The sequence below is a fragment of the Amycolatopsis sp. NPDC051371 genome (assembly GCF_040682155.1).
Taxonomy (GTDB): domain Bacteria; phylum Actinomycetota; class Actinomycetes; order Mycobacteriales; family Pseudonocardiaceae; genus Amycolatopsis.
Genome location: NZ_JBFBAG010000002.1, coordinates 12936 through 124108, shown reverse-complemented (window position 1 = coordinate 124108; position 111173 = coordinate 12936). Strand labels below are relative to the sequence as shown.

The following is a 111173-nucleotide window of genomic DNA, read 5'->3' as shown; positions in this document are numbered from 1 at the left end:
GCTCCTGGTCCGGGTCGTGGTGCTTGCCTTCGCGGTGCCGGCGCAGGTTGTGGCCCATGATCGCGGCCATCTTCATCCGTCCCAGGGCCCGGAACCACGCCATCTCCGGCAACGGCTCGCCGTAGACGTCCAGGAGTTCCGCTTCAGTCGGCAGGCCGGGAATCGGCGTGCCCAGCGCCGGGAAGTTGCGGTGGTCGGCGAACAGCAGGAACCAGCCGAGGTCGGTGCGGGGATCGCCGGTGCTCCAGATCTCCCAGTCCACGACGGCGGTGGCCCGGGCCCCGGCGAACAGGACGTTGCCGAGCCGGAAGTCGCCATGCACCAGCACCGGGGGCAGGTCGTCCGGGACGGCGTCGGCGAGCAGCCGCAGCAGGTCCTCGGCGCCCGGCCGGAGTTCGGCCGGGACCGCGTGCATCGTCCGGGTCCAGCGCTCCAGCTCGCTCGCTGCCGTGGCGGGCGGTTCGCCGGGAACCGGTCCGGTGTCGTGGAGGAGCCGCAGGAGACGAGCTGCTTCCAGCATCCGTGTGCGAGCCAGTCCGGGGCGCAAAGCGTGGTCGTCGAGCACGGGCTCGATGGCCTCACCGTCGGCGAACTCCATGGCGAACCACGTCTCGTCCGTCACGATCACGCCGGGCACGGGCACCGCCGACCCGGCCAGCGCGCGCAGGACCCGCGCCTGGCGCAGGACGTCGTTGCGGCCCACCGGCTTTTGGCCCGGTGGGACGGCCTTCACGACGTAGGTGTCCTTGACCGTGTAGGTGAGCCCGGAATGGCCGCCGGGGAGGACTTCCAGCTCGCCGCCGAGGCGCTCGCGGACCTGGTCGGCGAGGTTCATCGCGACGGCTCCTTCGGCAGGCCGAGCACGCGCTCGGCGAGGATGGTCCGCTGGATCTCGTCCGACCCGCCGGCGATGCTGTAGCCGGGCGCGCCGAGCAGGTGCTCGGTCCAGGCGAACGTGCCCCACTCGCCGGTGTCCGCGACCAGCCGCGGCCCGAGCAGCTGGACGACGAGGTCGCTGGTCCGCCGCATCGTCTCGGTCGCGTAGAGCTTGCCGACCGAGGCTTCCGCGCCGGGTTCGCGTCCGGCGGCCAGCGCCGCGGTGACGCGCAGGCCGATGAGCCGCTGGACGAGCGTACGCACGAACAGGTCCGCGGTCTGCTGCCGTTCGACGTCGGACAAGGCACTGTGCCGGGCCAGCTCGATCGCGCGATCGGCGTTGTCCAGCCCGAGCGACCCCGAATCGAGGCGTTCGGCGGCGAGCACGCTGAGCGTGACCTTCCAGCCCTGCCCGACCGGGCCGAGCCGGTCGGTGTCGGGCACGACGACGCCGTCGAGGTAGACCTCGTTGAAGCTGGCGCCGCCGGTCATCTGCCGGATCGGCCGCACGGTGACGCCGGGTGCGTCCATCCGCACCAGGAACACCGTGATCCCGGCGTGCTTGGGCGCCTCGGGATCGGTGCGGCACACCGCGACACCCCAGGTCGCGACCTGGGCACCGGACGTCCACACCTTGTGCCCGTCGAGCACCCACTGGTCACCGCGACGCACCGCCTTCGTCCGGACAGCCGCGAGGTCGGACCCGGCTTCGGTTTCCGAGAACAGCTGGCAGGCCAGCTCGTCGGTGCGCAGCATCGGCCGCAGCCAGCGCTGCTTCTGCTCGTCGGTGCCCCAGATCTCGATCGCCGGAGCGACCAGGTGCTGGGTGACGGGAAAGATCTCGCTGCGGCGCGGAACGTCGAACGCGGCTTCCTCGGTTCGGTAGAGCTGCTCGTAGAACGCGGGCAGCCCGCGACCGCCCGACTCGGGTGCGCGGCTGAGCGCGCCCCAGCCCCCGTCGAACCGGGTCCGTTCCCACGCCTGCCCGCGGTCGGTGTGCGAGCGTTCCTCTTCTTCGGTCCAGTTCTCGAAGACGGCCACCGAGTCGTCACCCGTTCCCCAGGCAGCCGAGGCTCGGAGATCGGCCACAGTGGACAGCCACTCGCGAGCGCGCGCGCGGAACTCCGCCGGGCCGGTCATCGGGTCAGCACCGTGCACGCGCTGACCCCGGGTGCGCCGTAGACGTGGGTGAACCCGATCCTCGGCTCGCCGGGCACCTGCCGCGCGCCCGCCCGGCCGCGCAGCTGCTGGACGACCTCGTAGACCTGCCGGAGCCCGGACGCGCCGATCGGCTCGCCGTTGGCGATGCAGCCGCCGTCGGTGTTGACCGGCAGCGTCCCGTCGATCTCCGTGGCCCGGGACGCGATCAGCTTCTCCTGCTCGCCGTCCTCGCAGAAGCCACACTCGGCGAGGTGCATGACCTCGGCACCGCTTTCGGTGTCCTGCAGCTGGAGAACGTCCACCTCGGACGGTCCGAGCCCGGCCTGCTCGAACGCCGCCGCGGCCGCGTCCCGGCTGACGCTGGTGGGCTCCCCCGCCTCGATCGACGGGCTGAACACCTCGAACGAGCCACGCCGACGGGTCCGCACGACCGCCGACCGCAGCGTGACCGCGTCGCGGGTGGGAACCGAGGAAGAGCACAGGACGAGTGCCGCCGCGCCCTCCCCCGGAGAACAGAACATGAAGCGGGTCAGCGGGTCGTTGACCATGCCCGACGCGAGGATCTCGTCGGCGCTGACCTCCTTGCGGCGCCAGGCTTCCGGGGTCAGGCTGCCGTTGCGGTAGGCCTTCTCCGCGACCAGGGCCAACGTCCGCGGCGTGATGCCGAAGTCGTGGGCGTACCGCTGGATTTTCATGCCGAAGAACTGGGTGGTCACCATCAGGCCGTCACGGCCGTACGCGTCGTCCAGACCCCAGTCCTCGGGTCGCGGGTCGAACGCGCCGCGCGGGTGCTTGTCGAAGCCGACGGCCAGGACGACGTCGGCCATCCCGCCGCGGATCGCGTTGACCGCGGAGACGAGCGCGCTGCCGCCGGTGGCGCAGCCGTTCTTGACGTTGACGAACGGGATCCCGGTGAGCCCGAGGTCGGCGACCAGGGTGTCGGCGAGCCCGGCGGCGTCGCTGCCGCCGAACGCCGCGCCGACCCGCGACCACGGGATCCCGGCGTCGGCCAGCGCGGCCGTCGCGGCGGCGATCGCGTGCTCCCGGCCGGACCGCTCGGAGCGGCCGAACGGGGTGCGGGCGGCGCCGCAGATCAGGACATCGGTCACGTTTCCTCCTCGACCGGCTTGGCGTGCGGGACCCCGTGCGTCGCTTCGACGCGCAGGCGCATTCCGATGTGGACGGTCCCGGGCACGTCGAGCACGGCGGCCACGCGCGGGCCGCCGTCCAGCTCGACGTACCCGAGCGCGAACGGCCGGAAGCCGCCGGCCGGGGGGACGTACGGGGGCGACTTCGGTGCGAATCGCTGAACCGTCCACGTCCACAACGTGCCCTCGGCGGGCAGAGTCACCCCCAGGCCGGCCCCAGTTGTCATCGCTCAGCGCCCCGTCCACTTGGGTTCGCGCTTCTCCAGGAACGCCGCGACACCCTCGGCCGCGTCGTCCGAGTTCAGCGTCACGCCCACCGCGAGGTGCTCCATGACCATCAGCGACTGCGTGTCGGCGTCGAGGCTGCGGTCGATGGTCATCTTGGTGATGCGCATCTGGAACGGGCTCTTGTCGGTGAGCTGGCCGATGAACTCCTCGACCGTCTCGTCCAGCCGCTCCGCGGGCGCCGACTTGTTGATGAGGTTGAAGTCGGCGGCCTCGACACCGGAGAGCAGCTTGCCGGTGAGCATCAGCTCCTTGGTCTTGCGGATGCCGATCATGCGCGGCACCCGGTAGATCGGGCCGGCGCCGCCGAAGAGCCCGCGCCGCATGTGGAAGTCGCCGATCTTGGCGTCGTCCGAAGCGATCGCGAAGTCGCAGGAGATCATCAGCTCGAACCCGCCGGCGGTGACGTAGCCCTCGAGGACCGCCACGGACGGCGTGTTCATCGAGTACAGGCGGTCGCAGATCTTCGCGGAGATCACGGCCACCTCCATCGCCGTCGAACTCCCGATGTACTCGGCCTGCAGGCTGTCGAGGTCGAAGCCGGAGCAGAACGTGCCGCCGCGGCCCCGCAGCACCAGCACGCGCAGGTCCGGGTCCTTGTCGACCTCGGTGATGATCTCGTCGAGCCGCTCCAGGATCGGCACCGTCACGCAGTTCTTCTTCCACGGCCGGTTCAGCCACACCCGGGCCACGTTCCCGTCGCGCTCGAACTGGATCTCGTCTTCCACGGCCATCTGTTTCTCCTAACTGAACTGACTTCAGTTTGATTGAATAGGTCGTGCGGGTCCGCTGTCAACCCGCCACCGGGTGGTTAAAGTCCCAACGCGGCGGCGAGGCGCGCGCTGTGGTCCTGTGGGGTCCCGAACAGCACCTCGTCCGCCCGGGCGCGCCGGACGTAGCGGTGCGCCGGGTGTTCCCAGGTGAATCCGGTCCCGCCGTGCAGCTGGACGTACTCGGTGACCGCCAGCCGGTACGCGCCGGTGCACACGGTGGCAGCCGCCGCGGCCGCCACGGGCAGTTCCGCCGATCCCGTCACGACGCAGGCGATCGCATAAGCCGCGGCCGAACGGGCGGCCTCGTACTCCACCAGGAGGGCCGCGAGCCGGTGCTTGACCGCTTGGAACGACCCGATCGGCCGGCCGAACTGCCGTCTTTGCTCCACATAGGACACCGTCGCGTCCAGTGCGTGCCCGATCCCGCCGAGCTGTTCGGCGGCCAGCGCCGCGCGGCCGATGTCGAGCACCCGGGGCACCACGTCCGCGCTTCCGATCGGCGTGGCCGGTGCATCACGGAACTCGAGCCGCGACTGAGGCCGGGTCTCGTCGAGCACGCGCAGGGGTGTCCTGGAACCCGCTTCACAGGCGAACAACCGGTCCCCCGCCCGCACCAGGACCAGGTCGGCGTCGCTCAGGACGAAGTCCGCCGTGCCCCACACGGTTCCGTCGCGCACTTGGACGTCGCCATCGAAGGCGACCGTCGCGGTCAGCGTGCCGTCGGCGATGCGGGGCAGGTACCGATCGTCGTCACAGAGCAGCAGGGTGTACCCGGCGAGGACGACCGTCGGCAGCAGCCGCGCGGCGCACAACGCGCGTCCGGCCTCCTCCAGGACCACGGCCAGCTCGGCGAACGAGTACCCGGCGCCGCCGTGCTTCTCGGGGATCGCGAGACCCTGGACGCCCAGTTCCCCGGCCATCCGTTTCCAGAGCGCCTCGTCTTCCCCGTGTGCGGCGAAGAAGTCCCTGGTCACGGCGCGGAGTTCACGCTGCTCCGGTGTCTCGGTCAACAAGGCCGGGTCGATCGTCAGCATCACGCCTCCAGCGTCGTCACGTCACGCACACCCAGGGCGACGGCGTGCTCGCCGCCGAAGTAGGCGGACTCGGCCCGCCTCGCGAACGCGGGATCGGCCGCCGAGCCGTGCGCGGCCACGACCCCTTCGTGCAGCACGACCACGTCGTGGCAGGTCGCCATCGCACGGCTCAGCAGCTGTTCCAGCAGGACGACGGTCAGTCCGCCCTCGGCGAGTTCGCCCAGCCGCGCGTACACCTCGTCGACCAGCGCCGGAGCGAGGCCGAGGGCCGGTTCGTCGACGACCAGGACGTCCGGACCGGCCATCAGGGCACGGGCGATGGCGAGCATCTGCTGCTCGCCGCCGCTGAGGCCGGCGGCCTGGACCGACAGCCGGTCGCGCAGCCGCGGCGGCAGCCACTCGGCCGTCTCGTCGAGCTTCGCCCGCAGAGCCGCCCCCTTGAGTCCCACGGAGTACGCGGCGACTTCAAGATTTTCGCGCAGGGACAGGGTTTTGAACAGCGCGCGGCCTTCCGGGACGAGGCTGGTGCGCACCGCGCGGACGCCGGTGTCGCTCGCCTCGCGCGTCCCGCCCGACGGTCGAAGCGAGCCGTGCAGGATGCGGCCGAGGGTGCTCTTGCCGGCGCCGTTCGCGCCGACGATTCCGAGGACGGCGCCCTCGTGGACGTCCAGGTCGATCCCGCGCAGTGCCGCGACGCCGCCGTAGTGGTGTTCGACGCCGGCCAGCCGGACCACGACCGGGCTGTCGGCGGCGCGGGCGGGCAGCGCGGCGCGCGGGGTCGTCGTGCCGAGGTAGGACGCCTGCACGGCGCTGTCGCGCAGCACCTCCTCCGGCGGTCCTTCGCCGATCGGCCGGCCGAAGTCGAAGGCGACGACCCGGTCGGCGACGGCGAACAGGTCGTCCAGCACGTGGTCGATGACCAGCACCGCGGCACCGCCGTCGCGCAGGCGCTCGATCTGCCGTGCCGCGGTCGCGCGCTCGTCGGCGTCCAGGCCGCCGAACGGTTCGTCCAGCACGAGCAACGCGGGCTCCTCGGCCATCGCGCGGGCGAGATCCAGCCGCTTCTGCAGTCCGAACGGCAGCTCGGCCGGGTAGCGGCCGGCGACGTCGGCCAGGCCGACGCGGGCGAGCAGCTCGCCGGCGACGCGGCGGTGCCGGGGCGTGATCCGGCGGTGCGTGCACAGGACGTTCTCCAGGACGGTGAGCTCGCCGAACGTCTCCGCGTGCTGGAAGGTGCGCCCGATCCCGAGCCGCCGCCGGGCGGTGGCGCGGGTGGTCAGCAGCTGCTTGCCGGCGTACTCCGCGCCGCCGCTCACCCGGCCGCCGCCGATCAGTCCGGAAAGGACGTTCATCAGCGTGGTCTTGCCGGCGCCGTTCGGGCCGATCACCGCCAGCACCTCGCCCCGGCGGACCGAGAGCGACGCGTTTTCCAGGGCCTTCAGGCCGCCGAAGCGCACCGACACGTCCGTCAAGCTGAGCAGCGGCGGTCCCTCGGGAGCGCGGTGGACAACTTCGGGTTCCGGCACGGTCACCGCGAGGGGACGCGGCGGGCGGACGAACTTGCGGGCGAGCTTGCCGAGGAACGGCACCACCCCACCGGGCAGGAAGATCAGCGCGGCGATCAGGACCAGCCCCTGCACCACCGGCTGCGGCAGCCCGACGGACGAGGCCAGCGTGGGCGACCAGGCGAGGTAGCCCCCGCTGACGACGGCGCCGAGCACGCTGCCGACCCCGCCGAGCACGCACGACGAGATGAGCGAGATCCCCAGGTTGAGCGAGAACGGGTCGGGACTGACGAACCCGCTCAGCAGGCCGAGCAAGACGCCGGCGAATCCGGTGAAGGCGGCGCTCACGGCGAACGCGAGCGCCGACTGCGCTTCGGGGGCGATCCCGATCGACTGGGCGACCAGGGGGTGCGACTTCGCCGCCACCAGGCGCATCCGCAGCGCGGAGCCCTTGGCCAGGACGGCGATCGCGAGGCACACCCCGGCCGCGGCGACGGCGAGCGTCTGCGCTTCGCCGCCCCCACTCGGCAGCGCCCCGGCGACAGTGTCCACTTGCGACACCGGGACGCCCTGATCGCCGCCGGTGACGTCGGTCCAGCGGTTGATGACTTCCAGGGAGACCAGGCTGAACGCGAGGGTGAGCAAGGCGATGTAGAGCGTCGAGAACCGGGCACCGGCGTAGCCGAGGAAGCCACCGAGCACGGCGCTGGACACGACCGTGCCGACGACGATCGTCTCCAGGGGCCAGCCGTGGCCGCTGCCGTAGGCGGCGAAGTACGCGCCGACCGCGAAGAACGCGGGATGCCCGACCGACCAGACGCCGGACCAGCCCGCGAGGAGGCCGACCGAGAGCACGACGATCGTGTAAACGGCGGCCAAGGCGACAGAATACGCCTGGTAGGGCGGGATCACCCCGGAGTTCAGCACCACGATCAGCGCGATCGCGGCGAGGGGCCCGAGCAGGGCCCGCGTCACCCGGGAGCCGAGGAAGGTCATGGCGTACCTCAAACCCGTTGGAAGGTGCGCGTGCCGAACAGGCCTTGGGGCCGGATCAGCAGCACGAGGACGGTGAACGTGAAGACGAAGGTGTCGCGGAAGCTCGCCGAGACGTAGCTCGCGCCGAGGTTCTCCAGCACGCCGACGACCAGGCCGCCGACGACCGCGCCGTACATGCTGTTGAGCCCGCCCAGGAAGATCCCGGCGAAGGCGCGGAACAACGGCGCGGACAGCACCGCGGGCGCCAGGCCGACCTTCGGCGCGTAGAGGCACGCGGCGAGCGCGCCGAGCCCGAGGCCCAGCGCCCACGCCAGGCGCGCGATCCGCTGCGCGTTGATCCCGACGACCTGTGCGGTGTCGGCGGACTCGGCGACCGCGCGCATCGCCGAGCCGGTGGTGGTCCGGCCGAACAGGAACGCGACCAGGCCCATCGCCACGCCGGCCACCGCGATGGTCAGGAGGCTCTGCGCCGGGATCGCGAGGCCACCCGCGCGGACGGTGCCGTCGACGATGCTGGGGAACGACTTGGGCTGCGTGCCCCAGATCGAGCTGATCACGCTTTCGCCGATGAGCGCGACGCCCATCGTCACCACGAGGGCGGCGAACAGCCGGCCCTGGCCGAGCGGCCGGATCACCACCTCGCGCACGAGGAGCCCGGCGACGACGGTCACCACGACCGCGCCGAGGACGCCGACGATGACCGCGGCGCCGTTGTCGTGGAACGTGATCGCCGCGTACAGGCCGAGCGTCGCGAGACTGGCCAACGCGAAGTTCACGACGTCCGTGGCCCGGTAGACGATCACCAGGCCGAGGCCCATCAGGCCGTAGATCGCGCCACTGGCGATCCCGCTGACGAGCACGAGCAGGAATTGATCCACGTCTTCCCTCTCCCTTGAGGACGAAGTGAACTCAGTTCAGGTGACGGTAGCCGCTGCCGCCGTCGCAGGCAACCCCGTCAGGCGGTGAAGCGGCCGCCGTTGGCCAGCACCACCGAGCCGGCCAGGTTGGCCGCTCCTTCACCGGCCAGGAACAAGGCGACGTCCGCGATCTCGTCCGGGGTCGCGTACGCCCCGCCGCCGGACTCGGTGAAGGCCCGGCGAAGAGCATCGGGCGTCCGCGCGGCCATCCCGGTCTCCGTCGGCCCGGGCGCCACCACGTTGACCCGCACGCCGAACGGGACGACCTCCTTCGCCACCGCTTGGGCCAGCGCGTGCACCCCGGCTTTCGATGCGGAGTAGTGCGGATAGCCGGCCGGGGCGTCGAACGCCGACGAAGACCCGACGACGACCACGGCACCGGTGCGGCGCGGCACCATCACGCGGACCGCGGCGCGCAGAACGTGGAACGTGCCGTCGAGGTTCACGCCCAGCACCCGCCGCCAGGACCGGACATCCAGCGCCGCCGTCACCTCCGCCGGCCGGCCGGCCTCCCAGGCGTCCGCGATCCACTGCTTGGCCTGGGGATCGTCGATGCCGGCCGCGTGCACGACGACGTCGAGGCCGCCGTGGTCGCGGTCGATCCCGGCGACCAGCCAGTCGACGCGGTCCGGGTCCGAGACGTCCACCTCCGCCGCCCGCGCGCCGGCCAGCGGCGCGGCGACACGCTCCGCGGCCGCGAGGTCCCGGTCGGCGAGCACGAGCCGCCGGGCGCCGGCCAGCTTCCGCGCCACCGCGGCCCCGATCCCCGACCCGGCGCCCGTCACGAGCACAACCTTGTCCGCGAACTGCCCTACCTGAACTGAGTTCATTTCTGTATGGTCGGCGTTGTGAGCCCGGTGCGCAAGACCCCGGCCCTGCGCCTCACCGCGTGGGGCGATCCCCCGTCACTCGCCGACGCCGACGTGCCCGAACCGACCGGCACCGAGGTGCTGGTCCGCGTCGAGGCGGCCGGGCTCTGCCACTCCGACCTGCACGTGCTCGACGCCGCCCCGGGTGCGCTCCCCTACCGGCCGCCGTTCACGCTCGGCCACGAGATCGCCGGGCAGGTCGCCTCGGCTTCGGACAGCTTCGCCGTCGGCGACCGGGTCGCCGTGCACGGTCCGTGGGGCTGCGGCACCTGCCGGCGCTGCGCGGTGGGCGAGGACAACTACTGCGACCGGCGGGCCGAGCTGTCCTGGTCCGGCGCGGGCCTCGGCCGCGACGGCGGGATGGCGGAGTACGTGCTCGTTCCGCACGCCCGCCACCTGGCGCCGATCGGCGACCTCGACGTCACCCAGGCGGCTCCGCTGACCGACGCGGGGCTCACGCCGTACCACGCGGTGGCCGGGCTGACGCTCGGCGAGGACGCGGCCGTCGTCGTCATCGGCGTCGGTGGGCTCGGGCACGTGGCGATCCAGATCCTGCGCGCCACCACGCGAGCCCGGGTGTTCGCCGTCGACGTCCGCGAAGACGCGCTGGCCCTCGCCGACCGGTCCGGCGCCCACCGGACCCTGCTCACGAGAACCGACACCGCGGCCGTCCTGCGACGCGAGTCCGGCGGCGCCGACGCGGTGCTCGATTTCGTCGGCAGCGACCCGACTCTGTCGCTCGGCGCGCGCATCCTGCGTCCCGGCGGTGCCCTGGTGATCGTCGGCAGCGGCGGCGGGCAGCTCACCGTCACCAAGCCCGGCCCCCTCCCCCAGGGCGCGTCGGTGTCGCTCCCGTTCTGGGGCAGCAGCCGGGAGCTGCGCGAGGTGATCGCCCTGGCCCGGGCGGGTCATATCCGCGTGGAGACGGAACAGTTTCCCCTGTCGGCGGCCGAAGAAGCGTTCGCGCGGCTACGGGAGGGGCGCATCCGGGGCCGCGCGGTTCTCCTGCCCGGCTGACCCCGGCCGGCTCACCTCCGCCCGGCCTCGTCGACCGCCACCGCACCGAGCAGACCGGTGCCCGGGTGGCAGCCGACGTACTCGAAGTACTGCTCGTCGGCCGCCGCCACGGTCACCTCGTGGTACAGGCGCAGCCGGGCCGCGGGACCGAGCGTGGACAGGTACTTCATGGCCTGGCCGAAGATCGCCTTGTGCGTCGGGTGGTCCTTCGCCCACCGGTCGAGGTCGGCGAGGCTGCGCCACCAGCTCATCCCGAAGGTCTTGTCGGCGAAGGTCCCGTCGGCGCCGACCACGCGCAGGTACCGGTTGGCGTAGCAGCCGATCGCGCGGCCGTGGTCGCGCAGGAAGTCCATGCCCGCCCGCAGGACCGGCTCGACCTCGTCGAGGTACATGCGTCGTTCGTCGCCGTCGGTGTCGGTCCAGTCCTGGCCCGAGCGGATGAGGCACAGGTTGTGCTGACCCCGCACCACTCGCCGCTGCCCGTCGTCGACGACGGCCGGCGGTGCACCGGGATCGAGCCGGTCCCGTTGACCGAGCGGGACGCGGTCCCGGGCACCGCCCCAGTACGCGTGCTCGCGCACCTCGCCGCTGAGGGTGCCCGCGAGGTGCGCGACGCCCTCGATCCGGTCGTTGGAGAAGAGCGTCTCGAACCGTGCCGTCGACGGGCGTAGTACCTCGACGAAGAACCCGTCGGCGCGCAGCCACCGCGGCCGGACGGCGGCGAACCAGCGTTCGTGGCGGGCGGGGTCGTCCCAGTAGGCGATGGTGACGACCGTCCGGAAGCCGGCCTCGTCGACGTACGCGGCCCGGTCGACCCGGCCGGGCCCGTCCGCGTCCGCGCAGGCCGCATCGAGGTCGGCCAAAGCGGTTCGGACGATCGCCGGTTCGTTGTCCGAGCGGTACTGGACGCCGAAGTAGGCCATGGCCACTCGCGTCACCGAGGGCGCGAAGCGGGCCACGAACGACGGGTAGGGCGGCTGCCAGCCCGGCCGCGGTCCGGGCGCCGCGGTCCGGTCCGTCGCCAGGTGCGGGGGAATCGCCGATTCCATGGTCGCTCTCCTCAGGCGATCGGCGCGAACTCGAGGGCGGCGGGGTGTTCCTCCGCGGGTGTCTCGACGACCGTCGGCGCGGGGTTGCGGTTGACGAGCAGCCGCAGCACGTCCGGGCGGGAGTAGTGACCGACCGGGTCCGCGGCCGACTTGGCGATCGCGATCAGGTCGGGGTCGAGATCGCCGTAGAGGATGCCTTCCTCCGTCTCGGGCAACGCTTCGGCCAGCGGCGAACCCTCGGGACCGTAGATGCGCGCGAACCCGCCGCCCGGCAGGAGCAACTGCCGCTTCAGGTCGGTGTCGCAGAACAGCTCGAGCGCGGCCGGGCCGATCACGCCGCAGGGAGCGACGACGAACGTCCCGCCCTCGACCGCGTAGATGAGGCTGGCGGCCGTGTTGACCTCCGGTCCCAGCGCCCGCGCGGCGCCGCGGTAGACCGAGAAAGCGGGCCAGGCCGCGACGTGGATTTCCTCGCCCTGGCTGTACATCGCGTACTTGGTCAGCGGTTGCAGGTGTTCCCAGCAGTTCAGCGCGCCGAGCCGGCCGAGCGGGGTGTCGTGGACCTGCAGGTCGCTCCCGTCGCCTTCGCCGAACACCGCGCGCTCGACGTGGGTGGGCTTGAGCTTGCGGCGCACCGAAATCAGCTCGCCGGTGCCGGCGACGAACGCCTGCGCCATGTACAGGCTGCCGCCGGCCCGTTCGCTGAAGCCGAAGACGACGTGGATCCGGTGCGCGGCGGCGGCGCGGCGGATGCGGTCCATCTCGGCGCCGTCGCGGGTCATCGAGTTCGCGGCGTACCGCGGGACGAACGCCATCCCGGCCGCGGGCGAGTCGAGCCAGATCCACCACGGGTAGCCGGGGAGGAAGGTCTCGGGGAACGTCACCAGACGGGCGCCGCCCGCGGCCGCCTCACCGATCAGGCCGACGACCTTGTCGACGCCGGCGGCCAGGTCCAGCCAGGCCGACTCGGCCTGGACGGCCGCCACGCGCACGGTTTCCTGCATTGCCGGGCTCCTTCGCGGAGGTGCTGGGGGCCTCCCACGATGCGCCGGCGCGGAAGCGTCCGGCTGACCGATCGTGCCGCGGTCGCTTACCTCGCGTGCCACGCGCGGCGAACTCCCCGGCGACCGGCCCCGCCATCTACCCCCAGGCGCCAATCGCAGCGACCATCACCTACCCGCGTGCCGCACACGGCGGTACTCCCGGCGACCGGCCACGCCACCGCCACTCACCCCGCACCCACGACGGCAGTCCCCGGCCGACCGGCCACGCCACCGCCATCTACCTCGCGTGCCACCCACGGCGGCACTCCCCGGCGACCAGCCCCACCGCCTACCCCGCGGGCCGCCCACGGCGGTACTCCCCCGGCGACTTACCGGTGACAGCCCGGAACGCGCGGTGGAACCCGGACTCGCTGTCGAACCCACACGCCGTGGCGACCGACCCGATCGTCCGCCCGGGGTCGGCGACGAGGATCTCCTGCGCCCGCTCGATGCGCAGCCGGCGCAGCCGCGCGGCGATTCCTTCGTCGCCGGCGATCCGGTACAGCGTGCGGCGCGACACCCGGCACGCCCGGGCGACCGTTTCCGCGTCCAGCCGGGGATCGGCGAGGTTGCGGCGCAGGAACGCCAGCACGCGCTCCCGCGCCACCGCTTCCGCGGCCTGCGGGCCGGGCCGGGCGTTCCCGGCGAACGACGCCGTGGCCGAGAGCAGGCCGAGCGCGTGGGGAAGCAGCACCGCGGACTGGTCCGGGGCCGTCCTCGCCGTGTCGGCCAGCGACGTGAAGAAGGTCGAGACGACAGCGCCCGGCGTGCCGCGGCCACAGGCCCGCGCGGTCAGCCGGCGGGTGTCGCGCACCAGCAGCTCGCGCTTCGGCACCTGGACGACGAGCTGGTGGAACGGGTCGTCGAAGTGCAGGGTGTAGGGCCGCGTGCTGTCGTAGAACGCCAGGTCACCGGGCGAAAGCAGGGCGGTCCGGCCGTCCTGTTCGATCCGGCCCCGCCCCCGCACCTGGATGCTCGCGAGCAGGTACTCCTCGTCCCCGCGCGCGACCAGCGACCGGGTGCGCCGCACGTGCTGGCCGCCGGCCACGACGGTGGACAGTTCGAGGTCGCCGACGGGAACGTGCTCGATCCGGCCGCTGAACCCGGCGCCGGCGACCGGTTCGGCGACGAGCCGGACGAACGTCGCGCAGATCATCTCCCGCCAGTAGGCGAACGCCTCCTGCGCCGACACCATCGAGGTCGTCAGCTCCGCGTAGGCACCTCTGTCCAAAGTGGCGGACACGCACTGAGTATCACCAGCTCACGGGGGCGATGTCCAGCGAGCGTAGCGTCGGGGCCATGGCACGGATCTTCGTCACCGGCTGCACCCAGGGCCTCGGCCGCCTCGCCGCCGAAGCCCTCCTCGACGACGGCCACCGCGTGGTCGCCCACGGACGTGACGCCGGCCGGCTGGACGACCTGGCCGCGCGCGGTGCCGACGTCGTGGCCGGCGACCTCGCGGACCTCGAGCAGACCCGGGCCGTGGCCGAGCGGGTGAACCGGCTCGGGCGGATGGACGCCGTGATCCACAACGCCGGGGTCATGACCGGTCCGGCGGTGCTGCCGGTCAACGTGGTCGCGCCCTACCTGCTGACCGCGCTCGGCACGCGGCCCGCGCGCCTGGTCTACCTCAGCAGCGGCATGCACCGCGGCGGCCGGGCCGAGCTGCCCGGCCTCGACTGGTCAGGCACCCGATCGACCGCTTCCTACTCCGACAGCAAGTTGTTCCTCACGACCCTCGCGGCCGCCGTGGCCCGGCGGTGGCCGGACGTGCGCACCCACGCCGTCGACCCCGGTTGGGTTCCCACCCGCATGGGCGGCGCGGGCGCCCCCGGCGACCTGCGCCTGGGAGTGCTGACCCAGACCTGGCTCGCGACGAGCGACGACCCGGAAGCGCTCACGACCGGCGGCTACTGGCACCACCGCCGACGCCTCGACCCGCACCCCGCGGCCGGCGACCACGACTTCCAGGAGCGGCTGCTCGACGCCCTCGCCGAGCACACCGGTACTCCGCTCGCCTGAATCAGGGACGCGAATGGGTCTCCATGAGAACTCCTCCGTTTCTCGCAGCATTGCGGTGCCGCGACAACGGTCTCAGCAAGGACGCCGGCGCTCCATCGCTCGCGGAGTGACGGATTCGCCGCAGGGCCTCATCATGGGTCGATGCCCGCCGACGATTCGGACAAGCCGGCCCGGCTGAGGGTCGATGCCGAGACGACGCTGATCCTGCGCGAGGCCTTCCACAAGATCGACGCCAACTACCGCAGCGACCACTACGGCCTCTACGACTACGCCCGGGCCGTGATGAGCAAGATCGTTCCCCTGGACCACTTCTACATCGGGTTCTTCCACGGCGCGAACCGCGTCCGCTACCCCTACGGCTACGACAGCGGCATGTACACCGATCCCGCGTCGCACATCTACGGCCCGCACGGCCAGGCCGCCTGGCTCCTGAAACACCGCCAGACCTACCGGATGCGGTACGACAACGGTGCCGCGCTCAACGCCGGCGTCGCTTCCGGGGACACCAGCCGCGCTTCCGCCGACGCCGTCACCACTCCGCTGTTCCGCCGCGGCCGTGACGGCGAACCGGCGGTGTTCGGCATGATGTCCATGCAGAGCTACGAACCCGACGTCTTCGACGACAATGCGGTGCGCGCCTTCGAATGGCTGGCCGACCTCGTGGCCCGCGTGCTGACCAAGGAGGCAGAGGACCTCGACGCGCTACGCCGCCTCCCGGCCGACGTCGACGACGCACCGCAGCTGGTCACCGCGGACCACATCGTCGAGCTGCTCTCCTCTCGCGTGGCCGACGTCCGGCAGCGGGCCCAGGACGCTCTCGCCGCTCCCGACGCGGGCTCGCTGCGCGAGGCCCTGCAGCGCATCGTCACCGACTGCCAGCAGCTCCAGTCGGATCTCGTCGAGTTGACGCTCAACATCGACAACGGCCCCGAGGAACGCTTTCGCTCGCTCACCGCCGCCGAACAGGGCGTCGCGGTGCTGCTCGGCAACGACATGCACAACGACCAGATCGCCCGCGAACTGGGGATCAGCCTCCACACGGTCAAGAGCCACGTCCGCAACATCCTGGCGAAGTACCGGATGAGCGGACGCGCCGGCGTGGCCGACGACGTCCGGAAACACCTGGCGCGCTGACCGGTCGGGCCGGCGAGCCGGGGCCCCCGGACTCCCGGACCGGATCGATGGTGGGCGCGGCATCGCCGGGGCGGTGACGGCCGGGCCGAGCGCCGCGGTCAGCCGGTGATGCCGATTCGCCAGGGTTGTTCAGCCCTGGCGAGCCGGCCGGATCGTCAGGTCCCCGATTTCGACGTCGTCGGGCTGGTCGATCGCGAAGGCGATCGCCCGGGCCACCGCCTCGGGGTCGATGCCGAGCTCGGCCATGGTCCGCTGGGCCTGCTCCCGCACGGCCGGGTCGTCGACGGCGTGGTCGATGAACTCGGTGCGGACGTAACCCGGGGAGATCGACGTCGTCCGCGGCACCCCGTCGGTGCTCTCCTGCCGCAGGCCCTCCAGGAGCGTGCGGACCGCGTTCTTCGTCCCGGCGTACACCGCCTGGGTGGGGACGATCTTCAGCCCGGAGGTCGAGACGACCGTGACGAGGTGGCCGCTGCCCTGACGGCGGAACACCGGCAGGGCCGCGGCGATCCCGTGCAGGATGCCCTTGACGTTCACGTCGACCATCGCCGACCAGCCTTCGACGTCCAGGTCGGCGACGGGGCCGATCCGGCTGACCCCGGCGTTGCCCACCAGGACGTCCAGCCGGCCGAAGCGCTCGACGGCCGCGGTGACGAGCGCCCGGAGGTCGCCGGGATCGGTGACGTCCACGCGTAGGGCGGCCGCCTTGCCCCCGGCGGCTTCGATCTCGGCGACGAGCCGGTCCAGCCGGTCGGTGCGCCGGGCCCCGAGGACGACGGCCGCGCCGAGCGAGGCGAGGTGACGCGCGGTCGCCTCGCCGATGCCGCTGCTGGCGCCGGTGATGGCGACGACCTTGCCGTGAATGGTCATGAGGTACCCCTGATTGAAGTGGACATGTGTCCGTTTACCTTAGTGGACACGTGTCCGCTTCTGTCAAGCCCGCTGCGTGCCGCCGCGGGTTCAGGGCTGGTAGGTGCAGAACGCGCCGACGCTGTTGTGCTGCTCGACGACGGTCTTGCCGTCGACGGTGATCTTGCAGGTGTTGTCCTTGTCGCCCAATTTGAAGTCGACCGGGGTGACGGTGACCGAGGTGAACGACAGGTCGTCCATCGACAAGGTCTGACGCCAGGTCTTGCCCTTCTCCAGGACCTCCTGGGAGTTCGCGGTGAACCCGCTGCTCCACTGCACGTTGGACTTCGCCGCCGTCGTGACCTCGAGGACGACGGCGTGCTTGGCCGATGCCGCCGCACTCGGGGCCGCCGCGGCCGGATCGGACCCGGCGTCCGCGACGGCGGCCGGTGCCGCCGGAGCCGGCAGGCCGTTGGCGGTGTCGCTGACGGCCTTGCCGAACGCGGCCGTCCAGATCACGCAGATGAGCAGGCCGATCGCCGAGAGCACGACGGCGGTGATGGCCAGCCCCTTGTTCGACGCCTGGCCGCGGTTCGCCCGCAGCACCCCGACGATGCTGAAGATCAGCCCGAGGATCACCAGTGGCCACGCGACGACGCCGATGATCGGGATGAACGCGAAGATCAGGCCGACGAGGCCGAGGACGAACCCGGCGGTGCCGAGGCCGTTCTTGTACTGGACCGGAGCGGGCATGGGCGGGATCGGGGCGTAGGACACGGTTCCTCTTTCAGTGCAGCGGCGGCACGACCGAATGCGGTCACGCTCTGGGCCATCCGTCGCCGCACGGGTCGCGCGCGTAACAGGGCCGGAAAGCCACTCCTGGTAACGAACCGGACTCAACAAACGTGAATGCCGACCATTTCCGCTGGTGAAAGTAGTGAGAGACCTCCTCACCGTCGTTACCCAGGGTTAGAGATTGAAACTTCAAGTTCACTCGTACGGAGTACGTGTTCGATCGATGCTCCGAAGCGGGGGCGCTGCAACCGGGGGACGCGGGAGACACCACGCGCCAAGTCGTAACGGATCACCCATCCGGCCGATATCCCGATCGTGTCCGGGACATCCGGGCCTTCACGAACGGAACCCTCTCACCATGCCTCGTTTCCACCTGGGAGCGCTCATCGCCACCGGGGCCGTCGCCGCCCTGATCTGCACCGGCTGCTCGACCACCGCGGGCGCGCCGGAGCCGGCCGCCGCGTCGACCGGTGCTTCGACGTCCGCGAGTGCCGCCGCCCCCTCGCTCGACGGGGCGAAGGCCGGCTCCGCCGTCGCCGCGGCCGCGAAGCAGGCCAAGGCCGTCCACGTCCGGGGCACGGTCTCCGAGGGCGGGAACCTCAACCTCGACCTGCAGCTCAACCCGGAGAGCGCGAGCGGCACCGTGGTGCAGGACGGTCTCGAGATCCCGGTCCTGCGCGACGGCGACAAGTACTTCTTCCGGTTCAGCCAGTCGCTGATCGAGAAGGCCGGGATCCCGGCGTCGGTGGGCAAGCTGCTCAAGGACAAGTGGGTGCCCTCGACGTCCAAGATCGGCGCGGGCATCGGCGACGCGTTCAAGCAGTTCCTGGACTACAAGACGTTCACCGACAACACGATCGGCCAACTGGAGTCGGCGCCGTTCACCGGCGGGGAGCAGACCACCAGCGGCGGCGTCCCGGCGTTGACGTTCACCAGCCCCGACGGCACGGCGACGGTGGCCGCCACCGAGCCGCACTACCTGCTGCGCATGCAGGAGGCCAAGAGCGGCACGCTGGAGTTCTCCGACTGGGACAAGCCGACGACGGTCACCGCTCCCAAGGGGTCGGAGATCTACTCGGGTCCGGGCGCCTGACCGACGGTTTCCCGGAGTGCCGGGCTCGCGTGGGGCGAGCCCGGCACCGAGCCGGCCCGGGCGAAGGCCGGCGTGATGTCCATGTGGACGCGGTAGTCGGTCACCCGGTCCCCCGCCAGCCGGATGACCGTCACGCACGGCAGGGCCAGCGGGGTGCCGTCGGGCGCCGCCGTCTCGATCGTGAACCGGCAGAACAGCTGGTCCTCCCCCACTTCCGCGACCTGCTCGACGACGTGGCGGACCCACGGCAGCGCGCCCGCCGCGCCGGCGGTCGCCTCGGTGATCGCGGCGCGGCCGGTCAGCGGCTCGTCGTTGGCGAACGCGTACGTCGCGTCGTCCGCGAACCACGAGGCGAACGCCGGGGCGTCGCCCGCGTCGACCGCCGCGCACATCGCGTGGACCATCCGTTCACGGTTCACTTCCGCAGCTCCAGCCCGTACCGCGTCATCACTTCCGCGACCAGCTTCATGTCGCGCCCGGGCGGGAGCTGGGACAGTTCCCGGTAGTAGTTCTCCAAGCCCGGCGGCGAAACCACCGCGATGACGCGGGTCTCCTCGTCGAACGGGTTGCGGAACACGTGCGGCACCCCGCGCGGCATCAGCAGCGAATCGCCCTGGCCGAGGACGTGCCGCTCGCCGTCGAGCTCCACCTCGACGCGGCCCTGGACGCAGGTGAACAGCTCGTCCTCGCGGGTGTGGACGTGGGTCGGCGGCCCGCCGAGGCCCGGCGGCACGACGTACTCGAACAGCGAGTACGCGCCGTTCGTGTCGGCGCCGGTCAGGCGGGCGTGGATGCCCAGCCCGATCGCGCCGAGGTTGGTGCCGTCGCCGGGGCGGCTGACGTGGTGGCCGGTCGCGGTGCTCATCGGGAACTCCTTCGCTACAGCGCGGTCTTCGCGGGTTCGGGGCTGTCCTTCAACCGGCTCAGGACGGCGGGCGTGAGCGACCGGTACGCCGCGGGGACGACCGGGTTCAGCCAGTGCGTGAAGCGGGTGAAGCGGCCGATCTGGACGCCGAGGTCGCCGAGCACCTCGTCGGCGTTGTGGATGGAGAACGGGATGATCTTGGTGCCGCGGCAGTGGTGCGCGCCGGTCGCGACGTCGAGGAAGGCCAGCTGGGCGACGACGTCCGCGCGCCGGGCCGCCTCGTCGGGCAGCGTGAGCGCGCCCGCGAGGTCGGCCGCGATCCACACCGCCGCCAGCTCGGCGTTGAGCGGGCTGAAGAACGACGAGTTGTACCCGTTGAAGTAGAGGCCCGGCGCGGCCAGCGGCTGGATCTGCCGGTACAGCAGGAAGTTCCCGCGTTCGTCGAACAGCCGCTCCTGGACGGCGCCGGGCAGGAACGGGACGCCTTGGGTGAACCCGGTAGCGCAGACGATCAGGTCGGCCGGCAGCACCGTGCCGTCGGCCAGCTCGGCTTTCGGTCCGCCGTCGGCGAACAGCCGCTTGATCACCTGGTCGCGGTGGACGCGGATCGAGCCGTCGGCCACGCCCTCGAAGAACCCTTCGGTGGCCAGGCCGATCGCGTTCTTGACGATGTCCTCCATCCGCCCGCGCGGCACCAGGGCGTGCTTCGCGAGCCCGAACTGCCGCACTGACACGCTGCCGATGGAGTTCAGCATCGAGCGGCGCAGCCGGTTTCCGGGGCCGTGCAGGAACTTCTCGAACCCGCGCAGCCGGCGGTAGCGGAACAGCGCCTCGCCCAGCCGGGTCAGCAGCAGCATCTTGAAGTTGAGCACGCCGGCGATCTTGCGCGGCACCTTCCACAGCAGCTGGCGGGCGATGACGTCAGTGGTCGCGGCGACCTCGCTGAGGGCCACGGTCACGTCGCACGCGGACTTGCCGTACCCGACGACGAGCACGTGCTTTCCCCGCGCGTCGGAGACGTCGTGGAAGTCCGACCCGGCCAGCAGCCGTCCGCCGGCCGCCTCGAACTCCGCGCGGCCCGGGTAGTCCGGCAGCGCGGGCTCGCAGAACACGCCGTTGGCGACGACGACGCGGTCGACCACCGAGGCCCCCTGCGCCCCGGTGGTCACCACCCACCGCGCGCCGTCCGGGACCACCGACTCGACGGTCGTCCCGAGCCGCAGGTGAGGCGTGACGCCGAACTCGTCGGCGTAGTCGGCGAGGTACTCCTGGATCTGCGCGCCGGTCGGCCACTCCGGGAAGTGCCGCGGCATCGGGAAGTCCGAGAACGAATACTGGGCCTTGGGGCTCTGCGTGGTCAGCCCCGGGTAGCGCCGGGTCCGGCTCCACACCCCGCCGACGTCCGGGGCCCGGTCGAAGACCTCGACGTCGTGGCCGGCCTGCAGCAGCACCTTGGCCGTGGTCAGCCCGGCCACTCCGGCCCCGATGATCGCGACGCGCATGCCTGGTCCTCCTCGTCCGCACGTCCGGGCCGGGTGGCCCGGCTCGGCGTGCGCCACAGCGTGGATCAGCCGCCGGCCGCGAACCAACCGCGAGTCCTGGTCACTGGGACGGCAGCTCGGGCCGGGGCACCGCCCACCGCCGGGCGGAGTAGGCGCGGCTGGCCGCCGCGGCCGCCATCCGCACGGCGGGCCCGATCCGGTCGGGCTGCACCGCGGCGCTGGGCCCGGTGACCGAGAGCGCGGCGGTCACGCCGCCGGTGAAGTCGAAGATCGGGGCCGCGACGCAGCTGATGCCGACGTTGCCCTCCTCGCGGTCGTAGGCCCAGCCCTGCTCGTGGACGACGGCGAGCTCGCGCTCCAGCGCGTCGGCGGTGGTGATGGTGCGCGGGGTGCGCCGGGTGAGCCCGCCGGCGACCACCGCGCCGACCGTTTCGGCGTCCGACCAGGCGAGGATCGCCCGGCCCAGCCCCGAGCAGTGCGCCGGGATGAACCCGCCGACCTGGTCGAGCATGGGCAGCGGCCGGTGCCCGCTGATTTTCTCGACGACGAGCACGCGGGTGCCTTCGAGGACCCCGAGCTGCACGGTCGTCTTGGCCGCGGCGTAGAGGTCCTGCAGGTAGGGCAGCACGGCCTCACGCAGCTCGTGGCGCACCGGCACCAGGCCGGACAGCTCGAACAGGCGGTTCCCGATCCGGTACTTCTCGCCGGGCTTGTCCAGCCAGCCGAGCTCGATCATCCGCGCCGCGGTGCGGTGCACGGTCGAGCGCGGCAGGCCCGAACGCTCGACGAGCCGGGACAGCGTGAGCTCGCGGTGGGTCGCGTCGAAGGCGTCCAGAAGGGCGGCGGCGCGTTCGAGCGCCCCGGACGCCGCCCTGTCATCGCTGGAGTCCCGGGCAGTGGGACCCGTCCTTGGCCGGCCGGCGCTCATGGCCCGAATGTAGGTCACATCATGGAGAGCAACCAGTCTCATCCGAAACGCCGCCGCGTCGCCCTCGTCGGCGGCGGTGCCGGCGGCATCGGCTCGGCCTGCGCGGCCGCGCTGCTGGCGACCGGGCACCACGTGGTCCTCGCCGGCCGCACGGAGACGACGCTGGCCGAGACCGCGGCGGCGCTCGGCGGCGCCGGGTACGTCGTGTGCGACCTCGCCGATCCGGCCGCGGTGGCGGACGCCGCGGCTCGGGTGCACGAGCGGCACGGCTCGCTCGACGTCGTCGTGGCCAACGCCGGCGGACCGGCGCCGGGCCGCGTGTTCGACGTCCCCGCCGAGCAGTGGCACCACGACCTCGACCTGCTGGTCCTCGGCCCGCTGGCGCTGATGCGCGCCGCGCTGCCCGCGATGGCCGAACGCGGGTACGGCCGGGTCGTCGTGATCAGCTCGACGGCGGTGCGGCAGCCGCAACCGGACCTCGCCGCCTCGACCGTGCTGCGCTCGGCGACGACGTCGGCCGCGAAACTGGCCGCCCTCGAGTACGCCGACCACGGCGTCACGGTCAACTGCGTCGCGGTCGGCGCGACGCTCACCCCGCGGCGCCTGGAGATCGTGCGCAGCCGGGCGGGCGCGGCGGGCGTCGACGTCGCGACCGCGATGGCCGAGGACGTCGCCGCCATCCCCGCCGGACGGGCCGCCGCGCCCCGGGAGGTCGCGGCCGCGGTGGCGTTCCTGGCCTCGCCCGAAGCAGGCTATGTCAACGGATCCGTGCTGACCGTCGACGGCGGCCGCACGGAATGTCCCGCCTGAGCGGAAGGTGCGCCATGACCACGTCCGGACCCGGCTTCGCGATGCCCGACTTCCTCGCGAGCATCAGCCACACCGTCCGCCCCGACGGCCGCCGTCCCCTCGTGGTGCACGACGGCGACCTCGAAGAGATCCCGCCGGGCACCGTCCCGAACCCGACGTCGCTGCGGATCGCCGGCACGCTGCCGACCGCGACGTTCGAGCTCTTCCGGCAGGTCATCCCGGCCGGGATGAGCTCGGACCTGCAGCGCCACCACCACGAGACCGTCCACTTCGTCCTGAGCGGCGACGGCCACAGCGAGATCGAGGACGAGACCGTGAACTGGACGACGGGCTCGTTCGTCTACACCCCGCCGTGGACCTGGCACCGCCACCACAACGACTCGGCCGGGCACCCGGTCGAGTTCCTGACCATCGAGAACTCGCGGCTGCTCGGCCCGCTCGGGCTGAACCGCCGCCAAAGCGCGGGGATGGCGACCCTCGCCGAAGCCCGCGCCCGCTTCGACCACCGGGAGGACCAGTGACCGAGCCGATCCCCGACCACATCGGCATCTGGGGCGAGCTGGGCGAGCTCGACCACACCCTGCGCCACGTCGACGTCCCGCTGGACGGACGTCCCGTGCGGACGCGGGTCCTGCAGGCGGGCATCGGGCCCGACCTGGTCCTGCTGCACGGGACCGGCGGGCACCTCGAGGCCTACGCCCGCGACCTGGCCGGCCTCGCCCGCGACTTCCGCGTCACGGCCTACGACATGGTCGGGCACGGCTGGTCGGACCTGCCCGACCGGCCGTACACGATCGACGTCCTGTCCGCGCACCTCGTGTCCCTTTTGGACGTTCTCGGCATCGCGCGGGCCCACCTGTCCGGCGAGTCGCTCGGCGGCTGGGTGGTCGCCTGGACCGCCGCCCACCACCCGGACCGCGTCGAGAAGCTCGTGCTCAACACGCCGGGGAACATCGCCAACAAGCCGGAAGTGATGGCCCGGATGCGCGACAGCACGATGGCGGCGGTGCTCGACCCGAGTGACGAAACCGTGCGCCGCCGGGTCGAGTTCCTCTTCCACCACAAGGAGATGGTGACCGACGAGCTGGTGAACCTGCGCCGCCGGGTCTACTCGCGGCCCGGGTTCGTCCGGGCGATCGGCAACACGCTCGTGCTGCAGGATCCCGCGGTGCGCAAGGCCTTCGCGTGGGACCCGTCGTGGGTGTCCCGCGTGAAGGCGCCGACGCTGCTGCTGTGGACCAGCCACGACCCGACCGGCGGGCTCGACGAGGCCGAACTGCTGCTCGGCTGGCTGCCCGACGCGCGGCTGCACGTCATCGACGACGCCGGGCACTGGCCGCAGTGGGAGAAGGTTCCGGAGTTCCTCGACGTCCACCGCACCTGGTTGCTGGCCGGGAAGGACCCGTCCTGATGGCCGAGATCGCCGGGTTCGCCGGCATGTCCCACAGCCCGTTCGCGACCCTGCTGCCACCGCCGGCCGAGGGCGGCCCGGGCGCGCAGTTCCTCGCCGACGCCGACCGGGCCCGCCGCGCGGTCGAGGCCCTCGCCCCGGACGCGGTCGTCGTGATCGGGCCCGACCACTTCCACGGCAACTTCTACGACGTGATGCCGCCGTTCGTCCTGGGGGTCGAACACGCGGCGGGGTTCGGCGACTTCGGCAGCACCGAAGGTCCGCTGCCGGTCGCCGGGGAGCTGGCCTGGTCCGTCCACAACGGACTGACCGACGCCGGCTTCGACGTGTCGCTGTCGTATTCGCTCACCGTCGACCACGGCATCGTGCAGACCTACGAGATGCTGACCGGCGGCACCACGCTGCCGATGGTGCCGGTCGTCGTCAACACGGCCGCGCCGCCCCTGCCCACCCTCCAGCGGTGCGTCGCGTTGGGACAAGCGCTGGGCGCGGCCCTGCGTTCGGCGGACTTCCCCGGCCGGGTCCTCATCGCGGCAAGCGGCGGGCTGTCGCACTGGCTGCCGTCGAACGACCCCCGCTTGGTGGCGGGTGAACGCCGCGAGTCGCTGATCCACGGACGTGCGGACGTCCGCGCCTTCGCGGCGGCCCGCGAACCCCGCGTCCGCGCCATGGGCGGCGACCCGGGCGCCCGCGTGAACACCGAGTGGGACCGGTGGTTCCTCGACCGCCTGACCGCCGGCGACGCCACGGCGATCGCCGACCTGGGCCACGAGACTCTCGAAGCCCTGGCCGGCAGCGGCGGCCACGAGGTGCGCTGCTGGCTGATCGGCCAGGTCGCCGCCGGGGCACCGCTCGGGTGGACGAGCTACGAGCCGGTGCCGGAGTGGATCACCGGCATGGGCATCGGCACCACGTTCGCCGTCGCCTGAGCAAGACCGCGGTCTTGCCGCGTGGCCGGTGATCGCGCGCGGTGACGTCGGCGGCGTCGATCCGGTGGGCGTTCGGCGCGGCCGGGCGGGAGCCCGCAGCCACGGCCCCGCCGGCGAGGTGGTCGGCCACTCCGTGCCTCAGGGGCGAGGCCCGCCGTACGGCGGGTAGGGATAGCCGTAGTAGGGGTAGCCCGGGTAGTAGGGATGGCCGGGATATCCGGCCGGCGTGGTCGTGGCCGGGGCCTCGCTCGCCGACGTCGCCGGGGGCGCCGGGTGACGGGGCGACTCCGGTGTGGCCACCCGTTTCGGGGACGGCTGAGCGGACATGATCACCGCCATCGCCTGGATGCTCGTCGGCACCGCTGTCCCCTCGGCGATCGAGGCCGCGGTCGCCGGCGGCAGCGGCGCGGCCGGCAGCGAGGCCGGCGCGCACGGCACGTCTTCGGGGACGAGCGCCAGCGCGAGCAGGCCGCCCAGCACCACCGCCGTTCCGGAGGTGACCGCGAGCCGCCGGGCCCGGGCACCCGCCCGCCCCGGCTTCGACCAGCCGTCGGCCGCCGCGCGGACGCGCTCCTCCACGCGCGCACGCGCCGCGCTCCGCTCGTTCGGCTCTCCCGTGAAAGCCCCGGGCGCGAGCCCGGTGACCGGATCACGGGGTACCGCCGGCCCGATTTTCCTCGGTGTCGCACCGGCCCGCCGGAGCAGTTCCTCCACCGTCACCATTTCCGTGCGCTTCCGCGTCGAGCGCGTCATCGCAGCCTCCCCTTCCCGAAGTGATCATCCCGCCACTTCGCGTGAGACTAGGAATCAGCGGTGGAATTGTAAATGACGCGATCGCGGCGAATCCGTTATCGTCTCGACACAACCGGATCGGCTGTCATTCCGTAGCCGCGGACCGCTCTTGACAGCGCGACTGTTATCGCTAACAATGCCACTCCGCCCGGGCGGCCGTCCGGTCGAGTGAGATCGGCCGATGCGCCGAACCGTTCACCCCTCCCGGCCGTATCCCCTGGTGAAGATCACGGGAGTGGGGGCAGCGTGGCTTGCGAAGGCGAACTGGTCGGGGCGCGTTACCGGCTTCTGCGCACGATCGGCCAGGGCGCGATGGGCGTCGTCTGGCGCGCCTGGGACGAACGGCTCGAGCGGGTGGTCGCGGTCAAGCAGCTGGTCCACCAGGCTCCGGCCGACCACACCACCGCGTTCCGGACCATCGAGCGCGCCCTGCGCGAAGCCCGGGTGACCGCACGGCTGAAGCACCCGCACGCGATCACCGTCCACGACATCGTGGAAGGCACCGGAAGCCCTTGCCTGGTCATGGAGTACTTCGAGTCGCGGCCCCTGACCGAACTGCTGGAAGAACACGGGCCGATCCCCGCCGTCCGGGTGGCGGAGATCGGGCGCCAGGTGGCCTCCGCGCTGGCCGCGGCGCACGCCGGCCGGATCCTGCACCGGGACGTTACGCCCAACAACGTCCTGATCGCGGCGGACGGCACGGCCAAGATCGCCGACTTCGGGCTTTCCCACGCGATGGGCGAAGGCACCATGACCGGCGGCGGGCTCGTCGTCGGTACCCCGGCGTACCTCTCCCCCGAAGTCGCCGACGGCCAGGAAGCCGGCTTCCCCTCGGACGTGTTCTCCCTCGGCGCCACGCTCTACACCGCGGTGGAAGGCGCGCCGCCGTTCGGCGTCGGCGAGAACCCGCTCGCGCTGCTCAAGCGCGTGGCCAACGACGAGGTCGCCACGCCCCGCAAGGCCGGCCCCCTCGGAGACGTCCTGCGGCAGCTCCTCCGGCGCGACCCCCTGGACCGGCCCACCATGGCCGACGCCGAACGCCTGCTCGCCGCCGTCACCGAAAACCGGTCACCACCGGACGAGCCCGGCCCGCCCGCCGAGGCACCGCGCCGGCGATCCCCTCGCCGGCGCCTGGCGGCGCGAGGTGCCGCCGCGGCCTGCCTGGTCGCCTCCGGCGTGCTCGTCGGGGTGTCCGTTTCGGCCGGCCCCGCCGTGAACCGGAGTTCCGCCGCTCAGGAACCCACTGCCCCGGAACCTGCTGCCCGCCCGGCGACCACGACGCCCGCCGCCAGCACCGGGCGGCCTGAATGCGCCGCCCGGTACCAGCTGACCAAGACCTGGCCGGGCGGGTACCAGGTGCTGGTCACCGTGCGCAACGACGGTGCCGCACCCGCGCACGGATGGACGGTCGCCTGGCGGCTGCCGGCCGGCGACCACGTCGACGACCTGTGGAACGGCACGCTCGTCCAGCACGGACCCGCCGTGACGGTCACCAGCCTCGGCTGGAACGCCACGCTGGCTCCCGGCGAATCGACGACTTTCGGCCTCATCACCCTCGCCGGGAGAGAACCCGCCGGTGTCCCGGTCACCGCCTGCGAAACCACCGGCTGAGGCCGTGGAACACCGGAATTCGGGGATTTCCCCGGTATTGCGTCACCCGGCTCGAAGAATTGACCCGAACAGCGAACCGTCCGCCCGTCCTGGCCGTATTCCCGGTCAAGATCGACACGACCGGAGGAATGACGAGTGGGATCGAAGAAAACCACGCTCGGCGGACGGTACCGCCTGCTCGGCTCCGCCGCTCACGGTCCGTCGGACACCGTGTGGCGGGCGAAGGACGAGCTGCTCGACCGCTTCGTGACCGTCCGGCAGCTCTCCGGGTGCCCGTTCGACGCAGCCCATTCCGACCGCGTCCGCGCGAAGGTGATCCGGGACGCCCGGGCGGCGATCCGCCTGCGCCACCCGAACGCGATCGTCCTGCACGACGTCTTCGAGCTGGACGGGACGCCGTACGTGGTGACGGAACACCTGGCCGCCAGGACCCTGTCCGAAGTGCTCGGGCAGCACGGAAGTCTCCCGCCCGGGCGCGTCGCCGCGCTCGGCGCCCGGCTGGCCTCGGCCTTGGCCGCCGCGCACGCCGCCGGCATCCTGCACCGCGACATCAGCCCGGACAACGTGCTGATCACCGAGGACGGGTCGGTCAAGCTCACCGGCTTCGGGCTGAGCACCGGTGACTCCCCCGCGTACCTCGCCCCCGAAACGGCGCGGGGTGCCACCCCGGGCTTCCCCGCGGACGTCTTCTCCCTCGGCGCCACCCTCTACGCCGCCCTGGAAGGGCAGCCGCCCTCCGGCGCCGTGCCACCCCGGGCGCACGAGCCCGTCCTCGACGCCGTCCTCGGCTTTCTGCACCCCGCGCCGGCGGCCCGGCCCACGATGGCCCGAGCCGAACAGGTCCTGACCGGCCTGGCGGCGTCCCGGCCCGTCGACCGTGTCGTGGCCCCGCGATCCCACGTCCGGGTGGTGGTCGCCGGCACCGTGCTGGTGCTCGTCATCGGTGCGGTGGCGCTGAGCAGGTCCGCGAGGTCTGCCTGACGACGTCAGCCGGGGAGTTCGATGATCGGGCACGAACGGTTCCTCTTCACACCCTTGGCGTCGTCGCGATCTTGCCGGGGGCCGGGCACCTGCGCTACCCCGGACTCGGACCAGCGCGACTTCCTCCCCAGGAGCGGCTCGTGAAGAAAATGCTCGCCGTCGTGGCCGTCGTTCTCCTCGCTCTCGGCGGTCACGCGGCGCCCGCCGCCGCGGCGAGCGGCAAGAAAGGCGTCAGCGCCAACCCGTACTCCGGCGCCGCCACCGCGCTGAAGGACGTCGGGGCGAAGTGGTTCTACACCTGGGCCGCCGACCCCCAGGGCATCGCGGCTCCGGCCGGCACCGAGTTCGTGCCGATGATCTGGGGACGGGACTCCGTCACGCAGGACCAGCTCGACCGGGCCAAGGCGGCCGGTCGCACCCTGCTGGGCTTCAACGAACCGGACCTGGCGGGCCAGGCGAGCATGCCCGTCGAAACCGCGCTCGACCTCTGGCCGCGGCTGCAGTCCACCGGGCTGCGGCTCGGCGCGCCCGCCGTGGCCTACGGCGGCGACGTCGCGGGCGGGTGGCTGGACCGGTTCATGAGCGGCGCCGCCGCGCGCGGGTACCGCGTCGACTTCATCCCGCTGCACTGGTACGGCGGCGACTTCTCGAGCGCGGCCACCGGGCAGCTGCAGTCCTACCTGCAGAAGGTCCACGATCGCTACCACCTGCCGATCTGGCTGACCGAGTACGCCCTCATCGACTTCTCCGGCTCGGCACCGCGCTACCCGTCTTCGGCCCAGCAGACCGACTTCGTGAAGCGCTCCACCGCGATGCTCGACGGGCTGTCGTTCGTCGAGCGGTACGCGTGGTTCTCCTTGTCCACGTCGACGTCGCCGACCGGCCTCTACTCCGGCACGACCCCGAACGCGAGCGGCGTGGCCTACCGCGCCGTGTGACCGCGCTCCTGGACGACCCACTTGTTGCCGTCAGGGTCGGCGAAGTCGAAGAAACTCGCGTAGTCACGCCGATCCGGGTCGAGGCCCGGCGCGAAATCCCCTTGCCAGTCCGCGGACTTCTTGTGCCGCAGTGCGCTGACCGGGACGCCACGCCCGGCCAGTTCACCGTGGGCGGCCTCGATGTCGGCCACTACGAGGTAGTGGTCCTGGGCCGAGCCCGGGACCGCGGAGGTCAGGCCGACGCCGAGCTGGACCGAGGCCGCCGACCCGGGCGGGGTCAGCTGGACGACCCGGAACCCGTCGTGCGGTCGGTAGTCCACGTCCAGGCCGAAGCCGAGCGAGGTGTAGAACCGGACCGCTCGGTCGGCATCGGCGACGGGCAGCGTGAGGACCTCGATGCGGAGCTCCATCACGCACGCCCCTTGCGGACCGGACGGCGGACGACCCGCCGCGGCACGTAGATCGCCGGGACGAGCCCGACCTCCGGCGTGACCGCGCCGACCGGGCGCGAAACCTTGCGAGTGATCATGACTGCTCCTCAGACGAGCGGTTCGCCGCCGTCGACGCCGAGCGAGACACCGGTCAGGAAGGTGCTGCCCAGCGCGAAGACGACGGCTTCGGCGATTTCTTCGGGACGTCCGACGCGGCGCGCCGGGCTGGTGGCCGCGCGGGCGGCGAACAGGTCCGCCTTCTTCCGCGGGCCGAGGGCGTCGTAGGCGCCGGTGTCGATCGTGCCGGGCGAGACCGCGTTCACCCGGATCGGCGCCAGTTCCACCGCGAGGCCCCGGGTCAGCGCGTCCACCGCGGCGTTCGTCGCGCCGACGGCGAGCATGCCGGCGGCGGGCTTGCGCGCCGACGATCCCGAGAAGAAGACGAACGAGCCGTCCTCGGGCATCCGCGGCGCGAAGTGCTTGGCCAGCAGCAGCGGGCCGAGGACCTTGACCTCGAACGACTTGAGCACGACGTCGTGGGCGAGCTCGCCCACCGCGCCGCGGGCCCGGGCCGACGCCGTCGACACGACGTGGTCGACCCGGCCGAGCCGTTCGGCCAGCGCGGCGACGGAGGCTTCGTCGGTCAGGTCGACGGCGGCCGCGGTGACGTCCGGGTCGTCGTACGCCCGGGCCAGCGCCTCTTCGTCGCGCCCGGCGACCACGACCGTGGCCCCGGCCGCCCGGGCGGCGAGCGTCACCGCGCGGGCGATGCCGCGGCCGCGGCCGACGACGAGAACCGTGCGGTCCTTCAGCGAAGTCATCTCAGTTTCCTTTCGAAACGAGCAGTTCGTCGGGGTCCAAGCCCCGGTCGATGCCGTGCGGGGTGACGGACTGACCCGGTTCGAGGGCCAGCTTGCGGCCGTCGAGGGTGACGTCGACGACGTCCGGCTCGAACGACACGAACCCGGACACCCGCTCGACCTCGGGCCACGCCTCCGGGTACGACCAGGCGGCGCGCTTGCCCGCGCCGATGTCGAAGTAGCCGGCCAGCCCCTTGTACGGGCAGAAGGTCTCGCCCTCGACCGGCGTCAGCGCGCCGAGGTCGATGTCGTCGCGCGGCACGTACCAGCGCGGCGCGAAACCCGACTCGTAGAGCACGACCGGGCGCCGGGTCTCGGCGACGACGCGGTCGCCGTCGCGCACGACGAGGTGGCGCGAGGTCTGCCGGATGTCGATGCGGTGGTAGGGGTCGGCGGCGTGCCCGACGATCCGCTCGTCCTCCTCGTAGAAGGCGTCCATCGCCCGCCACGCGAAGGCAACGCGGTCGCGCAGGACGTCCGCGTGGCCCGGGAGGCCGGTGTAGCGCCAGGCCGCGCGCGGCGCCTTCTTGTCCGCGGCTTGCACCGTGTACCACTCGGTGGGGCCGAGCTCGCGGTGCGTCGTCGTCCGGTTCTCGGCGACGAGCACGTCTTCGCGGACGTCGGCGAGCGGGAAGTACGCCACCGGGTAGCGGCCGGGCTCGTGCAGCAGCACGACGTCCTCGCTGTCGGCCACCCACTCCCCGCCGAACCGCACGCGCATCCGCCGCCGCAGCGGCTCGGCGAACAGCATCCGCTCGGGCAGCGGCTGCTCGACCAGGAAGTGCCCCACCGCTCGCGTCGCCAGTGGTCCCTGCTGCCAGGCCAGTCCCATGATGTCCTCCTCGATTCTAACCCTCCTGAGTTATTTTGATAGTTAGACATGGAAGCAGGCATCGTGTAACCTGTCAAGGGTGAGTTTGGAGGTTAGGTAGATGATGACCGACGAGATGCTGCTCCTGGATCTGCTGAACACCACCCCGGTGCGCGACGGCGTCCCCGGGGACGACCTGGCCGACGAGCGGGCGGCCCGGCAGTGGCTGACCGGCCACGGGCAGCCGGCCACCGGCTACGAGCACCGCGCGCTGCTCGAGGCGCGGTCCGTGCTGCAGGCGATCGTCCGCGGCCGGGACGAGCCCTCCGCCGCCGCGCGGTTCGTCGCCGACGTGACCTACCGGGCCTCCTTCGGCGACGACGGCGTCGAGTGGGTCCTCGACGTCCCGGCCGGCCGGTCCGCCGCCGCGCGGGCCGTGCTCGCCTGGGACGCGCTCGCCAAGTCGAGCCCCGGCCGGCTGCGCCCGTGCGCCAACCCGGAGTGCCGGCTGTTCCTGATCGACCACAGCAAGCCCAACAGCGCCCGCTGGTGTTCGATGGCGGTGTGCGGCAACCGCATGAAGGCCCGGCGGCACTACCAGCGCTCCCGCACCGCGGCGGACTGAAGGAGACGACCACCATGGCCCGCTTGGTGTCACTGAACGTCGGGATGCCGAAGGACGTGCCCTGGCAGGGACGGACCGTCCACACGGGAATCTTCAAGTACCCCGTCGAGGGCAGGCTGATGGTCCGCCGGCTCAACGTCGACGGCGACGGCCAGGGCGACCTGGGCGGCCACGGCGGCGAGAACCGCGCGGTGCTCGTCTACCAGCGCCAGTCCTACGAGCACTGGCGGCGGTTCCTCGGCCGCGACGACCTCGAAGACGGCCAGTTCGGCGAGAACTTCACCGTCGACGGCCTCCCCGACGACGAGGTGCACATCGGCGACCGGTACCGGATCGGGGAGGCCGAGTTCGAGGTCACCCAGCCGCGCGTCACGTGCTTCCGCGTCGGGATGCGCCTGGGCGAGCCGCGGATGCCGTCGCTGCTGGTCGCGCACCACCGGCCCGGCTTCTACCTGCGCGTCATCACCGAAGGCCACGTCGAGGCGGGCGACGAGATCGTGCGCACCCGGACCGGCCGCCACGAGCTGAGCGTCGCGGACGTCGACGCCCTCCTCTACCTGCCGGGCCGCGATGAGGACACTCTCCGCAAGGCCGTCGACATCCCCGCGCTCAGCCCCGGCTGGCAGTCGTCGTTCCGGGACCTGCTGGCTTCGCCGCCTGCTCCCGCACCGACGGGGTGGAGCGGCTTCCGGCCGCTGCGCGTCGCCCGGGTGGTGCCCGAGAGCACGACCGTGTCCTCGATCCACCTGGCCGCCGACGACGGCGCGCCGCTCCCCCGGCCCGAGCCCGGTCAGTACCTCACCCTGCGCGTCCCCGGCGCCGGCGACCCCGCACCGGTCCGCAGCTACTCGCTCTCGGCGGCGCCGTCCGACCACGAGTACCGCATCAGCGTCAAGCGCGACGGCGTGGTCAGCAGCTACCTCAACACGCGGCTGACGGCGGGCGCGGTGGTCGACGTCGCGGCACCCCGGGGCGACTTCGTCCTGGCCGGCGACGACCGGCCGGTGGTGCTGGTGTCCGCGGGCATCGGCGTGACGCCGGTGCTGGCGATGCTGCACGCGCTCGCCGCGAGCCGGACTTCGCGCGAGGTCTGGTGGCTGCACACCACCCGGACGGCCGCCGAGCAGGCGTTCACGGCCGAGGCGCACCGGCTCGTCGCGAGCCTGCCCCACGGCCGCGAACACGTCTACCACAGCGCGGAGACCGGCCGGCTGACGCTCGCCACCTTGTCCGCTTTGGACCTCCCGCCGGACGCCACCGCGTACCTCTGCGGCCCGGACGCTTTCATGACGGCGATGCGAGAAGCCTTGGTGTCACTGGGCTTCGATCCGGCGCGCGTCCACAGTGAACTGTTCGGCGGCGTGTCCGCGCTCAACCCCGGGCTGACCGGCGTCGTCCGGAAGACCCCGCACGCCCCCGCGGGTGCGGCGGGAACCGGCCCGGCCGTGACGTTCGCGCGCAGCGGGCTCACCGTGCCGTGGAGCGAGGAGTACCCCAGCCTCCTGGAGTTCGCGGAGGCGTGCGACGTGCCGACGCGCTGGTCGTGCCGGACCGGGGTCTGCCACACGTGCGTGACGCCGGTGCTCTCGGGCCGGGTGCGGTACGACCCCGACCCGCTCGAGCCGCCGGCGGCGGGCGAGGTGCTCGTCTGCTGCGCCCGGCCCCGGGAGGACGTCGTCCTGGACCTCTGAAGTCAGCCGTCAGAGGAGCAGGCTGGTGAGAAAGCCCAGTAGCAGGCACACCCCGCAGATCTTGACGATCGAAATCGGCGTGAAGAGGATTTTCATGATTTACCTCGGATCCGATGAGAAGGGGCCGACAATGACGACGTGGGTGACGTGATCGGCGTATTCGTTGGCGCCGATCGCGTTGCTGCAGCCGACGATGGCTTCGCCGACGCACTGGCAAGGAATCTCGAAGCGGCGGTTGATCTCCCCGGTGAAGTTCAGGACCACCAGGTACTGCCCGGCGCCCGTCGACCGCACCGAAACGGTGACCGGTTCCCGCGCACCCGGGGAGCCGTCCGACGCCGCCGTCAGCTCGCCCGGACCGGACAGCCGCGCGTTCAGCGTGAGATTCCCTGGAAGCCGGCCGCAGAACCCGGCGACGCCGTCGGGCTGGTTCGAGACGACGGTGAGCCGGTACGTCCCGTGCCCCTGCAACGACGCGAACAACCGGTCGAGATCGGCACCAGTGCCCATGGCGGTTTCTCCTTCCGTACTCGTGTAGCGGTGGTCGTTCATTCCAGCGTGGCCGCAGTTCCGCCGGCCCCGCACGGGTCTCGAAGAACCGAACGATCCGCGACGCGGGGATAACCTGGACGGACGCCGGTGCGCGTTCGCCGGCGCCCTGGATCGGGGTGGAGGCGGAAATGGTTCAGGCTGATCCCGACGATCGCGTCCGGCGCCGGCTGCGCACCCTGCAGCGCGCGGTGGGCGGTCCGAGCGACGCCGTCCTGGCGCGGCGCGGCGGGTTGTCCGCGGCCACGTTCTCCGAGGTGATGTCGGGGAAGCGGAGCCCGCGCGAGGAGTTCGTCGCCAAGGTGGTCGCCGGGTGCGTCGTGTCCGCCCGGGTGAACGGCCAGGCCCCGATGGACGTGCGGCGGGTCCTGCACGCGTTGCGGCTGCCGGGGCACACCGCGGCCGACAGCGGGCTCCTGGAGCGCGACGACGAATTGGACCGCTGCTCGGCGGTCTTGGAGGCGGTGCGGGACCGGGTCGGCGCGACGGTGCTGATCGAGGGGCCGGCCGGGATCGGCAAGTCGCACCTCGTGGCCCAGGTGTGCACGGAGGCCGCGGTACGCGGGATCGTGCCGCTGGCCGTGCGCGGCAACCAGCGGGACCAGACGATGGCGTTCGGCGCGGCCCGCACCTTGCTGGCCCGCTGGGTCGCCGGGCGCGGCGAGCGGGAACGGCGGGCGCTGTTCGCCGGGGCGGCCGATTTCGCGCGTGTGCCGCTCGGGGTGCCCCAGGCCCGTCACCACGGCGCGGATTCGATGATCGGCCTGACCGAGGCGTTGTACTGGCTGGTGGTGAACGCGACGTCGCTCCTCGGCGCCGGCGGTGAGGAGGAAGGCCTCCTGCTCGCGGTCGACGACGCGCACTGGCTCGACGAGGAGTCGTTGCGGTGGCTGGAGTTCCTCGGCGACCGGCTCACCGGGCTGCCCGTCGTGCTGCTGCTGGCGCACCGGCCGCACGAGCGGGCCGCGCTCGCGCGCATCGCGGTGCGGGCCACGGAAGTCGTGCGGCCGCGGCCGCTCGGCCTGGCGGCGGTGCGAACGCTGGTCCACCGCGGCCCGCTCTCGGTCCGGGCGCGGAGCGACGCGCCCGACGACCGGTTCTGCGCGGCGCTGCTCGACCGCAGCGGCGGCAACCCGTTCTACCTGCGGTGGATGCTCGACATGGCGAGGGAACGCGACCTGAAGCCGACGGCCTCCGACGCGGAGCTGGTCGGCACGCTCACTCCGCGACACGTCGTGGGGTACCTGTCGGAACGGCTCGCCCACCTCGGCCCGGACGCGCAGCAGCTGGCCCACGCCATCGCGGTGCTGGGCCCGGGACACCCGCTCGGGGACAGCGCCCGGCTGGCCGGGCTGGCGACGGCCGAGGCGAAACACCAGTACGACCGGCTCTGCGAGGGGGCGATCCTCGTCCCCGGGGCGACGGTGGAGTTCCGCCACCCGATCATCCAGAGCGCCGTCTACGACGACATCGACCCGTCCCGCCGCAGCGATCTCCACCTCGCCGCCGCGCGCCTGCTGCAGGATCAGGACGCCGCGCCCGACGCCGTCGCGGCGCACCTGCTCGCCGTCCACGCCGCCGGTGACCCGTGGGTGGCCGACCGGATGACCGCCGCCGCCGAGGACGCGCTCGGGTCGGGGCTCGCCGCCACGGCGGCGCGCTACTTCAAGCGGGCGATCGACGAACCGCCGCCGGCGCCCCGGCAGGGCCGGGTGCGGCTCCGGCACGGCCAAGCCCTCGCCTTGGAGCAGGTGGCGGCGGCGCTGCCCGAACTGCGCGCGGCCTACCGGCTGGCATCCGACGACCTGCTGCGCACCGACGCGGCCGTGGCGCTGGCCAAGACCCACGGCTACGCCGACCAGCTCGGCGACGGCGTGCGCCTGCTCGACGCCGCGCTCGACCGCTGCTCCGACGAGCGGCAGCGGCAACGGCTGCTCGCCGAACAGCTGCTCTGGGCCACCTGGTGGGCCGACGATCCGCTCCGCGCCGACCGGATGGCCCTGCTGGACCGGATAGCGCCCCCGCTGCCCGGCGGCACCGACGTCGAACGGCTCCTGATCGCGCTGCACGCGTGGAGCCTCGTCCTGCGCGGCCGGCCGCGCGCCGAGGCGTTCGCGGCGGTCGAGCGGGTCGTCCGGGCCGGGGTGGTCTTCGCGGACGTGGACCAGGGCATGGAGGTCGCCACCGTGTCCGGCTTCGTGCACCTCTACTCCGGCGCCGCGGACACCTCCCACGCGATGTTCGACCAGGCGGTCGACGAGTTCGAGCGCAACGGCCGGCGGGGCACGCACCTCGCGTTCGCCTACGCCAACCGCGGGCACTCGGCGTTGCGGCTCGGCCGGCTCCACGACGCCGTCGCCGACACCGACATCGCCCTGCGCCTGGCCATCCGCAGCGGTACCGGGACGCCCGCCGAGTGGTTCGCCACCGGCACGCTCGTGGAAACCCTGCTGGCGCGCGGGGAAACCGCCTCGGCGGCGGCGATCTGCGCGGACCGGGGTTATCACGACCGCCGGCCGGACGCGGTCGTCATGCCCGTGCCCGAGGCGGTGGCGGGAGAGCTGCTCCTCGCGCAGGGCGAGCACGGCCGGGCCGCCGTCGCCCTGCGCGAGGCGGGCCGCCGGCTCGACGCCGCCCCCATGGTCAACCCCGCGGTGTGCGGGTGGCGCTTCGCCCTGGCCGAGGCGGTGCGGCACTCGGCTCCGGAGAAGGCGCGCGAGGTGGCCGCCGAAGCGGTGCGGCTGGCCGACGAGTTCGCCGACCCCGCCACTCGCGGCCACGCGCTCCGGACGCTCGCGGCGGTCGACGGGGACAGCTCGGCGCTGCTGGAGGAATCCGCCCGCGTGCTGCGGGACGCGCCGAACCGCTGGGAGTACGTACGCACTCTCGCGCGGCTCGGCGCGGCCTTCGTCCGGTCCGGGCACACCGAAGACGCCCGGCGCACGTTCACGGAGGCCGTCGCGCTGGCCGACGCGTGCGGCGCGCTCGCCCTGCGGAAGGATCTCGAGGGGAAGCTCGGCGACCTGGGCGTCACCGCCGGCCGGCCGCCGCGGGTCAACGCCCTGTCACCGCGCTCGCGGCGGGTCGCGGAGCTCGCCGCCGACGGGCACTCCGAAGCCGAGATCGCGCACAAGACCGTGCTGGACCTCGACACCGTCCGCAAGCTCGAGTTCGGCGTCCACGAGCTTCTCGGCACCGATTCGCGAGCCGGGCTCCGCCGCGTCTTGAACCGCTGAACCGGTCAGCGCAGATCCAGCCGCATCAGCCAGCGGACCCGGCGGTCGGCCCGCGCGTCGGTCGGCCGGACCCGCTCGAAGCCCGCGGCCTCGAACAACGTCGTCGTGCCGACGTGGGCCGCGCTCGAGCTGATGCGCGCGCCGTCGGTCTCGACCGGGTAGCCCTCCACCGCCGGGGCGCCGGACGAACGCGCGTAGTCGACCGCGCCGGCCAGCAGCGCCGCGGACACCCCTTGACGCCGGTGCGACGCGCGCACCACGAAGCAGACGACGCTCCACACCGGCAGGTCGTCGAGCGGCGGCATGGTCCGCGACCGCTTCAGCCGTTCCATGCTCGAGCGCGGCGAGACACCGCACCACCCGACCGGCGTGTCCCCGTCGTAGGCGAGCACGCCCGGCGCGGGCTCGTCCGCGCAGAGGCCCCGGACCCGCTCGGCTCGCGCGTCGCCGCGCAGCGCGCTGTATTCGGCCGACGTGATGCGGTAAGCGAGGCACCAGCAGGCGCGCTCGTTCCCGCTGGGGTTGAGGATCGCGGCGACGTCTTCGAAGCGCGCAGCAGGACGGACGATGACCATGGGATCACCGTAGAATCGGATTCCCGACAAAGCCATGTCGGCTAGGGGGATGCACATGGAACGGCTCGTCGGCTCGGGTCGCTACCCGGGGATGACCCAGCTGCACCAGGCCGTGCCGCTGGTCGAACGGCAGCACGCCCTGATCGAGGAGATGCGCGCGCGGGCGCCCCGGTTCGTCACGGGCCGGGTCCTGGCCGAGCGCACCGGGACGACCGTGCGGACCGTCGAACGCGACGTCACGCGCCTGCGCGCGGCGGGCGTCCCGGTCGAGGTCAAACGCGGCGCCGGCGGCGGCTACCGGCTCACGATGCCGGCGGTGGTGCCGCCGGTGACCTTCAGCCCGGGCGAGGTCGCCGCTCTCGTCGCGTCGCTGGTCGCCCTCGGCCCGTACACCTCCGCCACCGCCGGCAGCGCGCTCGGCAAACTGCTCACCGCCTTCGGGTAGCCGACTTGTCGACTCCGGTCACAACCGCGGGCGGCGGCCCGTCAGAGGGGCATGAGAACCCTCGCGACGGCCACCACCGCGGCGTTCGCCGGTGGTGCGCTGCTGAGCCAGACCGTGATCGTGCCGTCCTGGCGGGCCGCACCGCCGGAGACGTTCCTCGCCCGGTTCGCGACCGAAGGACCCGTCACCGGCCTGACGGTGTTCCCGTTCGAACTCGCTTCCGTGGTCCTGCTGGGCATCGCCACGGCCACCGCCGCGAAGCACCACCGCCCGGTCCGCCTCTGGGCGTCCGCGACCTTGTGCCTGGCCGGGACCTTCGCCCTCCTGATCTACTTCGTCCCGGCCAATTCGGCGATGCTCGATCCCGCGTTTCCGCCCCGGGACGTAGCTTCCGCACTGGCGACGTGGAACCTGGTGAACTGGCTCCGCACCGGCCTCGCCCTCGCCGGCGCCGTACTGGCCGTCACGGCCCGGCTCAGGCGACCCGGCGCGCGGCCGCCTTTCCCTTCGTGACGGCGTCTTCGAACGCCCGGGCCCGGGACGCCTCGGCCTTCGGGATCAGTCCGGCCATGGCCGGCTGCAAGTGGGCCCGGGTGAGCTCGGGGACGATGAAGTCGACCGTCATCCCCATGGTGCCGCCGAGGACGGCCGTCAAGTAGTTCCGCACGTAGTCGGAGCCCTCGCGGGGCGTGCCGGGTTCGTAGGAGCCGCCGCGGCTCGCGACGACGTAGACCGGCTTGCCGGCGACCGACGATCCGGGGCCGGCGCTGCGGCCGGCGATGATGACGTGGTCCAGCCACGCCTTCAGGGTCGACGGCACCGTGAGGTTGTACATCGGGGCGGCGATGAGGACGACGTCGGCGCGCTCCAGCTCCTCGACCAGCTCGACCCGCCGGGCGAAGGCCGCGGCCTGCTCGGCGGTGTGCGTGGCGGGATCGGCGAACCCGGCGGCGGCGCCGGCCGGCCCCAGGTGCGGCACCGGTTCGGCGACGAGGTCGCGGTACACGACGTGGCCGTCCGGGTGCTGTTCCTCCCACGCGGCGCGGAAGGCGGCGGTGACCGGGCGGGAGGCGGAGGCGGGCTCCGGCCAGACGGACGTGTCCAGGTGCAGCAAAGTGGCCATGACGAAACTCCGGATCTGTCGGTGGTGCGGGAAAAGTCAGGCTTCGACGAAGGTGACCGTCTCGCCGAGCGGGGCCCGGCCGATGCGGGAGTGCTCGGCCGCGGCGTCTTCGAACCCGATCGACATGCCGCAGAAGAGGAGCAGCCGTGCCGGCGGTGCCACGATCTCCGAGACGGTCCGGTGGAACTTCGCCCACGCCATCTGCGGACAGCTGTGCAGTCCTTCGGCACGCAGGAGCAGCATGACGGTCTGCAGGTACATGCCGGCGTCGGACCACTGGGGCCGGCACAGGTCGCGGTCCAGGTAGCAGAACAACGCGGCGGGCGCGCCGAAGCAGTCCCAATTCGCGGAAGCGGCCCGCTGGCGCGCTTCCACGTCTTCGCGGGAGATGCCGAGCGAGCCATAGCGTTGCTCGCCGAAGGCGGCCCGGCGTTCGCGGTACGGGGACTCCAGGGCGGCCGGGTACATCTCGTACTCCGGCTCGTCCCAGGGATCGCCCGCGGCCAGGCGCTCACCGGCGCGCTTCTAGAGCTCGGCCAGCGGCGCGCCGGTCAGCACGTAGGCGTGCCACGGCTGGAGGTTCGACCCGGACGGCGCCCAGGCCGCCGCGGACAGCACGCGCTCCAGCGCCTCTTTCGGGACCGGCCGGTCGTCGAACGCCCGCACCGCCTGCCGGCTCGTGACCGCCTCGTAGACGTCCATCATCGAGATCACCTCACCAACTTCGTTACGAACGAGAAAGTATCATTCGATACGTTCTTCGGCCACACGAATGTCAGCGAGGTCTCACGGAAGAGGGCGCCCCTTACGCGTCTTCGGGGTACGCGAGCCGGGTCAGCAGATCGGTCAGCTGGGCGGTTTCCCCGGCGTCGAGGTCCGCGATCAGCCGTTCGGCCACCGGCACCGCCTGGACGTGGGCCGCATCGAAGAGCTCGACGCCGCGGGGCGTGATCTCCACCGCCCGCACCCGCCGGTCGCCCGGCACGGCCTTGCGCACGGCCAGCCCCAGCCGCTCGAGGTCGTCCACGACCCGCATGATCCCGGCCTTGTCGGACCCGGCGGCGTCGGCCAGGTCCCGCTGCATGGTGGGCCCGCGATCGGCGAGCACGATCAGCACGGCGAAGTGCCGCAGCTCGATGCCGAGCGGGCGCAGCGCCTCGGTCATCACCGCGGCGGCCCGCCAGTGCGCCCGGCGCAGCAGCAGGCCGAGGGCGAACGGCGAGACGTCCCCCGGACGGTCGGTCGCCCGCGAGGCGCCGGACTTGCGGGGAACGTCGGCCACCGGCCCACAGTATCGTCCGAGACGGTATCGATCGAGTCGACTAGCGGCTGGATCCGTCACAGCGGGCGTCCGCCGGCCCCGCATGCCAGACGGGGACGATGCGCGTCACCGGCACCGGAACCGGCGGACCGGACCCGGTGAGCACCGTCGTGTAGACCGTTATCCGAGTGAGGTGGACGAGCGGTGTCGTCTCACAGCTCGACGCCGCGACGAGCACGACGGCGGGAGAAGCGTCTTCGCTTCAGGTTCGCTGCCCCGCAGGGCAGCCGGCGCCTCCGATGCAGTGGGCGTAGAGCAGTCCGGCCGCGCCCACCACGGCCAGCCGTCCCGGAATCGTCCTCGCGTTCCCTCGGAAAATGTGAACCGCCCCCTCGCCCATTCACATCAGTTGGTGAACTCGGTCGCGATCGTAAACTGACGTGACCGACGTGGTCAACTGAGGTGGACCGGTGACCGCGAACCCGCCTCACCGCAGCTGGCGGCGCGGTAGACTCCGGACATGCCGGAGGAGATCGCCGCGGGGACCCTCTCCGCGAAGCTGAACCACCTGTTCGGCGTCGTGCGGCCCGCCGACGGCGACGAGTACACCTTCGACGAGGTCGCCGAGTCGATCCGGACCCAGGGCGGCCCCACCATCTCCGCCACCTACCTGTGGCAGCTGCGCAAAGGCTTGCGCGACAACCCGACCAAGCGGCACCTCGAAGCGCTCGCGGGGTTCTTCGGCGTGCCACCGGCGTACTTCTTCGACGACGCGGAAGCCGAGCGCATCGACGCCGAGCTGACGCTGCTCAGCGCGTTCCGGGACGCCCCGGTCCGGCAGATCGCGCTCCGCGCGCGCGGGTTGTCGGCGAAGAGCCTCGAAGCGATCAGCGACATGGTCGACCGGGTCCGCGAGCTCGAAGGCCTGCCCGAACCGGCGAGCGACGCCGAACGATGAGTTCGCGCGGGCGACGGCAGCTGCGTCACCGCTTCGCCGCGGTGCTGCGGGACCTGGACCTGCCGGCCTCGTTCGATGTGCCGGCGTTGTGCGCGGCACTGGGCGAGCGGCGCGGCCGGCCGATCCGGCTGCTGCCGCTGCCGGGGCTGTCCGAGGTGTGCGGCCTGTGGATCGCGACGGACACGACCGACCTGATCGCGTACGAGCAGCACACGAGCGCGCCGCACCAGGACCACATCGTGCTGCACGAGATCGGTCACATGCTGTGCGACCACTACCCGGCGACGCTCACCCCGGCCGAACAGATGCGGCTGTTGCTGCCCAGCTTGGACCCGGCGATGGTCCGGCGGGTGCTGGGGCGGGCCGGGTATTCGAGCGTGGAGGAGCGGGAGGCGGAGTTCTTCGCGTCGATGCTGGGGCAGCACACGGGGCTGGCGCACCGCGGGGATTCAGTGGCGGACCGGCTCCGGTCAGCCTTGGAGGACGGCGGCGACCGTGGGTGAGATCCTCCGCCGCTACGGCCCGGCAGCTCTCGCCTGGATCCTGCTGCTGTTCCTGCGCCCCGGCCCGGCCCCCGGCCGCCGCCTCGTGCGGTTCTGCGTGCTGGGCCTCGCCGTCTCCCAGACCGCGCTCACCCCGGCCGTCCGCGAGCTCACCCGCGCCCTCGGCGTGCCCAGCGTCGAACTGCTGGTCGCCCACCTCGCCATGGTCGGCGCGGTCTGGGCCGGCGCCCAGCTCCTCCTGCGCCTGCACGGACTGCCGGCCGCCGCCCGCCGCCACAGCGCGTGGGCCCTCGCCGGCGGCGCCGCGATGACCGTCACCTTCGCGCTGGCCCCTGACGTCATGCCGCAGTCGCCGTTCGTCATGGAGTACTGCATCGCCTACGCGGTGGCGCTCCTACCGGAGTTCGCGGTCATCGCGCGCCTGTGCCTGCAGGACGCCCGCAAGGCGCCGGACCGGATGCTGCGCGCGGGCCTCGGCCTGGTCGTCGCCGGGGTCGTCGCGGCGGCCGCGTACATGGTGATCCGGACCGTCATCGCGATCTCCGCCCGCGCCCCGTTCGACTTCGAGTACGGCAAGGGTTTCCTGCTGAGCAAAGCACTCCCCACGACCGCGCACCTGCTCGTCCTCGTCGGCGTCGGCGTGCCCGCGGTGGCCGGCTGGCTGCGCCGCCACCGGCAGTTCCGCCGGCTCGGCCCGCTCTGGCTGGCCCTTTACCGGGCCGAGCCCGCGATCGCGCTGGAACCGCCGCGCACCACCGTGTTCCCGACGCGGCTCCAGCTCTACCGGCGGGTCATCGAGATCCGCGACGGCCTGCTCGTGATCCGCCCGTACCGCAACGGTTCGGGCGCCGGGGAACACCAGGAGGCCGCCGAGATCCTGGCCGCCCTGCGCGCCCGGGAAGACGGCCTGCCGCCACTCTCCCCCGAGACGACCGTCCGAGGTGGACAGGACTTCGGCAGCGACACCGAGTACCTCTGCCGCGTCGCCGACGCCTTCCGGGAGCTCAGCCGGAAACCGACGGCGGGCGTGTCCTGATCACTCCACCGGCGGTGTGCCGTGCGTGTGGAACGACTCGATCGTCTTCAACCCCCACGCCTGCCCCTTGGCCCGCTCGGCCTCGGTCCAGGTGACCGGCTCCCAGTCCGGCGCGAAGATCAGCCGCCCGGTGGGGTTGCACAGCTCGATGCGGTTGCCGCCGGGCTCGTAGAGGTAGAGGAAGAACGTCTGCTGGATCGCATGTTTGTGCGGCCCCGTCTCGATGTGGACGTCGTTGTCGAGCGCGATGTCGGCCGCCCGCAGGATGTCCTCGCGCGTGTCGGTCGCGAACGCGATGTGGTGCAGGCGCCCGCTCGACTTCGTCCAGTCGTTCGTGTAGACGATGTCGTAGGATTTCTGCGCGAAATGCGTCCACTGTCCCGAAATCACGCCGGTGTCGAGCTGGATCTGCTCGGTGACCCGGCCGCCCAGCGCGTCGCAGATGAACCGGCCGTTGACCTCGGCCTCACGGGCCAGGTAGTTGACGTGGTCGAGGCGCCGGACGCCGACCCCGCGCCCGGGGTAGGCCTGCGCCTGGTTCTTCAGCGCCGGCCGCAGGTGCTCGGGCGGCTGGTAGCGCTCGGTTTCCCAGTAGACCTCGAGCTCGTGGCCGTCCGGGTCGCGGAACAGGTACGTCGGGCCGATCCCGGTGTCACCGTCGACCCAGCCGACGCCGAGCCCGCGTTCCTCGAGAGCGACCACGCGCCGCTTGAGGGCCTCTTCGCTGGACGCGCGCACCGCTGTCCGTCCGACCCCGGACGTCTTCGCCGCGGTGAGCTTCAGGCTGTGGTGCTCGTAGTCGTCCCAGGTGCGCAGGTAGACGGAGTCGCCGTCGGTGCCGTTCTCGGTCAGGCCGAGCACGCGGACGAAGAAGTCCAGGCTCTTCTCCGGCTCCGGGGTGAACAGCTCGACGTGGCCGAGGTGCGCGATCTCGTGGCGGGGCGAGGGCTGGGGCATCGATGGCTCCTCAGGGGCGGGGGAAGACGGTGCCGTCGAACAGCTTCCGCGCGGTGCGGATCACCGTCGACCGGCGGACGCGGGATCCGTCGAACTCGATCGCCACCGCGAGCTTGCCGCTCGGGTGCTCGATCTCGACGGGCTCGCCTTCGGCAGGGGCTTCGAGCAGCTCGCGGCCGACGGCGCCGTCGAGCAGCAACGCCGTGACGACGCTGACGCCGCCGAGGACACCGATCGACGGGTGCGGCTTGACCGGGATGAACGTCCGGGTGCAGATCGCGCCGCCGTCGCGTGGCGCGGCGACGAGCGTGGTCTTGGGGACCGAGCTGCCGCTGACGTCGCCGAGGCCCATCAGCTTCCCGGCTTCGACGCGCAACGCGTCGATCCGCTCGGCGAGAGCGGAGCCGGCCAGCTCGTCGACATCCTCATACCCGGTGATGCCGAGGTCTTCGGCGCGCGCGACGACGACCGGCATCCCGTTGTCCACACAGGACACTTCGATGCCGCCGACGGTGTCGCGGACGTTGCCGGTGGGCAGGAGGCTGCCGCAGACGGACCCTTCGGTCTCGGTGAAGTCGAGCTCGACCGGGGCGGCCGTGCCGGGCACGCCGGAGATGGCGGTGCCGCCGCTGTAGTCGACTTCGCCACCGGGGGTGGCGAACGTCGAGACGGCGATGGTGCCGGTGTTGATCAGCCGCACACGCACGGTGGTGCGGTCTGCGCCGGCGGGCACGAGCCCGCGTTCGACGGCGAACTGCCCGACGCCGGCCAGGAGGTTGCCGCAGGTCTGCCGGTCGGAGACGGTGGGTTCTTCGACGCCGAGCTGCAGGAAAAGGTAGTCGATGTCGTGCCCGGCCTCGGTCGCCGTCGAGACGATGGCGACCTTGCTGGTGACGGGCTGGGCCCCGCCGACGCCGTCGATCTGGCGCGGATCGGGGGTGCCCATGATCCGCATCAGGAGGTCGTCGCGGGTCTCCGGGTCTGCGGGGAGGTCCTCGGCGAGGAAGTAGGCGCCCTTGGAGGTGCCCCCGCGCAGGAGCATGCAGCGCACGCCGGTCATGCCTGCTCCTTCTCGTACTCCTCGGCGGTCAGGTAGCGGACGCCGAGGGCCTCGAGCTTCTCTCGCAGGCCGTAGCGGTCCAAGCCGAGCTGCCCCTGAGCGAACGCTTCCCGGGCGGCGGCTTCCTTTTCCAGCCGGGCTTGCGAAGCGTCGAGTCCTGTTTGGACATCCTCGCGGCGCACGCGCATGACGCCATCGTCGTCGGCGAGGATCGCGTCGCCCGGGCGGATCACCTGGCCGCCGATGACGATGGGAACGTTGACCGCGCCGGCGGTCGCCTTGACGGTGCCCTGCGCGCTGACGGCGGCCGACCACACGGGGAAACCGAGGGCGCGCAGGTCGCTGACGTCGCGGACGCCGGTGTTGATGACCAGCCCTTTGACGCCGCGGTAGCGCAGCGCGGTGGCGAACAGCTCGCCGAAGAGCCCGTCGCGGCACGGCGAGGTGGTGGTGACGACGAGGACGTCGCCTTCGCGGCACTGTTCGACGGCCGCGTGGATCATGAGATTGTCGCCGGGCCAGCAGAGCGCGGTGACGGCGGTCCCGCCCATGCGCGCGCCGTCCTGGATCGGGCGCAGGTCCGGGCCGAGCAGCCCGGAGCGCCCGAGAGCCTCGTGAACGGTGGCGACGCCGTAGTCGGCCAAGCGGGCAACTTGGCCGAGGTCGGCACGCGGCGGATCGGTGACGATGACGGGCTTCATACGGTTTACCGTACGGTTCGGTTGACGAAATTGTCAACAATTTTGGTGAGCAGGTCGGGTTGCTCGGCGGGAGGGATGTCATGAACGACTCGTTCATGTCGTCGGACGCGGTGAGCGGGTCGTTCACCGCGTCGCAGACGGCTCGGAGGGACGGCGCCGGCTGGGTCCGCGCCCGACGGCGGTGTCTTGAATGAGTCATTCAGGGCGCCGGAGGTCCTGAATGACTCATTCAAGACACTCGACGCAGGGCCCGGGCAGAGCCCCGTGGTGGCAAGGCCGGTCCTCGGCGGCGGCGGATCCCGCGCGTCGCAAATGACTCATTCGCGGCGTCGGATGTCCCGAATGGGTCATTCGCGACCTCACCCGCGCCGGGCTGCCGCCATCCACCCGCGAAACAACACCGCCGCAGGCGCCGGCCAAGAGCACCTCGATCACGGGCACAGGCGCGAACCTCCATGGCGCCAGCCACCTCGAGCGGCCCACTCGCGGAGGCAGGTGCGATACCCCGCCGCAGGCGCCGGCCAAGAGCACCCCGCCCACAGGCGCAGGTGCCAGACCTCCGCGGAGCGACCACCTCGAGCGACCCGCGCACGGGCAGCCACGACTGGTCAGGGACCTGGCCTTCGGTCGCAAGTGCGATACCCCGCGGCATCAGCCGGCCAAGAGCACCAGCTCACGGGCGCAGGTGCGAAACCTCCGCGGCATCAGCCGCCTTGAGCGCCTCGATCACGCTTCCCAAGTGCGCTCGCGCCGCCGCCGCTGCCCCGTCCGCGTCGTGCGCGCAGATCGCGTCGATGATCGCCACGTGCTCCGGCAGCGACACCTGCGGCCGGCCCGGGCGCATCGCCAACCGGAACTGGTGGCGCACGCTCTGCCCGCGCAGCCTCTCCAGCACCTGCGCCGCCGTGCGCTGGCCGCTGATCTCGCGGACCCTGCGGTGCAGCAGCTGGTTGAGACCCGAATACCCGACCACGTCCCCGCCCGCCACCGCTTGGTGCATCAGCTCGCCGAGCTCCTTCAGCTCACCGACCTCCGCGTCGGAAACGCGCTCCGCCGCCTTCGCCGCGCACAGCGACTCGAGCATCATGCGGACCTCGGAAATCTCGACGGCCTCTTCCAGCGACACCGCGCGCACCCGGGCTCCGCGGTTCTGCACGCGCTCGACGAGCCCCTCGTTGGTCAGCTCGATCAGCGCCGCGCGCACCGTCGCGCGGCTCGCGGCGAACTGGCCGGAGAGGTCCGCCTCCACCAGCCTCTGGTTGGGTACGAACTCGCCCCGGACGATCGCGTCACGGATGGCCGCCACCACGGAACGCTCCCCCGGCTGCCCGTCCGCAGCACTCTCCGTCATACCCCGGCTCCATCTTTTGAACGAACGCTGTTTGTTGACAATTTTGTCGAGAACATCGTGTACTCGATCGTAGCTTGTAGAGAGGATTCTGCTATGTCCGGAACCATCGCGGTACTCGGGCTCGGCGAGGCGGGCAGCGCGCTCGCCCGCGACCTCGTCGCCGCCGGGGCCGTCGTGCGCGGCTACGACCCGGCAGTTTCCGCCGGCGAAGGCGTCGTCGCCACCGGCTCCGAAGCCGAAGCCGCCGAGGGCGCCGATCTGGTGCTCAGCGTGAACAGCGCGTCCGCGGCCGTCGACGCGCTCGAAGCGGGCCTGGCCGGCCTGAACCCCGGCGCGACCTGGGCCGACCTGAACACCGCCTCCCCCGGCACCAAGCGCAAGCTGGCCGGCATCGCCGCCGAGCATGGCGTGCCCTTCGCCGACATCGCGATCATGGCGCCGGTGCCGGGGCGCGGCCTGCGCGTCCCCATGCTCGCCACCGGTGTCGCCGCCGAAACTGTCGCCGAAATGCTGAACACGTTCGGTGCCGCGGTCGAGGTCATGGCCGGCGAGGCCGGGCTCGCCGCCGAGCGCAAGCTGCTGCGCAGCGTGTTCTTCAAGGGCATGTCGGCCGCCGTGGTCGAAGCCCTGACCGCTGCGCGCGCCGCGGGCTGCGAGGACTGGCTGCGGAAGATCATCGTCGACGAGCTCACCGCGGCGACCGCGCCGACCGTCGACCGGCTCGTCGACGGCTCGATCAAGCACGCCGTCCGCCGGACCTCCGAGATGGCGGCGGCCGCGGAGATGCTCGGCGAGCTGGACGTGCGCGCGGACGTCGCGAGCGCGGCTCGCGACCAGCTTGCGCACATAGCTGATACACAGGATTGTCAACAATCTTGACGTAACTCTTGTGTTCAATATCTCAGCAGATGTAGCTTCGGACTCCTTCGCCACCCAGGACGAAAGGGACGAGGATGTCCACACGAGAACTCGGCGGCACGACCGCCGCCACGGTCCGGCTCTCCATCAGGGTGACCGCGTTGTGCTGGGTCCTCGTGCTGCTGGACGGGCTGGACCTGTTCGTCTACGGGGCGACCCTGCCGGGCGTGCTGGCCGACAAGAGCTTCGGCCTGACGCCCATCAGCGGCGGGAACATCGGCAGCCTCACGACGTTCGGGATGATGCTCGGCGCGCTCGGCGCCGGCATCCTCACCGACCGCGTCGGCCGCCGGAAGATCATCATCACCGGCGTCGTCGTCTTTTCCCTGGCCGCGGCCGCCTGCGCCGCCGCGCCGACGGTCGAGTTCTTCGGCGCGGCGCGGTTCGTCGCCGGGATCGGGCTCGGCGGACTGCTGCCGTCGGCGATCGCGATGGTCATGGAGTACGCGCCGGCATGGCGGAAGAACCTCGCCGTCACCACCGTGATGACGGCCCACCAGGCCGGCGGGGCGCTGGCCGGCGCGCTGGGGATGACGCTCGTCCAGTCGATGGGGTGGCGTTCGGTGTACTGGATCGGCGCGCTGCTGCTCGTGGTGGTGCTGCCGGCGGTCGTCTTCCTGCTGCCGGAGTCGATGACGTTCCTGCTGGCCAAGGGGAAGACCGGCCGGGCGCAGGCGATCGCGGACAAGTTCGCCGTCTCCCTCGACACGTTCGCGCCCGAGCCGGCCGCCGACCGCCGCGGTGGCCTGCGCGGGCTCTTCACGCCGTCGGTGCGGATGACGACGCTGCTGTTCTGGATCGCCTCGTTCGCCGGGCTGCTGCTGGTGTACGGCGTGAACACGTGGCTGCCGACGATGATGCGCGGCAGCGGGTACAACCTCGGCTCCGCGATCAGCTTCCTGCTGGTGATCAACCTGGGCGGGATCGCGGGCATGCTCGTCGCCGGGCGGCTCGCGGACCGGTTCGGGGCCCGGCCGGTCGCGATCATCTGGTTCGCGCTGACCGCGTGCGGCGTCGGGCTGCTGGCGGTGCACATGCCCCTGGCCGTGACGTACGTGGTCGTGTTCCTCACCGGCGCGTGGCTGTTCAGCGCGCAGACGCTCATCTACGCGGCGGTCGGCGCCTACTACCCCGCCGCCAGCCGGGCCACCGCGCTCGGCTGGGTGTCCGGCGTGGGCCGGACGGGCGCGGTGTTCGGGCCGTGGCTGGGCGGCATCCTGGTCGCGGGCGGGCTGAACTCGCTCGGCTTCGTGGTCTTCGCGATCGCCGGCCTGCTCGGCGCGGCGATGGTGGCCCTGGTCCGGCGCAACGGCGCCTACGCGACGGAATCCGGGCAGGTCGAGCGGCCGTCGACGCAGAACGCCTGAGACACAGGCCTCCCGCTCCGGCAGACCGGAGCCGCACAGCCGCTGCCCCGCTCCGGCCCACCGGAGCGGGGCAGCTCCTCGTCCATCACGAATCGACCTCAACCGGGTCAATCTCGTCGTAGATATTGTCAACAATTTCATCGACGATTAGTGTGCGAGTATCAAGCATGCGGAGCGACGAGGAACTACCTTGATCATCGACTGCCACGGCCACTACACGACCGCGCCCCCCGCCCTCGCGGCGTGGCGCGACCAGCAGATCGCGTCGCTGGACGATCCCGGCGTCGCGCCCTCGCGCGCCGACCTGCGGATCAGCGACGACGAGCTGCGCGAGACCGTCGAGCCGAACCAGCTGAGGCTCATGGACGAACGCGGCATCGACCTCACGATCTTCTCGCCGCGCGCCTCGTTCATGGCCCACCACGTCGGCGGCTTCGAGACGTCGGCGGAGTGGGCGGCGATCTGCAACGAGCTCTGCCACCGCGTCAGCACGCTCTACCCGGAGCGGTTCGCGCCGGCCGCGATGCTCCCGCAGTCGCCGGGCGTCGACCCGGCGACCTGCGTCCCCGAGCTGACCCGTTGCGTCGAGGAGTACGGCGCCGTCGCGCTGAACCTCAACCCCGACCCCAGCGGCGGGCACTGGACGGCCCCACCGCTCACCGACCGGTCGTGGTACCCGATCTACGAAAAGATGGTCGAGTACGACATCCCGGCGATGGTGCACGTCAGCACGAGCGTCAACCCGGCGTTCCACACCACCGGCGCGCACTACCTCAACGCCGACACGACCGCGTTCATGCAGCTCGTGCAGGGCGACCTCTTCACCGACTTCCCCACCCTGCGGCTGGTCATCCCGCACGGCGGCGGCGCGGTCCCCTACCACTGGGGCCGGTTCCGCGGCCTCGCGATGGCGCTGGGCAAGCCGGAGCTCGAGGAGCACGTGCTGAACAACGTCTTCTTCGACACCTGCGTCTACCACCAGCCGGGGTCGGACCTGCTCTTCGACGTCATCCCCGCCCGCAACATCCTCTTCGCGTCCGAGATGATCGGCGCCGTCCGCAGCGTCGACCCGCGGACCGGCCACCACTTCGACGACACCCGCCGGTACGCCGAAGCCGCGAAACTGTCCGAAGAGGACTGGGCCGCGATCCGGGAGCACAACGTCCGCGCCGTCTACCCGCGCCTGGACGCCCTCCTGAAGGGACAGGGCCGGTGATCGCGCGCGCCCCCAAGACCCCCGGCTGGCTGGACTGGTACGCCGGTCCGTCCACACCGGACTTCGAGCCGCCCTTCGGCACCGTCGACGCGCACTGTCACGTGTTCGGCCCGCAGGCCGCGTTCCCGTTCGCGCCCGAACGCAAGTACACGCCCTGCGACGCGAGCAAGGACCAGCTCTTCGCGCTGCGGGACCACCTGGGCGTCGCGCGCAACGTCATCGTGCAGGCCACCTGCCACGGCGCGGACAACTCCGCCATGCTCGACGCCGTCCGGGCGGCCGATGGCCGGGCCCGCGGCATCGCGACCGTCCGCCCGGAGATCGGCGACAAGGAGCTGCGCGAACTCGACGCCGCCGGCGTGCGCGGGGTGCGGTTCAACTTCGTCAAGCGGCTCGTCGACGCCTCGCCCAAAGAGGACCTGAGCACGATCGCGAAGAAGATCGCCCCGCTCGGCTGGCACGTGGTGCTCTACTTCGAAGCCGCCGACCTGCCCGAGCTCGAGGACTTCTTCGGCGCGCTGCCCGCGCCGCTGGTGATCGACCACATGGGACGCCCCGACGTCACGAAACCCGTGGACGGCCCGGAGTTCGAGCGGTTCCTCGGTTTCGTCGACGAGAACGACGTCCGGGTGAAGGTCAGCTGTCCCGAGCGCCTCACCGTGACCGGCCCACCGGCCCTCGCCGGCGAACGGCACGCCTACACCGACGTCGTCCCGTTCGCGCGGCGCGTCGTGACGGAGTTCCCGGACCGGGTGCTCTGGGGGACCGACTGGCCGCACCCGAACCTGAAGGACCACATGCCCGACGACGGGCTGCTCGTCGACTACGTCCCGCGGATCGCCGAAACGGCGGAGCTGCAGCGGAAGCTCCTGGTCGACAACCCGATGCGTCTCTACTGGCCCGGCGAAACCGCCTGAAACCCCCGAATCCCCCGAAGGGCATGCAATGCAGCACGCCAACGCTTTCAACCGGCTGAACCGCCTGCCGATCTCGCGGTTCCACAAGGTCACCCTGCTCGCCGTCTCGTTCGCCTACTTCTTCGAGTTCGCGGACATCAACAGCTTCGCCACCACCGCGCCCAAGCTGATCAAGCTGTGGGGCGTGACCGTCAACCAGGTCGCCTACGTGACCTCACTGTCCTTCGTCGGCATGTTCTTCGGGTCGATCATCGCGAGCAAGCTCGCCGACCGCTGGGGCCGGAAGAACGCCCTGATGTGGACGACCGTGTGGTTCGGCGTCTTCTCGTTCGCGGCGGTGTTCTCCTGGGACATCGTGTCGCTCGGCGTGTTCCGCGTCCTGACCTCGGCCGGGCTCTCGGCGATGACCGTCGTCGCGGTCATCTACGTGAGCGAGCTGTACCCGGCGGCGAGCCGCGGCAAGTACCAGGCCTACGCGATCGTGATCGGCATCTGCGGCACGCCGGTGACCAACCTGATCGCGAGCGCGGTCGTGCCGATCAACTCCTGGTCGTGGCGGCTGGTGTACCTGTGGGGCGCGCTCGGCGTGCTGCTGGTGTTCTTCACGCGGCAGCTGAAGGAGTCGCCGCGCTGGTACGAAAGCCGGGGCGAGCACGCCAAGGCGGACGCGGTGCTGCGGGAGATCGAGGAGCGCGTCGCGGCGGAGAAGGGCCCACTGCCGGAGCCGGCGCCGCCGATCGAGGAGGCCACGGTCGCGAAGGCGCCGCTGCGGTTGCTACTGCAGAAGAAGTACCTGATGCCGACGTTGCTGCTGACGGTCCTGTGGGTGACGCAGACGGTCGGCTTCTTCGGCTACTCGAGCTGGGCGCCGACGCTGCTGGCCAAGGAGGGCTTCAGCGTCGAGAAGTCGGTGTTCTACGTGGCTCTGACGACGGTCGGCGCGCCGCTCGGGTCGTACCTGGCGGCGCTGGTGACGGACCGCTTCGAGCGCAAGTGGTGCCTGGTCGCGTTCGGCACGGTCATCGCGCTGTGCGGCCTGTTCTACGGGCTGACGTTCAACCCGATCCTCATCGTGGTGTTCGGCTTCCTGGTGAACCTGTTCGAGCGTGGTTACACCGCCCTCGGGTACGCGTACTCGCCGGAGCTGTTCGACACCCGGGGCCGGTCGCTGGGCACGGGTGTGTCGTACGGGCTCGGCCGGTTGTCGAACGCGGCCGGGCCGTTGATCGTCGCCGCGCTGTACAACGGGAGCGGGTACCAGAGCGTGTTCTTCTTCATCGCGGGCACGTGGCTGGTCGGCGCGCTGGTGCTGGCGGTGTTCGGCCCGCGGACCCGCGCCGCGCGGCTGGCGCAGACGGCTCCGGTGGGCAAGCCGGCCGAGGTCTGATCACCTCGTGAACGACTCGTTCCTGTCGCCGGATGGCAGGGCTCCGGCAAAGTCGGTGGCCGGGTCCCGGCTCGGCGGTCTTCCGACGGCGTCGACGGGCGCGACGGCGTCTTGAATGACTCATTCAGGTCTTCGGAGGTCCTGAATGAGTCATTCAAGACCTTTGGCGAGCCACGAGCACCCGAGGCGTGATGACTTTGCCGGAGCCCTGCCGCGGGATGGCGTGACCGAGTCGTTCATGCCATCCGGCGCAGGGTCCCGGTCGCCGTCTGCCGGCCGTGGCGGTCGCGGACCGAAGTCGCCGTCTCCTCCCCCGGGACGGCGGACGCGATCAGCCCCTGGTGGTCGAACAACGGCGCCACCAGCCGGTAGTCGAACTCCAGCGCGCCTTCCACGCCGCGGGCCCGGGCGGCTTCCGCCATCGCGACCGCCTGCAGCGGCCCGTGCGTGAGCAGCCCCGGGTACCCCTCCACCGAACGGCTGTAGTCGCGGTCGTAGTGGATGCGGTGGGCGTTGTAGGTCAACGCGGAGAAGCGGAACAGCAGCGTCGGGGTCACCTCGATCGGCCACTCGTCCGGCGACGGCGGCACCTCCGGGTCGTCGTCCGGGTGTGCGTCGAGGGCGGCACCCGCGCGGTAGACGATGTCCTGCTCCTCGTCGACCACGAGCCCGCCCGCCTGGGTGATCCGGTGCGCCACCGTGACGAACGTGAGCGGCCCGGACCGGCCCTCCTTCTCGCGCACCGCAAGCACTTCCGACGTTCGGGTGGCGGGCTCGCCGAAGCGCAGCGCGCCGGGCGTGCGGACGCGGCCGCCGGCCCACATGCGCCGCCGGCCCGGGCCCGGCGGGGCCAGGACCGTGCCGCGGACCGGGTGGCCGTCCGGGCCGAGGTCGGCCTGGGCCGGGCGCTCGAGCAAGTACAGCCAGTGCCACAGCAGCGGCAGGGCGCCCTCCGGCGCGGGAACGTCGAGCAGCGACGCGAGGGCGTGCGCGGTCCCGGGCAGGATCGGTTCGGTGACTTCGAACGTCGCCATGGATCACTCCGCCCCTAGTTCATCAATCCAGTTTGATGTATTCTACGGCGATGACGCCGCCCGCGTTCGTCCGGCTGGCCGCCCACCCGCTGCGGTGGGCGCTGCTGACGGCGCTCGCCGGTGACGACCTGCGGGTGCGCGAGCTGACCGAGCGCGTCGGCCAGCCGCAGAACCTCGTTTCCTACCACCTGCGGCTGCTGCGCGACGGCGGCCTGGTCGCCGCCACGCGCAGCAGCTTCGACGGCCGGGACAGCTACTACCACCTGGACCTCGACCGCTGCTCGGCCGCACTGGCCGAGACGGGCGCGGCCCTGCACCCGGCATTGCGGGCCGAGCCCCCGCCGGCCCCGGCCGGGCGGATCGCCGTGCTGTTCGTCTGCACCGGTAACAGCGCGCGCTCCCCCATCGCCGAAGCGCTGCTGCACGAGCGCGGCGCCGGGAAGATCCGGGTCACCAGCGCCGGCACCCGCCCGAAGCCCGCACTGGCTCCCGACGCGCTGCGAGTGCTGCGCGACGAGTTCGGCATCGACGTCGCCGGGCAGCGGCCACGGTCACTCGACGCCGTCGCCGGCCGCCGGTTCGACCACGTGATCACCTTGTGCGACAAGGCTCGCGAGGCCTTCCCCGACTTCCCGCACCACCCGCGCCGCCGCCACTGGAGCGTCCCCGAGCCGGCCGACGGCTACGACGCGTTCCGGCACACGGCGGCGGAGATCGACACCCGCGTCCGGCACCTGCTGCCGGATCTCGTCGTGGCGCAAGGCAAGGAGGCCCAGCCGTGACCGACCAGTACGCCAGCGTCCGGTACGTCGTCGACGACGTCCCGGCGGCCCTCGACTTCTACACCACCCACCTCGGCTTCACGGTGCGCATGAGCGCCGCGCCCGCGTTCGCCGACGTCGTCCGCGGCCCGCTGCGGCTCCTGCTCTCCGGGCCCACCAGCTCCGGCGCCCGCGCCACCCCCGCCGACGCCGCGGCGCCCGGGCGCAACCGCATCCACCTCGTCGTCGCCGATCTGGACGCCGAGGTCACCCGGCTGGCCGAGGCCGGCCTCGCGTTCCGCGGCGATGTCGTCGCCGGCCCCGGGGGGCGGCAGATCCTGCTGGCCGACCCCGCGGGCAACCTCGTCGAGCTGTTCGAGGCCGCCCACTGAGGATCACGCCGTCAGTGCGGCGCGACCGGCGTCGAAGCTGCGCAACGCGGCGCCGACCGCCGCCGCCACCGTGACCTCGAAGACCTCCTCCTCGGTGCGGCCGCCCGCGAGCAGGCGCCGGACGTCGTCGTCGGTGATGCGGTGCGACGCGTCGCGGACCAGCGCGGCGTAGTCCCGCCACGGCTCCTCCAGGCCGTCACCCGTCGCGGCCGCTCGCCGCAGCTCGGGGCTCGTCCGCGCGGGCTGCTCGAAGACGCTTTCCCGGAGGTCGTCGGGGCTGTCGGCGAGCAGGAACCCCGGGAACCGGTAGCCCGCGCGGTGCAACGCTTTCGTGCCCACCTCCAGCTGCCCGTCGAGCAGCTCGAAGCCGAACGCGTTCGCGAGCCGGTTGACGATGTTCCACACCAGGTTGACGTTCAGCGCCTCCGACACCGCGTGCGAAGGCAGGTCACGCAGCGGTGAGACGTCGAGGTCGGCGTCGCGCGAGACGTCCTCGACGAACCGTTGCACGGCCAGCAGTTCCGGGCGCGCGTCCAGCGGCCGGTCCGGGTCGATCTCGCCGTGGCCCGCGATCCGCGTCAGCTCGGCGTGCGTGACGACGCAGAACGGGCACTCGTGCACCCGGGCCGTGCTCATCGCGAGGTACTCGCGCTCGCCGGCCGTCCAGTAGGACTCGCCGCGCATCGCGGGTGCGGTCAGCTCCAGCAGCGGCCGGGTCAGGAAGCCCGGCCGGTACAGCAGCAGCTTGACGATGTCCGGGCTGGTGACTCCGGAGAGCTTCCCGGTGAGGGCCATGAAGAGCCGGGCGCGGCGCCGGTGTCCGGTGTCCAAAACAGACAGTCGCATCAGGACTCCAGTTCGTGCAGGCGGGCGGTGAGGAAGCGGTGGTCGGCCGGGGCCTCGGCGAGGTCGCGCGCCCGCCGGTACGCGGCGACGGCGTCGTCCGGACGGCCGAGGCGGCGCAGCAGATCCGCGCGGGCGGCGTGCCAGAGGTGGTAGCGGCCGAGCCCGTCGATCGCCTCGACCAGGGCGAGCCCGGCCTCGGGACCGTCGGCCATCGCGACGGCCACGGCGTGGTTGAGCGCGACCACGGGCGACGGCGCGAGCGTCCACAGCTGCGCGTAGAGCGCGGCGATCCGCGTCCAGTCGGTGTCGGCGGCGACGCGGGCCTGCGCGTGCTGCGCCGCGATCGCCGCCTGCAGCTGGTACTGCCCGACCGTCCCGCGGCGCAGCGCCCGGCCGAGCACGCCGAGCGCTTCCGCGATCTCCGCCCGGTCCCAGCGGGTGCGGTCCTGGTCCTCGAGCAGGACGACGTCGCCGTCGGCGGTGTAGCGGGCGGCCGAGCGAGAATCCTGCAGCAGGAGCAGCGCGACCAGGCCGAGCGCTTCCGGTTCGTCCGGCATCAGCGCGGCCAGCAGCTTCGCCAGCCGGATCGCCTCGCGGCGCAGTTCGGCCGGATCGTCCCGGCCCGACGGCGACGTGTAGCCGCGGGTGAAGACGAGGTAGAGCACCGCGAGGACGCCGGAGAGGCGGTCGGGCAGCAGGTGGTCGGGCGGGACGCTCAGCGAGATGCCCGCGTCGCGGATCTTCCGCTTCGCCCGCACGAGCCGCTGGGCCAGCGCGGGCTCGGCGACGAGGAACAGCCGGGCGATCTGGGCGGCGGTCAGGCCGGCCACCACCTGCAGCGTCAGCGCCACCCGCGCGTCTTCGGCCAGGGCCGGGTGGCAGCACGTGAAGAGCAGGCTGAGGCGGTCGTCGCCGACCTCGGCGAGCCGGTCGTCCGGCAGGCTCAACGTCCTCACCCCGCTTTCGCCGGCCGCGAGCCGGGCGAGCTTGGCCTGCCCGACGCGGGCGCGGCGGATCCGGTCGACGGCGCTGTTGCGGGCGGCGGTCAGCAACCAGGCCGCGGGGTCGTCCGGGACGCCCGAGTCCCACGTCCGCAGTGCTTGCGCGACCGCGTCCTGCAGGGCGTCTTCGGCGAGCTCGAAGTCGCCGAGCACCCGGACGAGCGCGGCGAGCAGCCGGGCGCGGTCCTCGCGGTAGACGCGCTCGACGACGCCGGCCGCGCGATCACCCACGGGCGGCCCGGTGGTCCAGCCCGGGCACACCGGCGACCGGGCGGACCTCGATCGAGCCCTGGGCGGCCATCGGGCACAGCGCGGCCAGCTCCAGGGCCTCGTCGAGGTCTTGGCAGTCGACGACGTACACCCCGCCGAGGTGCTCGTGAGTCTCGGCGAAGGGACCGTCGGTGATGAGCGTCCGGCCCTCCTGCACGGTCACCGTCGTGGCGGTGTGCTCGCCCCGCAGCGGGTGCCCGGAGACGAAGACGCCGCGTCGCCGGCACTCGTCGGCGAAGGCGTTGACCGCGGTCAGTGCCTCTTCGAACCCGGGGTCGCCCGGCTCGGGCCGTTCGCAGTTGTAGATCAACAGCATGTAGAGCACGCGCGCTCCTTCGTCCGGCGTCGTCGAAGAGGATGACGAACGGGACGACGGTAACTCGACAACGACGTCAGCGAAATTTCACCGCGAGGGTGTCGGGTGTCCGCCGCCGGCGCAACCGGTCGGCTCGGGCCTGCAGGCGCCGGGCGTGCTCCCGGGCCCGGGCCGCGCGTTCCTCGAACAGATCCGCCCGGACGGGGTCGCCGCAGCGGGCGGCGGTGTCCTCGTTGGTGATCGCCATCGCGGCCCACATCGCCGCCAGCGCCTGGTACAGCTGCCAGGTGGGGGTGGACCGGCCGGGCGCAGCGCGGATCACGGCGGATTCACCGAACCCGCCCGCTCCGCACCGCGGGGTGACACACCAGCCCAATTCCCCCGGACCGACCAAGTCAAACATGGGGCCACGGAAATTACCAAAGGTAACTTCTGTACCGGCCTTGACATTACCAATGGTCAGGAGGAAAGTCCTCGCCACCTGATTCGTCTAGACCAATCAGGAAGCTCTCCCGGCGGACGGCCATCCTCAGGAGGAGACCCATGTCCCGCAGAATCCGGACCACCACAGCAGTATTGACGAGCGCCGCGACCGTGGCGGCGACGGCCCTGATCCTTTCCGGTGGGGCCGCCGCCAGCCCGTCGGTCGCGGCGGCCGCCGACTGCGGTGTGCTGTTCGACGACTTCCACTACGCCTCCCCCACCGACTCCGCGTTCAGCGGCGCCGGCTGGACCACCCGCAACGACGTCGGCAGCCCCGGCGTGGCCGGCGCGCGCTGGCTCACCAGCAACGTCAGCTTCCCGACGGTGAACGGCGAGCGCGTCGCCCAGCTCGCCGCGAGCACCGACGGCAGCTCGGCGGGCACGACGCACTCCGAGATGTACCAGAACCAGCTGCGGTTCCTGGACGGCACGTACGCCAGCCGGGTCCGCTTCACCGACGCGCCGGACAGCGGCACCGACGGCGACCACGTCAACGAAACGTACTTCACGATCTCGCCGCTGCGGTACGACCGCGACCCGCTCTACAGCGAGCTGGACTTCTCGGAGTACCTGCCCAACGGCGGCTGGGGCGGCTCGACGGCGAACTACCAGACCAGCTGGTACACCTACTGGAACAACCCGACGTGGGACGGCCTGCGCACGTCCACCGCGCAGAACCGCAGCTTCAACGGCTGGCACGACATCGTCACGCAGGTGTCGGGCGGGCACGTGAAGTACTACCTCGACGGTGTGCTCACCGCGGACCACACGACCGACGCGCAGGGCAACCCGGTGTACCCGCGGACGCCGATGTCGATCAACTACAACATGTGGTTCATCGACACGGCCGGGCACGCGAGCGGCAACAGCGTCTACACCGAGCAGGTCGACTGGACGTACTACGCGGGCAACCAGGTGGTGTCGCCTTCGGACGCCATCGCTCGCGCGGGTTCGTACCGGACGGCCGGAACGTCCCATGTGGACACGGTGAACGGGTGCACGACGCCGACGACCCCGCCGGCGACCACGACGCCCACCAAGCCGACCACGCCCACGACCCCGACCACGCCTTCCCAGCCCGCCAACTGCTCGACGGCGGCGGAGTGGGACTGGGGCACGGTGTACCTCGGCGGCCAGCGCGTGAAGCACAACGCGCACCTCTGGCAGGCGAACTGGTGGACCCAGGGCTCCGAGCCCGGGCTCACCGCGCAGTGGGCCGACCTCGGCCACTGCTGACGCGCGACTTCGGCACCCGACACCGATGCCTGACATCGGTGCCTGACGCCGGCCGACCTGGCCGCGGCCCGGGTTCCAGGGACCAGCCCGGGCCGCGGTCACCCACTCCCTTACGCACTTCCGCACCAAGCGCCCCAATGTGGCGTTGGGTGCGCCTGACGCACCGAATGCCACATTGGGTGCTTGCCCCCACCCCCACTACTTCCGCCGCCATTCCAGGAGTTTCCCGTGCGCAGACGCACCTTCGCCGCCGCTCTGGCCGTCGCCGCCGTGACCGCCAGTGCCGCCTGCGGTACCGACACCCCCGCCCCCACTGCCCAGGGCGGCGGGCAGCTGACCGTCTGGCTGATGAACGGCGACCTGTCCGACAAGGCCACCGCGGCGATCAACGCCGCCTTCGAAAAGGCCACCGGCGCGAAGGTCACCGTGCAGATCCAGGAGTGGGACAACATCAACACCAAGATCAGCACCGCCCTGGCCCAGGACAACACGCCGGACGTCATCGAGATCGGCAACACGAACGTCCCGCTCTTCGCCGCCAACGGCGCGCTCACCGACCTCACCTCGCACCACGACGAGCTGGCCGGGAAGAACACCTGGCTGCCCGGCCTCGCCGGACCGGCCACTGTGGACGGAAAGCTCTACGGCGCTCCCCTGTTCGCGGGCAACCGCGCCGTGATCTACGACAAGCAGGTCTGGGCCGACGCCGGGATCACCGCGCCACCGAAGACGTTCACGGAACTCACGCAAGACCTCGACAAGATCAAGGCCAAGCACCCCGCGGCGGACTACTCCGCCTTCCACTTCCCCGGCAAGTACTGGTACGGCGCGCTGCAGTTCGTCTGGGACGCCGGCGGCCAGCTCGCCACGCAGAAGGACGGCAAGTGGACCGGCGCCCTGGAAAGCCCCGAAGCGCAGAAGGGCCTGCTGGCCTGGAAGGACTTCCAGAACACCTACTCCTCCGCCGCGTCCCGCAACGTCGACACCAAGGCGCCCGACCAGGCCGCCATCTTCTCCGCCGGCGGCGCCGGGGCGATCCTCGACACGAGCATCAACACCGTCGTCAAGAATAAGCCGGAGCTGAAGGACCACCTGGGCACCTTCCCGTTCCCCAGCACCACGGCCGGGAAGACGCAGCCGGTGTTCCTCGGCGGGTCGGACCTCGTAGTCGCGGCCAAGAGCCGCAACCAGGACCTCGCCCTGGCCTACCTCAAGGCCGGGACGAGCCCCGAGGTGCAGCGCGACGCGATCGTCGGCATCGACGGCTGGACGCCCGTCTCGACCGAGCTGATCGACGAGATCACGCCCACCCTGCCGCCGGTCAACGCCGCCTTCGCCACCGCGGCCAAGACCAGCGTCGCGACGCCGGCCGCCCCGGGCTGGGCGACGATCGAGAGTGACAAGTCCATCAACACCTTCTTCGCCGACATCGCCACCGGACGCCGGCCGATCGCCGACGCCGCCAAGGACTTCGACGCTCACCTGACCGAGGCGCTGGGCGCCCGCTGACCGGCGGGGTGGCCCGGCCGACTGCCGTCCCCAACCGGGCCGCCCCGCCCCTTTCCGCGAAGGAGTCCTCCTGGTGCTGATCCGACCAAAAGCAGGCCGGCCCTCGAGCGGTACGGGCCATTGCCACGAAAGCCATCCGGCCGTGACTGTGGCCGGATCAGCAACGAACGGCACAGTGCTGGTGAAAGCGCCGCCCGAAGCCCCGCCGAGACCGGCCACGCCACGCCGGCGTCGTTCCCTGCTGCCCTACGGCCTGCTCCTGCCCGCGACCGTGCTGCTCGGGCTCGTCCTGGGCTACCCGCTCGTGCGCCTGGTCGTCATCTCGACGCAGCGGTACGGCCTGCGATCTCTCTTCACCGGCACGACGACCTTCGCCGGCTGGGACAACTACGCCGCGGTTCTCGGCGACGACCAGCTCCTCCCGGTCCTCGCGCGCAGCGTAGGGTTCTGCGCGGCGCTCGTCCTCGGCACCCTGGTCATCGGCTTCGGTGTCGCACTGCTGCTGCAACGTCTGGGCCGCGGCATGCGCACGGCGGTCACGCTCTGCCTGATCGCGGCCTGGGCGTTGCCGAACGTGGCGTCCACCCTGGTCTGGCAATGGCTCTTCCAGCCCGGCTACGGCGTGGTCAACTGGCTGCTCACCCAGGTCGGCTTCGGCGACCTCACCCAGCACGACTGGACCACCTCGCCGGCGTCGGCGTTCACCCTCGTCTGGCTGCTGGTCGTGTGGCAGTCCGTCCCGTTCGTCGCGCTCACGCTCTACGCGGGCCTGTCGCAGATCCCGCGCTCCTACTACGAAGCCGCCGCGCTCGACGGCGCCCGGCCGTGGCGGGTGCACCGCACCATCACCTTCCCGTTCCTCCAGCCGATCCTCGGGCTGGTCACCATCCTGTCGGTCATCTGGGACTTCACGGTGTTCAACCAGATCTGGATCCTCACCCAGGGCGGCCCGAACGACGGTACGACGACGCTGGGCATCTGGACGTTCACCCGCGCGTTCAGCGGCAACAACTTCGGCCAGGGCGCGGCGATCGCCGTCGTCTCGGTGGCGCTGCTCGTCGGCATGACGGCCGTGTACGTGCGCCGGCTCGTCCGCTCCGGGGAGGACCTGTGATCCGCCGGATCGGCCGCAACACGGTCGCCACCGTCTTCTGCCTCGTGTGGATCTTCCCGGTCTACTGGATGGTGCTCACGGCGTTCAAGCCCGCGGGCAAGATCCTCCAGCCCACGCCCCAGTTCCTGCCGATCGACATCACGCTGGACAACTTCGCCGACGCGCTCGCGAAGCCGGGGTTCGTGCAGGACCTCGTCAACAGCGTCGTGGTCGTCGTCGCGGTGGTCGCTCTGTCCATTGTGGTCGCGTTCCTGGCCGCGACCGCGTTGACGCGCTTCCGGTTCTTCGGGCGCCGCAGCTTCCTCATCGGCGTGCTGGTGCTCCAGATGGTGCCGGTGCCCGCCCTGGTCATCCCGCTGTTCCTCGGCCTGAAGAGCGCGCACCTGCTCGACACGCTGTTCGGGCTGATCCTGACCTACGTGGCGCTCGTGCTGCCGTTCACGATCTGGACGCTGCGCGGCTTCCTGCACGGCATCCCGGTCGAACTCGAGGAGGCGGCGATGGTCGACGGCGCGACGCGCGGACGGGTCATGCGCTCGGTCCTGCTGCCCCTGGTGCTGCCCGGCCTGATCGCGACCAGCGTGTTCGCGTTCATCACGGCGTGGAACGACTTCCTGTTCGCCTACGTGATCATGAAGGACAGCTCCGGCTACACGCTGCCGGTGTGGCTGGTCTCGTTCAGCACCAGCACCGGCACCGACTACGGCGGCCTCATCGCGGCGTCGACGCTGTTCGCGCTGCCGGTCGTCATCTTCTTCGCGCTCGTGCAGCGCCACCTGGTCGAAGGCATGACCGCGGGCGCGGTGAAAGGCTGATGATCATCCCCCACCCCGCGCGGCTGACGCGCCGCGCCGGTACCTTCGCGCCCGCCGGCGGCCTGCGCGTCCTGTCCACCCGCGGCGCCGAGCGCGCGGCCCGCCTGCTGGCCGGCTACCTGCCCCGGCCGGCGATCCACCACGGCACCGCGATCCGTCTCGACCTCGTACCGGAGGCGAAACACGGGCTCGAGGGCTACGAACTCGACGTCACGCCGGCGGACGCGCTCCTCACGGCCTCGACCGAGGCGGGGCTGCGCAACGGCGTGCAGACCCTCCGGCAGCTGGTGCCGCTGCACGGCCCGCCGCGGCTGCCGTGCCTGCACGTCCGCGACGCGCCCCGGCTGCCCTGGCGCGGCGTGCTGCTCGACGTCGCCCGGCACTTCCTGCCGCTGGAGTTCCTCCGCGAGTTCGTCGACCTCATGGCGCTGCACAAGTACAACGTCCTGCACCTGCACCTCACCGACGACCAGGGCTGGCGCATCGAGATCGACGGCCGGCCGCGGCTCACCGAGATCGGCGCGTGGCGCACCGAGTCGATGGTCGGGGCGGCCGGCAGCGGCGTCTACGACGGCGTCCCCCACGGCGGCTTCTACACCCAGCGCGAGCTGCGCGAACTGGTCGCCTTCGCGGCCGACCGCGGCGTGCGGATCGTGCCGGAGATCGACCTGCCCGGCCACGTGCGCTCGGCGCTGGCCGCCTACCCCGAGCTGGGCAACCGGCCGGACGTCACGCTGCCGGTGTGGACGGCGTGGGGCATCAGCCCGGACATCCTCGGCGTCCATGACGGCGCGTTCGCGTTCTGCCGCGAGGTGCTCACGCAGGTCGCGGACGTCTTCCCGGCACGGCACCTGCACATCGGCGGCGACGAGTGCCCGACCACGCAGTGGGCGTCGAACCCGGTCGCGCTGGAGACGGCGGCGCGGCTCGGGTTGAGCGACACCGCCGAACTGCACCCGTGGTTCCTGAGCGAGCTGCAGGGTTTCCTGGCGGATCTCGGCCGGCAGGCCGTGTGCTGGGACGAGACCGGCCACGCCGCGGGCCGGCTGCCACCGGAAATGGTCGTGACGGCTTGGCGCGACGCCGCGCACGGCGCTTTGGCCGTGGCGCGCGGCCACCAGGTCGTCATGGCGCCGCACACGTCGACGTACTTCGACTACCGGCAGAGCGAAGAACCCGGCGAGCCGCCGCGGGCGGACGTCACGACACTCCGGGACGTCTACCGCTTCGATCCCCTGGCGGGCGGGCTGGCGGTCAGCGACGGGACCCGGCCCGGGGTGCTGGGCACGCAGGCCCAGCTGTGGACCGAGCACGCGCCGACGCCCGACCACGTCCGCCACCTGGCGTTCCCGCGGCTGTGCGCGCTGGCCGAACGCGCGTGGTCGCCGCCGGAGCGCAGTTATCCTGAGTTCCAGGAGCGCCTGGCCGGTCACCTCGAACGGCTGCGCGCCCTCGACGCCCTGCCCAAGGAGCGCGTCCGGTTCGCCGGCGCGGTCCCCGTATCCGGGAAGACGGTGCCTTGACCGCTGTGCCATCCGGGGCTCCGCCCCAGGCCGGGGGCTCCGCCACCCGGAGCCCCCGAAAAGAAGGTGAGCCATCCGGGGCTCCGCCCCAGGCCGGGGGCTCCGCCACCCGGAGCCCCCGAAAAGAAGATGGCGAGCCGGCGGACCGCCCGCCCACCGTGAAGCGCGACCGCGTCCGGCGGCACCTGCTGAAGGTGATCGAGCACGCCGGCCCCGGCACCGGGCTGGCGTCCGAACGCGACCTCGCCGCGGAGCTGGGCGTGTCCCGCCCGACCGTCCGGGCGGCCATCGACGAGCTGGCCCGCACCGGGCTGCTGGTGCGCCAGCGCGGGCGGGGGACGTTCACCAGCCCGCAGAAGGTGACCCAGGAACTGGCGACGGGCCTCGCCGTCCCGCCCGCGGAGGGGCACTGGACGAGCCGCGTGGTCGCGTTCGGCCTCTCCCCCGCCCCGCGCTCCCTGGCGGCCGACCTGGAACGCGAGCCGGGGGCGCCGGTCCTGCGCGTCACGCGGGTCCGGCACGTCGACGACGAGCCGATCGCGATCGAACAGCTGGCGCTGCCCGCGTCCGTGGTCCCGGGGCTGTCCCCCGCCGACCTGGAGTCGGGCAACTTCTACCGGCTGCTGCGGGAGCGGTTCGGGATCGTGGTGCAGGACGCCGTGCAGACGATCGAGCCGGCGGTGACCAACCCGGAGCAGGCCGAGCTGCTCGAGATCGCGGTGTACGCGCCGATCCTGCACATCGAGCGGCTGACCCGCGACACCACGGGGCAGGTGGTCGAGCTGACCCGCTCGGTCTACCGCGGCGACCGGTACCGCATCACCTCGAAACTCCGCTTCGACGCCGAATCGGGGTAAACCGGGTATCCGGAAAATAAATCTTCATCGCCTTCCGGAAACCGCCTTTTTAGCGTCCACTCATTACTCGAACGAGTGACGCCGTGCCGACATCCGGGTGAGCGGCCGACGCAAAGCACGTCGTCGCAGCCGGTACAAATGATCGCGTGACGGTAACAAACTGCGCTGTTGGCTTCGCTTTTCTGGCGCCCGGGTGAGAGCGCTTCAACGCACTCCCGGTGCGGCATAGGATTTTCCTTCGGCCAGGAAACCTTTTCTGGAACCAACCGTTGCGAAAAGAATCGAGGACCATTCATGCGAAGACGCATGCTGGGAGCAGTGCTGCCCCTGGTGCTCGTCGCGGCCACCGGCGTCGCGCTGCCCACGACCGCCGAGGCGGCCGCCGTCTCGGGGCTCACGAAGTCCGTGCAGGGCACCGGTTCCCCCGCCGCGCACGGGGCCACCGCGAACTGGGTCATCGGCTACGACGACCAGGCCACCGGGTCCGGCGCCGCGACCATCACCGACGCCGTCGGCGCGGGCCAGGCCTTCCAGTCCGGCTCGCTGCACGCCCCGCCCGGGTGGACGCCGTCGTGGTCCACCGACGGCAGCACCTTCACCGGCACCGAACCCGCGTCCGGCGTCACCGCCGTGCGCGCGAGCGACCCGGACGCCGGCCCCGACGCGACCTCGTTGTCCGCCTCGCTCACCCCGCCCGTGCAGGCGGTGACGACCGCGACCGGCGGCGACGGCTTCAGCCCGATCCTCTACCGCACCCCGGGCGGCGCGCTGCAGGCCTGGAACATCTACCACCACCTGGGGGCCACTTCGCCGAAGGTGGTCTGCACCGACCTCGCCACCGGGCAGCGCTGCCCGGGCGGCCCGTGGCCGAAGGTGCTCAACACCGCGCCCGGCCCGCTCGGCACCCTGGGGGCCGGGGACATCGCGAGCACCATGGTCGAGCAGTACGTGCGCGACCCCGCCGCGCCGGCGAAGGTCTACTACCCGGCCGTCACGGCCACGTCGGTCGGCGTCGGCTGCCTCGACCTGGCCGCCTCGGCCAACTGCGGGTACTGGGCACTGTCCCCGACCGGCGGCTCCCCGGCGGTGAGCAGCATCGGCGGCTTCGTGGCGACCGGCGGCAACCTGTACGGCGTCGTCAGCTCCGGCGCCGTCGTGTGCTGGACGATGGCCACGCAGAGCCCCTGCGGCGGCCAGCCGTACGCGCCGATCGTGCCGGCGGCCAACCAGCCGTACGTCTACGGCGCGGTGACCCTGGTGGCGGGCAAGGTGTTCGCGTCGACGTCGAACCCGAACACCGGGCAGCAGCCGTCGCTGGGCTGCTTCGACCCGGCGACCGCCACGGCGTGCGCGAACTGGGCCGCGTCCCGGCCCACGGGTCCGGCGGGCAACTACAACTACAACGACTACACGGCGTTCGACACGAGCGGTGCCCCGGTGGGCGCGTGCGCGACGACGACCGGCGGGACGAACGTCACGACGTGCTACGCCCTGGACGGTTCCGCGCTCGCGGCCCCGCCGGGACCGGCCGCGCTGACGGGCGGGGTGTACGCCTTCCCGCCGGAGGTCGTCACCGATCCCAGCGGCCACGTGCGCAGCTACCTGCCGATCTGGAACGGCGGCTACGCGGGTGCGGCGCTCTGCCACGACTGGACGACGGGCGCGGCGTGCGCGGGTCTGCCCGGTCCGATCTCGCACCCGTCGGCGAACGGCGGGGCCACCCGGGACTACGGGTACACCTACGACCCGCCGTCGGGCTGCCTGATCGGCCTCGGTGACGCGGGCGTGCTGTTCTCGATGGACCCGGCGACGGGAGCGACGCCGTGTGTCCGCTCGGGCGGCCAGGTGACGCTGAAGCCGGGTGACTTCTACTGTGACGGCGGCTCGCACGTCCAGGGGTACACGGCGGCGCGGCTGACCGGCGTCGACCCGGCGAACGTCGACTTCGGGGCGTCCCGGGTGACGGTGGTGGACCAGGGCGGCGCGACGGTGCCGACCGCGGGCTTCGCCCCGGACGGCTCGGTCGACCTGACCGGCGTGTCCGTGGCGGCGCACCCGTCGATCACGGTGACGACGACGCTGGTGCTGCACAACGGAACCGGCTTCGGCGGCCGGCTGGTGGTCGACTACGCGGGTGACGCGCCGCAGCTGTGCTTCCGCACGACGATCGCGACGGACTGCGCGGTCGCGTCGGTGGCGAACACGGCGACCGGGACGGACTCGACGGGCTCGTTCACGTCGAACACGGTGACGCTCCCGGTGGCGCCGGGCGCGTCGTGCACGCCGAAGGTCACCGTGGAGAAGGAGATCTGCACGTCCGCTTCGGCTTCGAAGTGCGGACCGGGTGGCGCCGGGCCGTGGGCGAAGCAGGCGGGGGTCGGTCTCCTGGGCCTGCTGAACGCGACGGCGTACTGGCGGATCACGGTGACGAACCAGGGTCCGGTGGGCATCACGTCGGCTCAGGTGGTGGACAGCGTGGAGCCGTCGTGCCAGACGGGTCCGTTCACGCTGGCGGCGGGTGCGTCGAAGCAGGTGTACTGCTCGACTTACGCGCTGCTGAACCTGTTCCCGATCACGAACCAGGCGAAGGTGAGTTACGTGCCGGCGAACGTTCCTCCGGGGACGCCGCCGTCGCACACGGGATGGTCGTCGGCGAAGGCTTGTTCGCTGCTGTGCATCCTGTAGGGGGGTGAGGTGAGCGGCCCGCGGGGAGGTTCCCCCGCGGGCCGTTCCCGTTTGGCAGACTGGCCGGATGCGGCTGAACTCGCGGGCGTGGCCCCATCGCTTCGACGAAGTCCCGTGGCGCGAGATCGCCACCCGGTTCGACGAGATGGCCACGCGGCACCCGGAGTTCGCTCCCCTGGCCGACATCGTCGCGAGCGTCCTGGCGCGCGGCGGCGAGCAGCACCTGGCCGCGCTCACGTCGATGCACGACCTGGTGGTCACGGCCCGGCCGGTGCCGGAGTACCGGCCGATCGAGGTCGTGGTCGTCCGGTCGCCTTCCTCGGGTTTCGTCGGCGCGGGCGGGGTCTTCATCGAGCACCGGTCCGTCACCGGCCACGACGACGGGATCTTCCGGGACGGCGCCGAGGCAGTGCCGCTCTTCTGGCGGTTCGTGATCGAAAAGTTCGGGGTGGAACCCGTTGCCTGATCTCGAAGAGCGCTACCGCGCCTACCTCACCTGCCTGAACGAGCGGCGCTTCGACGACCTCGCGGACTTCGCGCACGACCCGGTCGTCCACAACGGCCGCACGCTGGGCATCTCCGACTTCCGAACCCTCCTGGAGCGCGACTCCGCCGAAATCCCCGATCTCACCTACGTGATCGAAGGACTCGTCGTCCAGGACGACCAGGTCGCCTGCCGCATCCGGTTCGACTGCACGCCGGTCACGGATTTTCGCGGCCTGCCGACCGCCGGCAAGGCCGTCTCCTTCGCCGAGCACGTCTTCTACCGCTTCGAACGCGGCAAGATCGCCGAGATCTGGTCCCTCATCGACACCGACGCCATCCGCGACCAGCTCACACCGTGACGGCTTCTTCCTTCTCCGAAGCCGAAGCCGCGGCAGCAGCAGCCTCGGGCGTGATCGCCGGCGCGATCAACACCGCGCACAGCGGCACCGCCATCGCGATCGCCGCGAGCACGAACACCGGGAACAGGAAGGAGAACACCTCGACCCCCGCCGGGTCCGGGGCGTTCATGTCCATGGTCATCCGGACCGCCGCCATGCCCGTGTAGTGCATGCCCGTCACCGCCGCGCCCATCACGAACCCCGCCAGCAGCCGCAGGGACAGCCGGTCCAGGAACACCGCGAACCACAGCGCCGCCGTCGCCGCCACCACCGCGATCACCACCGACAGCGCGACCAGGCCGCCTTCGTAGGTGAAGTCGCCCTTCACGCGCAGGGCCGACATCCCCGTGTAGTGCATGACGTTCACCGCCAGGCCCGTGATGACGCCGCCGAGCGCGAGGCGCCACCAGCCGAACTTCGCGCGGCCGCCCACCACCACGAGACCGGCGAACACCGCCGACACCGACAGGATCGCCGACAGCACCGTGCGGAAGACGTCGTAGCGAACCGGCATCCCGGGGGTGCTGAACCCGAGCATCGCGACGAAGTGCATCAGCCAGATGCCGACGCCGCCGATCGAGATCGCCGCCAGCACCAGCCACCGCATGCGGTGCCGGGGGCTCACCGCGTGGCGGGCCTGGACCGCGCACGCCAGCCCGAGCGCGCAGCCCACCACCGACGTCAGGTACGCGAGCACCAGCAGCCAGTGTCCGAGTGCGAAGTGTTCCATGATGAGTCCTTCCCGGGGCTACAGGTCGCGCAGCCCGTGCAGCACGCGTTCCATCAAGTCGTGGCGCTCGTCCCAGGTCGACGTGTCCGACAGCGTGTCGCGGACGATCACCAGGTTGTCCTGCATCAGGTCCGACACGAGCACGCGGACCACCCCGAGCGGCAGCGCCAGCAGCGCCGCGATCTCCATCAGCGACCGCGGCCGGGCGCAGATCTCGGTGACCTCCGCCAGCGCGCTCGACATCAGGTACGCCGCCTCGGCCCGGCCCGCCGCCGTGGTCTCGACCAGCGCTTCGACGGCGATCTCGACCGTCGGCGCCGTCCGGCCCTCCGTCCAGGCGTACGGGCGGGCGAGCGCCGGGCTGCGGCGCGGCTCCTCCCCGTGGGGCCCGGGCGGCGGCTCGTCGATCACCGGTGGTCCTGGGCCACCGGTATCTCGCGTGCGGGCACGTCGACCTTCTGCCCCACCCGCTCGACCAGCATCGTCATCTCGTAGCCGACCAGCCCGATGTCGCAGCCGGTCGACGCGAGCACGACGAGGTTGGAGCCGTCGCCCACGCTCATCAGCAGCAGGAACCCCTGCTCCATCTCGATCACCGACTGCACCACCCGCCCGGCGGTGAACAGCTCCGCGGTGCCCAGCGACAGGCTGGAGAGCCCGGCCGCGATCGCCGCCAGCTGGTCGGCGCGCTCGCGGGGCAGGGCCTCGTCGGCGGCCACGAGCAGGCCGTCGGCGGAGACCAGCACCGCGTGCGCGATCCCCGAGACGTCCTGGACGAACCCGTTGACCAGCCAGTTCAGCGTCGCCGTCCGTCCGGGCGGCGCGGCGGGACCGGGGAAGCCCAAGGTCCCGCTGAGGGACCGGGCCGCCGGGTCGGCGCCGGAGCGTCGCGGCGGTACGTCGGGAAGTTCCGTCATCGCGGATCCACTTCGTCCTTTCCGGATTCTTCGGTGCGGGCCGCGGTCTCCCGCCGGGCCGCACGCATCCCCTGGTAGTGCCGGGAGAGACTGGTGCGGACGGCGGCGGCGTCGCGGAACGTCCCGGCGGCCTGCTCGCGCACACGCGGGACGACCGCGCCGGGGGCGAGCTGAGCGCCGGGCCGCCGCGTCGGCAGGCCGGCATCGGTGAGCCGCTGCGCGATCGCGGGCTTGAGAGCGCTTTCGGCAGCCTGGCGCGTGCGGTCGGCCGGGGTCTCCCACTCCCCCACCGGCGCGGCGCCCTTTTCGTGACGGGCCGCGGGTGTTTCGGCCGAGGTCGGCCAGTCCGACGCCGGGGTGGCGCCGCCGGGTTCGGCCGGGGAAGCGGGTTCGGCCGGGTCGGCCCGGTGCGCCGCCGTGGCTCCGTTCCGGCCGGTTCGATCGGCCGCGGGCTCGTCAGCCGAGGGCGGCCACTCCGCCGGAGCGGTCCGGTCAGCCGGCGTCTCGGCCGGGGGCGGCCATTCCGCCGAGTCGGCCGGAGCGGCCCGGTCCGCCGGCTTCTCGGCCGGGCGCGGCCACTCCGCCGAGTCGGCCGGAGCGGTCCGATCCGCCGGCCTGGTGGCCCGGCCGTTCGGTGCCGCGGGCGGCCACTCCGTCGCGGCGCCTTCCCCCGGGGCCGGCCACTCCACCGGTGCGTCGCGCCTGATCAAGGGTTTCACCGCCGGCTCGGTGAACCAACTCGTCACGACCTGCTCGAAGATCGGCGTCGACGCCTGCGCCGGCACCACCGGCGGCTGCGTGTGGCCGTTGCGGGCCGCCGAAGCCGTCGCGAGCCGGCCGGCGCCGATCGGGCGGGCCAGGTCGGCGATGACCAGCGCCCCCGGGACGTGCACGCTCGCCGTCACCCCCGCGTGCCGCGCGCCCGTTCCGGTCGCGCGCAGCCGGACCGTCACCCCGTGCAGCGCGGCGAGCCGGCCGACCACGAACAACCCCATCCGCCGGGTCGTCTCCGGTCCGACGGTCCCCGCCGCCGCGAGCCGGTCGTTCACCGACGCGAGCTCCGCCGGGGTCATCCCGAGACCCTGGTCGACGACCTCGATGAGCAGCCCGCCGTCGGCGCCGCGGTCGGCCGTCAGCGCGACCTTGTGCTCCGGCGGGGAGAACCGCGTCGCGTTCTCCAGCAGCTCGGCGAGGATGTGCACCACGTCCGCGGCCGCTTCGGGCTGCACCGAGCTGCGCGGCGCGTTGCCCATCGCCACCCGCCGGTAGTCCTTGACCTCCGACGTCGCGGCGCGCAGCAGGTCGCGTGTGGGCACCGGCTCCCGGCCGTGCCGGACCGGCCGGCCGCCCGCGAGGACGTGCAGGTTCTCGCCGTTGCGGCGCAGCCGGGTCGCGATGTGGTCGATCCGGAACAGCTCGTCGAGCCGACGCGGGTTCTGCTCGCCCGACTCGAGGTCCTCGATGATCGACAGCTGCTGCTCGACCAGGGACTGGCTCCGCCGCGAGAGCGTCATGAACATCTCGCTGACCTGCTTGCGCAGCTCGGCCTGCTCGACGGCGAGCCGGACCGCCTGGCGGTGCATGTCGTCGAAGGCGCGGGCCAGCTGCCCGATCTCCTCCTCGGTCCGGACCCCGGAGTCGGGCACCGCGCGCCAGTCGACGTCGTGGCCCTCCCGGACCTGCCGGACGGTCTCCGGGAGCTGTTCGTTCGCCGCGCGCAGGGCGGCGGCGCGCAGCCGGCGCACGGGCGTGACGAGCGAGCGCACCACCAGCAGGGCGATCGCGAGCGCGCCGAGCAGCGAGCCGAGGACCAGGGCCGTGTCCCGCAGCGAGTCCGACCGGGCGCGGTCGGCCGCGGCGGAGACGTCGCCGGTCAGCTTCGCCGCGACGTCGTTCAGCACGCCCGTCACGCCCTTGGCCTCGGCGGTGATCGAGGGGACGAACCCAGCGAGCGTCGCGTCGCCGCCGTTGCCGGGGTTCTGCAGGGCGTCGAGCCGGCCCTCGGCGGAGCTCGTCGCCGCCTCGAACCGCTTCAGGATGTCGCCCGAAAGCTGGTGTTCGGCCTGTTCGCCGAGCACTTCCTGTTCGGCGGCGGTCTGCACGACGGCCGGGCGCAGCGAAGCGTCGTCCGGGCTGTTCTGGGCCGCCCGCGCGTAGGTTTCTTCGGTGGCCAGCTCGCCGCGCAGGTGTATCAGCAGCCGGGCGGTCTCGGCGCCGGCGGCGGTTTCACTGCCGGCGTCGGCCGGGGCGAAGGTGGGCACGAGGTCGCCGAGCGTGGCGATGATGTCGTTGTAGCCGGCGGCTTTCGTGCGGACGTCCCCGCCGCCGGCGCCGGCCGCGCGGATGCCGGCGAGCTTGCCCAGCGCGGTGTTCAGCGCCCGGCCGGTGTCCGTGGCCAGCGGCGCGAAACCGGTGTCGCGCTGGACCGCGGCCACCTTCGCGTCGACGGCGGCGGTCAGCGTGTCCGGCGCACCCGCCGGGACCGCCACCGCCGCGACCATCTCCTCGCCCAGCGAGGCGGTCAGGTCGAACGTGTCCCGCAGGACCGGCAGCCGGTCGCGCGCCGCGCTGAGCGCGGTCGCCCGGTCGAGCTCGCCCTGGATCCGGATTTCCGCGAGCGCCACCGCGACGAGGACCGGCAGCAGCAGGACGACGCTGATCTTGGTGCGGACGCTCCAGTGCGCCGGCGACCACGCGGCGTCCGCCGACCGGCGGAGCGTGGTTCTGCTTTCATGCATGGTGGAACCGCTCGATTCCCAGCCGCGCGGACGGCTGACGTCGAACTCGGACAGGACGGGGGCCCCAGAGCCGATCACGGACGTCTCGAGCGGAATCCGAAACCCGGCTCCCGGACCGGGGGGAAGACGTGGCGTTGATCGACGCCGACCAGCAGAGAACATCACGTCCGCCATCCTTGTCAACCCTGAGGACCGGCGTTTCGGAACGCGGGGATTGAATTCCTTCGACGGTTCACGCATAGTGTCCCGACGGTCGCTGCTTGTACACCGTACAAGCACTGTTCGCCCAGCTCCAGGGCCTGACGCGGCGTAAACAACCGAGTTCGCCGCACTGGCGGCAGAATTACCCACAAGCGTTACCGAAACGATTTAGTGGCGAAGTCGGCCATTATTCGGATGGTTTGTTATTAATTCCCTCGCGGCGCCCGGGTGGGAGCGCGCCCGCCGGACGCGGCAGAATCGCCGCCGTGACCGATGCGGACGATGTGACCGATGTGGACGGAACCGGCGGCGGCCCGGCCCACGGCAAGCGGGTCGGCTGGGTCGAGCTGTACTTCGACTTGGTCTTCGTCTTCGCGGTGGGCCAGGTCGCGCACGGCATGGTCGCGGACCCGCACTGGATGAGCGCCGCTGCCGCGCTCGGCCTGTTCGCGACGCTGTGGTGGACGTGGATCGGCTTCGCCGTGCTCTACAACCGCCGCGGCGACGACAGCCGCGCCGCCGACCGGCTGTTCGTGCTCGCCGGCACCATCCCCTGCGGGATCGCCGCGACGCAGGCGCACCACGTGTTCGAAGGGCATCCGGCGGTGTTCGCGGCGGCGATGGCCGGAGTCCGCCTGATCCTGGCGGCCGCGCACCGGTGGCCGGCCCAACCCGGCCTCGACCAGAGCCGGATCAGCTGGGGCTACACGTTTTCGGCGGTCCTGTTCGGCGTCTCGGCGGTCATCCCGCACACGTGGGCGCTGTGGGTGTTCGCGCTCCTGCAGGAGGCCGGGTTCCTGCTGCTCGGCGACCGGCGCGGGCGGCGCCACGGCGAGTCCCGGCAGCGGCCCTCGCAGGCGGCGCGGCTGCGGACGCTGCTGAAGCCGCCGAGCGACCCGAACCTGGCGGTCGACTCCGCGCACCTCGCCGAGCGCTTCGGGCTGTTCATGATCCTGCTGCTCGGCGAGCTGGTGATCACGGTCGGCACGGCGGCCCTGGAGCGCCCGGCCGACGACGTCGCCTACTGGGCGTCCCTGGTCGCCGGCCTGGTGATGGCGGGCGCGCTGTGGTGGCTGTACTTCGCGTCGGCCGCGCGGATCTACGAGCGCCTGCTCGGCATCTCCGGCGGCAACCCCGCGCTCGCGTACTCCCTGTACGCGGTCGGCCACCTCTTCCCGGCCTTCGCGCTGCTGCTCATCGCGGCCGGGGTGAACCTGTCGCTGCACGAATCCCCGCCCCAGGCGGCGGCGTGGTTCACGACGGTGGGCCTGACGACGTACCTGGCCGGCACCCGGGTCTTCTCGGTACCCGGCCGCCCGCGCTGGTACGCCAGTCTGGCCCGGATCGCCGCCTTGGCGGCCACGGTGTGCCTCGCGTTCCTGGGCCGGGTCCTGCCGGCGCCCGCGGTGATCGTGGCGGTCGCGGTGTGGGCGGTGGTCAGCACGGTCGTGGCGGCGGGAATCCGCCACCGCGCGCTCGACCGCCTGGGCGACGACCCGGTGGCGTTCCTGCGCGGGATCCAGGAAGAGCGGCGCCGGGCCGCCGGCGGAAGCTGACAGCTCGTCCGACGGCGGTGGTGCCGGGCGGTCCCTGACGGCTCCTCAAACGTCTTGAATGAGTCATTCAGGTCGTCGGACGTCCTGAATGACTCATTCAAGACACCGGCCGGCCACCGCGTCAGCGGCGCCGGGCCGCCGGCGGAAGCTGACCGGCGGCGGACCACTCACTCCGCATTTGCGTCACGCAACAATGGCCGGAAATCCGTTTCGTACGCTTCGACGGCGTCGGCGAACCGCTCGAAAGCCGTGATCGCGGCATCCCGGGCGTCGGGGTCGAGCCGGCCCAGCACGGCCGCCAGCACCTGCCGCCGGTCGCGGTCGACGCAGTCCACCAGCCGGCGGCCCGGGGCCGTCGGCGCGAGCAGCGTCTCCCGGCGGTTCAGCGGGTTGGGGGCCTTCTCGAGCAGAGTCAACTCGACCAGCTTGTCACACGCCCGGGTGACCGACGACGGATTCAGCGCCAGCTCACGGGCCACCCTGCCCATGGTGACCGGCGTCCGGTCGACCACCACCCGCAGGGCGCGGAACTGGGTCAGGGTCAGCTGTTCGGTGTTCCGCCCGACGGTGGCGTCCGCGATGGTCACCATCGCCCGGAGCACCGCCAAGGCAGCGTCGGTCGACCTCATTTGCGTCACGCAAGCATGATAGGCCGAAAAGCGGGTAAGCGACTCTCTGGCGAGCGGAAAAGCCGCCGTCACCGAAGGGAGTACCCATGGCTCAGACAGTCGGTGACTACCTGCTCCAGCGCCTGCGCGAGTGGGGTGTCGAGCAGGTCTTCGCCTACCCGGGCGACGGGATCAACGGGCTCGTCGCCTCGTTCGGCAAAGCGGACAACCAGCCGCGGTTCGTGCAGGCGCGGCACGAAGAGATGGCCGCCTTCGCGGCGGTCGGCTACGCGAAGTTCAGCGGCAACGTCGGCGTCTGCATGGCCACCTCGGGCCCGGGCGCGATCCACCTGCTCAACGGGCTTTACGACGCGAAGCTCGACCACGTCCCGGTCGTCGCGATCGTCGGGCAGACCGCCCGCAGCGCGATGGGCGGCAGCTACCAGCAGGAGGTCGACCTCCAGTCGCTCTACAAGGACGTGGCCAGCGAATACCTCGTCGAGGTCAACGTCGCCGAGCAGCTGCCGAACGCGCTCGACCGGGCGATCCGGACGGCGCAGTCGTCCCGCTGCCCGACCGCGCTCATCATCCCCGCCGACCTGCAGGAAGAGCCCTACGAAGCGCCGAAGCACGCCTTCAAGCAGGTGCCGTCCAGCCCGCCGAGCACGTCTTGGCCGGCCCCGGTCCCGCCCGAGCGCGACCTCGACGCCGCGGCCGAAGTGCTCAACGCCGGCGAGAAGGTCGCCATCCTGGTCGGGCAGGGCGCGCGCGGCGCGGCCGAGGAGGTCCGGCAGCTCGCCGAGATCACCGGTGCGGGCGTGGCGAAAGCGTTGCTGGGCAAGGACGTCCTGTCCGACGAACTGCCGTACGTGACCGGCTCGATCGGGCTGCTCGGCACCCGGCCCAGCTACGAGCTGATGCGCGACTGCGACACGCTGCTGATCGTCGGCTCGAACTTCCCCTACAGCCAGTTCCTGCCGGACTTCGGCCAGGCGCGCGCGGTGCAGATCGACCTCGACGGCAAGTTCATCGGGATGCGCTACCCGACCGAGGTCAACCTCGTCGGCGACAGCGCGGCCACCCTGCGCGCGCTGCTGCAGAGGCTGACGGCCAAACCGGACCGGTCCTGGCGAGAGACGATCGAGAAGAACGTCGCCTCCTGGTGGGACACCGTCGAGAAGGAAGCCGCGGTGGACGCCGACCCGGTGAACCCGATGGCCATCGTGTCCGAACTGTCCAAGCGGATCCCCGAGAACGCCATCGTCACCGCGGACTCCGGTTCCTCCACCAACTGGTACGCCCGCAACCTGCGCATCCGCGGCGACATCCGCGGATCGCTGTCGGGCACGCTGGCGACCATGGGCCCGGGCGTGCCGTACGCCATCGGCGCGAAGTTCGCCCACCCCGACCGGCCGGTGATCGCCCTCGTCGGCGACGGCGCCATGCAGATGAACGGCCTCGCCGAGCTGATCACGATCGCCCGCTACCAGAGCCTGTGGAGCGACCCGACCTGCGTGATCTGCGTCTTCCACAACAACGACCTCAACCAGGTCACGTGGGAGCTGCGCGCGATGGGCGGCGCGCCGAAGTTCGAAGAGTCCCAGAGCCTGCCGGACGTCGACTACGCCGGCTTCGCGCTTTCGCTCGGACTCACGGCGGTCACCGTCGACAAGCCGGATCAGCTCGCTTCGGCGTGGGAGACCGCGCTCAGCGCGGGGAAGCCGGCCGTGCTCGACGTCCGCTGCGACCCCGAGGTGCCGCCGATTCCGCCGCACGCCACGTTCGAGCAGATGAAGTCCGCCGCCCAATCGGTACTGAAGGGCGACCCCGACGCGTTCCACCTCGTCGTGCAGGGGGTCAAGACGAAGCTGCAGGAGTTCCTGCCGGGCCGGAAGAGCTGATGAACACGATCGTGCGGGTCGGCGCCCGGGCCTACCGGGTGCCGGCCCCGGCGCCCGAGGCCGACGGCACCCTGGCCTGGGACGCCACCACGATCGTCGTCGTGCACATCGACGCCGGTGACGTCACCGGGCTGGGCTGGACCTACGCCGACGCGGCCTGCGTGCCGCTGATCGAGGGCGTGCTCGCGGCGGCCGTGCGCGGCCGCCCGGTGCTCGACGTGCCCGCCTGCTGGGCGGCCATGCAGCGCGCCATCCGCAACCTCGGTCGCCCCGGCCTGGTCTCGTGCGCGCTGTCCGCCGTCGACATCGCCCTGTGGGACGCCGCCGCCCGCTCGCTCGGACTGCCCGTGAGCAGGCTGCTCGGCCGGGTGCACGAGACGGTCGACGTCTACGGCAGCGGCGGGTTCACCACGCTGTCCGAGGGCGAACTGGTCGCGCAGCTCGACCACTGGGTGCGCCGGCAGCGCATCCCGCGCGTGAAGATCAAGATCGGCGAGTCGTGGGGCACCCGGGTGGACCGCGACCTGGACCGGGTGGCCGTGACGCGCGACAAGGTCGGCGACGACGTCGAGATCTACGTCGATGCCAACGGCGCCTACTCGCCCGGCCAGGCCCGCCGGGTCGCCGAGCGGCTGCTGGAGTGGGGCGTCACGTGGTTCGAGGAACCCGTCTCCAGCGACGACCTCGCCGGGCTCGCGGCGACGCGCTTCCCCGGTGGGCCGGACATCGCCGCCGGGGAGTACGGCTACGACCTGCCCTGCTTCGCGCGCCTGCTGCCGGTGGTCGACTGCCTCCAGGTCGACGTCACCCGCTGCGGCGGCTTCACCGAATGGCGGCGAGCCACCGCGCTCGCCGCCGCGGTGAACCGCGACGTGTCGGCCCACTGCGCCCCGAACCTCTCGGCGCACGCCGCGGTGGCCACGCAGAACTTCCGGCACATCGAGTGGTTCGCCGACCACGACCGCATCGAGCGCCTGTTCTTCGAGGGCTGTCTCGACCCGACCGGCGGCACCGTGACGCCGTCGATGTCCGAACCCGGCCACGGCTTGACCTTCCGGCCCGAAGCCGCGGCCGAGTACGCACTCTGAAGGAGGATCCGCGATGGGAGCCGTCCAGCTTCCCGACCCCGTGGTGCGCCACGCGGACCACGAAGACCTCGACGTCGACGCGCTCGCCGCGGCCCTGCGTGAGCGGGTGGACGGCGAGGTGCGCTTCGACCGCGGGACGCGCGCGGCGTATTCGACCGACGCGTCGAACTTCCGCCAGGTCCCGATCGGCGTCGTCGTGCCGCGCACCCCGGACGAGGCCGTGGCGGCGATCGCGGTGGCCCGGGAGTTCGGCGCGCCGGTGCTCTCCCGCGGCGGCGGGACCAGCCTCGCCGGCCAGTGCACCAACACGGCCGTGGTGCTCGACTTTTCGAAGTACTGCACCGAAGTGGAGTCCGTCGACGCGGACGCCCGCACCTGCGTGGTGCAGCCCGGCATCGTGCTCGACGTGCTGAACCGGCGGCTCGCCGACACCGGCCTCCGGTTCGGGCCGGAACCGGCGACGCACATGAACTGCACGCTCGGCGGCATGATCGGCAACAACTCCTGCGGCGCCACGGCCCAGCGGACCGGCAAGGTGGTCGACAACATCGCGCGGCTGGAGGTCGTCACCTACGACGGCACCCGCTTCTGGTGCGGTGAGACGACCGACGAGGAGTACGCCGGGATCGAGCGCCACGGCGACCCGCGCGCGGCGATCTACCGGCAGCTGCGGCGGTTGCGCGACGAGTACGCCGACGAGATCCGCCGCCGGTTCCCGGACATCCCGCGGCGCGTGTCGGGCTACAACCTCGATTCCTTGCTGCCGGAGCACGACTTCGACGTCGCCGGGCTGCTCGTCGGCAGTGAGTCCACTTTGGTCACCGTGCTGCGGGCCGAGCTGGAGCTGGTGCCGGTGCTGCCCGAGCGGACGCTCGTCGTGCTGGGCTACCCCGGCATCGCGAAGGCCGCCGACGCCGTGCCCGCGATCCTCCCGCACGAGCCGGTCGCCCTGGAAGGCGTCGACCACAAGCTGATCCGCGACCAGCAGATCAAGGACATGAACCCGCAGGCGCTGGACGAGATGCCGGAAGGCCGCGCGTTCCTGATGGTCCAGTTCGCCGCGTCGACGCACGACGAAGCCGAGCGTCAGGCCCACAAGATGCTCGACGCCCTGCACGACACCGAACACGAAGCCGACGTCGAGTTCCTGGACGACCCCGCCCGCGAGAACGAGCTCTGGCAGGTCCGCGAAGCCGGGCTCGGCGCCACCGCGCACGTGCCGGGCAAAGCCGACACGTTCGAAGGCTGGGAGGACTCCGCGGTCGCGCCCGAGCGGCTCGGCGAGTACCTGCGGAAGCTGACCGCGCTGTACGAGGAGTTCGGCTACGCGAGCGACACCGGCCCGAGCCTCTACGGCCACTTCGGTCAGGGATGCGTGCACACGCGGATCCCGTTCGACCTCTACACCGCCGACGGCGTCGCCACCTACCGGCGGTTCATGGAGCGCGCGGCCGACCTCGTCGCGTCGATGGGCGGCTCGTTCTCCGGCGAGCACGGCGACGGGCAGTCGCGCGGCGAACTGCTGCCGAAGATGTTCGGCGACGACATCGTGACCGCGTTCGGCCGGCTCAAGGCCGTCTTCGACCCCGGCAACCGGATGAACCCCGGCAAGGTCGTCGCGCCCGCGCGGCTCGACGAACACCTGCGTCTCGGCAGCGACTGGACGCCGGCCGACCCGCAGGGCCTGCACTTCCGCTTCCCCCACGACGGCGGCTCGTTCGCCCAGGCCGCCAACCGCTGCGTCGGCGTCGGCCGGTGCCGCCAGCACACCACCAGTGGTGGCCAGGTCATGTGCCCGTCGTACCAGGTGACCGGCGAGGAGGAGCACTCGACGCGCGGGCGGGCGCGGCTGCTGTTCGAGATGCTGGACGGGCACGGCGACAGCCCCGTCGGCGACGGCTGGCGCTCCACCGAAGTCCGTGACGCGCTCGATCTCTGCCTGTCCTGCAAGGGGTGCAAGACCGACTGTCCGGCCAATGTGGACATGGCGACCTACAAGGCGGAGTTCCTCTCCCACCACTACGCGGGCCGGCCGTGGCGGCGACCGCGGTCGGACTTCACGATGGGCTGGCTGCCGGCGTTCGCGCGGGCCGTGGGCCGGCTACGGGCCGGCCGGCTCGTCAACGCCCTGACGCACGCACCCGGGCTGTCGCGACTGGCGACCCTCGCGGCCGGCGTCGAAAACCGTGAAGTTCCGTTGTTCGCCAGGGAGACGCTGCAGCAGTGGTTCGCGCGGCGCGGGACGGCCGGCAGCGGCGCCCGCGGCACGGTGCTGCTGTGGCCGGACACGTTCACCAACTCGTTCCACCCGCACGTCGGGCAGGCCGCGGTCCGGGTGATGGAAGACGCGGGGTGGCGGGTGACCATGCCGTCCGCGGCCCTGTGCTGCGGGCTCACCTGGATCTCCACCGGCCAGCTCGGCACCGCCAAGCACATCCTGGCCCGCACGGTCCGGGCGCTGGCCCCGCACCTGCACGAGGGCGGGCTCGTCGTGGGCCTGGAACCCAGCTGCACGGCGGTGTTCCGCTCCGACGCGCCCGAGCTGTTCCCGGGCGACCAGGACGTCCGGCGGCTGCGCGCGCAGACCGTCACCCTCGCCGAGCTGCTCACCGAGCACTCCCCCGGCTACCGGCCGCCACAGCTCGACGCGAAGGCGATCGCGCAGGTGCACTGCCACCAGCACGCGGTGCTGGGCTGGGACGCCGACCGGAAGCTGCTGGAGGCGGCCGGCGTCGACGCCGAGCACCTCGACTCCGGCTGTTGCGGCCTGGCCGGCAACTTCGGCTTCGAAAAGGGGCACCTCGACGTCTCCGAGGCGTGCGCCGAGCGCGTCCTGCTCCCCCGCGTCCGCGAGGCCGCGCCGGACACGGCGGTGCTGGCCGACGGCTTCAGCTGCCGGACGCAGCTGCACCAGCTCGACAGCGGCGGCAGGGAAGGCGTGCACCTGGCCGAGCTGCTGGCCGGTGGGCTCGACACCCCGGCCGAGGTGCCGCGGCGGAAGCGAGCGGCTCGGGTCGCCGCACTCGCTGCCGCCGCGGGGCTCGCCGTGGCTCTCCGGCGGGCAGTCCGATGACGCGCGGGATCGAGGCTTACCCGGCTGCGGGAGCGAAGCGGGTCGCCCGGGCCCGGCTCGTGTGGACGGGCGGAGTGCTCGTCGTGTCCCGGATCCTCCCGGTCCCCCGAAAGGTCGCTCTCGCCCTCGCCGCGCGCCACCTCGCGCAGGCCGGGGCCACCCTGCGGCGGCCGGACGGTGTCGTCGCGCGCTGGGGCTGGACCGCCGACGTCGCGCACAGCGTGAGCATGCTCGGCCTGGCCGCGGTGTCCCCCCGCTGGCGGGCGGCGGCGCTCGCGAACGCGGTCGTCGCGGCCGCCTGGGCGCGCGCGGCCCGGCCCCACCCCACCAAACGTCCTGAATGAGTCGTTCAGGACGCGGGAAGACCTGAATGACTCATTCAAGACGTTTACCCGGCAACGGAGAACGGAGGTAATCATGTCCGGCACCACCCAGGTCGTCGTCGTGACCGGCGCGAGCGGCGGGATCGGCCGCGCCGTCGCCCGGGCGTTCGGCGCCCGCGAAGCCCGCGTCGCGCTGCTGGCCCGCGGCGAAGCAGGCCTGCACGCCGCCGCCGAGGACATCACCCGCGGCGGCGGGACCGCACTCGAAATCCCCACCGACGTCGCCGACTTCGACCAGGTCGAGGCCGCCGCCGAGCGGGTCGAAAAGGAGCTCGGCCCGATCGACGTGTGGGTCAACGTCGCGTTCACGTCGGTGTTCGCGCCCTTCGACGAGATCGAACCCGACGAGTTCCGCCGCGTCACCGAGGTCAGCTACCTCGGCTACGTGCACGGGACCCTGGCCGCCCTGCGCCGGATGAAGGCCCGCGACCGCGGCACGATCGTGCAGGTCGGTTCGGCCCTCGCCTACCGCGGAATCCCGTTGCAGAGCGCGTACTGCGGCGCGAAGCACGCCATCCAGGGGTTCAACGAATCAGTGCGCTGCGAGCTCCTGCACGACGGCAGCCGCGTCCGGACGACGATGGTGCAGATGCCGGCGGTCAACACGCCGCAGTTCTCGTGGGTGCGCTCGAAGCTGCCGGACCACGCGCAGCCGGTGCCCCCGATCTACCAGCCGGAGGTCGCCGCCAAGGCCGTGCTGTACGCCGCCGACCACCCGCGCCGGCGCGAATACTGGGTCGGCGGCAGCACCGTCGGCACGCTCATCGCGAACGCCGTCGCGCCCGGGATCCTCGACCGCTACCTCGCGAAGACGGGCTTCAAGTCCCAGCAGACCGGCGAGGCGAAACCCGCCGACCAGCCGTCGAATCTGTGGGCCCCCGCCGACCGCTCGCGAGACTACGGCGCTCACGGCGAGTTCGACGCCGAGTCCACCCCGCGCAGCTTCCAGCTGTGGGCGAGCAAGCACCACAGCCTGCTGGCCGCCGGCGGGAGCGCCCTGGCGGCGACGGCGCTGGCGGTGTGGCGCCGAGCCCGGTCATGACCGGGCTCGCCCCGCACATCCTGCGGGAGTACGCGCTGCTCGCCGACGGCGAGCGCGGTGCGCTGTGCGGCCCGCGCGGCGACATCGCCTGGCTCTGCGCACCCGGGTGGTCCGACAGCGCGGTGCTGTCGTCGCTGATCGGCGGGACCGGGAGCTACCTCGTGAGCCCGGCCGAGCCGCACGTCTGGGGCGGCTTCTACGAGCCCGGCACCCTGATCTGGCGCAGTCGCTGGGTGACGACCTCGACCGCCGTCGAATGCCGGGACGCCCTGGCCTACCCCGGGGATCCGCACCGCGTCGTGCTGCTGCGCCGCGTCGAGGCCGTCGAGCGGGACGTCCGGCTGCGCGTCCGGCTGAAGCCGGCCGACGGCTTCGGCCGCCGGTCGCTGCGCGAGCTGCGGCGTGACGACGACGGCACGTGGACCGGCCGCACCGGCGACCTGCGGGTCCGGTGGTCCGGCGCCGGCGACGCGGTGGAAGGCGAGGACGGGCTGGGCTTCGAGCTGGCCGTCCCGGCCGGCGGGCGGCACGACCTCGTCCTCGAGATCAGCGATCGCCGCCTGCCGGACCCGGCCGACGCCGGACGGCTGTGGCAGGCGACCGAACACGCTTGGCACAGCGCGGTTCCCGAGCTGGAGCACACCGTGGCGCCGCGCGACGCGCGCCACGCCTACGCGGTCCTGCGCGGCCTGACCACCGCTGGGGGCGGCATGGTCGCCGCGGCGACGCTGGGCCTGCCGGAACGGTCGGAGGCCGGCCGCAACTACGACTACCGGTACGTGTGGCTGCGCGACCAGTGCTACGCCGGGCTCGCGGCGTCCGTCGTCGAGCCCCACGCCCTGCTCGACGACGCGCTGCGGTTCAGCACCGCCCGCGTCCTCGACCACGGCGACCGGCTCCTGCCCGCCTACCGCACCGACGGCAGCCCGCCGCCGGACGAAACGACGTTGAAGCTGCCCGGCTACCCCGGCGGCGCGGACGTCGTCGGCAACCACGTCGCCCACCAATTCCAGCTGGACGCGCTGGGCGAGCTGCTGCAGCTGCACGCGGCCGCCGCCCGCCACGGCCGGCTGGACGGCGACGTCGAGCGGGCGTCCGAGGTCGTCGTCCGGCTGATCACCGAACGCTGGGATCAGCCGGAAGCGGGGGTCTGGGAGCTGGACGACGCGTGGTGGACCCATTCGCGGCTCGCGTGCGTCGCCGGCCTGCACGCGCTGGCCCGCGAAGTGCCGGCGCACCGCGGGGCGGAGCTGGCCGGCCTCGCGGACAAGCTGCTCGCGGAGACGACGTCCCGCTGCCTCGACGCGCGAGGCTTCTGGAAGCGCAGCCCGGACCACGCCGGGACCGACGCAGCGCTGCTGCTGCCCCCGGTGCGCGGCGCCCTGCCCGCCGACGACCCGCGCACCCGCGCGACGCTCGCGGCGGTCCGCGAGAACCTCACCGAGGACGGTTACGTCTACCGCTTCGCCCCGGACGGACGGCCCCTCGGCGAGGCCGAAGGCGCGTTCCTGCTGTGCGGGTTCACGATGGCGCTCGCGTGCCGGCACCAGGGCGAGCGGACCGAGGCGTTCCGCTGGTTCGAACGCAACCGGGCGGCGTGCGGACCGCCGGGGTTGCTCGCCGAGGAGTACGACGTGCGGCAACGGCAGCTGCGGGGGAACCTCCCCCAGGCGTTCGTCCACGCCATGCTGCTCGAAGCGGCCCAGCGGCTCGCCTGACGGGGTTCCGCCGAACCGGTGACGCGGTTCGCGCATACTGGAGGGGTCCTCGGCCATGGAGGAGACAACTTGAGCGCGCCTGCGGATCCCTTCGTGCACCCCGCCCTGTTCTACCGCGACGACGCCGAATACCTGGCCGGAACCGTGCCATTCGTGTGGAGCGGGCTCGCTGCCGGCGAGCCGGTCGCCGTCGCCGTGCCGGGCCGGAACCTCGAGCTGCTGCGCCGGGAGCTCGGCGCGGACGCCGAAAACGTCCGCCTGCTGGACATGACCGACGCGGGCCGCAACCCCGGCCGGATCATCCCCCGCGTGCTGCGGGCCTTCGCCGACGCCCACCCGGACGGTCCGGTGCGGATCATCGGCGAACCGATCTGGGCGGAGCGCTCGGACGTCGAGTACCCGGCGTGCGTGCAGCACGAAGCGCTCATCAACCTGGCCTTCACCGGCCGGGACCTGACGATCCTCTGCCCGTACGACGTCTCGCGCCTCGACCCGGCCGCGCTCGCCGACGCCGAAGCCACGCACCCGGTCCTGATCGACAGCGCGGGCCGGCGCCCCAGTACCGCGTACGCACCCGACGACGTCATCTCGCGGTACAACCGGCCGCTTCCACCGGCACCCGATGGCGTGATCGCACTGCCGGACACGACGGACCTCGTGCAGGCCCGCGCGCTGGCCCACGTCCAGGCGGCCGCCGCCGGGCTGAGCGCCGACCAGGTGGCCGACGTCCAGGTGGTCGTCACGGAGCTGCTGACCAACTGCGTCGAGCACGGCGGCGGGACGGGCACGGTCCGGCTGTGGAGCGCGGCCGGCGAGTTCGTCTGCGAGGTCCACGACGGCGGCACCCTGGCCGATCCCCTGGCGGGCCGCCGGCCGGCGACGCCGGAGCAGCACCGGGGCCGCGGGCTGCTGATGGTCAACTACCTGGCCGACCTGGTCCGCCTGCACACCGGCGACCACGGCACGACGTTCCGCGCGTACTTCCGCGCCTGAGCCGGCTCAGGGCAGGCCAGCGGCTCGGCCGACGGCAAAGGTCTTGAATGAGTCATTCAGGACCTCCGAAGACCTGAATGAGTCATTCAAGACACCGAAGTCGGCTCAGGGCAGGCCGGCGGGCCGTTCCCGGGCAGCCTCACTGGCCGCCGCACGATCTGCCCGCGCCGACCACGTCTGGGTGGTCGGCGAGTCGGGCCTCGCGGCGGCTGCACCGGGTGCGGGCCGGGATCCCGAAGAACGACGTCCTGTTCCGCGGGTACCGGACGGCCCGCTAGTTCGGGATCTCGGTCGCCCGTTCCCAGCCCGACGGCAGCTGGCACACGTTCAGCGCGTGGTCGAGGCCGCTCCCGGCCAGCGCCCGGCGCACGACGCGGTTGTTGCCGGTGACGATCCGCAGCGTGGTGCTCTCGCGGACCGTCCGGACGTGGATGTCGGCGAGCACCGACAGCCCGGCCGAGTCCAGGAAGTCGACCTCGGACAGGTCGAGCACCAGGACCGGGAACTTCCGGTGCGCCCACGTGGCCAGGACCGAGGCGAGCTCGGCGGCGCTGTCCTCCTCGAGCGCGCCGCGGATCCGGACCATGACCGCGCCGAAGTACGGCCGGATCACCTTGATGTCGAACGCGCTTCGTTCGATGAGGGGGGACGGCGACGCCATGGGGATCGCCGTCGCGGGGTGCTGCACGACTAACATCTTGTGTACGCCTTCAGTCGCGGATGGCGTGCCGAGCGGTGTCCACTGCCCGCTCGAACGCCGGCAAGTCGGGAGAGGGGGCGGCTGCTCCTGAACCGCACCTACGCAGCCTAGTACTTGATCCAAACGGCGCAACCCCGCCAACGGCCGAAATGCCACTCGCCCGGTGTCCGCCGAAAGCGCGTCTTCCCGGCGTCCGTACCAAAACCCGGCACTCGGGGCCTGCGCCCTTGACAGCCCGTGCGGGTGACGGTCAGACTCGATGGAGTCTCAGGGTTCCTGATATAGAGCACGGAGGTGCCCGGCGTGACCCGATCGCCGCACGGCCCGGCCGACTTCGGCCTCGGCAGCTGGCCCGCGCGCCGGGCCCGGATCTCCCCCGGCCGCACCGCGCTGGTGCAGCCCGGCCGCACGCGCACCTACGCGGGGCTCGCCGAGCGCGTCGAACGGCTGGCCGGCGCGCTCGCCCGGCTCGGCGTGCGCCCGGGCGACCGCGTGGCCTACCTCGGCGTCAACGACGTCACCGTCTTCGAGACGCTCTTCGCCACCGCCCGCCTGGGCGCGCTCTTCGTGCCGCTCAACTACCGCCTCTCCCCCGCCGAGATCCGCTACATGCTCGAGGACAGCGGCGCGTCGGTGCTGGTGCACAGCCCGGACACCGACGAGCTGCTGGCCTGGCCGCTGCCGGCGACCCTCCGGCACGTCGTCGCGACCGACCCCGCGTCCTGCCCGGCGGGCGGGCTCGGCTTCGAGGCCGAAATCGCCGCCGCCGCCGACCCATCACCCACCGCGGTCCGGCTCGAAGACCCGTGTCTGCTGCTCTACACCTCCGGCACCACCGGCCGGCCGAAGGCGGCGGTCCTCACCCACGGGAACCTCACGTTCAACACCGTCAACCAGCTCGCCCACCTCGACGTCCTGGGCACCGACAAGGCGCTGTGCATCGCGCCGCTGTTCCACTGCGTCGGGCTGGGCCAGATCACGCTGCCGACGCTGTTCAAGGGCGGCAGCGTGGAGCCGGTGGCGAAGTTCGACCCGGGCGCGATCCTCGGCCGGATCGGCGAGGCCGGGATCACGAGCTTCTCCGCGGTCCCCACCATGCTGGAAATGCTGTGCCGCCACGAGGACTGGGACCGCACGGACCTCGGCTCGCTGACCTGCGTGCTCTACGGCGGCTCGCCGGTCGCCGAACGCGTCGCCCGCGCGTGGCTCGACCGCGGCGTGAAACTCCTTCAGGGTTACGGCATGACCGAAGCCTCGCCGGGGGTCTCGATGGCCACCCACGAGGGCACGCTCGACCACCCCGTCGCCGCGGGCGTGCCCCACTTCTTCACCGACGTCGCCGGCCTCGGCCCCGATCAGACGCCCGAGCCGCTCGGCGAGACGCCCGCCGAGCTGCTGGTGCGCGGCCCGCACGTGTTCGGCGGCTACTGGAACCGGCCCGGGGAATCGGCGGCGAGCTTCGTCGACGGCGACTGGTTCCGCACCGGCGACGTCGTCCGCGTCGACGACGACGGCTGGGCGCACGTCGTCGACCGCGTCAAGGACATGATCATTTCCGGCGGCGAGAACGTCTACCCCGCCGAGATCGAGGCGGTCGCGGTCCGGCTCGACGAGGTCGACGCGTGCGCCGTCGTGGGAGTGCCCGACGAGCGCTGGGGCGAGGTCGGCGCCGCCTTCGTCGTCCGCCGCGCCGGCGCCCGGCTCGACGAAGCCGCCTTCCGCGCCCACCTCGGACAGCACCTCGCCCGCTTCAAGGTGCCCAAGTACGTGCAGTTCACCGAAGCCCTGCCGGTCAACGCCACCGGCAAGATCCGCCGCGTCGAGCTCCGCGCGCGAGCCGCCGCATCCTTCCCGAACGGACCCGCATGACGATCCCGCTCCTGCCCTCTTCACTGCGCCTGGAACTGCTCGACGACGTCGCCGTGCTGCGGCTGGCGCGCCCCGAGAAGCGCAACGCCCTCGACGACGCCACCGTGCTCGGCATCGAAACGTTCTTCGGCGCCCCGCCGCGCGGGATCAAGGCCGTCGTGCTCGACGCCGTGGGCGAGCACTTCTCCGCCGGGCTCGACCTTTCCGAGCTCACCGAGCGTGACGCGTTCGAAGGCCTGGAGCACTCGATGATGTGGCACCGCGCCTTCGAGCGGCTCGAACGCGGGCGCGTCCCGGTCGTCGCCGTGCTCCGCGGCGCGGTCGTCGGCGGCGGCCTGGAGCTCGCGGCGGCCGCGCACATCCGCGTCGCCGAGCCCTCGGCGTTCTACGCGCTGCCGGAGGGCCAGCGCGGCCTGTTCGTCGGCGGCGGCGCTTCGGTGCGGGTGCCGCGGCTGATCGGCGCGAGCCGGATGGCCGACATGATGCTCACCGGTCGTGTCCTCGACGCCGACGAGGGCCACGCGGCCGGGCTGTCGCACTACCGCGTCGAAAACGGTCTCGAGCACGCGCTCGGCCTGGCCCGCAAGATCGCCGCGAACTCCCCGATCACGAACTTCGCCGTCCTGCAGGCCCTTCCCCGCATCGCCGAGGCCAACCCGGCCGAGGGCTACCTGATGGAGTCGCTGATGGCCGCCGTCGCGAGCGGCAGCGCCGAGGCCAAGGAACGGATGCAGGCGTTCCTGGACAAGCGCGCTGGGAAGGTCGGCCGATGATCCTGCGCCCGGTCGCGCCCGACGTCCGCGAAACCACCGAGATCGGCCGGTACCTCGGGTGGCTGGCCTCCCGCGGCCACGCGTTCGACGACTACGCCGCGCTGCACCGCTGGTCGGTGACCGACCTCGACGGCTTCTGGTCGTCGATCAAGGACTTCTTCGGCGTCCGCTTCCACTCCCCCGCCCGCAGTGTCGTGCCGGACCCGCGGATGCCCGGCACCGAGTGGTTCCCCGGCGCGACCCTCAACTACGCCGAGCACGCCCTCGGCGGCCCGGCGGACGACGTCGCCGTCATCGCGTACTCCCAGACCCGCGAACGCACCGAGCTGACGTGGGGCGAGCTGCGCGACCAGGTCGCGAGGGCCCGCGCGGGCCTGGCCCGGCTCGGCGTCGGACGCGGCGACCGCGTCGTGGCGTACCTGCCGAACATCCCCGAAACCGTCGTCGCCTACCTGGCGACCGCGAGCCTCGGCGCGGTCTGGGCGTCCTGCGCGCCCGAGTTCGGCGCCCGCTCGGTGGTCGACCGCTTCGGCCAGATCGAGCCCCGGGTGCTGCTGACCGTGGCCGGCTACCGCTACGGCGCCAAGGACGTCGACCGCCGCGCCGAAGTCGCCGAGATCCGCGCCGGCCTGCCGACCGTCGAGCACGTCGTCCACGTGCCCTACGGCGACCACGACCTCCCCGACGCGCTCCCCTGGAGCGACCTGCTCACCGAGAGCAGTGACATCCGGGCCTCCGGCCCGAGCCGGGGGCTCCGCCACCCGGAACCCCCGAAGGCGTGCGTGCCCGGGTTCGAGCCGGTCGGCTTCGCGCACCCGCTGTGCGTGCTGTTCTCCTCCGGCACCACCGGCAAGCCGAAGGCGATCGTGCACGGCCACGGCGGGATCCTGCTGGAACACCTGAAGAACCACGGCCTCAGCTGGGACCTGCGCCCCGGCGACCGGATCCTGTGGTTCTCCACCACCGCCTGGATGATGTGGAACGCGCTGGTCTCGGGCCTGCTCACCGGCGCGTCGATCGTGCTGGTCGACGGCAACCCGCTGCACCCGGACCTGGCGTGGCAGTGGCGCCTGGCCGCCGAGACCCGCGCGACGCTGATGGGGGCGAGCCCGGGCTTCCTGATGGCGTGCCGGAAGGCGGGCCTCGACCCGGCGTCCGAGTTCGACCTCAGCGCGCTGCGGCAGATCGGTGCCGCAGGGAGTCCGTTGCCGGCCGAGGGCTACCACTGGGTGCGGGACGTCTTCGGCCCCGAGGTGCTGCTCAACGTCGGCAGCGGCGGCACCGACGTCTGCAGCGGGATCGTCCAGGGCGGTCCACTGCAGCCCGTGCTCGCCGGCGAGATCTCCGGGCCGTGCCTCGGGGTCGACGCGAAGGCGTTCGACGAGCACGGCGCCGAAGTCGTCGGCGAGCTGGGCGAGCTGGTCATCACCGCGCCGATGCCGTCGATGCCGGTCGGATTCTGGGGCGACGACACGGGTTCGCGCTACCGCGACACGTACTTCGACACCTATCCGGGCGTCTGGCGGCACGGCGACTGGATCCGGTTCGGCCCCGAAGGGAGCTGCGTCATCGCCGGGCGCTCCGACGCCACCCTCAACCGCGGCGGCGTCCGGCTCGGCACCGCCGAGTTCTACGCCGTCGTCGAGGAGCTGCCGGAGGTCGACGACTCGCTCGTCGTGCACCTCGAGGACCCCGCCGGCGGCAACGGCGACCTCCGCCTCTACGTCGTGCTCCGGGACGGCACCTTGGACGCACCGCTGCGCCAGAAGATCGCGACGGCGTTGAAGAGCGCGCTGTCGCCGCGGCACGTGCCGGACACGATCACCGCCGTCCCGGTGATCCCCCGCAACCGCACCGGGAAGAAACTGGAGCTGCCCGTGAAGAAACTCCTGAGCGGCGCCCGCGTCGAAGACGTCGTCGGCCGGGACGTGCTGGCCGATCCCACGGCCCTGGACCACTTCGGGACGCTCGCATGAGCACCGTCGCGGTCGTCGGCACCGGCGTGATCGGCGCGAGCTGGGCGGGGCTGTTCCTCGCCCACGGCCTCGACGTCGTCGCGACCGATCCGGCACCCGGCGCCGAGGAGCGGCTCCGCACCGACGTCGCCGCCATCCTGCCGCCGGACGGCGCGGCGATCGATCGGCTGCGGTTCGTCGCCGACGCCGGCGAAGCGGCCGCCGTCGCGGATTTCGTCCAGGAGAACGGTCCTGAGCGCGAGGACGTCAAGCACGCGCTGTTCGCCGTCCTCGACGAGGCCGCGCGGCCCGACGTGATCCTGGCGAGCAGCTCGTCCGGGCTGCTGCCCAGCGCCATCGCCCGTGGCTGCCCGCGCCATCCCGAGCGGGTCGTCATCGGGCACCCGTTCAACCCGCCGCACCTGATCCCCCTCGTCGAGGTCGTGCCCGGCCGCGACACCGCGCCCGAGGTCGTCGACCGGGCCGTGGAGTTCTACACCTCGGTCGGGAAGCGACCGATCCGGTTGTCGCGCGAGCTGCCCGGACACGTCGCGAACCGGCTCCAGGCCGCGCTGTGGCAGGAGGCGTATTCGCTGGTCGAACGCGGTGTCGCGACGGTCGCCGACATCGACACGGCGATCGCGTGCGGGCCCGGCCTGCGCTGGGCCGTGCTCGGGCCGTTCCTCAACCAGCACCTCTCCGGCGGCGCGGGCGGCCTCGCGCACGTCCTGGCCCACCTCGGCCCGCCCACCGAAGAGTGGTGGCGCGACCTCGGCCGCGTCCACCTGACCCCGGAGCTGGCCGACAAGCTCGTCGCCGGCGTCGACGCCGAACTGGCCGGCACCGACGACCGTGCTCTCGTCGCCGCCCGCGACGCCGTCCTCGACACCCTGCTGGCCGCCAAGGCCGCGCAGCCCGACCTGCCCTGAACCTGGAGCTCCCGTGGACCTTTCCGCACTGACCGCCATCGACGTCCACACCCACGTCGAACAGGACGGGCACGGCTGCTTCGCCCTCGACCAGGAGCTGCTGGACGCGTCGGCGAAGTACTTCCGCGCCGACCAGGACCGCACCCCGACGGTGGCCTCGATCGCCGAGCACTACCGGGCGCGGAACATGGCCGCGGTCGTCTTCACGGTCGAGGCGCCGGCCGCCACCGGGCACCCCGCGCTCTCGAGCGAGGAGATCGCCGACGCGGCCGCCGAGCACGCCGACGTGCTCATCCCGTTCGGCTCGGTGGACCCGCACGCCGGGAAGGCCGCCGTGCACCGCGCGCGCCGGCTGGTCGGCGACCACGGGGTGCGCGGTTTCAAGTTCCACCCCAGCCTGCAGGCGTTCGAGCCGAACGACGTCCGGTTCTACCCGCTCTACGAGGCCATCCAGGAGCTGGGTGTCCCGGCGCTGTTCCACACCGGGCAGACGGGCATCGGCGCCGGGCTGCCGGGCGGGCACGGCATCAAGCTGCGCTACTCGAACCCGATGCTGCTCGACGACGTCGCCGCCGACTTCCCGGGGCTGACGATCATCCTGGCGCACCCGTCGGTGCCGTGGCAGGACGAGGCGATCTCGGTCGCGACGCACAAGGCGAACGTGTACATCGACCTGTCCGGCTGGTCGCCGAAGTACTTCCCGCCGCAGCTGGTCCGCGCGGCGAACTCGCTGCTCAAGCGCAAGGTGCTGTTCGGCTCGGACTTCCCGGTGATCACCCCGGACCGCTGGCTCGCCGACTTCGCCGCCCTCGACATCAAGGAGGAAGTGCGGCCGCTGATCCTCAAGGACAACGCCGTCCGGGTGCTCGGCCTGACCTGAACGTTTGTCCGGTCCGTCCCCGGGCACCCGCTGGGTTCTGACGCTGGCGGACGGAGGCGGTCGTCGTGGCCGAGGGTGACGTGCACACCTACTTCGAAGACGGGCTTTGGAAGAACCGCGTCGAAGGCGGCAGCCGGGCTTCCAACACGTCTCCGCGGCGCACCGACGCCGTGCTGACCGGTCGGCTGATCGCGAAGAAGCGGCACGTCGCCCACGTCGTCCACACCCCGGAGGGCGACGTCGAGACCGAGCGCGACTTCCGGCCGCGGGTCAAACGTCCACAGTAGACGAAGACCCGCCCCGCTCGGCGAAGGCTGGGGGTGTACCTGCGAGCGGGGCGGGAGTCTGTACCCGTTACAACGCAGGGGATAGCGCGGTGTTCCCCGACGTGACGCGGACCTCAGCGCCGGGCCAGTACGGCCCACACGGTCTTGCCGCCGGAGCGGCACCGGCTGCTCCCCCAGGTCTTCGCGACCTTGGCGACCATCCGCAGCCCGAGCCCCGTCTCGGTCAGATCCAGCCCTTCGCGGACGACGGCGGGGCGCGGGCTCTCGTCGGTCACCTCGACGGCCAAGCGTCCGCGGCGCAGCTCCATCCGCAAGCGGGGCACCGAATCCGTGTGCCGCAGGACGTTCTCGACGAGCTCGTTCGCGACCAGCTCGGCGTCCTCGGCCAGCTCGGGCACCCGCCATTCGGCACAAGTGTCCCTGACGAATTCGCGGGCGCACGACGAGGTGCGCGAAGACCGGACCAGCACGCGCCCGGCCTTCTTCCGGGCCGGGCGCCGCAGCGCGGCTTCGGCCGTGGCGGCGTCGGCGTACACGGGCACGCTCCGGCCGGCCAGCACCGCCCGCTGCTCGGGTCGTCCGGTCACGAGCGCGAAGGGGACGGCGGGCCAGTCGCCGACCAGCAGGGCGACCAGCGAGAACACCCGGACCAGCTCGGGGTCGCGGAGGGCGAGGCGCTCGACGTCGACGAGCACGCCGTTCTCGGATTCGGCGGCGAATTCGAGCAGGCTGTCGCGCAGCCGTGGATAGGTCGTCCCGTCGAGGACGCCGACGACGGATGCCGCGGTGCTCGAGCTGTGCGGGGGAACCAACCAGACGGAATTGTGCCGGGCGAGCACCGCGACCACCTCCTGGTGAGTGCTTCCGCATCGGATATCCGGTTCGCGAACACTCAAACGACGGATTTTCCGATTGCCGGGGCCGATCGGGGGAACCCGGGCGGACCGGAAGGGAGACGACCTTGTTCCGTCACACGAAGCTGCTGCAGTTCGAAGCCAAGCCCGAAAAGCCCGATCCCGTCTACGCCCACAAGCTCCAGGAGCTCATCGGCGGCGCTTACGGCGAGATGACCGTGACGATGCAGTACCTGTTCCAAGGCTGGAACTGCCGGGTCGAAGGCAAGTACAAGGACCTCATCATGGACACCGCGACCGAGGAGATCGGGCACGTCGAAATGCTCGCCACCATGGTCGCGCGGCTGTTGGAAGGCGCCCCGGCGACCGCCACCGCCGAAGCGGTCAAGGACCCGGTGATGGCCGCGGTCATCGGCGGGATGGACCCGCAGCAGGCCATCGTCGCCGGCGGCGGCGCCCTGCCCGCCGACAGCAACGGCTACCCCTGGAACGGCAAGTTCATCGTCGCCTCCGGCAACCTGCTGGCCGACTTCCGCGCGAACGTCGCGGCCGAAGCGCAGGGCCGCCTGCAGACCGCCCGGCTCTACAACATGACCGACGACCCCGGCGTCAAGGCAATGCTGAAGTTCAACCTCGCCCGCGACACCGTCCACCAGAAGCAGTGGCTCGCCGCCATCGAAGAGCTGAAGGCCGACGGCCTCGAGGAAGACATCGCGCCCAACGCCCTGTTCGACGAGGAAGACCAGACGCACAACAAGACCATCTGGCACCTCTCCGACGGCCCCGACGGCGCCAAGGGCAGCAGCTGGACCACCGACGCGGGCATCGACTACCTCATGGACCCGGAACCGCTCGGCGGGCCGGGCACCGCGCCGAAGCCCGACCCGGCGCTCTACGGCACGTACGCCCCTTCCGAGGCGCCCGGGCTCGAACCGGCCGACGGCGATGTCGAGACGTTCCACGACGGTTCGACGTGGAAGAACAAGGTCGTCGGCAACGCGCGGGCGTCCGGCAGCGCCGAAACGAAGTCCGACGCGGTCGCGGCGGGCCGGAAACTGGCCATCAAGCGCGGGACGGCCCATTTCATCCACACGAAGGACGGGCGGGTCGGCGAGCGGCGGACCTATCCGCGGGCGCATTCCTGACGAAACCGGTGTCGCGAATGACTCATCGGGGGCTTCGCACGTCCCGAATGAGTCATTCGCGACACTCGCCTCGCGCGGCACCATCGCCGATTCTCCGGCGGCCGGCCGTCACGGCCGCCCGGCCCGGCTCCCCGCATAAGCCCGCTCACGCAGGTTCGCCAGCCAACCCGGAGCTACCTCGAGCCCCTCCGGACGGTTCAGCATCGGATCGAACGCCGGTGCGTCACCACCGATCCGCGTCAAGGTCAGCTCCGCGCTGTCGCACCAGCGGCCGTCCTGCCGGCCGGTCCGCAGCACGAACCCCAGCCCGCCCGCCGCGACCACCGCTTCGAGTGACGCGTCGAGCCGCGGTGTCGTCGCCCACGCCGCCAGCCAGACCAGCCGGTCGGCGCGGCGGTAAGGCACCAGGCTGCTGTACGCGCCGCCGGTCCAGGACGCCGCCGGGCGGGGCAGCATCCGGCCGACGTGCCCGCTGCCGGCCGTCGTCAGGGTGAGGTCCCACGGTCCGCCGCCCCGGCCCGCGCCGGGAATCCGGACCGCGAGGCCGAGCGCGTCCGGCAGCCGGCCCGGTGTACCGGCTCCCTTCGACAGCCGCGCGACGACCTCCACCGGTCCGGACGGCCACGGTAGGTCGTCCGCCAGCGGCCGGAGCTCACCGCGCAGCACCAGCCCCACGGGGTGGAAAGCGCGGGCGCGGCGCAGCGCGGCCAGTCCGCGGAAGCCGGCCACCACCAGGCCGGTCAACGGTCCTCGGTCGCTTCGCGTTCGGCCGCCTCGCGCTGCTCTCCCGGCTCGAGCTCTCCGGTACCGGCGAGCTCGCGGTCCAGCTCGGTCGTGGCGTCTCGGTCGTCCGGCGTCGTCATGTGTAGTTCCTCCCGGCTCGGGTATCCGCCTGCGAACCGGCGATACCCGCGCCGAGCGCGCAGAAACCCCGAGGAGACCACCATCGCCACCGCGGTCCTGTTCGACGTCGACGGCACGCTCGTAGACTCCAACTACCTCCACGTCCACGCCTGGCGGCGGGCGTTCCACGAGCTGGACCGCCCCGTCGACTCCTGGCGCGTGCACCGCGCGATCGGCAAGGGCTCCGGCAAGCTGCTGAGCACCCTGCTGGGCGACGAAGACGCCGAGCGCGTCGGGGACGAGGCGAAGGAACTGCACAGCCGCTTCTACCTGGAGGCCGCCGAGTTGCTGCGGCCGTTCGACCACGCCCCGGACCTGATCCGGGCGCTGGCCGCCAAGGGCGTGCGGGTGGTCCTGGCGACGTCGGCGGCTCCCGACGAGCTGGACGAGCTGCGTCGCGTTCTCGGCGTGGACGACGTCGTCGAGGACATCGTCGCCGGCCACGACGTCGAAGCGACGAAGCCGGACCCGGAACCGGTGCAGGTCGCCCTGGAGAAAGCCGGCACGGCCCCGGAGGACACGATCTTCGTCGGCGACGCGGTCTGGGACGTGAAAGCGGCCAAGAAGGCCGGTGTGCGCACGATCGGCGTGCTGTCGGGCGGGGTCAGCGCGGCGGAACTGACGGAAGCGGGCGCCATCGCGACCTACGACGACGCCGCGGCCTTGCTCGCCGACCTTGAGAAGAGTCCGCTGGCCGAGCTGTTCAGCTGACCTTCCGGGCCACCAGCCGTTCGACGAGGCCCAGCTTGAACCGCTCCCGCCGGTCGATCGGCAAGCCGAGCGCCTCCACGAGCTTCAGCGGGCGCCGCCGGAAGTGCTCGCCCGCCAAGGGGACGCTCGCCAGCTCCACCAGCCACTGGGCGGCGCGCACCACGAACGACGAGCCGGCCACGTGGTCGACCAGGATCAGCCGCCCGCCCGGCCGCAGGACCCGCGTCATCTCCCCGACGGCCGCCGCGGGGTCCGGGATCGCGCAGAGGCCGAACGTGCACACCACCGTGTCGAACGACGCCTCGGCGAACGGCAGCTCGTGCGCGCTGCCCTGCCGCAAGGTCACCTCACGGCCGAGTTCGCGGGCTCGCGAACGGGCGAGTTCGAGCATCCCGGAGCTCAGGTCGAGCCCGGTGAGCGTCACGTCGGCGGGGTACCAGGCCAGGTTGAGCCCGGTCCCGACGGCGACTTCCAGGACGTCGCCGGTGGCCTGTCCGCAGGCCCATTCCCGGGAGTCCCCGAAGAGGCGGCGGTCCCAGACGCCCATCTCCGCGTCGTAGCTCGCCGACTTGCGGTCCCAGTACCGGTTCCACCGCTCCGCCTTCGTCATGCTCCCAGCGAAGCACGAACCGGCCCGGGATCGGGTGATCCCGGGCCGGGGAACTCCTCAGCCGAACATGCCGGGCTCGTACGAGCCGCCCTTCTGGTGCAGGATCACCGCGAGCCGGTTGGCCGAGTTCATCTGCGCCACGAGCGCGACGAGCGCGGCGGTCCGGTCGTCGTCGTAGTGCTTGCGCACGCGGTCCCAGGTGTCGTCGGAGACGCCGGGGTGGGCGTCGGCGATCCGGGTGCCTTCCTCGGCGAGCGCCAGCGCGGCCTGCTCGGCTTCGCTGAACACCGTGGCCTCGCGCCAGGCGGCGACCAGGTTGATCCGCACCGCGGGCTCCCCGGCCGCGGTCAGCTCCTTCGTGTGGATGTCGACGCACCAGCCGCAGCCGTTGATCTGGCTGACGCGCAGCGACACCAGCTCCTGCGTGGTCTTGGACAGCGGCGACTGGACGACGGCCATGCTCGCGGTGCCGAACCGCTTGGCGAACTTGGCGCCGACTTCGTTGTCGGTCAGGTCGAATCGGGGTTCCATGGTGCCTCTTCCGTGGTCCTGAACGGGACGACCACGAGATGCCGGGCACCCCGGTCCCTGTGACAGTGACGACGGTCACGGTCACACCGCGACCGCGGCCGGCATCTGGTGGGAAACTCCGCGAGACCGAAAGAGGAGCCACCATGGCCGACCCCGCCACCGACGCGTTCCTCGCCCACCGGAACCTGCTGTTCACCGTCGCCTACCAACTGCTCGGCTCGGCCGCCGACGCCGAAGACGTCCTGCAGGAGACCTGGTTGCGCTGGGTGGGCGTGGACCTCGAGGTCGTGCGCGACGAGCGCGCGTACCTGGTCCGGATCACCACGCGCCTGGCGCTGATGCGGCTGCGGACGCTGGGCCGGCGCAAGGAGTCCTACGTCGGCCCGTGGCTGCCCGAGCCGCTGCTGACCACGCCCGACGTCGCCGAGGACGTCGAACTGGCCGACAGCGTCTCGATGGCGATGCTGCTGGTGCTGGAGACGCTGACGCCGGCCGAGCGGGCGGTGTTCGTGCTGCGCGAGGTGTTCGACCTGGGCTACGACGAGATCGCCGAAGCCGTCGGCAAGACCCCGGCCGCGGTCCGCCAGATCGCCCACCGGGCCCGCTCCCACGTGGCCGCGCGCCGGCCGCGCGGCGACGTCTCGCCCGCCACGTCCCGCGACGCGCTGGAGGCGTTCCAACGCGCCGTCGAGACGGGCGATCTGCGGCACCTGCTGGACATCCTGGCCCCGGACGTCGTGTTCCTGGGCGACGGCGGCGGGGTGGTGCGGGCGCTGCGGGAGCCGGTCGTCGGGGCTTCCGGCGTGGCCCGGCTGCTGGCCGCGGGACTCGGCAACTTCGCGGTCGGCTCGCTGGTGACGGCCCAGGTCAACGGCTACCCGGCGTTGATCCTGCGCCGCGGCGGCGAGGTCGACACCGTGCTGGCGGTCCGCATCGACGACGGGCTCATCACCGGCCTGTACGCGGTGCGCAACCCGGCGAAACTGTCGCGTTTGGACGAAGAGACCACGCTGCGGCGCTAGCGGTGCTTCTCCTTGAGGTCCTGCGCTTTCACGCCGACCAGGAGGACGCCCACGGCGAGCAGCACGATCCCCGCGCTGATCACCAATCCCAACGACAGGCTCCCGGTCGCCTCCTGGATGAAGCCCAGCAGCGACGGGGAAGCCGCCGCCGCGAAGGAGCCCATCGACGTCACCACCGCGATGCCCGTCGCCGCCGCGCGTTCGCTAAGGTAGATCGAGGGGATCGAGTAGAACACCGTCAGGCCCGAGTAGTGCGCCGCCGCCATCACCGCGAGCAGGATGACCACCACCAGGACGCTGCCGCCGGAGAAGGCCAGCGCCAGCATCGCCGCGGCCGCCACCAGCCAGCTCACCGCCGCGTGCCAGCGGCGCTCCAGAGTGCGGTCGGAGTGGCGGCCGACCACCAGCATCACGGCGATGCCGAGCAGCGGCGGGATCGCCGAGAAGAACCCGAGGTTCAGCACGTCGCCGACGCCGGCTTCGGCGATGATCCGCGGCGTCCAGTACGAGACGGCGTTGGCCAGCGTGTACGCCCCGCACGCGCACAGGCCGAGGATCCAGACCTTCGGGTCGCGCAACGCCGAGAGCATGCCGCCGTGCCGGGCCGGAGACTCGCCCTTCGAGAGCCGCTCGGCTTCCAGATCGGCCTGGACCAAGGCTTTCTGCGCCGGCGTCAGCCACTTGGCCTGCGCCGGTTCGTCGACGAGGAAGAACGCCACCAGCACGGCGAGCAGGATCGGCGGGATGCCTTCGATGAGGAACAGCCACTGCCAGTCGGCCAGGCCGGCGACGCCGCCGAGCGCGTGCATGATCCAGCCGGAGACGAGCGAACCCAGCACGCCCGACACCGGGACGCCGATGAAGAACACCGCCGTCATCCGCGTCCGGCGCTCGGACGGGAACCACCGCGACAGCAGGTAGAGCGCTCCGGGGAAGAAGCCCGCCTCGGCGACGCCGAGCAGGAACCGGGCGACGTAGAACGTGGTTTCGTCGTGCACGAACAACGTCACGATCGTGACGACGCCCCAGGTCGCCATGATCCGGACGAGTGTCTTGCGGGCGCCGATCTTCGCCAGCAAGGCGTTGCTGGGGACCTCGAAGAGGATGAAGCCGACGAAGAACAGCGTGACGCCGAGCCCGTAGACCGCCGAACCGAAGCCGAGGTCGCGCTTGAGGCCCTGCTGCGCGATGCCGATGTTCGTGCGGTCGATGAAGCTGACGACGTAGCAGACCACGAGCAGCGGCATGACCCGCAGGGCGATGGTCCGGTAGGTGGACGCGCGGTCGGCGCCGCCGACTGCTGGTGGCCGTCCGGTGACGGCGGGGTGTTCGGCCACGGCTACTCGACTCCTTCGTCAGGCGGGGCGTGCGGCGCCAGTCTCGACATCTGGTGTTGAGTTTGTCAACACCGGATCGGCAACGGCTACGATGACCGCCATGGCGGAACGCGCGGACGGCCGAGACCTGGTGCCCATCTCCGGACTCCTCTCCTACCGGCTCTCCCGCACGTCGTCGGCGATGTCGCGCAGTGCCGCGCTGCGCTACCGGCGGGAGTTCGACGTCAGCCTCGGCGAATGGCGGGCGATCTCGCTCATCGCCGCCGACCCCACCCTGACACTCAACCGCCTCGCCCGCCGGGCCGGGCTGGACAAAGCGCAGATGAGCCGGGTGGTCAGCCGCCTGACCGAACGCGGCCTGGTCGACCGGACAGCCAGCTCGGGCCGCACGTCGCAGCTCGCCCTCACCGCCGAGGGCACGCGCGTCTACCGCGGCCTGATCACCGCGGCCAACGAGCGCGACGCGGAGTTCCTCGCCGCGCTCACCCCCACGGAGGCGGCGACCCTGAGCGGGGCCCTGGACAAGCTGGCCGACCTGGCCCTGGCCGTCGAGGAACGTGAGCGCGCCCACCCGGCCGACGACGACTGTTGACTTTATCAACACAGCCGCGTAGTTCTGGAGCCACCGAACAGGAGGTGGCCCGATGCCCGATGCCGTCACGATCTGCGAGTGCTTCGCCCGCGACGGGCTGCAGCACGAGCCGGAGTTCGTGCCGACCGCGACGAAGGTCGCGCTGCTGGACTCCTTCGCGGACGCGGGGTTCCGGCGGATCGAGGCGACCAGCTACAGCCACCCTTCGCGCGTCCCCGGCTTCTCGGACGCCTCCGAGGTCCTCGGGGCGATCCGGCGCCGCCCCGGCGTCGCGTTCAAGGCGACCTGCCCGAATCCGCGCGCGGTCCGACGTGCCCTCGACGACCTCGACGCCGGCCACGGCGCCGAGGAACTGAGCCTGCTCGTCTCGGCCAGCGAAAGCCACACCGAGCGCAACCTGCGCACGTCGAGAGCCGGGCAGTGGGAGCGCGTCTCCGAAATGGTCGCGCTGGCCGGCGGCCGGTTCAAGCTGGTCGGGGTCGTCTCGGTGGCGTTCGGCTGCCCGTTCGAGGGCGCGGTCGACCCCGGCCGCGTCGCCGAGGACGTCGCCCGCTTCGCCGACCTGGGCGCCGACCTGGTCACCCTCGGCGACACCACCGGCGTCGCCACCCCGCCATCGGTCCGGGCGCTCTTCGCCCGGTTGGGCGCGGACGTGCCCGTGGTCGCGCACTTCCACAACACCCGCGGCACCGGCATCGCCAACGCCGTCGCGGCCCTCGACGTCGGCTGCCGGAACTTCGACACGGCGATGGGCGGCGTCGGCGGCCACCCCAGCGCGATCCGCTACGGCGCCGGGCTCACCGGCAACGTCTGCACCGAGGACCTGGTCAGCCTGTTCGACGCGATGGGCGTCGACACCGGCATCGACCTCGACCTGCTCGCGAAGGCCTCGGCCGCCTGCGAAGACGCGCTCGGCCGTCCCCTGCACAGCATGGTCGCCCGCGCCGGCTTCACCCCGACCCCGAACCAGGAGAACCCGTGACCGTCCCCCTCGCGATCGAGGACCACGGCCCCGTCCGCGTCCTGACGCTGAACCGGCCCGAGAAGCTCAACGCCCTGAACACGGCGCTGACCCGCTCGCTCAGCGAAGCCTTCGCCGCCGCCGACGCGGACTCCGACGTCCGCGCGGTCGTCCTGACCGGCGCCGGGCGCGGCTTCTGCGCGGGCGCCGACCTCGGCGAGTTCTCGTCCCTGACGCCCGACCAGCCCGACGCCGTCCTCGAGCGCGCCGCGCTGACCGCGAAACTGCAGGTCCAGGCGCGAGAACTGCGTGTCCCGGTCGTGGCGGCCGTGCGCGGGGCCGCTGTCGGCGGCGGCGCCGGGCTGGCGATCGGCGCCGACATGGTCGTCGCCGGCACCGACTTGAAGTTCGGCTACCCCGAGCTGAAGCACTCGATCGTCCCGGCGCTGGTGATGACCGGGCTCGTCCAGCACCTCGGCCGTAAGCTCGCGTTCGAGCTGGTCAGCACCGGCCGGCTGCTGACCGCGGCCGAGGCGTTCGAACTTGGTCTGGTCAACCGCGTCGTCGAACCTGCCGAAATCCTCTCCGCGGCTTTGGAGATCGCCGAGCATTGGGCGAAGGTCGAGCCGCGGGCCATCGCCGCCGCGAAGGACCTGTTCTACCGCGTCGCCGACCTGCCGACGGACGCCGCGATGCGCGCCGGCCAGGATGTCAACGCGCTGATGCGGGGGTTCCGCGCATGACCGGCCCGCTCACCGGTGTCACCGTGCTGGACTTCTCCCGCGTCCTCGCCGCTCCCCTGGCCACGCAGATCCTCGCCGAGCTGGGCGCCACCGTGATCAAGGTCGAGCGGCCGGGGTCCGGCGACGAGACCCGCGGCTTCGAACCCCGCCTCCCCCACGGCGAGAGCGCGTACTTCTTCGCCTTCAACCGGGGCAAGAAGTCCGTCACGCTCGACCTCAAGGACCCCCGCGGCCAGGCTGTCGCGCGGCGGCTGGCTGAGCGCGCCGACGTCGTCGTCGAGAACTTCCTGCCCGGTGCGATGGACCGCATGGGCCTCGGTTATGCGGACCTCGCGCGGCCGGACCTGGTCTACGTGTCGGCCACCGGCTTCGGGCAGACCGGCCCGGACCGCGACCGCAAGGGCTACGACACCGTCTTCCAGGCGCTGTCCGGCGTGATGGCGATGACCGGCGAACCCGAGGGACCGCCGTCGAAGACCGGGATCCCGGTGGCGGACCTGACCTCCGGGCTCTGGGTCGTCATCGCGGTGCTGTCCGGGCTGGCCGGGCGGGCTTCCTCGGGCCGTGGGAGTCATCTCGACGTGTCCATGATGGACGTCCAGCTGAGCCTGCACGCGCTCAATGCGGCCCGGCTCTTCGCCCTCGGCGAGGACCCCGTGCGGACCGGCACCGAGCACCCCGGCCGGGTGCCGTCGGCGGCTTTCCAGGCCGGTGACGGCGAATGGCTCCACATCAGCGGCAGCGACCAGCACTGGCGTCCACTGTGTACGGTCCTCGGACTGGACGACCTCGCCGCGGATCCCACGCTGCAGGGGAATTCCGGCCGCGTCGAGCAACGCGCCCGCGTGATGAAGGCGCTACGAGGGGCGATCGCCCAGCACGACCGCGACCCGCTCGTGAAGGAGCTGCGCGCGGCCGACGTCCCGGCCGGCGCGGTCCGCTCGGTCCGCGAAGCCCTGGCGGATCCGCACGCCGTCGCGCGCGGGGTCGTCGGGGAGTTCACCCACCCGTCGGAGGGGACGTTCCCAGCGCTGCGGACGCCGTTGCGCGAGACTGCGGGAGAGGCCCCGGTGCCCGGGGTGCCGCCGCTGCTCGGCGCCGACACCGACGACGTCCTGGCGGATCTGGGGCTCGCCGCTTCCGAAATCAAGGACCTGCGGACCGACGGGGTGATCGGATGACCGAGCGCGTGTGTGTCGAGGTGACCGACGGGATCGCGCGCGTCGAGCTGAACCGGCCCGAGGCCCGCAACGCCCTCGACCTGCCGATGTGCCGCCAGCTGCGCGAAGCGTTCGAGTCGCTGGACGACGACGTTCGCGTGGTGCTGCTGAGTGGCCGCGGGCCGGTGTTCTGCGCGGGCGCCGACCTCAAGGAACGCACCGGCAAGGACGCCGCCTGGGTCCGGCGTCGGCGCGTCGCCTCCTTCGCCGCGTACGCCGCCATCGAGCAGTGCCGGGTACCGGTCGTCGCCCTGGTTCAGGGCGCGGTCGTCGGCTCGGGCGGCGAAATCACGCTCGCCGCCGACTTCGCGCTGGCCGCTTCGGGGACTGTCTTCCGGTTCCCCGAGCCGCACTGGGGTACCGTCGGCGCGACCCAGCGCCTGCAGCGCGCCATCGGCAAGCGCCGGGCCAAGGAGCTGCTGTTCACCAACCGCGCGCTCGGCGCCGAAGAGGCCGCCGACCTGGGCGTCGTCACCCGCGTCGTCCCGGCTGACGAGTTGCTCGCCGCCGGCGACGAGACGGCCGAGAGCATCGCCAAGGCGCCCCCGCTGGCGATCTCGCTGACCAAGCGCGCGGTCGACCTCGGCTCGGAAACCGACCTGGACCGCGGGATCCGCATCGAAATGGCCGCCATCGAACAGTGCCTCGCCGACGGCGGCTGGCGCGACGGCGTCGCCCGCTTCACCGCCGGGAACGGAGAACTGCGATGACCGACCTGCGCACCGCCTGCCCGCTGACGACCCACGAGGTCCTGGAACGTGCGGCGCTGCTCGCGCCGGACGTCGAAGCCGTCGTCACCGCCGACGAGCGGGTCACCTACGGCGAACTTCTGACGCGCGTTTCGCGGATCCGGGCCGGGCTGGCCGCCGCCGGGATCGGCCGCGGCGACCGCGTCGGGATCTGCCTCGGCAACGGCCCGGACTGGGTGGCGCTGTTCCACGCGATCGGCGCGGCGGGCGCGGTCGCCGTGCCGGTCAACACCCGGTTCACCGCCGACGAGGTCCGGTACACCCTCGAACACGCTCAGGTGCGGACGCTGTTCGTCGCGTCCCGGGTGCTCAATGTGGACTTCGCCCTGATGCTGCGGGAGATCGGCGTCGAGTCGCTTCCCGCGCTGGAGAAGGTCGTCGTGCTCGGCGACGACGTGCCGTCCTTCGCGGTGCCGTTTTCCGATTTCCTCTCCGATTCGGAGGCTCCCCCGCCTGCCGGTCTGCCGGACGACGTCCTGCTGGTGCAGTACACCTCCGGCACGACGTCGCGGCCGAAGGGCGTCCTGCTCACCCATCGCAGCATGTGCGCGGACGCGTTCTTCTCCGGCGCGCGGATGGGCCTGCGCCCGGGCGACCGGTTCCACTCGGCGCGGCCGTTCTTCCACGTCGCCGGCAGCACGCTGTCGGTGCTCGCGTCGGCCCAGCACGCCACGACGCTGGTGACGATGCCGAAGTTCGAGCCCGCGGAAGCGTTGCGGCTCCTGGAAGCCGAGCGCTGCACGCACTTCTCCGGCAACGACACCATCGCGCTGCTCCTGCTCAACCATCCCGACCGGGCGCGTCGGCAGTTGTGTCTGCGCGGCGCCTGGGTGGCGGCCTCCCCCACCGTGATCCGACGCGTCATCGACGAGCTGGGCGCGCACGAATGCGTTGCGGGATATGGGCTCTCCGAGGCGTCGCCGAACGTCGCGCAGTCGGCGTGGTGGGAGCCCTCGGAAATCCGCGCATCCGGAGCGATGGCCGTGCAGCCGGGGGTCGAGGTGCGGATCCGCGCGTTCGACGGCGACCGCGACTGCGGCCCCGGCGAGCCGGGCGCGGTGCTGGTGCGCGGCTGGAACGTGATGGTCGGCTACCTCGACGACCCGGTGAAGACGGCCGAGACGATCGACGCGGACGGCTGGCTGTCCACCGGCGACGTCGGCCTGCTCGATTCCTCCGGACGATTCCACTTCACCGGCCGCACCAAGGACATCATCCGCGTCGGCGGCGAGAACGTGGCACCCGCGGACATCGAGGACACCCTGCACCGGCACCCGCTGGTCCGGCAGGCGGCGGTCGTCGGCGTCCCGGACGCGCGACTGGTCGAGGTGCCGTTTGCGTTCGTCGTGCTGACGTCGCCGGAAGTCACCGAGGCCGAACTGCTGGGGTGGGCGCGGGCGCGGATGGCCGGGTTCAAGGTGCCGCGGCACCTGCGGATCGTCGACGGTTTCGAGGGCATCGGGATGACGGCGAGTTCGAAGGTGCAGAAGAACCGGCTGGCCGCGCACGCGCGTTCCCTGCTGGAGGAGGCGTGACGCGCATCTCGACGCCGGTGACCCGGCTGCTGGGCATCGACCTGCCGGTCGTGCAGGCCGGGATGTCGTGGGCGTCGTCGAGTTCGGCGCTGCCCCTGGCGGTGTCGAACGCGGGCGGCCTCGGCGTGGTGGCGGCCGGGCCGATGCGGCTGCCCGATCTGTCCCGCGTTCTGGAGGAGATGGCGGCGGGCACGGACCGGCCGTGGGCGGTCAACCTCCCGCTGTACCGCGCGGGCGTCGACGAGGTGATCGACCTGGTCCTGCGCCACCGGCCGCCGGTCCTGATCGCTTCGCAAGGTGGGCCACGGCGGTACCTGGCGCGGTTCCACGATGTCGGGACGCGCTGCCTGCACGTGGTGGCGGGGGTGTCGCATGCGGTGAAGGCCGCCTCGTCCGGCGTGGACGGTCTGGTGGTCGTCGGCGCGGAGGCCGGCGGGCACCCGCCGCCCGCGATGGTGGCGACTTCGGTGTTGGTGCGGGCGGTTTCGCGAGCCGTTCCGTTGCCCCTGATCGCCTCTGGCGGGGTCGCGGACGGCTACGGCTTGGCCGCGATGCTGGCGCTCGGCGCTGGTGCCGCCCAGTTCGGTACGCGGTTCCTGGCCAGCACGGAGGCTTCCGTGCACTCCGCGTACAAGGAAGCGGTGCTCTCGGCCGGCGTCGACGGCACACGGACGGTCGGCCGAGGTTTGGGCGTGATCCGGGCGTTGGACAACGACTTCACGGCGCGGATGCTGTCCCTGGAGGCTTCCGGCGCGGAGGAGTCTTTGCGGCGTAAGACTTTTCAGGCTTCGTCCTTGAAGGACGCGGCGCTGCACGGCGACGTGGTGGAGGGGAAGCTGGAGGCCGGCCAGTCCGCGGGTCTCGTCGACTCGGTGCTTCCGGCGGCCGAGATCGTGGCGCGGATCGTGCGGGAGTACCGAGAAGCGCGCGACGGCCTCCCGCCGGTCGGCTAGGTCGCCGGGGTGTTCCGGGACTTCACCGGCCTGATCACGGGCTGAAGGGCCCTTTCCTCGCGCCTGATGCGAGGAAAGGGCCCTTCAGCTCGTCACATGCACCGAACGTCCCCTTCGGCACGTCCCCGGTTGCCGACCACCGGGGTCACTCCGTGGCGTCGGCCGCTGCCGCGATCACCTCGGCCACCGTCTCCGGCTGGGACACCGCGACCGCGTGGGAGGCGTCGATCCGGCGGACCGTCGAGGACGCGCGCTCGGCCATGAACGCCTGCGCCGCGGCCGGGATCGCGTTGTCCTGGTTGGCGATCAGCGCCCACGACGGGAGCTTCGTCCACGCGGGCGTCCCCTCGAACGGCGCGGCCAGCGCCTGCTGCGCGACCGGCCGCTGGGTGACCGCCAGGGTCGCGGCGGTCGCCGCCGGGACGTCACCCGCGAAGACCTCGGCGAAGTCCTCCGGCTTGATCGACAGCTCGGGCGCGCCGTCGTGGACCAGGACGTTCGTGGTCTCCGGGCCGAGCTTGGCGCCCGGGTAGCGGCCGGAGAGCTCGAACACGCTCTCACCGGCGTCCGGCTGGAATGCGGCGATGTAGACCAGCGCGCGGACGTTCGGCGTCTCGGTCGCCGCGCGGGTGATCAGCGCGCCGCCGTAGGAGTGACCGGCGAGGACTACCGGGCCTTCGACGCCCTTGACGACGTCCGCGACGTAGGTCGCGTCGGACTCGACGCCGCGCAGCGGGTTCGCCACCGCGACGACCGGGAAGCCCTGCTCCTGCAGCTTCGCGACCACGCCGGTCCAGCTCGACGAGTCGGCGAAAGCGCCGTGGACCAGGACGATGGTGGGCTTGCTCATGGCTGGCTCCCTGGAGAGAACGATCAGTCTTTCTGCCTCCCTACTGTGGCCGCTCGGACGCGCCGTGGCAATGTGACGTAGCCGATCTGGCAGAACGATCATTCTTTCTCTATGCTCGCGAGATGACCCCTGCCGACGTGCACCCGAAGGACCGGTTGCTGGCGACCGCGTCCCGGCTCTTCTACGCCGAGGGCATCCACGCGGTCGGGGTGGAACGCCTGGTCACCGAGGCGGCCGTGACGCGGGCGACGTTCTACCGGCACTACCCCACGAAGGACGACCTGGTGGCGGCGTACCTCGCGGAGACGAGCCGGCAGATCCGCGAAGCGGTCGACGCGGCGCGCGCGGGCAAGCCCCCGCGCGAAGCGCTGGCGTCGGCGCTGGCGGTGGTGGGCGAAGCGACGTGCGGCGAGGATTTCCGCGGCTGCCAGTTCCTCAACGCGGCGGCGGAGTACCCCGACCCCGATTCCCGGGTCCGCCAGGTGATCGACGACCACCGCCAATGGTTCTTCGAGGTCCTCCGCAGCGAAGCGGCGGCACTGGGCCACCCGGAACCGAACCACGCGGCGAGGGTCCTGGTCCTCCTCCGCGACGGCGCCCTGCACGGCGGAGAGCTGGACGACGCGAAGACGGTGAGCGCAACGCTCCGGCGCGCGGTCGAGGACTTCTTCCCCGCCTGAGCGGAAGCGAATAGCGGTGAACGGGTTCCTCCCGGCAACGGGGAACAGGCGTTCAAAGAGCTTTCACCTGCGAAAACCGAGCAGAACTAGGCCGAACGGGTTACCGTCTGAACAGCACAGACGGAGGTCCGGCATGGCAGCTCACGACGCGTCGCTCGTCCCGGCGTGGGTCGAGCCGATGCTGGCCAAGCCCGACGGCGGCCGGCTGCGCAACGGTGCCGAGTGGGCCTACGAGTACAAACTGGACGGTTACCGCGCCGCCATGCGGATCGCCCCGGACGGCACCACCGTCCTCACCAGCCGCAACAACATCGACTTCACCGCCGAGTTCGCCGGCCTCGCCGGGGTGCTCGCTCCCGCCCTCGACGGGCAGGCCGCCTACCTCGACGGCGAGGTCGTCGTCTACGGCGACGACGGCCGGATCGACTTCGAGCTCATGCAGGAACGCCGCGGCCGCTGGGTCCGCCACCAGAGCGCGCCCAAGGGCTTGGTGTTCGAGGACGTCCCGGTCCGGTTCCTCGCCTTCGACCTGCTGCGGCTGGGCGACCGCGACCTGCTCAAGGAACCGTACGACGAACGCCGCCGCCTGCTGGCCGGCCTGCCGATGCCCGATCCCTACCGCGTCTCGGTGGTCCGCGCCGTCACCTTCGACGAGCTCGCCGCCGACCGCCGCACGCCGGCGGACTTCCTGGCCCACGCCGCGTCCGCGGGCTACGAGGGTGTCGTCGCGAAACTGCGCAGCTCCGCCTACGTGCCCGGGCAGCGGCCGGACTCCTGGCTCAAGCACCCGCTGATCCGCACCCAGGAGGTCATCGTCTGCGGCTGGCGCCCCGGCCGGCGCAGCTTCACCGGCACCCTCGGCGGTCTCCTGCTCGGCGCGCACGACCCCGTCACCGGTGACCTCGTCTACATCGGCGACGTCGGCACCGGCTTCAGCCAGGCCACCCGCGCCGACCTGCGCGACCAGCTCCAGCAACTCGAGCGTCGCACTCACCCGTTCGTGACGACGCCGCCGCGCGAGGACACCGTCCGTGCCCGCTGGGTCGAACCCCGGCTCGTCGGCGAGATCGTCTACCGCCAGTTCACGCGCGCCGGGCGCGTCCGCCACACCGCGTGGCGCGGCCTGCGGGCGGACAAGAAACCCGACGACGTCCTGGCCCCGCGGGCCGCGCCGCCCGCCGCCCCGCCCGCCGTCCCGCACGTCGCCCAGCCGGAACCGGCCGCGCCGCCGCGTCCCGAACCGGTCGGCACGAAGATCACCGTGCAGGCCGGAAACCGGCAGCTCACACTGTCCAATTTGGACAAAGTGCTGTACCCGGCGGACGGGTTCACCAAGGGCGAGGTGATCAACTACTACTCGCGGATCGCCGCGGCCCTGCTGCCGCACCTCGCCGGCCGGCCGGTCACGTTCATCCGCTACCCCAACGGCGTCGGCGGCGAGAAGTGGTTCGAGAAGAACGTCCCGAACGGCGCGCCGTCGTGGCTGCGCACGGTCCGGCTGCCCAGCACGGGTTCCCGCGGCAGCGGCGACACGATCGACTACCCGCTCCTCGACGACCTCCCGGCGCTGGTCTGGTCGGCGAACATGGCGGCCCTCGAGCTGCACGTTCCCCAGTGGACGGTCGCCTCCGACGCGACGCGGCAGCCGCCCGACCGCCTGGTGTTCGACCTGGACCCCGGGCCGGGGACGTCGGTCGTCGACTGTGCCCGCGTCGCCGAGCGCCTCCACGACGTCCTGGTCGCCGACGGCCTGACGCCGTACGCGAAGACCTCCGGGTCAAAGGGGATGCAGCTGTACTGCGGCATCCGGACCGCCGACCCCGCGGCGCCGTCTGCCTACGCCAAGCGGCTCGCGCAGCGCCTCGCGCGCGAGACGCCGGACTCGGTGACCGCCGTGATGGCGAAGGCGCAGCGCGGCGGGCGGGTGTTCATCGACTGGAGCCAGAACAACCCGGCCAAGACGACGATCGCACCGTATTCCCTGCGCGGCCGCGACCGGCCGACGGTGTCGACGCCGGTCACGTGGGACGAGGTCCGCGCCTGCCGCCACGTGAACCACCTGACGTTCACCGCCGACGAAGTCCTCGATCGTGTGGACGAGTACGGTGATCTGCTCGCCGGGCTGGACGAGAGTCGCGCGCCGCTTCCCTAGTGTCGTTTGAGGACGCGCTGGGCTTTGCCGGCGAGGTTTCGCAACGAGGCGAGGCGGGATCGCGGCGCGGGCTTCGCTTCCCGGGGCGCGGGTTTCGGCGATGAATCGACCGATTTCGGCTGCTCGCGTGGTTCCGGCGCGGCCACTTCCGGCTGCTCGCGTGGTTCCGGCGCGGCCACTTCCGGCTGCTCGCGTGGTTCCGGCGCGGCCACTTCCGGCTGCTCGCGTGGTTCCGGCGCGGCCACTA

108 protein-coding genes and 4 pseudogenes (1 of these 112 only partly in view) are annotated in these 111173 nt (G+C 72.1%); 62 read left to right on the top strand and 50 right to left on the bottom strand.

The window, feature by feature from the left end; all coding sequences use genetic code 11:
* The 9 genes from AB0M59_RS02790 to AB0M59_RS02750 form a co-directional block, all read right to left on the bottom strand.
* Positions 1–835, bottom strand: the 5' portion of a protein-coding gene (locus AB0M59_RS02790) for a phosphotransferase family protein (protein ID WP_364607456.1). Its footprint begins 59 nt before the window's first position; only the first 835 of its 894 coding nucleotides appear in the window; the start codon lies at positions 833–835; its stop codon lies off the left edge, out of view.
* On the bottom strand, positions 832–2016 hold the full coding sequence (locus AB0M59_RS02785; protein WP_364607453.1) for an acyl-CoA dehydrogenase family protein: 1185 nt from the start codon (positions 2014–2016) through the stop codon (positions 832–834). Before AB0M59_RS02785 ends, AB0M59_RS02790 begins: the two co-directional genes overlap by 4 nt.
* A complete protein-coding gene (locus AB0M59_RS02780) occupies positions 2013–3146 on the bottom strand; it encodes a thiolase family protein (RefSeq protein WP_364607450.1) in 1134 nt (377 codons plus the stop codon). Before AB0M59_RS02780 ends, AB0M59_RS02785 begins: the two co-directional genes overlap by 4 nt.
* Positions 3143–3412, bottom strand: coding sequence for an OB-fold domain-containing protein (locus AB0M59_RS02775; protein WP_364607447.1), 270 nt, complete (start codon positions 3410–3412; stop codon positions 3143–3145). Before AB0M59_RS02775 ends, AB0M59_RS02780 begins: the two co-directional genes overlap by 4 nt.
* A gap of 3 nt (positions 3413–3415) precedes the next feature.
* Positions 3416–4204 carry an enoyl-CoA hydratase/isomerase family protein gene (locus tag AB0M59_RS02770; protein ID WP_155546971.1) on the bottom strand — a complete coding sequence of 263 codons (789 nt, stop codon included), beginning with the start codon at positions 4202–4204 and terminating at the stop codon, positions 3416–3418.
* 77 nt (positions 4205–4281) lie between these two features.
* On the bottom strand, positions 4282–5277 hold the full coding sequence (locus AB0M59_RS02765) for an acyl-CoA dehydrogenase family protein (RefSeq protein WP_364607443.1): 996 nt from the start codon (positions 5275–5277) through the stop codon (positions 4282–4284).
* Positions 5277–7778 carry an ATP-binding cassette domain-containing protein gene (locus tag AB0M59_RS02760; protein WP_364607440.1) on the bottom strand — a complete coding sequence of 834 codons (2502 nt, stop codon included), beginning with the start codon at positions 7776–7778 and terminating at the stop codon, positions 5277–5279. The genes AB0M59_RS02765 and AB0M59_RS02760 overlap by 1 nt, the downstream gene beginning before the upstream one ends.
* 8 nt (positions 7779–7786) lie before the next feature.
* Positions 7787–8656, bottom strand: coding sequence for a branched-chain amino acid ABC transporter permease (locus tag AB0M59_RS02755; protein WP_364607437.1), 870 nt, complete (start codon positions 8654–8656; stop codon positions 7787–7789).
* Between the two features lie 77 nt (positions 8657–8733).
* The gene (locus AB0M59_RS02750; RefSeq protein WP_364607434.1) at positions 8734–9525 is read right to left on the bottom strand and encodes an SDR family NAD(P)-dependent oxidoreductase; all 792 of its coding nucleotides are present in this window, start codon (positions 9523–9525) and stop codon (positions 8734–8736) included.
* Positions 9526–9531: 6 nt separating this feature from the next.
* Here AB0M59_RS02750 and AB0M59_RS02745 point away from each other — a divergent pair, with 6 nt between their 5' ends.
* Complete coding sequence (locus AB0M59_RS02745) at positions 9532–10581, top strand: NAD(P)-dependent alcohol dehydrogenase (protein ID WP_364607432.1); 1050 nt, start codon at positions 9532–9534, stop codon at positions 10579–10581.
* A gap of 11 nt (positions 10582–10592) precedes the next feature.
* On the opposite strand, the gene AB0M59_RS02740 is transcribed toward AB0M59_RS02745, so the two are convergent.
* The 3 genes from AB0M59_RS02740 to AB0M59_RS02730 form a co-directional block, all read right to left on the bottom strand.
* Positions 10593–11630, bottom strand: coding sequence for a phenylacetaldoxime dehydratase family protein (locus AB0M59_RS02740; RefSeq protein WP_364607429.1), 1038 nt, complete (start codon positions 11628–11630; stop codon positions 10593–10595).
* An 11-nt stretch (positions 11631–11641) separates the two neighbouring features.
* Positions 11642–12634, bottom strand: a complete 993-nt coding sequence (locus AB0M59_RS02735; RefSeq protein WP_364607426.1) for a carbon-nitrogen hydrolase family protein — start codon at positions 12632–12634, stop codon at positions 11642–11644.
* A 328-nt stretch (positions 12635–12962) separates the two neighbouring features.
* Positions 12963–13916 (bottom strand): helix-turn-helix domain-containing protein, encoded by a 954-nt coding sequence (locus AB0M59_RS02730; RefSeq protein WP_364607423.1) that lies wholly within the window; start codon positions 13914–13916, stop codon positions 12963–12965.
* A gap of 56 nt (positions 13917–13972) precedes the next feature.
* Here AB0M59_RS02730 and AB0M59_RS02725 point away from each other — a divergent pair, with 56 nt between their 5' ends.
* Together AB0M59_RS02725 and AB0M59_RS02720 are read left to right on the top strand one after the other, a co-directional pair.
* The gene (locus AB0M59_RS02725) at positions 13973–14695 is read left to right on the top strand and encodes an SDR family NAD(P)-dependent oxidoreductase (protein ID WP_364607420.1); all 723 of its coding nucleotides are present in this window, start codon (positions 13973–13975) and stop codon (positions 14693–14695) included.
* 141 nt (positions 14696–14836) lie between these two features.
* Positions 14837–15829, top strand: coding sequence for a LuxR C-terminal-related transcriptional regulator (locus AB0M59_RS02720; protein WP_364607417.1), 993 nt, complete (start codon positions 14837–14839; stop codon positions 15827–15829).
* A gap of 129 nt (positions 15830–15958) precedes the next feature.
* Here AB0M59_RS02720 and AB0M59_RS02715 read toward each other — a convergent pair whose 3' ends face one another.
* Entirely contained in the window at positions 15959–16699 is a 741-nt protein-coding gene (locus AB0M59_RS02715; protein WP_364607414.1) for an SDR family oxidoreductase, read from the bottom strand.
* Between the two features lie 90 nt (positions 16700–16789).
* Complete coding sequence (locus AB0M59_RS02710) at positions 16790–17455, bottom strand: DUF4190 domain-containing protein (RefSeq protein ID WP_364607411.1); 666 nt, start codon at positions 17453–17455, stop codon at positions 16790–16792.
* A gap of 376 nt (positions 17456–17831) precedes the next feature.
* Between AB0M59_RS02710 and AB0M59_RS02705 the strand changes: the two genes are divergently transcribed.
* The gene (locus AB0M59_RS02705; protein ID WP_364607408.1) at positions 17832–18566 is read left to right on the top strand and encodes a hypothetical protein; all 735 of its coding nucleotides are present in this window, start codon (positions 17832–17834) and stop codon (positions 18564–18566) included.
* Here the strand turns inward: AB0M59_RS02705 and AB0M59_RS02700 are convergent.
* From AB0M59_RS02700 to AB0M59_RS02685, 4 genes are all read right to left on the bottom strand, one after another.
* Positions 18545–18985 carry a nuclear transport factor 2 family protein gene (locus AB0M59_RS02700; RefSeq protein WP_364607405.1) on the bottom strand — a complete coding sequence of 147 codons (441 nt, stop codon included), beginning with the start codon at positions 18983–18985 and terminating at the stop codon, positions 18545–18547. The genes AB0M59_RS02705 and AB0M59_RS02700 overlap by 22 nt on opposite strands.
* Positions 18982–19431: a cupin domain-containing protein gene (locus AB0M59_RS02695; protein WP_364607402.1), complete on the bottom strand. Its 450-nt coding sequence runs from the start codon at positions 19429–19431 to the stop codon at positions 18982–18984. The genes AB0M59_RS02700 and AB0M59_RS02695 overlap by 4 nt, the downstream gene beginning before the upstream one ends.
* 14 nt (positions 19432–19445) lie before the next feature.
* Positions 19446–20933 carry an NAD(P)/FAD-dependent oxidoreductase gene (locus AB0M59_RS02690; RefSeq protein WP_364607399.1) on the bottom strand — a complete coding sequence of 496 codons (1488 nt, stop codon included), beginning with the start codon at positions 20931–20933 and terminating at the stop codon, positions 19446–19448.
* A gap of 100 nt (positions 20934–21033) precedes the next feature.
* Entirely contained in the window at positions 21034–21861 is an 828-nt protein-coding gene (locus AB0M59_RS02685; RefSeq protein ID WP_364607396.1) for an IclR family transcriptional regulator, read from the bottom strand.
* Positions 21862–21882: 21 nt separating this feature from the next.
* Between AB0M59_RS02685 and AB0M59_RS02680 the strand changes: the two genes are divergently transcribed.
* Genes AB0M59_RS02680 through AB0M59_RS02665 form a run of 4 tightly spaced genes read left to right on the top strand, consistent with a single transcriptional unit; the run spans position 21883 to position 25011 of the window.
* Complete coding sequence (locus AB0M59_RS02680; protein ID WP_364607393.1) at positions 21883–22671, top strand: SDR family oxidoreductase; 789 nt, start codon at positions 21883–21885, stop codon at positions 22669–22671.
* A gap of 14 nt (positions 22672–22685) precedes the next feature.
* A complete protein-coding gene (locus AB0M59_RS02675) occupies positions 22686–23192 on the top strand; it encodes a cupin domain-containing protein (RefSeq protein ID WP_364607390.1) in 507 nt (168 codons plus the stop codon).
* On the top strand, positions 23189–24082 hold the full coding sequence (locus AB0M59_RS02670) for an alpha/beta fold hydrolase (RefSeq protein ID WP_364607387.1): 894 nt from the start codon (positions 23189–23191) through the stop codon (positions 24080–24082). The genes AB0M59_RS02675 and AB0M59_RS02670 overlap by 4 nt, the downstream gene beginning before the upstream one ends.
* Entirely contained in the window at positions 24082–25011 is a 930-nt protein-coding gene (locus AB0M59_RS02665) for a 2,3-dihydroxyphenylpropionate 1,2-dioxygenase (RefSeq protein ID WP_364607384.1), read from the top strand. The genes AB0M59_RS02670 and AB0M59_RS02665 overlap by 1 nt, the downstream gene beginning before the upstream one ends.
* 138 nt (positions 25012–25149) lie before the next feature.
* Here AB0M59_RS02665 and AB0M59_RS02660 read toward each other — a convergent pair whose 3' ends face one another.
* Positions 25150–25764 carry a hypothetical protein gene (locus AB0M59_RS02660; protein WP_364607381.1) on the bottom strand — a complete coding sequence of 205 codons (615 nt, stop codon included), beginning with the start codon at positions 25762–25764 and terminating at the stop codon, positions 25150–25152.
* A gap of 285 nt (positions 25765–26049) precedes the next feature.
* Here AB0M59_RS02660 and AB0M59_RS02655 point away from each other — a divergent pair, with 285 nt between their 5' ends.
* The 3 genes from AB0M59_RS02655 (at position 26050) to AB0M59_RS02645 (ending at position 29333) form a co-directional block, all read left to right on the top strand.
* The gene (locus AB0M59_RS02655) at positions 26050–27414 is read left to right on the top strand and encodes a protein kinase (protein ID WP_364607378.1); all 1365 of its coding nucleotides are present in this window, start codon (positions 26050–26052) and stop codon (positions 27412–27414) included.
* Positions 27415–27549: 135 nt separating this feature from the next.
* Positions 27550–28395: a serine/threonine-protein kinase gene (locus AB0M59_RS02650; protein ID WP_364607375.1), complete on the top strand. Its 846-nt coding sequence runs from the start codon at positions 27550–27552 to the stop codon at positions 28393–28395.
* Between the two features lie 149 nt (positions 28396–28544).
* Positions 28545–29333, top strand: a complete 789-nt coding sequence (locus AB0M59_RS02645) for a glycoside hydrolase family protein (protein ID WP_364608485.1) — start codon at positions 28545–28547, stop codon at positions 29331–29333.
* Here AB0M59_RS02645 and AB0M59_RS02640 read toward each other — a convergent pair.
* From AB0M59_RS02640 to AB0M59_RS02630, 3 genes are all read right to left on the bottom strand, one after another.
* Positions 29318–29743, bottom strand: coding sequence for a VOC family protein (locus AB0M59_RS02640; protein ID WP_364608482.1), 426 nt, complete (start codon positions 29741–29743; stop codon positions 29318–29320). The two genes, AB0M59_RS02645 and AB0M59_RS02640, sit on opposite strands and share 16 nt — an antisense overlap.
* A 128-nt stretch (positions 29744–29871) precedes the next feature.
* Positions 29872–30585, bottom strand: a complete 714-nt coding sequence (locus AB0M59_RS02635) for an SDR family oxidoreductase (protein WP_364607372.1) — start codon at positions 30583–30585, stop codon at positions 29872–29874.
* Between the two features lies 1 nt (position 30586).
* Complete coding sequence (locus tag AB0M59_RS02630; RefSeq protein WP_364607369.1) at positions 30587–31456, bottom strand: DUF427 domain-containing protein; 870 nt, start codon at positions 31454–31456, stop codon at positions 30587–30589.
* 100 nt (positions 31457–31556) lie between these two features.
* Here AB0M59_RS02630 and AB0M59_RS02625 point away from each other — a divergent pair, with 100 nt between their 5' ends.
* Together AB0M59_RS02625 and AB0M59_RS02620 are read left to right on the top strand one after the other, a co-directional pair.
* Positions 31557–32060: a CGNR zinc finger domain-containing protein gene (locus AB0M59_RS02625; protein ID WP_364607366.1), complete on the top strand. Its 504-nt coding sequence runs from the start codon at positions 31557–31559 to the stop codon at positions 32058–32060.
* 14 nt (positions 32061–32074) lie between these two features.
* The gene (locus AB0M59_RS02620; protein WP_364607363.1) at positions 32075–33751 is read left to right on the top strand and encodes an MOSC and FAD-binding oxidoreductase domain-containing protein; all 1677 of its coding nucleotides are present in this window, start codon (positions 32075–32077) and stop codon (positions 33749–33751) included.
* Between the two features lie 99 nt (positions 33752–33850).
* On the opposite strand, the gene AB0M59_RS02615 is transcribed toward AB0M59_RS02620, so the two are convergent.
* The gene (locus AB0M59_RS02615; protein WP_364607360.1) at positions 33851–34261 is read right to left on the bottom strand and encodes a hypothetical protein; all 411 of its coding nucleotides are present in this window, start codon (positions 34259–34261) and stop codon (positions 33851–33853) included.
* A gap of 170 nt (positions 34262–34431) precedes the next feature.
* On the opposite strand from AB0M59_RS02615, the gene AB0M59_RS02610 reads away from it, so the two are divergent.
* A complete protein-coding gene (locus AB0M59_RS02610) occupies positions 34432–37536 on the top strand; it encodes an AAA family ATPase (RefSeq protein WP_364607357.1) in 3105 nt (1034 codons plus the stop codon).
* 5 nt (positions 37537–37541) lie between these two features.
* Here AB0M59_RS02610 and AB0M59_RS02605 read toward each other — a convergent pair whose 3' ends face one another.
* Positions 37542–38111: a GNAT family N-acetyltransferase gene (locus tag AB0M59_RS02605; RefSeq protein WP_364607354.1), complete on the bottom strand. Its 570-nt coding sequence runs from the start codon at positions 38109–38111 to the stop codon at positions 37542–37544.
* Positions 38112–38166: 55 nt separating this feature from the next.
* On the opposite strand from AB0M59_RS02605, the gene AB0M59_RS02600 reads away from it, so the two are divergent.
* On the top strand, positions 38167–38556 hold the full coding sequence (locus tag AB0M59_RS02600) for an HTH domain-containing protein (protein ID WP_364607351.1): 390 nt from the start codon (positions 38167–38169) through the stop codon (positions 38554–38556).
* A gap of 51 nt (positions 38557–38607) precedes the next feature.
* On the top strand, positions 38608–39069 hold the full coding sequence (locus tag AB0M59_RS02595; RefSeq protein WP_364607348.1) for a hypothetical protein: 462 nt from the start codon (positions 38608–38610) through the stop codon (positions 39067–39069).
* On the opposite strand, the gene AB0M59_RS02590 is transcribed toward AB0M59_RS02595, so the two are convergent.
* The 3 genes and pseudogenes from AB0M59_RS02590 to AB0M59_RS02580 all read right to left on the bottom strand — a co-directional run bounded on the left by AB0M59_RS02590 (position 39032) and on the right by AB0M59_RS02580 (position 40961).
* Positions 39032–39679 carry an NAD(P)H-dependent oxidoreductase gene (locus tag AB0M59_RS02590; RefSeq protein WP_364607345.1) on the bottom strand — a complete coding sequence of 216 codons (648 nt, stop codon included), beginning with the start codon at positions 39677–39679 and terminating at the stop codon, positions 39032–39034. The two genes, AB0M59_RS02595 and AB0M59_RS02590, sit on opposite strands and share 38 nt — an antisense overlap.
* 36 nt (positions 39680–39715) lie before the next feature.
* Positions 39716–40381, bottom strand: a pseudogene (locus AB0M59_RS02585) (nitroreductase).
* 103 nt (positions 40382–40484) lie between these two features.
* The gene (locus tag AB0M59_RS02580; protein ID WP_364607342.1) at positions 40485–40961 is read right to left on the bottom strand and encodes a MarR family transcriptional regulator; all 477 of its coding nucleotides are present in this window, start codon (positions 40959–40961) and stop codon (positions 40485–40487) included.
* A gap of 499 nt (positions 40962–41460) precedes the next feature.
* Here AB0M59_RS02580 and AB0M59_RS02575 point away from each other — a divergent pair, with 499 nt between their 5' ends.
* Genes AB0M59_RS02575 through AB0M59_RS02565 form a run of 3 tightly spaced genes read left to right on the top strand, consistent with a single transcriptional unit; the run spans position 41461 to position 43437 of the window.
* On the top strand, positions 41461–41898 hold the full coding sequence (locus AB0M59_RS02575) for a helix-turn-helix domain-containing protein (RefSeq protein WP_364524664.1): 438 nt from the start codon (positions 41461–41463) through the stop codon (positions 41896–41898).
* The gene (locus AB0M59_RS02570) at positions 41895–42401 is read left to right on the top strand and encodes a hypothetical protein (protein ID WP_364607339.1); all 507 of its coding nucleotides are present in this window, start codon (positions 41895–41897) and stop codon (positions 42399–42401) included. Before AB0M59_RS02575 ends, AB0M59_RS02570 begins: the two co-directional genes overlap by 4 nt.
* Entirely contained in the window at positions 42394–43437 is a 1044-nt protein-coding gene (locus tag AB0M59_RS02565) for an MAB_1171c family putative transporter (protein WP_364607336.1), read from the top strand. Before AB0M59_RS02570 ends, AB0M59_RS02565 begins: the two co-directional genes overlap by 8 nt.
* Here AB0M59_RS02565 and AB0M59_RS02560 read toward each other — a convergent pair whose 3' ends face one another.
* From AB0M59_RS02560 to AB0M59_RS02545, 4 genes are all read right to left on the bottom strand, one after another.
* Complete coding sequence (locus AB0M59_RS02560) at positions 43438–44394, bottom strand: catechol 2,3-dioxygenase (protein ID WP_364607333.1); 957 nt, start codon at positions 44392–44394, stop codon at positions 43438–43440.
* A 10-nt stretch (positions 44395–44404) separates the two neighbouring features.
* On the bottom strand, positions 44405–45454 hold the full coding sequence (locus tag AB0M59_RS02555; protein ID WP_364607330.1) for a 4-oxalomesaconate tautomerase: 1050 nt from the start codon (positions 45452–45454) through the stop codon (positions 44405–44407).
* Positions 45451–46155 (bottom strand): 4-carboxy-4-hydroxy-2-oxoadipate aldolase/oxaloacetate decarboxylase, encoded by a 705-nt coding sequence (locus tag AB0M59_RS02550; protein WP_364607327.1) that lies wholly within the window; start codon positions 46153–46155, stop codon positions 45451–45453. Before AB0M59_RS02550 ends, AB0M59_RS02555 begins: the two co-directional genes overlap by 4 nt.
* A 673-nt stretch (positions 46156–46828) precedes the next feature.
* Entirely contained in the window at positions 46829–47506 is a 678-nt protein-coding gene (locus AB0M59_RS02545; RefSeq protein WP_364607324.1) for a GntR family transcriptional regulator, read from the bottom strand.
* Between the two features lie 93 nt (positions 47507–47599).
* Here AB0M59_RS02545 and AB0M59_RS02540 point away from each other — a divergent pair, with 93 nt between their 5' ends.
* From AB0M59_RS02540 to AB0M59_RS02520, 5 genes are all read left to right on the top strand, one after another.
* Positions 47600–48385 carry a DUF1932 domain-containing protein gene (locus tag AB0M59_RS02540; RefSeq protein ID WP_364607321.1) on the top strand — a complete coding sequence of 262 codons (786 nt, stop codon included), beginning with the start codon at positions 47600–47602 and terminating at the stop codon, positions 48383–48385.
* Between the two features lie 74 nt (positions 48386–48459).
* The gene (locus tag AB0M59_RS02535) at positions 48460–49791 is read left to right on the top strand and encodes an MFS transporter (RefSeq protein WP_364607318.1); all 1332 of its coding nucleotides are present in this window, start codon (positions 48460–48462) and stop codon (positions 49789–49791) included.
* Between the two features lie 190 nt (positions 49792–49981).
* Positions 49982–51007 (top strand): amidohydrolase family protein, encoded by a 1026-nt coding sequence (locus tag AB0M59_RS02530; protein WP_364607315.1) that lies wholly within the window; start codon positions 49982–49984, stop codon positions 51005–51007.
* Positions 51004–51924: an amidohydrolase family protein gene (locus AB0M59_RS02525; RefSeq protein ID WP_364607312.1), complete on the top strand. Its 921-nt coding sequence runs from the start codon at positions 51004–51006 to the stop codon at positions 51922–51924. Before AB0M59_RS02530 ends, AB0M59_RS02525 begins: the two co-directional genes overlap by 4 nt.
* Positions 51925–51952: 28 nt before the next feature.
* Positions 51953–53311, top strand: coding sequence for an MFS transporter (locus tag AB0M59_RS02520; protein ID WP_364607309.1), 1359 nt, complete (start codon positions 51953–51955; stop codon positions 53309–53311).
* Positions 53312–53547: 236 nt separating this feature from the next.
* Here the strand turns inward: AB0M59_RS02520 and AB0M59_RS02515 are convergent, their stop codons facing one another.
* Positions 53548–54345 (bottom strand): MaoC family dehydratase N-terminal domain-containing protein, encoded by a 798-nt coding sequence (locus AB0M59_RS02515; RefSeq protein WP_364607306.1) that lies wholly within the window; start codon positions 54343–54345, stop codon positions 53548–53550.
* A 50-nt stretch (positions 54346–54395) separates the two neighbouring features.
* On the opposite strand from AB0M59_RS02515, the gene AB0M59_RS02510 reads away from it, so the two are divergent.
* Together AB0M59_RS02510 and AB0M59_RS02505 are read left to right on the top strand one after the other, a co-directional pair.
* Positions 54396–55127: an ArsR family transcriptional regulator gene (locus AB0M59_RS02510; protein WP_364607303.1), complete on the top strand. Its 732-nt coding sequence runs from the start codon at positions 54396–54398 to the stop codon at positions 55125–55127.
* A complete protein-coding gene (locus AB0M59_RS02505) occupies positions 55124–55498 on the top strand; it encodes a VOC family protein (protein WP_364607300.1) in 375 nt (124 codons plus the stop codon). Before AB0M59_RS02510 ends, AB0M59_RS02505 begins: the two co-directional genes overlap by 4 nt.
* 3 nt (positions 55499–55501) lie before the next feature.
* Here the strand turns inward: AB0M59_RS02505 and AB0M59_RS02500 are convergent, their stop codons facing one another.
* The 4 genes from AB0M59_RS02500 to AB0M59_RS02485 form a co-directional block, all read right to left on the bottom strand.
* The gene (locus AB0M59_RS02500; protein ID WP_364607297.1) at positions 55502–56344 is read right to left on the bottom strand and encodes a hypothetical protein; all 843 of its coding nucleotides are present in this window, start codon (positions 56342–56344) and stop codon (positions 55502–55504) included.
* Positions 56344–57576, bottom strand: a complete 1233-nt coding sequence (locus AB0M59_RS02495) for a DUF6596 domain-containing protein (RefSeq protein ID WP_364607294.1) — start codon at positions 57574–57576, stop codon at positions 56344–56346. The genes AB0M59_RS02500 and AB0M59_RS02495 overlap by 1 nt, the downstream gene beginning before the upstream one ends.
* Positions 57569–57940 (bottom strand): YciI family protein, encoded by a 372-nt coding sequence (locus AB0M59_RS02490; protein ID WP_364607291.1) that lies wholly within the window; start codon positions 57938–57940, stop codon positions 57569–57571. Before AB0M59_RS02490 ends, AB0M59_RS02495 begins: the two co-directional genes overlap by 8 nt.
* Before the next feature lie 67 nt (positions 57941–58007).
* The gene (locus AB0M59_RS02485) at positions 58008–58253 is read right to left on the bottom strand and encodes a hypothetical protein (protein ID WP_364607288.1); all 246 of its coding nucleotides are present in this window, start codon (positions 58251–58253) and stop codon (positions 58008–58010) included.
* Between the two features lie 221 nt (positions 58254–58474).
* Here AB0M59_RS02485 and AB0M59_RS02480 point away from each other — a divergent pair, with 221 nt between their 5' ends.
* The 9 genes from AB0M59_RS02480 (at position 58475) to AB0M59_RS02440 (ending at position 68998) form a co-directional block, all read left to right on the top strand.
* Positions 58475–59650, top strand: a complete 1176-nt coding sequence (locus tag AB0M59_RS02480; RefSeq protein WP_364607285.1) for a carbohydrate-binding protein — start codon at positions 58475–58477, stop codon at positions 59648–59650.
* A 228-nt stretch (positions 59651–59878) separates the two neighbouring features.
* Positions 59879–61159, top strand: a complete 1281-nt coding sequence (locus AB0M59_RS02475; protein WP_364607282.1) for an extracellular solute-binding protein — start codon at positions 59879–59881, stop codon at positions 61157–61159.
* A gap of 175 nt (positions 61160–61334) precedes the next feature.
* Positions 61335–62273 (top strand): sugar ABC transporter permease, encoded by a 939-nt coding sequence (locus tag AB0M59_RS02470; protein WP_364607279.1) that lies wholly within the window; start codon positions 61335–61337, stop codon positions 62271–62273.
* Positions 62270–63088: a carbohydrate ABC transporter permease gene (locus AB0M59_RS02465; RefSeq protein WP_364607277.1), complete on the top strand. Its 819-nt coding sequence runs from the start codon at positions 62270–62272 to the stop codon at positions 63086–63088. Before AB0M59_RS02470 ends, AB0M59_RS02465 begins: the two co-directional genes overlap by 4 nt.
* The gene (locus AB0M59_RS02460; protein WP_364607275.1) at positions 63088–64611 is read left to right on the top strand and encodes a beta-N-acetylhexosaminidase; all 1524 of its coding nucleotides are present in this window, start codon (positions 63088–63090) and stop codon (positions 64609–64611) included. The genes AB0M59_RS02465 and AB0M59_RS02460 overlap by 1 nt, the downstream gene beginning before the upstream one ends.
* Before the next feature lie 158 nt (positions 64612–64769).
* Positions 64770–65468: a GntR family transcriptional regulator gene (locus tag AB0M59_RS02455; RefSeq protein WP_364607273.1), complete on the top strand. Its 699-nt coding sequence runs from the start codon at positions 64770–64772 to the stop codon at positions 65466–65468.
* 294 nt (positions 65469–65762) lie between these two features.
* Positions 65763–68153 carry a hypothetical protein gene (locus AB0M59_RS02450; RefSeq protein WP_364607270.1) on the top strand — a complete coding sequence of 797 codons (2391 nt, stop codon included), beginning with the start codon at positions 65763–65765 and terminating at the stop codon, positions 68151–68153.
* Between the two features lie 67 nt (positions 68154–68220).
* Positions 68221–68619: a hypothetical protein gene (locus tag AB0M59_RS02445; protein ID WP_364607267.1), complete on the top strand. Its 399-nt coding sequence runs from the start codon at positions 68221–68223 to the stop codon at positions 68617–68619.
* Complete coding sequence (locus AB0M59_RS02440) at positions 68612–68998, top strand: ester cyclase (RefSeq protein WP_364607264.1); 387 nt, start codon at positions 68612–68614, stop codon at positions 68996–68998. Before AB0M59_RS02445 ends, AB0M59_RS02440 begins: the two co-directional genes overlap by 8 nt.
* Here AB0M59_RS02440 and AB0M59_RS02435 read toward each other — a convergent pair.
* From AB0M59_RS02435 to AB0M59_RS02420, 4 genes are read right to left on the bottom strand one after another with little or no spacing between them, the layout of a single operon-like run.
* Positions 68988–69767 (bottom strand): MHYT domain-containing protein, encoded by a 780-nt coding sequence (locus tag AB0M59_RS02435; protein WP_364607261.1) that lies wholly within the window; start codon positions 69765–69767, stop codon positions 68988–68990. The two genes, AB0M59_RS02440 and AB0M59_RS02435, sit on opposite strands and share 11 nt — an antisense overlap.
* Positions 69768–69785: 18 nt before the next feature.
* Positions 69786–70178, bottom strand: coding sequence for a DUF742 domain-containing protein (locus tag AB0M59_RS02430; protein ID WP_364607258.1), 393 nt, complete (start codon positions 70176–70178; stop codon positions 69786–69788).
* The gene (locus tag AB0M59_RS02425) at positions 70175–70684 is read right to left on the bottom strand and encodes a roadblock/LC7 domain-containing protein (RefSeq protein ID WP_364607255.1); all 510 of its coding nucleotides are present in this window, start codon (positions 70682–70684) and stop codon (positions 70175–70177) included. The genes AB0M59_RS02430 and AB0M59_RS02425 overlap by 4 nt, the downstream gene beginning before the upstream one ends.
* The gene (locus AB0M59_RS02420) at positions 70681–73422 is read right to left on the bottom strand and encodes an ATP-binding protein (RefSeq protein ID WP_364607252.1); all 2742 of its coding nucleotides are present in this window, start codon (positions 73420–73422) and stop codon (positions 70681–70683) included. Before AB0M59_RS02420 ends, AB0M59_RS02425 begins: the two co-directional genes overlap by 4 nt.
* Before the next feature lie 467 nt (positions 73423–73889).
* Here AB0M59_RS02420 and AB0M59_RS02415 point away from each other — a divergent pair, with 467 nt between their 5' ends.
* Positions 73890–75179: a low temperature requirement protein A gene (locus tag AB0M59_RS02415; protein WP_364607249.1), complete on the top strand. Its 1290-nt coding sequence runs from the start codon at positions 73890–73892 to the stop codon at positions 75177–75179.
* 167 nt (positions 75180–75346) lie between these two features.
* Here the strand turns inward: AB0M59_RS02415 and AB0M59_RS02410 are convergent, their stop codons facing one another.
* The gene (locus tag AB0M59_RS02410; protein ID WP_364608479.1) at positions 75347–75808 is read right to left on the bottom strand and encodes a MarR family transcriptional regulator; all 462 of its coding nucleotides are present in this window, start codon (positions 75806–75808) and stop codon (positions 75347–75349) included.
* A gap of 86 nt (positions 75809–75894) precedes the next feature.
* Between AB0M59_RS02410 and AB0M59_RS02405 the strand changes: the two genes are divergently transcribed.
* The 7 genes from AB0M59_RS02405 to AB0M59_RS02375 all read left to right on the top strand — a co-directional run bounded on the left by AB0M59_RS02405 (position 75895) and on the right by AB0M59_RS02375 (position 85985).
* On the top strand, positions 75895–77688 hold the full coding sequence (locus tag AB0M59_RS02405) for a thiamine pyrophosphate-requiring protein (RefSeq protein WP_364607246.1): 1794 nt from the start codon (positions 75895–75897) through the stop codon (positions 77686–77688).
* Positions 77688–78776: an enolase C-terminal domain-like protein gene (locus tag AB0M59_RS02400; RefSeq protein ID WP_364607243.1), complete on the top strand. Its 1089-nt coding sequence runs from the start codon at positions 77688–77690 to the stop codon at positions 78774–78776. The genes AB0M59_RS02405 and AB0M59_RS02400 overlap by 1 nt, the downstream gene beginning before the upstream one ends.
* A gap of 13 nt (positions 78777–78789) precedes the next feature.
* Entirely contained in the window at positions 78790–81849 is a 3060-nt protein-coding gene (locus AB0M59_RS02395; protein ID WP_364607240.1) for an FAD-binding and (Fe-S)-binding domain-containing protein, read from the top strand.
* Positions 81846–82193 (top strand): hypothetical protein, encoded by a 348-nt coding sequence (locus tag AB0M59_RS02390; protein WP_364607237.1) that lies wholly within the window; start codon positions 81846–81848, stop codon positions 82191–82193. The genes AB0M59_RS02395 and AB0M59_RS02390 overlap by 4 nt, the downstream gene beginning before the upstream one ends.
* A 73-nt stretch (positions 82194–82266) precedes the next feature.
* Positions 82267–83274: an SDR family oxidoreductase gene (locus tag AB0M59_RS02385; RefSeq protein ID WP_364607234.1), complete on the top strand. Its 1008-nt coding sequence runs from the start codon at positions 82267–82269 to the stop codon at positions 83272–83274.
* A complete protein-coding gene (locus AB0M59_RS02380) occupies positions 83271–84992 on the top strand; it encodes a glycoside hydrolase family 15 protein (protein ID WP_364607231.1) in 1722 nt (573 codons plus the stop codon). The genes AB0M59_RS02385 and AB0M59_RS02380 overlap by 4 nt, the downstream gene beginning before the upstream one ends.
* A 69-nt stretch (positions 84993–85061) precedes the next feature.
* Positions 85062–85985, top strand: coding sequence for an anti-sigma factor RsbA family regulatory protein (locus tag AB0M59_RS02375; RefSeq protein ID WP_364607228.1), 924 nt, complete (start codon positions 85062–85064; stop codon positions 85983–85985).
* A 274-nt stretch (positions 85986–86259) separates the two neighbouring features.
* Here AB0M59_RS02375 and AB0M59_RS02370 read toward each other — a convergent pair whose 3' ends face one another.
* Positions 86260–86682, bottom strand: coding sequence for an STAS domain-containing protein (locus tag AB0M59_RS02370; protein ID WP_364607225.1), 423 nt, complete (start codon positions 86680–86682; stop codon positions 86260–86262).
* Positions 86683–86988: 306 nt separating this feature from the next.
* Between AB0M59_RS02370 and AB0M59_RS02365 the strand changes: the two genes are divergently transcribed.
* From AB0M59_RS02365 to AB0M59_RS02340, 6 genes are all read left to right on the top strand, one after another.
* Positions 86989–88554, top strand: coding sequence for a long-chain fatty acid--CoA ligase (locus AB0M59_RS02365; protein WP_364607222.1), 1566 nt, complete (start codon positions 86989–86991; stop codon positions 88552–88554).
* Positions 88551–89327: a crotonase/enoyl-CoA hydratase family protein gene (locus AB0M59_RS02360; RefSeq protein WP_364607220.1), complete on the top strand. Its 777-nt coding sequence runs from the start codon at positions 88551–88553 to the stop codon at positions 89325–89327. Before AB0M59_RS02365 ends, AB0M59_RS02360 begins: the two co-directional genes overlap by 4 nt.
* On the top strand, positions 89324–91303 hold the full coding sequence (locus AB0M59_RS02355) for an acetoacetate--CoA ligase (RefSeq protein WP_364607217.1): 1980 nt from the start codon (positions 89324–89326) through the stop codon (positions 91301–91303). Before AB0M59_RS02360 ends, AB0M59_RS02355 begins: the two co-directional genes overlap by 4 nt.
* Positions 91300–92211, top strand: coding sequence for a 3-hydroxyacyl-CoA dehydrogenase NAD-binding domain-containing protein (locus AB0M59_RS02350; protein ID WP_364607214.1), 912 nt, complete (start codon positions 91300–91302; stop codon positions 92209–92211). Before AB0M59_RS02355 ends, AB0M59_RS02350 begins: the two co-directional genes overlap by 4 nt.
* A 13-nt stretch (positions 92212–92224) precedes the next feature.
* Positions 92225–93091, top strand: coding sequence for a 4-hydroxyphenyl-beta-ketoacyl-CoA hydrolase (gene couO, locus AB0M59_RS02345; RefSeq protein ID WP_364607211.1), 867 nt, complete (start codon positions 92225–92227; stop codon positions 93089–93091).
* Positions 93092–93156: 65 nt separating this feature from the next.
* Positions 93157–93378, top strand: coding sequence for a DUF2188 domain-containing protein (locus AB0M59_RS02340; RefSeq protein WP_364607208.1), 222 nt, complete (start codon positions 93157–93159; stop codon positions 93376–93378).
* A gap of 113 nt (positions 93379–93491) precedes the next feature.
* On the opposite strand, the gene AB0M59_RS02335 is transcribed toward AB0M59_RS02340, so the two are convergent.
* The gene (locus AB0M59_RS02335; protein WP_364607205.1) at positions 93492–94217 is read right to left on the bottom strand and encodes an ATP-binding protein; all 726 of its coding nucleotides are present in this window, start codon (positions 94215–94217) and stop codon (positions 93492–93494) included.
* 122 nt (positions 94218–94339) lie between these two features.
* Between AB0M59_RS02335 and AB0M59_RS02330 the strand changes: the two are divergent.
* A pseudogene (locus AB0M59_RS02330) lies at positions 94340–95146 on the top strand (manganese catalase family protein); the annotation flags it as partial.
* A gap of 57 nt (positions 95147–95203) precedes the next feature.
* Positions 95204–95377 (top strand): annotated as a pseudogene (locus tag AB0M59_RS02325) (DUF2188 domain-containing protein); the annotation flags it as partial.
* A gap of 108 nt (positions 95378–95485) precedes the next feature.
* Here AB0M59_RS02325 and AB0M59_RS02320 read toward each other — a convergent pair.
* A complete protein-coding gene (locus AB0M59_RS02320) occupies positions 95486–96121 on the bottom strand; it encodes a hypothetical protein (protein ID WP_364607202.1) in 636 nt (211 codons plus the stop codon).
* Entirely contained in the window at positions 96118–96240 is a 123-nt protein-coding gene (locus tag AB0M59_RS02315) for a hypothetical protein (protein ID WP_364607199.1), read from the bottom strand. Before AB0M59_RS02315 ends, AB0M59_RS02320 begins: the two co-directional genes overlap by 4 nt.
* Here AB0M59_RS02315 and AB0M59_RS02310 point away from each other — a divergent pair.
* A complete protein-coding gene (locus tag AB0M59_RS02310; RefSeq protein WP_364607196.1) occupies positions 96239–96991 on the top strand; it encodes an HAD family hydrolase in 753 nt (250 codons plus the stop codon). The two genes, AB0M59_RS02315 and AB0M59_RS02310, sit on opposite strands and share 2 nt — an antisense overlap.
* Here AB0M59_RS02310 and AB0M59_RS02305 read toward each other — a convergent pair.
* Positions 96984–97601: a class I SAM-dependent methyltransferase gene (locus tag AB0M59_RS02305; RefSeq protein WP_364607193.1), complete on the bottom strand. Its 618-nt coding sequence runs from the start codon at positions 97599–97601 to the stop codon at positions 96984–96986. The genes AB0M59_RS02310 and AB0M59_RS02305 overlap by 8 nt on opposite strands.
* A gap of 57 nt (positions 97602–97658) precedes the next feature.
* On the bottom strand, positions 97659–98132 hold the full coding sequence (locus AB0M59_RS02300; RefSeq protein ID WP_364607190.1) for a carboxymuconolactone decarboxylase family protein: 474 nt from the start codon (positions 98130–98132) through the stop codon (positions 97659–97661).
* Between the two features lie 143 nt (positions 98133–98275).
* Between AB0M59_RS02300 and AB0M59_RS02295 the strand changes: the two genes are divergently transcribed.
* On the top strand, positions 98276–99154 hold the full coding sequence (locus tag AB0M59_RS02295) for an RNA polymerase sigma-70 factor (RefSeq protein WP_364607187.1): 879 nt from the start codon (positions 98276–98278) through the stop codon (positions 99152–99154).
* Here the strand turns inward: AB0M59_RS02295 and AB0M59_RS02290 are convergent.
* Positions 99151–100491: an MFS transporter gene (locus tag AB0M59_RS02290; RefSeq protein WP_364607184.1), complete on the bottom strand. Its 1341-nt coding sequence runs from the start codon at positions 100489–100491 to the stop codon at positions 99151–99153. The genes AB0M59_RS02295 and AB0M59_RS02290 overlap by 4 nt on opposite strands.
* A 100-nt stretch (positions 100492–100591) precedes the next feature.
* Between AB0M59_RS02290 and AB0M59_RS02285 the strand changes: the two genes are divergently transcribed.
* The 7 genes from AB0M59_RS02285 to AB0M59_RS02255 are packed head-to-tail and all read left to right on the top strand — an operon-like array spanning position 100592 to position 107244.
* Positions 100592–101083: a MarR family transcriptional regulator gene (locus AB0M59_RS02285; RefSeq protein ID WP_364607181.1), complete on the top strand. Its 492-nt coding sequence runs from the start codon at positions 100592–100594 to the stop codon at positions 101081–101083.
* Between the two features lie 52 nt (positions 101084–101135).
* On the top strand, positions 101136–102065 hold the full coding sequence (locus tag AB0M59_RS02280; RefSeq protein ID WP_364607178.1) for a hydroxymethylglutaryl-CoA lyase: 930 nt from the start codon (positions 101136–101138) through the stop codon (positions 102063–102065).
* Positions 102062–102787 carry an enoyl-CoA hydratase/isomerase family protein gene (locus tag AB0M59_RS02275; protein WP_364607175.1) on the top strand — a complete coding sequence of 242 codons (726 nt, stop codon included), beginning with the start codon at positions 102062–102064 and terminating at the stop codon, positions 102785–102787. The genes AB0M59_RS02280 and AB0M59_RS02275 overlap by 4 nt, the downstream gene beginning before the upstream one ends.
* On the top strand, positions 102784–103968 hold the full coding sequence (locus AB0M59_RS02270) for a CoA transferase (RefSeq protein ID WP_364607172.1): 1185 nt from the start codon (positions 102784–102786) through the stop codon (positions 103966–103968). The genes AB0M59_RS02275 and AB0M59_RS02270 overlap by 4 nt, the downstream gene beginning before the upstream one ends.
* Positions 103965–104717 carry an enoyl-CoA hydratase/isomerase family protein gene (locus AB0M59_RS02265; protein WP_364607169.1) on the top strand — a complete coding sequence of 251 codons (753 nt, stop codon included), beginning with the start codon at positions 103965–103967 and terminating at the stop codon, positions 104715–104717. Before AB0M59_RS02270 ends, AB0M59_RS02265 begins: the two co-directional genes overlap by 4 nt.
* Entirely contained in the window at positions 104714–106291 is a 1578-nt protein-coding gene (locus AB0M59_RS02260) for an AMP-binding protein (RefSeq protein ID WP_364607166.1), read from the top strand. The genes AB0M59_RS02265 and AB0M59_RS02260 overlap by 4 nt, the downstream gene beginning before the upstream one ends.
* Positions 106288–107244, top strand: coding sequence for a nitronate monooxygenase (locus tag AB0M59_RS02255; protein ID WP_364607163.1), 957 nt, complete (start codon positions 106288–106290; stop codon positions 107242–107244). Before AB0M59_RS02260 ends, AB0M59_RS02255 begins: the two co-directional genes overlap by 4 nt.
* A gap of 145 nt (positions 107245–107389) precedes the next feature.
* Here the strand turns inward: AB0M59_RS02255 and AB0M59_RS02250 are convergent, their stop codons facing one another.
* The gene (locus AB0M59_RS02250; protein WP_364607160.1) at positions 107390–108094 is read right to left on the bottom strand and encodes an alpha/beta hydrolase; all 705 of its coding nucleotides are present in this window, start codon (positions 108092–108094) and stop codon (positions 107390–107392) included.
* A 122-nt stretch (positions 108095–108216) separates the two neighbouring features.
* Here AB0M59_RS02250 and AB0M59_RS02245 point away from each other — a divergent pair, with 122 nt between their 5' ends.
* The gene (locus tag AB0M59_RS02245; protein ID WP_364607157.1) at positions 108217–108774 is read left to right on the top strand and encodes a TetR/AcrR family transcriptional regulator; all 558 of its coding nucleotides are present in this window, start codon (positions 108217–108219) and stop codon (positions 108772–108774) included.
* Positions 108775–108907: 133 nt separating this feature from the next.
* Complete coding sequence (gene ligD / locus AB0M59_RS02240; RefSeq protein WP_364607154.1) at positions 108908–110926, top strand: DNA ligase D; 2019 nt, start codon at positions 108908–108910, stop codon at positions 110924–110926.
* Here ligD and AB0M59_RS02235 read toward each other — a convergent pair.
* A pseudogene (locus AB0M59_RS02235) lies at positions 110923–111173 on the bottom strand (hypothetical protein); the annotation flags it as partial. The gene ligD and the pseudogene AB0M59_RS02235 sit on opposite strands and share 4 nt — an antisense overlap.

Bases quoted from the DNA above. Each gene is read 5' to 3' on its own strand.
- AB0M59_RS02785 (WP_364607453.1), bottom strand. From the start codon at position 2,016: ATGACCGGCCCGGCGGAGTTCCGCGCGCGCGCTCGCGAGTGGCTGTCC.
- AB0M59_RS02775 (WP_364607447.1), bottom strand. From the start codon at position 3,412: ATGACAACTGGGGCCGGCCTGGGGGTGACTCTGCCCGCCGAGGGCACG.
- AB0M59_RS02770 (WP_155546971.1), bottom strand. From the start codon at position 4,204: ATGGCCGTGGAAGACGAGATCCAGTTCGAGCGCGACGGGAACGTGGCC.
- AB0M59_RS02765 (WP_364607443.1), bottom strand. From the start codon at position 5,277: ATGCTGACGATCGACCCGGCCTTGTTGACCGAGACACCGGAGCAGCGT.
- AB0M59_RS02760 (WP_364607440.1), bottom strand. From the start codon at position 7,778: ATGACCTTCCTCGGCTCCCGGGTGACGCGGGCCCTGCTCGGGCCCCTC.
- AB0M59_RS02750 (WP_364607434.1), bottom strand. From the start codon at position 9,525: ATGAACTCAGTTCAGGTAGGGCAGTTCGCGGACAAGGTTGTGCTCGTG.
- AB0M59_RS02745 (WP_364607432.1), top strand. From the start codon at position 9,532: ATGGTCGGCGTTGTGAGCCCGGTGCGCAAGACCCCGGCCCTGCGCCTC.
- AB0M59_RS02740 (WP_364607429.1), bottom strand. From the start codon at position 11,630: ATGGAATCGGCGATTCCCCCGCACCTGGCGACGGACCGGACCGCGGCG.
- AB0M59_RS02735 (WP_364607426.1), bottom strand. From the start codon at position 12,634: ATGCAGGAAACCGTGCGCGTGGCGGCCGTCCAGGCCGAGTCGGCCTGG.
- AB0M59_RS02725 (WP_364607420.1), top strand. From the start codon at position 13,973: ATGGCACGGATCTTCGTCACCGGCTGCACCCAGGGCCTCGGCCGCCTC.
- AB0M59_RS02720 (WP_364607417.1), top strand. From the start codon at position 14,837: ATGCCCGCCGACGATTCGGACAAGCCGGCCCGGCTGAGGGTCGATGCC.
- AB0M59_RS02715 (WP_364607414.1), bottom strand. From the start codon at position 16,699: ATGACCATTCACGGCAAGGTCGTCGCCATCACCGGCGCCAGCAGCGGC.
- AB0M59_RS02705 (WP_364607408.1), top strand. From the start codon at position 17,832: ATGCCTCGTTTCCACCTGGGAGCGCTCATCGCCACCGGGGCCGTCGCC.
- AB0M59_RS02695 (WP_364607402.1), bottom strand. From the start codon at position 19,431: ATGAGCACCGCGACCGGCCACCACGTCAGCCGCCCCGGCGACGGCACC.
- AB0M59_RS02690 (WP_364607399.1), bottom strand. From the start codon at position 20,933: ATGCGCGTCGCGATCATCGGGGCCGGAGTGGCCGGGCTGACCACGGCC.
- AB0M59_RS02685 (WP_364607396.1), bottom strand. From the start codon at position 21,861: ATGAGCGCCGGCCGGCCAAGGACGGGTCCCACTGCCCGGGACTCCAGC.
- AB0M59_RS02680 (WP_364607393.1), top strand. From the start codon at position 21,883: ATGGAGAGCAACCAGTCTCATCCGAAACGCCGCCGCGTCGCCCTCGTC.
- AB0M59_RS02675 (WP_364607390.1), top strand. From the start codon at position 22,686: ATGACCACGTCCGGACCCGGCTTCGCGATGCCCGACTTCCTCGCGAGC.
- AB0M59_RS02665 (WP_364607384.1), top strand. From the start codon at position 24,082: ATGGCCGAGATCGCCGGGTTCGCCGGCATGTCCCACAGCCCGTTCGCG.
- AB0M59_RS02660 (WP_364607381.1), bottom strand. From the start codon at position 25,764: ATGACGCGCTCGACGCGGAAGCGCACGGAAATGGTGACGGTGGAGGAA.
- AB0M59_RS02645 (WP_364608485.1), top strand. From the start codon at position 28,545: ATGCTCGCCGTCGTGGCCGTCGTTCTCCTCGCTCTCGGCGGTCACGCG.
- AB0M59_RS02640 (WP_364608482.1), bottom strand. From the start codon at position 29,743: ATGGAGCTCCGCATCGAGGTCCTCACGCTGCCCGTCGCCGATGCCGAC.
- AB0M59_RS02635 (WP_364607372.1), bottom strand. From the start codon at position 30,585: ATGACTTCGCTGAAGGACCGCACGGTTCTCGTCGTCGGCCGCGGCCGC.
- AB0M59_RS02630 (WP_364607369.1), bottom strand. From the start codon at position 31,456: ATGGGACTGGCCTGGCAGCAGGGACCACTGGCGACGCGAGCGGTGGGG.
- AB0M59_RS02625 (WP_364607366.1), top strand. From the start codon at position 31,557: ATGATGACCGACGAGATGCTGCTCCTGGATCTGCTGAACACCACCCCG.
- AB0M59_RS02620 (WP_364607363.1), top strand. From the start codon at position 32,075: ATGGCCCGCTTGGTGTCACTGAACGTCGGGATGCCGAAGGACGTGCCC.
- AB0M59_RS02615 (WP_364607360.1), bottom strand. From the start codon at position 34,261: ATGGGCACTGGTGCCGATCTCGACCGGTTGTTCGCGTCGTTGCAGGGG.
- AB0M59_RS02610 (WP_364607357.1), top strand. From the start codon at position 34,432: ATGGTTCAGGCTGATCCCGACGATCGCGTCCGGCGCCGGCTGCGCACC.
- AB0M59_RS02605 (WP_364607354.1), bottom strand. From the start codon at position 38,111: ATGGTCATCGTCCGTCCTGCTGCGCGCTTCGAAGACGTCGCCGCGATC.
- AB0M59_RS02600 (WP_364607351.1), top strand. From the start codon at position 38,167: ATGGAACGGCTCGTCGGCTCGGGTCGCTACCCGGGGATGACCCAGCTG.
- AB0M59_RS02595 (WP_364607348.1), top strand. From the start codon at position 38,608: ATGAGAACCCTCGCGACGGCCACCACCGCGGCGTTCGCCGGTGGTGCG.
- AB0M59_RS02590 (WP_364607345.1), bottom strand. From the start codon at position 39,679: ATGGCCACTTTGCTGCACCTGGACACGTCCGTCTGGCCGGAGCCCGCC.
- AB0M59_RS02575 (WP_364524664.1), top strand. From the start codon at position 41,461: ATGCCGGAGGAGATCGCCGCGGGGACCCTCTCCGCGAAGCTGAACCAC.
- AB0M59_RS02570 (WP_364607339.1), top strand. From the start codon at position 41,895: ATGAGTTCGCGCGGGCGACGGCAGCTGCGTCACCGCTTCGCCGCGGTG.
- AB0M59_RS02560 (WP_364607333.1), bottom strand. From the start codon at position 44,394: ATGCCCCAGCCCTCGCCCCGCCACGAGATCGCGCACCTCGGCCACGTC.
- AB0M59_RS02555 (WP_364607330.1), bottom strand. From the start codon at position 45,454: ATGACCGGCGTGCGCTGCATGCTCCTGCGCGGGGGCACCTCCAAGGGC.
- AB0M59_RS02550 (WP_364607327.1), bottom strand. From the start codon at position 46,155: ATGAAGCCCGTCATCGTCACCGATCCGCCGCGTGCCGACCTCGGCCAA.
- AB0M59_RS02545 (WP_364607324.1), bottom strand. From the start codon at position 47,506: ATGACGGAGAGTGCTGCGGACGGGCAGCCGGGGGAGCGTTCCGTGGTG.
- AB0M59_RS02540 (WP_364607321.1), top strand. From the start codon at position 47,600: ATGTCCGGAACCATCGCGGTACTCGGGCTCGGCGAGGCGGGCAGCGCG.
- AB0M59_RS02535 (WP_364607318.1), top strand. From the start codon at position 48,460: ATGTCCACACGAGAACTCGGCGGCACGACCGCCGCCACGGTCCGGCTC.
- AB0M59_RS02520 (WP_364607309.1), top strand. From the start codon at position 51,953: ATGCAGCACGCCAACGCTTTCAACCGGCTGAACCGCCTGCCGATCTCG.
- AB0M59_RS02515 (WP_364607306.1), bottom strand. From the start codon at position 54,345: ATGGCGACGTTCGAAGTCACCGAACCGATCCTGCCCGGGACCGCGCAC.
- AB0M59_RS02510 (WP_364607303.1), top strand. From the start codon at position 54,396: ATGACGCCGCCCGCGTTCGTCCGGCTGGCCGCCCACCCGCTGCGGTGG.
- AB0M59_RS02500 (WP_364607297.1), bottom strand. From the start codon at position 56,344: ATGCGACTGTCTGTTTTGGACACCGGACACCGGCGCCGCGCCCGGCTC.
- AB0M59_RS02480 (WP_364607285.1), top strand. From the start codon at position 58,475: ATGTCCCGCAGAATCCGGACCACCACAGCAGTATTGACGAGCGCCGCG.
- AB0M59_RS02460 (WP_364607275.1), top strand. From the start codon at position 63,088: ATGATCATCCCCCACCCCGCGCGGCTGACGCGCCGCGCCGGTACCTTC.
- AB0M59_RS02450 (WP_364607270.1), top strand. From the start codon at position 65,763: ATGCGAAGACGCATGCTGGGAGCAGTGCTGCCCCTGGTGCTCGTCGCG.
- AB0M59_RS02445 (WP_364607267.1), top strand. From the start codon at position 68,221: ATGCGGCTGAACTCGCGGGCGTGGCCCCATCGCTTCGACGAAGTCCCG.
- AB0M59_RS02435 (WP_364607261.1), bottom strand. From the start codon at position 69,767: ATGGAACACTTCGCACTCGGACACTGGCTGCTGGTGCTCGCGTACCTG.
- AB0M59_RS02425 (WP_364607255.1), bottom strand. From the start codon at position 70,684: ATGACGGAACTTCCCGACGTACCGCCGCGACGCTCCGGCGCCGACCCG.
- AB0M59_RS02420 (WP_364607252.1), bottom strand. From the start codon at position 73,422: ATGCATGAAAGCAGAACCACGCTCCGCCGGTCGGCGGACGCCGCGTGG.
- AB0M59_RS02410 (WP_364608479.1), bottom strand. From the start codon at position 75,808: ATGAGGTCGACCGACGCTGCCTTGGCGGTGCTCCGGGCGATGGTGACC.
- AB0M59_RS02405 (WP_364607246.1), top strand. From the start codon at position 75,895: ATGGCTCAGACAGTCGGTGACTACCTGCTCCAGCGCCTGCGCGAGTGG.
- AB0M59_RS02400 (WP_364607243.1), top strand. From the start codon at position 77,688: ATGAACACGATCGTGCGGGTCGGCGCCCGGGCCTACCGGGTGCCGGCC.
- AB0M59_RS02395 (WP_364607240.1), top strand. From the start codon at position 78,790: ATGGGAGCCGTCCAGCTTCCCGACCCCGTGGTGCGCCACGCGGACCAC.
- AB0M59_RS02390 (WP_364607237.1), top strand. From the start codon at position 81,846: ATGACGCGCGGGATCGAGGCTTACCCGGCTGCGGGAGCGAAGCGGGTC.
- AB0M59_RS02385 (WP_364607234.1), top strand. From the start codon at position 82,267: ATGTCCGGCACCACCCAGGTCGTCGTCGTGACCGGCGCGAGCGGCGGG.
- AB0M59_RS02380 (WP_364607231.1), top strand. From the start codon at position 83,271: ATGACCGGGCTCGCCCCGCACATCCTGCGGGAGTACGCGCTGCTCGCC.
- AB0M59_RS02370 (WP_364607225.1), bottom strand. From the start codon at position 86,682: ATGTTAGTCGTGCAGCACCCCGCGACGGCGATCCCCATGGCGTCGCCG.
- AB0M59_RS02360 (WP_364607220.1), top strand. From the start codon at position 88,551: ATGACGATCCCGCTCCTGCCCTCTTCACTGCGCCTGGAACTGCTCGAC.
- AB0M59_RS02355 (WP_364607217.1), top strand. From the start codon at position 89,324: ATGATCCTGCGCCCGGTCGCGCCCGACGTCCGCGAAACCACCGAGATC.
- AB0M59_RS02350 (WP_364607214.1), top strand. From the start codon at position 91,300: ATGAGCACCGTCGCGGTCGTCGGCACCGGCGTGATCGGCGCGAGCTGG.
- AB0M59_RS02310 (WP_364607196.1), top strand. From the start codon at position 96,239: ATGTGTAGTTCCTCCCGGCTCGGGTATCCGCCTGCGAACCGGCGATAC.
- AB0M59_RS02315 (WP_364607199.1), bottom strand. From the start codon at position 96,240: ATGACGACGCCGGACGACCGAGACGCCACGACCGAGCTGGACCGCGAG.
- AB0M59_RS02305 (WP_364607193.1), bottom strand. From the start codon at position 97,601: ATGACGAAGGCGGAGCGGTGGAACCGGTACTGGGACCGCAAGTCGGCG.
- AB0M59_RS02300 (WP_364607190.1), bottom strand. From the start codon at position 98,132: ATGGAACCCCGATTCGACCTGACCGACAACGAAGTCGGCGCCAAGTTC.
- AB0M59_RS02295 (WP_364607187.1), top strand. From the start codon at position 98,276: ATGGCCGACCCCGCCACCGACGCGTTCCTCGCCCACCGGAACCTGCTG.
- AB0M59_RS02285 (WP_364607181.1), top strand. From the start codon at position 100,592: ATGGCGGAACGCGCGGACGGCCGAGACCTGGTGCCCATCTCCGGACTC.
- AB0M59_RS02280 (WP_364607178.1), top strand. From the start codon at position 101,136: ATGCCCGATGCCGTCACGATCTGCGAGTGCTTCGCCCGCGACGGGCTG.
- AB0M59_RS02270 (WP_364607172.1), top strand. From the start codon at position 102,784: ATGACCGGCCCGCTCACCGGTGTCACCGTGCTGGACTTCTCCCGCGTC.
- AB0M59_RS02265 (WP_364607169.1), top strand. From the start codon at position 103,965: ATGACCGAGCGCGTGTGTGTCGAGGTGACCGACGGGATCGCGCGCGTC.
- AB0M59_RS02260 (WP_364607166.1), top strand. From the start codon at position 104,714: ATGACCGACCTGCGCACCGCCTGCCCGCTGACGACCCACGAGGTCCTG.
- AB0M59_RS02250 (WP_364607160.1), bottom strand. From the start codon at position 108,094: ATGAGCAAGCCCACCATCGTCCTGGTCCACGGCGCTTTCGCCGACTCG.
- AB0M59_RS02245 (WP_364607157.1), top strand. From the start codon at position 108,217: ATGACCCCTGCCGACGTGCACCCGAAGGACCGGTTGCTGGCGACCGCG.
- ligD (WP_364607154.1), top strand. From the start codon at position 108,908: ATGGCAGCTCACGACGCGTCGCTCGTCCCGGCGTGGGTCGAGCCGATG.